Source organism: Burkholderia ubonensis (assembly GCF_001718695.1).
GTDB lineage: Bacteria > Pseudomonadota > Gammaproteobacteria > Burkholderiales > Burkholderiaceae > Burkholderia > Burkholderia ubonensis_B.
In genome coordinates this window covers 3,128,126-3,237,966 of record NZ_CP013420.1, presented here as the reverse complement: position 1 = coordinate 3,237,966, position 109,841 = coordinate 3,128,126, and the positions used below count along the sequence as shown (strand labels likewise).

At 68.5% G+C, this 109,841-nt stretch carries 108 protein-coding genes, 1 tRNA gene, 1 other RNA gene, 5 pseudogenes and 1 riboswitch (2 of these 116 running past the window's edge); of the genes and pseudogenes, 56 read left to right on the top strand and 59 right to left on the bottom strand.

Annotated features, from left to right (window positions below):
* The 4 genes in view from cobU to WJ35_RS14770 are tightly spaced (each overlapping or abutting the next) and all read left to right on the top strand, a layout consistent with a single transcriptional unit that may run on beyond the window.
* A protein-coding gene (cobU, locus tag WJ35_RS14785; protein WP_029226379.1) for a bifunctional adenosylcobinamide kinase/adenosylcobinamide-phosphate guanylyltransferase crosses the window boundary here: on the top strand, window positions 1-435 show its 3' portion. 120 nt of this gene lie to the left of the window's left edge; the window shows 435 of its 555 coding nt (coding positions 121-555); its start codon lies beyond the left edge, outside the window; its stop codon occupies window positions 433-435.
* Window positions 429-1,373: an adenosylcobinamide-phosphate synthase CbiB gene (gene cbiB, locus WJ35_RS14780; RefSeq protein WP_060232186.1), complete on the top strand. Its 945-nt coding sequence runs from the start codon at window positions 429-431 to the stop codon at window positions 1,371-1,373. The genes cobU and cbiB overlap by 7 nt, the downstream gene beginning before the upstream one ends.
* On the top strand, window positions 1,366-2,382 hold the full coding sequence (gene cobD / locus WJ35_RS14775; RefSeq protein ID WP_060232188.1) for a threonine-phosphate decarboxylase CobD: 1,017 nt from the start codon (window positions 1,366-1,368) through the stop codon (window positions 2,380-2,382). Before cbiB ends, cobD begins: the two co-directional genes overlap by 8 nt.
* On the top strand, window positions 2,382-3,299 hold the full coding sequence (locus tag WJ35_RS14770) for a cobalamin-binding protein (RefSeq protein WP_060232319.1): 918 nt from the start codon (window positions 2,382-2,384) through the stop codon (window positions 3,297-3,299). Before cobD ends, WJ35_RS14770 begins: the two co-directional genes overlap by 1 nt.
* 14 nt (window positions 3,300-3,313) lie before the next feature.
* Here the strand turns inward: WJ35_RS14770 and cobC are convergent, their stop codons facing one another.
* Genes cobC through WJ35_RS14745 form a run of 5 tightly spaced genes read right to left on the bottom strand, consistent with a single transcriptional unit; the run spans window position 3,314 to window position 7,570 of the window.
* Window positions 3,314-3,898 (bottom strand): alpha-ribazole phosphatase, encoded by a 585-nt coding sequence (gene cobC, locus WJ35_RS14765; RefSeq protein ID WP_060232190.1) that lies wholly within the window; start codon window positions 3,896-3,898, stop codon window positions 3,314-3,316.
* The gene (locus WJ35_RS14760; RefSeq protein ID WP_060232193.1) at window positions 3,883-4,659 is read right to left on the bottom strand and encodes an adenosylcobinamide-GDP ribazoletransferase; all 777 of its coding nucleotides are present in this window, start codon (window positions 4,657-4,659) and stop codon (window positions 3,883-3,885) included. Before WJ35_RS14760 ends, cobC begins: the two co-directional genes overlap by 16 nt.
* Entirely contained in the window at window positions 4,649-5,701 is a 1,053-nt protein-coding gene (gene cobT, locus WJ35_RS14755; RefSeq protein WP_060232195.1) for a nicotinate-nucleotide--dimethylbenzimidazole phosphoribosyltransferase, read from the bottom strand. The genes WJ35_RS14760 and cobT overlap by 11 nt, the downstream gene beginning before the upstream one ends.
* Before the next feature lie 52 nt (window positions 5,702-5,753).
* Window positions 5,754-6,551 carry an ABC transporter ATP-binding protein gene (locus WJ35_RS14750; protein ID WP_069239366.1) on the bottom strand — a complete coding sequence of 266 codons (798 nt, stop codon included), beginning with the start codon at window positions 6,549-6,551 and terminating at the stop codon, window positions 5,754-5,756.
* Window positions 6,548-7,570: an iron ABC transporter permease gene (locus WJ35_RS14745; RefSeq protein WP_335645768.1), complete on the bottom strand. Its 1,023-nt coding sequence runs from the start codon at window positions 7,568-7,570 to the stop codon at window positions 6,548-6,550. Before WJ35_RS14745 ends, WJ35_RS14750 begins: the two co-directional genes overlap by 4 nt.
* Window positions 7,571-8,042: 472 nt before the next feature.
* A riboswitch (cobalamin riboswitch) is annotated at window positions 8,043-8,297 on the bottom strand.
* 155 nt (window positions 8,298-8,452) lie between these two features.
* On the opposite strand from WJ35_RS14745, the gene WJ35_RS14740 reads away from it, so the two are divergent.
* The 5 genes from WJ35_RS14740 (at window position 8,453) to WJ35_RS14720 (ending at window position 10,835) form a co-directional block, all read left to right on the top strand.
* On the top strand, window positions 8,453-8,803 hold the full coding sequence (locus WJ35_RS14740) for an ATPase (protein ID WP_010090985.1): 351 nt from the start codon (window positions 8,453-8,455) through the stop codon (window positions 8,801-8,803).
* Window positions 8,800-9,114, top strand: a complete 315-nt coding sequence (locus WJ35_RS14735; RefSeq protein ID WP_010090984.1) for a cell division protein ZapA — start codon at window positions 8,800-8,802, stop codon at window positions 9,112-9,114. Before WJ35_RS14740 ends, WJ35_RS14735 begins: the two co-directional genes overlap by 4 nt.
* A gap of 80 nt (window positions 9,115-9,194) precedes the next feature.
* Window positions 9,195-9,376, top strand: a non-coding RNA gene (ssrS, locus tag WJ35_RS14730) — 6S RNA.
* Window positions 9,377-9,449: 73 nt separating this feature from the next.
* The gene (locus WJ35_RS14725) at window positions 9,450-9,911 is read left to right on the top strand and encodes an EVE domain-containing protein (RefSeq protein ID WP_059612781.1); all 462 of its coding nucleotides are present in this window, start codon (window positions 9,450-9,452) and stop codon (window positions 9,909-9,911) included.
* A 183-nt stretch (window positions 9,912-10,094) separates the two neighbouring features.
* Entirely contained in the window at window positions 10,095-10,835 is a 741-nt protein-coding gene (locus WJ35_RS14720) for an SIMPL domain-containing protein (protein WP_060232204.1), read from the top strand.
* 84 nt (window positions 10,836-10,919) lie between these two features.
* Here WJ35_RS14720 and lgt read toward each other — a convergent pair whose 3' ends face one another.
* Window positions 10,920-11,810 (bottom strand): prolipoprotein diacylglyceryl transferase, encoded by an 891-nt coding sequence (lgt, locus tag WJ35_RS14715; protein ID WP_059826325.1) that lies wholly within the window; start codon window positions 11,808-11,810, stop codon window positions 10,920-10,922.
* 88 nt (window positions 11,811-11,898) lie between these two features.
* Window positions 11,899-12,291 (bottom strand): annotated as a pseudogene (locus tag WJ35_RS30120) (LysR substrate-binding domain-containing protein); the annotation flags it as partial.
* 161 nt (window positions 12,292-12,452) lie between these two features.
* Between WJ35_RS30120 and WJ35_RS14705 the strand changes: the two are divergent.
* Window positions 12,453-12,782, top strand: a complete 330-nt coding sequence (locus WJ35_RS14705) for a c-type cytochrome (RefSeq protein ID WP_069239364.1) — start codon at window positions 12,453-12,455, stop codon at window positions 12,780-12,782.
* Window positions 12,783-12,927: 145 nt separating this feature from the next.
* Here WJ35_RS14705 and WJ35_RS14700 read toward each other — a convergent pair whose 3' ends face one another.
* The 3 genes from WJ35_RS14700 to WJ35_RS14690 are packed head-to-tail and all read right to left on the bottom strand — an operon-like array spanning window position 12,928 to window position 15,665.
* Window positions 12,928-13,677 carry a DUF2486 family protein gene (locus WJ35_RS14700; protein ID WP_069239363.1) on the bottom strand — a complete coding sequence of 250 codons (750 nt, stop codon included), beginning with the start codon at window positions 13,675-13,677 and terminating at the stop codon, window positions 12,928-12,930.
* A 25-nt stretch (window positions 13,678-13,702) separates the two neighbouring features.
* Window positions 13,703-14,119, bottom strand: a complete 417-nt coding sequence (locus WJ35_RS14695) for a DNA polymerase III subunit chi (protein WP_010090975.1) — start codon at window positions 14,117-14,119, stop codon at window positions 13,703-13,705.
* A gap of 34 nt (window positions 14,120-14,153) precedes the next feature.
* Window positions 14,154-15,665, bottom strand: a complete 1,512-nt coding sequence (locus tag WJ35_RS14690) for a leucyl aminopeptidase (protein WP_059932932.1) — start codon at window positions 15,663-15,665, stop codon at window positions 14,154-14,156.
* A 122-nt stretch (window positions 15,666-15,787) separates the two neighbouring features.
* Here WJ35_RS14690 and lptF point away from each other — a divergent pair, with 122 nt between their 5' ends.
* Genes lptF through WJ35_RS14675 form a run of 3 tightly spaced genes read left to right on the top strand, consistent with a single transcriptional unit; the run spans window position 15,788 to window position 18,450 of the window.
* Window positions 15,788-16,885: an LPS export ABC transporter permease LptF gene (lptF, locus tag WJ35_RS14685; protein WP_060232214.1), complete on the top strand. Its 1,098-nt coding sequence runs from the start codon at window positions 15,788-15,790 to the stop codon at window positions 16,883-16,885.
* 3 nt (window positions 16,886-16,888) lie between these two features.
* On the top strand, window positions 16,889-18,037 hold the full coding sequence (lptG, locus tag WJ35_RS14680) for an LPS export ABC transporter permease LptG (RefSeq protein WP_010090973.1): 1,149 nt from the start codon (window positions 16,889-16,891) through the stop codon (window positions 18,035-18,037).
* Window positions 18,038-18,063: 26 nt separating this feature from the next.
* The gene (locus WJ35_RS14675) at window positions 18,064-18,450 is read left to right on the top strand and encodes a sirohydrochlorin chelatase (RefSeq protein ID WP_010090972.1); all 387 of its coding nucleotides are present in this window, start codon (window positions 18,064-18,066) and stop codon (window positions 18,448-18,450) included.
* Between the two features lie 78 nt (window positions 18,451-18,528).
* Here WJ35_RS14675 and cobA read toward each other — a convergent pair whose 3' ends face one another.
* The 6 genes from cobA to WJ35_RS14645 form a co-directional block, all read right to left on the bottom strand.
* Entirely contained in the window at window positions 18,529-19,278 is a 750-nt protein-coding gene (gene cobA / locus WJ35_RS14670; protein WP_059612799.1) for a uroporphyrinogen-III C-methyltransferase, read from the bottom strand.
* Between the two features lie 74 nt (window positions 19,279-19,352).
* Complete coding sequence (locus tag WJ35_RS14665) at window positions 19,353-20,669, bottom strand: sulfate adenylyltransferase subunit 1 (RefSeq protein WP_010090969.1); 1,317 nt, start codon at window positions 20,667-20,669, stop codon at window positions 19,353-19,355.
* Between the two features lie 22 nt (window positions 20,670-20,691).
* Window positions 20,692-21,654 (bottom strand): sulfate adenylyltransferase subunit CysD, encoded by a 963-nt coding sequence (gene cysD, locus WJ35_RS14660; RefSeq protein ID WP_060232217.1) that lies wholly within the window; start codon window positions 21,652-21,654, stop codon window positions 20,692-20,694.
* Between the two features lie 72 nt (window positions 21,655-21,726).
* Entirely contained in the window at window positions 21,727-22,473 is a 747-nt protein-coding gene (locus WJ35_RS14655) for a phosphoadenylyl-sulfate reductase (RefSeq protein ID WP_069239362.1), read from the bottom strand.
* Window positions 22,470-23,042 (bottom strand): DUF934 domain-containing protein, encoded by a 573-nt coding sequence (locus tag WJ35_RS14650; protein ID WP_069239361.1) that lies wholly within the window; start codon window positions 23,040-23,042, stop codon window positions 22,470-22,472. Before WJ35_RS14650 ends, WJ35_RS14655 begins: the two co-directional genes overlap by 4 nt.
* Window positions 23,043-23,067: 25 nt before the next feature.
* The gene (locus tag WJ35_RS14645) at window positions 23,068-24,747 is read right to left on the bottom strand and encodes a nitrite/sulfite reductase (protein ID WP_060232226.1); all 1,680 of its coding nucleotides are present in this window, start codon (window positions 24,745-24,747) and stop codon (window positions 23,068-23,070) included.
* Window positions 24,748-24,962: 215 nt separating this feature from the next.
* Between WJ35_RS14645 and WJ35_RS14640 the strand changes: the two genes are divergently transcribed.
* The 3 genes from WJ35_RS14640 (at window position 24,963) to WJ35_RS14630 (ending at window position 27,320) form a co-directional block, all read left to right on the top strand.
* The gene (locus tag WJ35_RS14640) at window positions 24,963-25,904 is read left to right on the top strand and encodes a CysB family HTH-type transcriptional regulator (RefSeq protein WP_059612809.1); all 942 of its coding nucleotides are present in this window, start codon (window positions 24,963-24,965) and stop codon (window positions 25,902-25,904) included.
* A gap of 76 nt (window positions 25,905-25,980) precedes the next feature.
* A complete protein-coding gene (locus WJ35_RS14635; RefSeq protein WP_011885747.1) occupies window positions 25,981-27,138 on the top strand; it encodes an ABC transporter substrate-binding protein in 1,158 nt (385 codons plus the stop codon).
* Between the two features lie 97 nt (window positions 27,139-27,235).
* Window positions 27,236-27,320: transfer RNA gene (locus tag WJ35_RS14630), tRNA-Leu, on the top strand.
* A gap of 128 nt (window positions 27,321-27,448) precedes the next feature.
* On the opposite strand, the gene WJ35_RS14625 is transcribed toward WJ35_RS14630, so the two are convergent.
* Window positions 27,449-28,351 carry a LysR family transcriptional regulator gene (locus tag WJ35_RS14625; RefSeq protein WP_011885748.1) on the bottom strand — a complete coding sequence of 301 codons (903 nt, stop codon included), beginning with the start codon at window positions 28,349-28,351 and terminating at the stop codon, window positions 27,449-27,451.
* 120 nt (window positions 28,352-28,471) lie between these two features.
* Between WJ35_RS14625 and WJ35_RS14620 the strand changes: the two genes are divergently transcribed.
* The 3 genes and pseudogenes from WJ35_RS14620 to WJ35_RS32120 form a co-directional block, all read left to right on the top strand.
* A complete protein-coding gene (locus tag WJ35_RS14620; RefSeq protein WP_069239360.1) occupies window positions 28,472-29,209 on the top strand; it encodes an SDR family oxidoreductase in 738 nt (245 codons plus the stop codon).
* 44 nt (window positions 29,210-29,253) lie between these two features.
* Window positions 29,254-30,153 (top strand): SDR family oxidoreductase, encoded by a 900-nt coding sequence (locus tag WJ35_RS14615; RefSeq protein WP_069239359.1) that lies wholly within the window; start codon window positions 29,254-29,256, stop codon window positions 30,151-30,153.
* Window positions 30,154-30,172: 19 nt separating this feature from the next.
* Window positions 30,173-30,301, top strand: a pseudogene (locus WJ35_RS32120) (LysR family transcriptional regulator); the annotation flags it as partial.
* On the opposite strand, the pseudogene WJ35_RS30115 reads toward WJ35_RS32120, so the two are convergent.
* Window positions 30,295-30,411, bottom strand: a pseudogene (locus WJ35_RS30115) (DinB family protein); the annotation flags it as partial. The pseudogenes WJ35_RS32120 and WJ35_RS30115 sit on opposite strands and share 7 nt — an antisense overlap.
* 106 nt (window positions 30,412-30,517) lie before the next feature.
* On the opposite strand from WJ35_RS30115, the gene WJ35_RS14605 reads away from it, so the two are divergent.
* Together WJ35_RS14605 and WJ35_RS14600 are read left to right on the top strand one after the other, a co-directional pair.
* A complete protein-coding gene (locus WJ35_RS14605) occupies window positions 30,518-31,234 on the top strand; it encodes a pseudouridine synthase (RefSeq protein ID WP_069239357.1) in 717 nt (238 codons plus the stop codon).
* Window positions 31,235-31,340: 106 nt separating this feature from the next.
* Window positions 31,341-31,529, top strand: coding sequence for a hypothetical protein (locus WJ35_RS14600; protein WP_011885752.1), 189 nt, complete (start codon window positions 31,341-31,343; stop codon window positions 31,527-31,529).
* Here the strand turns inward: WJ35_RS14600 and WJ35_RS14595 are convergent.
* The gene (locus WJ35_RS14595; protein ID WP_060232231.1) at window positions 31,512-32,549 is read right to left on the bottom strand and encodes an NAD-dependent epimerase/dehydratase family protein; all 1,038 of its coding nucleotides are present in this window, start codon (window positions 32,547-32,549) and stop codon (window positions 31,512-31,514) included. The two genes, WJ35_RS14600 and WJ35_RS14595, sit on opposite strands and share 18 nt — an antisense overlap.
* Window positions 32,550-32,653: 104 nt before the next feature.
* Here WJ35_RS14595 and WJ35_RS14590 point away from each other — a divergent pair, with 104 nt between their 5' ends.
* The 3 genes from WJ35_RS14590 (at window position 32,654) to WJ35_RS14580 (ending at window position 35,634) form a co-directional block, all read left to right on the top strand.
* The gene (locus WJ35_RS14590) at window positions 32,654-33,685 is read left to right on the top strand and encodes a CDP-6-deoxy-delta-3,4-glucoseen reductase (RefSeq protein WP_060232234.1); all 1,032 of its coding nucleotides are present in this window, start codon (window positions 32,654-32,656) and stop codon (window positions 33,683-33,685) included.
* Between the two features lie 295 nt (window positions 33,686-33,980).
* The gene (locus WJ35_RS14585; RefSeq protein WP_060232238.1) at window positions 33,981-35,165 is read left to right on the top strand and encodes an acetylornithine transaminase; all 1,185 of its coding nucleotides are present in this window, start codon (window positions 33,981-33,983) and stop codon (window positions 35,163-35,165) included.
* A gap of 13 nt (window positions 35,166-35,178) precedes the next feature.
* Window positions 35,179-35,634 (top strand): GNAT family acetyltransferase, encoded by a 456-nt coding sequence (locus tag WJ35_RS14580; RefSeq protein WP_060232241.1) that lies wholly within the window; start codon window positions 35,179-35,181, stop codon window positions 35,632-35,634.
* A gap of 30 nt (window positions 35,635-35,664) precedes the next feature.
* On the opposite strand, the gene WJ35_RS14575 is transcribed toward WJ35_RS14580, so the two are convergent.
* The 8 genes from WJ35_RS14575 to WJ35_RS14540 all read right to left on the bottom strand — a co-directional run bounded on the left by WJ35_RS14575 (window position 35,665) and on the right by WJ35_RS14540 (window position 42,900).
* Entirely contained in the window at window positions 35,665-36,336 is a 672-nt protein-coding gene (locus WJ35_RS14575; protein ID WP_060232243.1) for a DUF2278 family protein, read from the bottom strand.
* 153 nt (window positions 36,337-36,489) lie between these two features.
* Window positions 36,490-37,206: an ABC transporter ATP-binding protein gene (locus WJ35_RS14570; protein ID WP_029226375.1), complete on the bottom strand. Its 717-nt coding sequence runs from the start codon at window positions 37,204-37,206 to the stop codon at window positions 36,490-36,492.
* Window positions 37,206-37,982: an ABC transporter ATP-binding protein gene (locus WJ35_RS14565; RefSeq protein WP_010090950.1), complete on the bottom strand. Its 777-nt coding sequence runs from the start codon at window positions 37,980-37,982 to the stop codon at window positions 37,206-37,208. Before WJ35_RS14565 ends, WJ35_RS14570 begins: the two co-directional genes overlap by 1 nt.
* A gap of 28 nt (window positions 37,983-38,010) precedes the next feature.
* Window positions 38,011-39,177, bottom strand: a complete 1,167-nt coding sequence (locus WJ35_RS14560) for an ABC transporter permease subunit (protein WP_010090949.1) — start codon at window positions 39,175-39,177, stop codon at window positions 38,011-38,013.
* An 18-nt stretch (window positions 39,178-39,195) separates the two neighbouring features.
* Window positions 39,196-40,146: a branched-chain amino acid ABC transporter permease gene (locus WJ35_RS14555; RefSeq protein ID WP_010090948.1), complete on the bottom strand. Its 951-nt coding sequence runs from the start codon at window positions 40,144-40,146 to the stop codon at window positions 39,196-39,198.
* A 211-nt stretch (window positions 40,147-40,357) separates the two neighbouring features.
* On the bottom strand, window positions 40,358-41,191 hold the full coding sequence (locus WJ35_RS14550) for a branched-chain amino acid ABC transporter (RefSeq protein ID WP_080484312.1): 834 nt from the start codon (window positions 41,189-41,191) through the stop codon (window positions 40,358-40,360).
* Between the two features lie 270 nt (window positions 41,192-41,461).
* A complete protein-coding gene (gene ispH / locus WJ35_RS14545; protein ID WP_010090946.1) occupies window positions 41,462-42,442 on the bottom strand; it encodes a 4-hydroxy-3-methylbut-2-enyl diphosphate reductase in 981 nt (326 codons plus the stop codon).
* A gap of 2 nt (window positions 42,443-42,444) precedes the next feature.
* Entirely contained in the window at window positions 42,445-42,900 is a 456-nt protein-coding gene (locus tag WJ35_RS14540) for an FKBP-type peptidyl-prolyl cis-trans isomerase (RefSeq protein WP_060232247.1), read from the bottom strand.
* 139 nt (window positions 42,901-43,039) lie between these two features.
* Between WJ35_RS14540 and radC the strand changes: the two genes are divergently transcribed.
* The 4 genes from radC to nadB all read left to right on the top strand — a co-directional run bounded on the left by radC (window position 43,040) and on the right by nadB (window position 46,245).
* A complete protein-coding gene (gene radC / locus WJ35_RS14535) occupies window positions 43,040-43,795 on the top strand; it encodes a RadC family protein (RefSeq protein WP_029226374.1) in 756 nt (251 codons plus the stop codon).
* 283 nt (window positions 43,796-44,078) lie between these two features.
* Window positions 44,079-44,312, top strand: a complete 234-nt coding sequence (gene rpmB, locus WJ35_RS14530; protein ID WP_004186391.1) for a 50S ribosomal protein L28 — start codon at window positions 44,079-44,081, stop codon at window positions 44,310-44,312.
* A gap of 17 nt (window positions 44,313-44,329) precedes the next feature.
* Entirely contained in the window at window positions 44,330-44,497 is a 168-nt protein-coding gene (gene rpmG, locus WJ35_RS14525) for a 50S ribosomal protein L33 (protein ID WP_006478046.1), read from the top strand.
* 161 nt (window positions 44,498-44,658) lie between these two features.
* Window positions 44,659-46,245: an L-aspartate oxidase gene (gene nadB / locus WJ35_RS14520; RefSeq protein WP_060232250.1), complete on the top strand. Its 1,587-nt coding sequence runs from the start codon at window positions 44,659-44,661 to the stop codon at window positions 46,243-46,245.
* A gap of 75 nt (window positions 46,246-46,320) precedes the next feature.
* Here the strand turns inward: nadB and nadC are convergent, their stop codons facing one another.
* From nadC to purN, 6 genes are all read right to left on the bottom strand, one after another.
* Window positions 46,321-47,205 (bottom strand): carboxylating nicotinate-nucleotide diphosphorylase, encoded by an 885-nt coding sequence (gene nadC / locus WJ35_RS14515; RefSeq protein ID WP_060232253.1) that lies wholly within the window; start codon window positions 47,203-47,205, stop codon window positions 46,321-46,323.
* Window positions 47,202-48,338, bottom strand: coding sequence for a quinolinate synthase NadA (gene nadA, locus WJ35_RS14510; RefSeq protein ID WP_060232256.1), 1,137 nt, complete (start codon window positions 48,336-48,338; stop codon window positions 47,202-47,204). Before nadA ends, nadC begins: the two co-directional genes overlap by 4 nt.
* Before the next feature lie 130 nt (window positions 48,339-48,468).
* Complete coding sequence (locus WJ35_RS14505; RefSeq protein WP_010090939.1) at window positions 48,469-49,665, bottom strand: acyl-CoA desaturase; 1,197 nt, start codon at window positions 49,663-49,665, stop codon at window positions 48,469-48,471.
* Between the two features lie 192 nt (window positions 49,666-49,857).
* Complete coding sequence (locus WJ35_RS14500; RefSeq protein WP_060232321.1) at window positions 49,858-51,216, bottom strand: mechanosensitive ion channel family protein; 1,359 nt, start codon at window positions 51,214-51,216, stop codon at window positions 49,858-49,860.
* 21 nt (window positions 51,217-51,237) lie between these two features.
* Window positions 51,238-52,506, bottom strand: a complete 1,269-nt coding sequence (locus tag WJ35_RS14495) for an RsmB/NOP family class I SAM-dependent RNA methyltransferase (RefSeq protein ID WP_069239355.1) — start codon at window positions 52,504-52,506, stop codon at window positions 51,238-51,240.
* Window positions 52,503-53,165, bottom strand: coding sequence for a phosphoribosylglycinamide formyltransferase (gene purN, locus WJ35_RS14490; protein WP_059981248.1), 663 nt, complete (start codon window positions 53,163-53,165; stop codon window positions 52,503-52,505). The genes WJ35_RS14495 and purN overlap by 4 nt, the downstream gene beginning before the upstream one ends.
* 122 nt (window positions 53,166-53,287) lie before the next feature.
* Here purN and WJ35_RS14485 point away from each other — a divergent pair, with 122 nt between their 5' ends.
* The 5 genes from WJ35_RS14485 to dut all read left to right on the top strand — a co-directional run bounded on the left by WJ35_RS14485 (window position 53,288) and on the right by dut (window position 59,557).
* On the top strand, window positions 53,288-54,280 hold the full coding sequence (locus WJ35_RS14485) for a bifunctional riboflavin kinase/FAD synthetase (RefSeq protein WP_060232263.1): 993 nt from the start codon (window positions 53,288-53,290) through the stop codon (window positions 54,278-54,280).
* 102 nt (window positions 54,281-54,382) lie between these two features.
* Window positions 54,383-57,220 (top strand): isoleucine--tRNA ligase, encoded by a 2,838-nt coding sequence (ileS, locus tag WJ35_RS14480; RefSeq protein ID WP_060232266.1) that lies wholly within the window; start codon window positions 54,383-54,385, stop codon window positions 57,218-57,220.
* Window positions 57,221-57,721 (top strand): signal peptidase II, encoded by a 501-nt coding sequence (lspA, locus tag WJ35_RS14475; RefSeq protein WP_010090932.1) that lies wholly within the window; start codon window positions 57,221-57,223, stop codon window positions 57,719-57,721.
* A gap of 95 nt (window positions 57,722-57,816) precedes the next feature.
* Window positions 57,817-59,028, top strand: coding sequence for a bifunctional phosphopantothenoylcysteine decarboxylase/phosphopantothenate--cysteine ligase CoaBC (gene coaBC, locus WJ35_RS14470; RefSeq protein WP_060232269.1), 1,212 nt, complete (start codon window positions 57,817-57,819; stop codon window positions 59,026-59,028).
* An 82-nt stretch (window positions 59,029-59,110) separates the two neighbouring features.
* Window positions 59,111-59,557 carry a dUTP diphosphatase gene (dut, locus tag WJ35_RS14465; RefSeq protein WP_042586123.1) on the top strand — a complete coding sequence of 149 codons (447 nt, stop codon included), beginning with the start codon at window positions 59,111-59,113 and terminating at the stop codon, window positions 59,555-59,557.
* A gap of 55 nt (window positions 59,558-59,612) precedes the next feature.
* On the opposite strand, the gene WJ35_RS14460 is transcribed toward dut, so the two are convergent.
* The 4 genes from WJ35_RS14460 to clpS form a co-directional block, all read right to left on the bottom strand.
* Window positions 59,613-60,383, bottom strand: a complete 771-nt coding sequence (locus tag WJ35_RS14460; RefSeq protein WP_069239354.1) for a hypothetical protein — start codon at window positions 60,381-60,383, stop codon at window positions 59,613-59,615.
* Window positions 60,384-60,513: 130 nt separating this feature from the next.
* Window positions 60,514-61,893: an amino acid permease gene (locus WJ35_RS14455; RefSeq protein WP_060232275.1), complete on the bottom strand. Its 1,380-nt coding sequence runs from the start codon at window positions 61,891-61,893 to the stop codon at window positions 60,514-60,516.
* 104 nt (window positions 61,894-61,997) lie between these two features.
* Complete coding sequence (gene clpA, locus WJ35_RS14450) at window positions 61,998-64,298, bottom strand: ATP-dependent Clp protease ATP-binding subunit ClpA (protein ID WP_010090927.1); 2,301 nt, start codon at window positions 64,296-64,298, stop codon at window positions 61,998-62,000.
* Window positions 64,295-64,609, bottom strand: coding sequence for an ATP-dependent Clp protease adapter ClpS (gene clpS, locus WJ35_RS14445; RefSeq protein WP_006398529.1), 315 nt, complete (start codon window positions 64,607-64,609; stop codon window positions 64,295-64,297). The genes clpA and clpS overlap by 4 nt, the downstream gene beginning before the upstream one ends.
* A gap of 540 nt (window positions 64,610-65,149) precedes the next feature.
* Between clpS and WJ35_RS14440 the strand changes: the two genes are divergently transcribed.
* Window positions 65,150-65,353 carry a cold-shock protein gene (locus WJ35_RS14440; RefSeq protein WP_004196460.1) on the top strand — a complete coding sequence of 68 codons (204 nt, stop codon included), beginning with the start codon at window positions 65,150-65,152 and terminating at the stop codon, window positions 65,351-65,353.
* A 179-nt stretch (window positions 65,354-65,532) separates the two neighbouring features.
* On the opposite strand, the gene WJ35_RS14435 is transcribed toward WJ35_RS14440, so the two are convergent.
* On the bottom strand, window positions 65,533-67,137 hold the full coding sequence (locus WJ35_RS14435; protein WP_060232278.1) for a multicopper oxidase family protein: 1,605 nt from the start codon (window positions 67,135-67,137) through the stop codon (window positions 65,533-65,535).
* A gap of 144 nt (window positions 67,138-67,281) precedes the next feature.
* A complete protein-coding gene (locus tag WJ35_RS31230) occupies window positions 67,282-67,440 on the bottom strand; it encodes a hypothetical protein (protein WP_155121904.1) in 159 nt (52 codons plus the stop codon).
* A gap of 229 nt (window positions 67,441-67,669) precedes the next feature.
* On the opposite strand from WJ35_RS31230, the gene WJ35_RS14430 reads away from it, so the two are divergent.
* Window positions 67,670-67,894: a hypothetical protein gene (locus WJ35_RS14430; protein ID WP_010090924.1), complete on the top strand. Its 225-nt coding sequence runs from the start codon at window positions 67,670-67,672 to the stop codon at window positions 67,892-67,894.
* Window positions 67,895-67,977: 83 nt separating this feature from the next.
* On the opposite strand, the gene WJ35_RS14425 is transcribed toward WJ35_RS14430, so the two are convergent.
* Window positions 67,978-70,206, bottom strand: a complete 2,229-nt coding sequence (locus tag WJ35_RS14425) for an NADP-dependent isocitrate dehydrogenase (protein ID WP_060232282.1) — start codon at window positions 70,204-70,206, stop codon at window positions 67,978-67,980.
* Window positions 70,207-70,485: 279 nt separating this feature from the next.
* Entirely contained in the window at window positions 70,486-71,742 is a 1,257-nt protein-coding gene (icd, locus tag WJ35_RS14420; RefSeq protein ID WP_010090922.1) for an NADP-dependent isocitrate dehydrogenase, read from the bottom strand.
* A 275-nt stretch (window positions 71,743-72,017) separates the two neighbouring features.
* Here icd and WJ35_RS14410 point away from each other — a divergent pair, with 275 nt between their 5' ends.
* From WJ35_RS14410 to WJ35_RS14395, 5 genes are all read left to right on the top strand, one after another.
* Window positions 72,018-72,596, top strand: a complete 579-nt coding sequence (locus WJ35_RS14410; RefSeq protein ID WP_069239353.1) for a pseudouridine synthase — start codon at window positions 72,018-72,020, stop codon at window positions 72,594-72,596.
* A gap of 290 nt (window positions 72,597-72,886) precedes the next feature.
* Entirely contained in the window at window positions 72,887-73,111 is a 225-nt protein-coding gene (locus WJ35_RS30105; protein WP_071733224.1) for a hypothetical protein, read from the top strand.
* Window positions 73,112-73,272: 161 nt separating this feature from the next.
* Complete coding sequence (locus tag WJ35_RS14405; RefSeq protein ID WP_060232288.1) at window positions 73,273-73,773, top strand: DUF192 domain-containing protein; 501 nt, start codon at window positions 73,273-73,275, stop codon at window positions 73,771-73,773.
* Window positions 73,774-73,977: 204 nt separating this feature from the next.
* A complete protein-coding gene (gene fusA / locus WJ35_RS14400; RefSeq protein WP_069239352.1) occupies window positions 73,978-76,089 on the top strand; it encodes an elongation factor G in 2,112 nt (703 codons plus the stop codon).
* A 169-nt stretch (window positions 76,090-76,258) separates the two neighbouring features.
* Complete coding sequence (locus WJ35_RS14395; RefSeq protein WP_069239441.1) at window positions 76,259-77,269, top strand: HoxN/HupN/NixA family nickel/cobalt transporter; 1,011 nt, start codon at window positions 76,259-76,261, stop codon at window positions 77,267-77,269.
* 212 nt (window positions 77,270-77,481) lie between these two features.
* Here WJ35_RS14395 and WJ35_RS14390 read toward each other — a convergent pair whose 3' ends face one another.
* Window positions 77,482-78,327: an aldo/keto reductase gene (locus tag WJ35_RS14390; RefSeq protein WP_060237921.1), complete on the bottom strand. Its 846-nt coding sequence runs from the start codon at window positions 78,325-78,327 to the stop codon at window positions 77,482-77,484.
* 181 nt (window positions 78,328-78,508) lie between these two features.
* On the opposite strand from WJ35_RS14390, the gene WJ35_RS14385 reads away from it, so the two are divergent.
* Complete coding sequence (locus WJ35_RS14385; RefSeq protein ID WP_069239351.1) at window positions 78,509-79,255, top strand: GntR family transcriptional regulator; 747 nt, start codon at window positions 78,509-78,511, stop codon at window positions 79,253-79,255.
* A 21-nt stretch (window positions 79,256-79,276) separates the two neighbouring features.
* Here WJ35_RS14385 and WJ35_RS14380 read toward each other — a convergent pair whose 3' ends face one another.
* Window positions 79,277-80,668, bottom strand: a complete 1,392-nt coding sequence (locus WJ35_RS14380; RefSeq protein WP_069239350.1) for a CoA transferase — start codon at window positions 80,666-80,668, stop codon at window positions 79,277-79,279.
* 138 nt (window positions 80,669-80,806) lie between these two features.
* Here WJ35_RS14380 and WJ35_RS14375 point away from each other — a divergent pair, with 138 nt between their 5' ends.
* On the top strand, window positions 80,807-82,039 hold the full coding sequence (locus WJ35_RS14375; protein WP_069239349.1) for a citrate/2-methylcitrate synthase: 1,233 nt from the start codon (window positions 80,807-80,809) through the stop codon (window positions 82,037-82,039).
* Here the strand turns inward: WJ35_RS14375 and WJ35_RS14370 are convergent.
* A complete protein-coding gene (locus WJ35_RS14370) occupies window positions 82,012-82,335 on the bottom strand; it encodes a DUF2917 domain-containing protein (protein ID WP_069239348.1) in 324 nt (107 codons plus the stop codon). The genes WJ35_RS14375 and WJ35_RS14370 overlap by 28 nt on opposite strands.
* A 211-nt stretch (window positions 82,336-82,546) precedes the next feature.
* Here WJ35_RS14370 and mdtD point away from each other — a divergent pair, with 211 nt between their 5' ends.
* Both mdtD and WJ35_RS14360 read left to right on the top strand, forming a co-directional pair.
* Complete coding sequence (gene mdtD, locus WJ35_RS14365) at window positions 82,547-83,983, top strand: multidrug transporter subunit MdtD (RefSeq protein WP_060237904.1); 1,437 nt, start codon at window positions 82,547-82,549, stop codon at window positions 83,981-83,983.
* A 187-nt stretch (window positions 83,984-84,170) separates the two neighbouring features.
* Window positions 84,171-85,447 (top strand): annotated as a pseudogene (locus WJ35_RS14360) (EAL domain-containing protein).
* A 37-nt stretch (window positions 85,448-85,484) separates the two neighbouring features.
* On the opposite strand, the gene WJ35_RS14355 reads toward WJ35_RS14360, so the two are convergent.
* The 3 genes and pseudogenes from WJ35_RS14355 to WJ35_RS14350 all read right to left on the bottom strand — a co-directional run bounded on the left by WJ35_RS14355 (window position 85,485) and on the right by WJ35_RS14350 (window position 86,893).
* Complete coding sequence (locus tag WJ35_RS14355) at window positions 85,485-86,090, bottom strand: class I SAM-dependent methyltransferase (protein ID WP_060237902.1); 606 nt, start codon at window positions 86,088-86,090, stop codon at window positions 85,485-85,487.
* A gap of 139 nt (window positions 86,091-86,229) precedes the next feature.
* A pseudogene (locus tag WJ35_RS31225) lies at window positions 86,230-86,340 on the bottom strand (ketopantoate reductase C-terminal domain-containing protein); the annotation flags it as partial.
* A gap of 25 nt (window positions 86,341-86,365) precedes the next feature.
* On the bottom strand, window positions 86,366-86,893 hold the full coding sequence (locus WJ35_RS14350) for a DUF962 domain-containing protein (RefSeq protein ID WP_060237898.1): 528 nt from the start codon (window positions 86,891-86,893) through the stop codon (window positions 86,366-86,368).
* Between the two features lie 82 nt (window positions 86,894-86,975).
* Here WJ35_RS14350 and WJ35_RS14345 point away from each other — a divergent pair, with 82 nt between their 5' ends.
* On the top strand, window positions 86,976-87,713 hold the full coding sequence (locus tag WJ35_RS14345; RefSeq protein WP_069239347.1) for a Crp/Fnr family transcriptional regulator: 738 nt from the start codon (window positions 86,976-86,978) through the stop codon (window positions 87,711-87,713).
* Between the two features lie 126 nt (window positions 87,714-87,839).
* A complete protein-coding gene (gene chrA, locus WJ35_RS14340; RefSeq protein ID WP_059460504.1) occupies window positions 87,840-89,057 on the top strand; it encodes a chromate efflux transporter in 1,218 nt (405 codons plus the stop codon).
* Window positions 89,058-89,175: 118 nt separating this feature from the next.
* On the opposite strand, the gene sodB is transcribed toward chrA, so the two are convergent.
* Together sodB and xseA are read right to left on the bottom strand one after the other, a co-directional pair.
* Entirely contained in the window at window positions 89,176-89,754 is a 579-nt protein-coding gene (sodB, locus tag WJ35_RS14335) for a superoxide dismutase [Fe] (protein ID WP_010100165.1), read from the bottom strand.
* A 240-nt stretch (window positions 89,755-89,994) separates the two neighbouring features.
* Complete coding sequence (gene xseA, locus WJ35_RS14330) at window positions 89,995-91,377, bottom strand: exodeoxyribonuclease VII large subunit (protein WP_069239346.1); 1,383 nt, start codon at window positions 91,375-91,377, stop codon at window positions 89,995-89,997.
* Window positions 91,378-91,826: 449 nt separating this feature from the next.
* Here xseA and lpxK point away from each other — a divergent pair, with 449 nt between their 5' ends.
* The 4 genes from lpxK to adk all read left to right on the top strand — a co-directional run bounded on the left by lpxK (window position 91,827) and on the right by adk (window position 94,805).
* On the top strand, window positions 91,827-92,855 hold the full coding sequence (gene lpxK, locus WJ35_RS14325) for a tetraacyldisaccharide 4'-kinase (RefSeq protein ID WP_060237887.1): 1,029 nt from the start codon (window positions 91,827-91,829) through the stop codon (window positions 92,853-92,855).
* On the top strand, window positions 92,836-93,030 hold the full coding sequence (locus WJ35_RS14320; protein ID WP_010090898.1) for a Trm112 family protein: 195 nt from the start codon (window positions 92,836-92,838) through the stop codon (window positions 93,028-93,030). Before lpxK ends, WJ35_RS14320 begins: the two co-directional genes overlap by 20 nt.
* Before the next feature lie 111 nt (window positions 93,031-93,141).
* The gene (gene kdsB / locus WJ35_RS14315) at window positions 93,142-93,933 is read left to right on the top strand and encodes a 3-deoxy-manno-octulosonate cytidylyltransferase (protein WP_060237917.1); all 792 of its coding nucleotides are present in this window, start codon (window positions 93,142-93,144) and stop codon (window positions 93,931-93,933) included.
* Window positions 93,934-94,142: 209 nt separating this feature from the next.
* Window positions 94,143-94,805 (top strand): adenylate kinase, encoded by a 663-nt coding sequence (gene adk / locus WJ35_RS14310; protein WP_060237884.1) that lies wholly within the window; start codon window positions 94,143-94,145, stop codon window positions 94,803-94,805.
* 150 nt (window positions 94,806-94,955) lie between these two features.
* Here the strand turns inward: adk and WJ35_RS14305 are convergent, their stop codons facing one another.
* Window positions 94,956-95,798 (bottom strand): SirB1 family protein, encoded by an 843-nt coding sequence (locus tag WJ35_RS14305; protein ID WP_010090894.1) that lies wholly within the window; start codon window positions 95,796-95,798, stop codon window positions 94,956-94,958.
* An 8-nt stretch (window positions 95,799-95,806) separates the two neighbouring features.
* Window positions 95,807-97,357 carry a murein biosynthesis integral membrane protein MurJ gene (murJ, locus tag WJ35_RS14300; protein WP_060237882.1) on the bottom strand — a complete coding sequence of 517 codons (1,551 nt, stop codon included), beginning with the start codon at window positions 97,355-97,357 and terminating at the stop codon, window positions 95,807-95,809.
* Between the two features lie 300 nt (window positions 97,358-97,657).
* Here murJ and rpsT point away from each other — a divergent pair, with 300 nt between their 5' ends.
* Entirely contained in the window at window positions 97,658-97,930 is a 273-nt protein-coding gene (gene rpsT / locus WJ35_RS14295; RefSeq protein ID WP_006398494.1) for a 30S ribosomal protein S20, read from the top strand.
* Between the two features lie 142 nt (window positions 97,931-98,072).
* Here rpsT and WJ35_RS14290 read toward each other — a convergent pair whose 3' ends face one another.
* A complete protein-coding gene (locus WJ35_RS14290; protein WP_069239345.1) occupies window positions 98,073-98,393 on the bottom strand; it encodes a DUF3579 domain-containing protein in 321 nt (106 codons plus the stop codon).
* 415 nt (window positions 98,394-98,808) lie between these two features.
* Between WJ35_RS14290 and argF the strand changes: the two genes are divergently transcribed.
* On the top strand, window positions 98,809-99,738 hold the full coding sequence (gene argF / locus WJ35_RS14285) for an ornithine carbamoyltransferase (protein WP_010090891.1): 930 nt from the start codon (window positions 98,809-98,811) through the stop codon (window positions 99,736-99,738).
* A 114-nt stretch (window positions 99,739-99,852) separates the two neighbouring features.
* On the opposite strand, the gene murB is transcribed toward argF, so the two are convergent.
* Window positions 99,853-100,896, bottom strand: a complete 1,044-nt coding sequence (murB, locus tag WJ35_RS14280) for a UDP-N-acetylmuramate dehydrogenase (protein WP_155121902.1) — start codon at window positions 100,894-100,896, stop codon at window positions 99,853-99,855.
* A gap of 151 nt (window positions 100,897-101,047) precedes the next feature.
* Here murB and WJ35_RS14275 point away from each other — a divergent pair, with 151 nt between their 5' ends.
* Window positions 101,048-101,533, top strand: coding sequence for a YajQ family cyclic di-GMP-binding protein (locus WJ35_RS14275; protein ID WP_060237868.1), 486 nt, complete (start codon window positions 101,048-101,050; stop codon window positions 101,531-101,533).
* Between the two features lie 70 nt (window positions 101,534-101,603).
* Here the strand turns inward: WJ35_RS14275 and plsY are convergent, their stop codons facing one another.
* Together plsY and ybaK are read right to left on the bottom strand one after the other, a co-directional pair.
* Window positions 101,604-102,242: a glycerol-3-phosphate 1-O-acyltransferase PlsY gene (gene plsY, locus WJ35_RS14270; RefSeq protein ID WP_010090886.1), complete on the bottom strand. Its 639-nt coding sequence runs from the start codon at window positions 102,240-102,242 to the stop codon at window positions 101,604-101,606.
* A gap of 107 nt (window positions 102,243-102,349) precedes the next feature.
* A complete protein-coding gene (ybaK, locus tag WJ35_RS14265) occupies window positions 102,350-102,841 on the bottom strand; it encodes a Cys-tRNA(Pro) deacylase (RefSeq protein WP_045567283.1) in 492 nt (163 codons plus the stop codon).
* A gap of 240 nt (window positions 102,842-103,081) precedes the next feature.
* On the opposite strand from ybaK, the gene WJ35_RS14260 reads away from it, so the two are divergent.
* On the top strand, window positions 103,082-104,644 hold the full coding sequence (locus WJ35_RS14260) for a class I adenylate-forming enzyme family protein (RefSeq protein WP_060237865.1): 1,563 nt from the start codon (window positions 103,082-103,084) through the stop codon (window positions 104,642-104,644).
* Window positions 104,645-104,679: 35 nt separating this feature from the next.
* Here WJ35_RS14260 and xerD read toward each other — a convergent pair whose 3' ends face one another.
* From xerD to queG, 3 genes are all read right to left on the bottom strand, one after another.
* Window positions 104,680-105,627, bottom strand: a complete 948-nt coding sequence (xerD, locus tag WJ35_RS14255; RefSeq protein ID WP_060237861.1) for a site-specific tyrosine recombinase XerD — start codon at window positions 105,625-105,627, stop codon at window positions 104,680-104,682.
* The gene (locus WJ35_RS14250) at window positions 105,624-106,094 is read right to left on the bottom strand and encodes a methylated-DNA--[protein]-cysteine S-methyltransferase (protein WP_060237859.1); all 471 of its coding nucleotides are present in this window, start codon (window positions 106,092-106,094) and stop codon (window positions 105,624-105,626) included. Before WJ35_RS14250 ends, xerD begins: the two co-directional genes overlap by 4 nt.
* A 146-nt stretch (window positions 106,095-106,240) precedes the next feature.
* Window positions 106,241-107,476, bottom strand: coding sequence for a tRNA epoxyqueuosine(34) reductase QueG (gene queG / locus WJ35_RS14245; protein WP_060237856.1), 1,236 nt, complete (start codon window positions 107,474-107,476; stop codon window positions 106,241-106,243).
* A 17-nt stretch (window positions 107,477-107,493) separates the two neighbouring features.
* On the opposite strand from queG, the gene tsaE reads away from it, so the two are divergent.
* On the top strand, window positions 107,494-108,051 hold the full coding sequence (tsaE, locus tag WJ35_RS14240) for a tRNA (adenosine(37)-N6)-threonylcarbamoyltransferase complex ATPase subunit type 1 TsaE (protein WP_069239343.1): 558 nt from the start codon (window positions 107,494-107,496) through the stop codon (window positions 108,049-108,051).
* A complete protein-coding gene (locus WJ35_RS14235) occupies window positions 108,033-109,562 on the top strand; it encodes an N-acetylmuramoyl-L-alanine amidase (protein WP_060237851.1) in 1,530 nt (509 codons plus the stop codon). The genes tsaE and WJ35_RS14235 overlap by 19 nt, the downstream gene beginning before the upstream one ends.
* A gap of 70 nt (window positions 109,563-109,632) precedes the next feature.
* On the opposite strand, the gene WJ35_RS14230 is transcribed toward WJ35_RS14235, so the two are convergent.
* Window positions 109,633-109,841 carry the end of an EamA family transporter gene (locus tag WJ35_RS14230; RefSeq protein WP_196222098.1) on the bottom strand. Its footprint extends 670 nt past the window's final position, so only the last 209 of its 879 coding nucleotides appear in the window; its start codon lies beyond the right edge, outside the window; it ends in the stop codon at window positions 109,633-109,635.

Sequence of the window (109,841 nt, the reverse complement as noted above, 5' to 3'; positions counted from 1 at the left end):
GCCGACGCCGAATTCGCGCAGCGCATCGCCCATCATCGCGCGCGCCGGCCCGCGAGCTGGGGATTCGCCGACGCGCCCGTCGAGCTCGCCGAAACCCTCGCGCGGCTCGACGATCCCGGCGCGTGCCTGCTCGTCGACTGCCTGACGCTGTGGCTCACGAACCTGCTGTGCCCGGCCGAAGGCGAACCGCACGACGACGCACACTACGAAGCGCGCGTCGCCGCGCTCGAAGCCGCGCTGCGCGACGCCCGCGCAAAGGTGATCGTCGTCAGCAACGAGATCGGGCTCGGCGTCGTGCCGCTCGGCGCGGTGACGCGCCGCTACGTCGACGAGCTCGGCCGCCTGAACCAGCGCGTCGCCGCGCTCGCGACCCGCGTCACGCTGCTCGTCGCCGGGGTGCCGGTCGCGATCAAGACGGAGCCCGCGTCATGCTGATGCTGTCGTTGCCCACGGTCGCGATGCTCGCGGTCATCGCGGTGATCGTCGACCGCGTGGTCGGCGAGCCGTCGGCCGCGCATCCGCTCGTCGCGTTCGGGCGGCTCGCCGCGCGCATCGAAGCGGTGCTGAACACGGGCCGGCGCGGCCGCCTGGCGGGCATCGCCGCGTGGCTCGCGGCCGTCGCGCCGCCGGTCCTGATCGCCGTGTGGCTGGCCACCGCGCTGCCCACGCCGCTCGCGGCCGCGCTGCACGTCGCGCTGCTGTGGTTCGCGCTCGGCGCGAAGAGTCTCGCCGACCATCTCGCGCCGATCGCCGCCGCGCTGTTCCGGCACGACCTGCCGGGCGCGCGCGCGCTGACCGCGCGCATCGTGTCGCGCGACACCAGCGCCGCCGACGAGGGTGCGCTATCGCGCGCGGCCGTCGAGTCGGCACTCGAGAACGGCAACGACGCGATCTTCGGCGCCCTCTTCTGGTTCGTCATCGCCGGCGGCCCCGGCGCGCTGATGTTCCGGCTCGCGAACACGCTCGACGCGATGTGGGGCTACCGCACGCCGCGCTTCCTGACCTTCGGCTGGGCCGCCGCACGGATCGACGACCTGCTGAACTGGGCGCCCGCGCGCGTCACGGCCGCGAGCTACGCGCTGCTCGGCGACACCGCGTCCGCGTGGCGCTGCTGGCGCACGCAGGCGCGGCACTGGGACAGCCCGAACGCGGGCCCGGTGATGGCCGCCGGCGCCGGCAGCCTGAACGTGCAGCTCGGCGGCCCGGCCGTCTATCACGGCGAACTCGAGCACCGCCCGGTGCTCGGCGCGGGTTCGCCCGCGAGCGCCGCGCACATCGTCGCCGCGCTGTCGCTCGTCACGCGCACGCTCGCGCTCTGGCTCGCGCTGCTGGTCGCGAGCGCCATCCTCGTCATGGGCACCCAACATGTCTGACACCCGCATCGCGCACGGCGGCAACCTGCATGACGCCGCGCGCCGCCACGGCATTCCGTACGACGCGTGGCTCGACCTGTCGACCGGCATCAACCCGGTCGGCTATCCGGTGCCGCCCGTGCCCGCCGACGTGTGGCGCCGGCTGCCCGACGACGGCGACGGGCTCGCCGCGTGCGCGGCCGATTACTACGGCGCGCCGGACCCGGCGCACGTGCTGCCGGTCGCCGGCAGCCAGGCCGCGATCCGCGCGCTGCCCGCGCTGCTGCCCGCCGGCGACGTGGGCGTTGCACCACTCGCGTACGGCGAATACGGGCCCGCGTTCGCGCGACGCGGCCATCGCGTCGCACCGCTCGACATCGCCGTCGACACGCTGCCCGCGACGCTGCGTCACGTGATCGTCGGGAATCCGAACAACCCGACTGCCGAGCGCGTCGCCGCCGGGCGCCTGCTCGGCTGGCATGCGCAGCTGGCGGCGCGCGGCGGCACGCTGATCGTCGACGAGGCGTTCGCCGATACGGGCGCGACCGGCTCGCTCGCTGCTTGCGTGAACCGCCCGGGTCTCGTCGTCCTGCGCTCGGTCGGCAAGTTCTTCGGCCTCGCCGGCATCCGCGCCGGTTTCGTGCTGGCCCATCCCGAGCTGATCGTCCCGCTGCGCGACACGCTGGGCGCGTGGACGGTCGGCGGCCCCGCGCGTCACGCGGTGGCCGCCGCGTTCGCCGACCGTGCGTGGCAGGCGGCCGCCCGCGAACGGCTCGCCGCGGACGGTGCGCGGCTCGCGGCGCTGCTGCGGGGACACGGCTGCGTCGTGCATTCGACGCCGCTGTTCAGCTGGACCGCCGATCCTCGCGCGGCGGACTTGCATGCGGCGCTGGCGCGGCACGGCATCTGGACACGCCATTTCGCGCAGCCGTCGAGCGTGCGCTTCGGCGTGCCCGGCAACGACGACGAATGGCGGCGTCTCGAGCGCGCGCTTGCACAGTGCGTGCCGGCATTGCGCGCGCAGCCGTGATGACGAACGACGCGCGCCGCTGCCTGCCGGCGCTTGCGGCACTGATCGCGCTCGGCGCCGCCCCGCTCGCGCATGCGGACGTCAGCGCACGCGACGACGCCGGCAACACGGTCACGCTTCCCGCGCCCGCGCAGCGCGTGGTCAGCCTCGCGCCGCACGCGACCGAGCTGATCTATGCGGCGGGCGGCGGCGCGATGCTCGTCGGCACGGTCACGTACAGCGACTACCCGAGCGCCGCGAGAGCGGTGCCGCGCGTCGGCGACAACAAGTCGCTCGATCTCGAGCGCATCGCCGCGCTGAAGCCCGACCTGATCGTCGTCTGGCGTCACGGCAACGCCGAGCGGCAGACCGATGCGCTGCGCGCATTGCACATCCCGCTGTTCTACAGCGAGCCGAAACGTCTCGACGACATCGCGACGTCGCTGCGCCAGCTCGGCGCGCTGCTCGGCACGCAGCCCGCGGCCGACGCGGCGGCGGCATCGTTCACGCGCGACGTCGCTGCGCTGCGCACGCGCTATGCGGCGCGCCCGAGCGTCACGGTGTTCTTCCAGGTGTGGGACCGGCCGCTGGTGACGCTCAACGGCACGCATCTGATCAGCGACGTGATCGCGCTATGCGGCGGCCGCAACGTGTTCGCGTCGCTCAAGCCGCTCGTGCCGACGGTGACCGACGAGGCCGTGCTCGCGGCCAATCCCGAAGCGATCGTGACGACGAGCGCCGGTGCGACGCCGTCGAACGACGCGCTGCCGAGCCTTGCGCGCTGGCGCGCGTGGCCGGCGCTGACGGCCGTCGCGCGCGGCAACCTGTTCGCGATCGACGGCGACCTGCTGACCCGCGCGTCGCCGCGCGTCGCGCAGGGCGCGGCCGCGCTGTGCGAGGACCTCGACGCGGCACGCACGCGGCGGCCCGCAAGCTGACGGCCGCGCGACGCTCACGCATCCCAGTGCACGATCTCCCACGCGCCGGCCGCATCGCGCATGCGCAGCCACACGATGCCGCCGAACGGCACCGGCCGCGACAACAGCGCGTCGAGCGGCACGCGCAGCACCTGCGACGCAAACGCGCGGATCACGCCGGCATGCGTGACCGCCCATTGCGGCGCGCCGGCCTGCACGGTCGCGTCGATGCCTTGCGCGACCCGCGCGGCGAAGCGCGCGACGCTTTCGCCGCCGTGCGGGCAGGCATGCATCAGATCGGCGGCCCACGCATCGAGCGCCGCGCGGTCGATGTCGTCCCAGCGCTGCATCTCCCACGCGCCGAAGTCCATCTCCTGCCAGCATCCGTCGTACTGCAACGGCACGCCGATCGCCTGCGCAAGCCGTTCGCCGACCGACGCGCAACGCGCGAGCGGGCTCGACCAGATGCGCTGCGGCAATGGCGCGCGCAACGCGTCGAGCCGCTCGCGCACCCCCTGCGCGCCGGCCTGCGCCGATGCGGCGAGCGGCACGTCGCTGCGTCCGTAGCACACGCCCGGATCGACGGCGACTGCCGGATGGCGAATCAGGACGACGTCCATCCGAGCACGACCAGATAGATCGTCAATTCGCACAGTTGCTGCGCGAAGCCCAGGCAATCGCCGGTATAGCCGCCGATCCGCCGAACCAGATAGCGCGCGAGCCACGCGCGCAGCAGCACGAGCGCGCCGAGCGCGGCGACGCCCATGCGCCAGTCCGGCCAGAACAGCCACGGCAGCCCGAACGCCGCCGCGACGAGCGCGGCGCGCGGCCCCATTCGCCGCGCGACCGGCTTCGCCTTGCCTTCCGCCCGCACGTAGTCGAGCGACATCAAGAGGCTCACCGCCGCCACGCGGCTCGCCGCGTGCGCGGCGATCATCGTCCACGCGGCGCGCAGCGGCGGCAGCGCAGCGAGCGCCTGCCACTTCAGGCCGAGCGCGATCACGAGCGCGGCGGCGCCGAACGTGCCGATCCGCGAGTCGTGCATGATGCGCAGCACGTCGTCGCGCGTGTAGCCGCCGCCGAACGCGTCGCAGCTGTCGGCAAGGCCGTCCTCGTGAAACGCACCGGTCGCGAGCAGCGTGGCGGCGATCGACAGGCCGACCGCGATCGATGCCGGGAACACGCGCAGCGCGGCCAGGTAGACGAGCGCGCCGCACGCGCCGACGCATGCGCCGACCAGCGGGAAGTAGCGCGCGGCCTGATCGAGATCGCCCGCCGCATAGCCGATCGCGCGCGGCACCGGCACGCGCGTGAAATAGCCGAGCGCGACGAAGAAGTAACGCAGCTCGGCGCGCAGGCCGGTCGTCCGGTCAGGCGTCACGATCGTCGACGCCCGCGGATTCGAAGCTCGCCATCTCGCTCATGAACGCCGCCGCCGCACACACGAGCGGCAGCGCGAGCGCCGCGCCGGTGCCCTCGCCGAGCCGCAGGTCCAGCGCGAGCAGCGGCTTCGCGCCGAAATGCTCGAGCATCCGGCGGTGCCCCGCCTCGTGCGACGTGTGCGAGAACACGCAGTAGTCGCGCACGGCCGGCGCGAGCCGCTCGGCGACCAGCAGCGCGGACGTCGCGATGAAGCCGTCGACGAGGATCGTCATCCGCTCGCTCGCCGCCGCGAGAAACGCGCCCGTCATCATCGCGATCTCGAAGCCGCCGAACGTCGCGAGCACGTCGAGCGGCGCGATCGCATGCGAATGCCGCACGAGCGCGCGCCCGAGCACCGCGCGCTTGTGCGCGAGCCCCTGGTCGTCGAGGCCGGTGCCGCGCCCGACGCAGGCGTCGATCGGCACGTCGAGCAGGCGGCTCATCAGGCACGCGGCGGACGACGTGTTCGCGATGCCCATCTCGCCGAAGCCGATCACATTGGTGCCGAGCGCCGCATGATGACGCACGCGGGCCGCGCCGGCCGCGAGCGCGGCGACGGCCTCGTCGCGCGTCATCGCGGGCTCTTGCGCGAAGTTGCGTGTGCCGCGCGCGATCGGCAGCGCGATCAGCCGGTCGGACGCGGGCAGCGGTGACGCGACGCCCGCGTCGACGATCTCGAGCGTGCTCTGCGCGACGCCCGCGAACGCGTTGATCGCCGCGCCGCCGGCAAGGAAGTTCGCGACCATCTGCGCGGTCACGGCCTGCGGATACGGACTCACGCCTTCGGCCGCGATCCCGTGGTCGGCGGCGAACACGATCGTCACCGGACGCTGCACGAGCGGACGCTCGGTGCGCTGGATCATGCCGAGCTGCAGCGCCAGCGGCTCGAGCTGGCCGAGGCTGCCGGGCGGCTTGGTCTTGTGGTCGATCACATGTTGCAGGCGCGCGCGCAGCGAAGCGTCGAGCGGCGCGATGTCAGGCAGGAAGTCGATCGGTGTCATCGGGAGTTCACCTCATGGACGCGGCAACCGCCGCGCGTCGAAAGAAAGGCATTCATCGCCGCTCCGGCCACGCGGGCAGCAGCGCGTCGCGGCCGTCCTGGCGGATCAGCACGAGCGGATAGCCGAACGCGTCGCTCGCGCGTTCGGGCGTCAGCACGTCATGCACGGGCCCCGCCCACGCGTGGCCGCGTCCATCGAGCAGCAGCGCGTGCGTCGCGAAGCGCCGCGCGAGATTCAGATCGTGGCACGAAAACAGCACGGTGCGCTGATCGGCTTCGAGCCACGCGGCCAGCGCGGTCAGGCAGTCGATCTGGTGATGCAGGTCGAGATGCGCGAGCGGCTCGTCGAGCAGCAGCAGCGGCGCGCCCTGGCACAGCGTCGCGGCCAGCGCGACGCGCTGCCGCTCGCCGCCGGACAGCGACAGCACGTCGCGCCCGGCGAGCGCTGCCAGGCCGAAGGTCGCCAGCGCATCGCGCGCGGCCGCGCGATCGCCGTCGCGCTCCCAGCCCCAGCCGCCGAGATACGGGAAGCGGCTCAGCAGCACCGTGTCGAACACGGTCGCGCTGAACGCGTCGTGCAGTTGCTGCGGCATCAGCGCGCGCCGCTGCGCGAGCTGCGCGGCCGGCCACGCGGCAAGCGGCCGGCCGTCGGCTTCGACGTGGCCGCCCGATGGCGCAGAAAGGCCCGCGAGCGTCGCGAGCAGCGTCGTCTTGCCGGCGCCGTTCGGCCCCGCGACGCACCAGATCTCGCCGGGCCGGAACGTCTGCGTGAAACCGCCCAGCAGCGTGCGCGCGCCGGCCTCGAGCGTGAGCGCGAGCGCCGTGCAATCCGCGTCGGCAGCGTGCGTCATCGCGGCGGCCTCCTCAGCAACATCCACAGGAACACCGGCACGCCGATCAGCGCGGTCATCACGCCGACCGGCAGTTGCGCGGGCGCGATCACGGTGCGCGCGAGCAGGTCGGCCGCCATCACGCCGCCGCCGCCCGCGAGCATCACGGCGGGCAGCAGCATGCGCTGGTCGTTGCCGAACGCGAGGCGCAGCGCGTGCGGGACGACGAGCCCGACGAAGCCGATCGTGCCGGCGGTCGTCACCGCGGCCGCGGCGGCCAGCGACGCGACGAGATAGATCCGCACGCGCAGCCGCGCGACCGGCACGCCGAGCGCGAGCGCGGTCGCGTCGCCGCGCAGCAGCACGTTCAGTTGCGGCGCGGCCGGCAGCGCGACGCCCGCGGCGAGCGCGAGCGCGGCCCATGCGAACCACGGCGTCGCGACGCCGTTCAGGTCGCCCGTCAGCCAGAAGATGATGCCGCGCAGCCGCGCATCGGGCGCGAGCGACAGCAGCAGCGTGACGAGCGCGCCCCACCCTGCCGCGATCACGACGCCGGTGAGCAGCAGCCGCGGCGATGCGTCGCGCGCGTCGCCGCGCCACAGCTCGCGGCGCGCGAGGCCGAGCACGAGCAGCATCGACACGAGCGCGCCGGCGAACGCCGACGCATCGACGAGCCACCACGCGCCGCCCGCGATCATCGCGACCAGCGCGAAACCGGCCGCGCCGCCCGACACGCCGAGCACGTACGGCTCGGCGAGCGGATTGCGCAGCAGCACCTGCAGCAGCGCGCCCGCGAGCGCGAGCAGCGCGCCGCACGCGAAGCCGGCGAGCGCGCGCGGCACGCGCAGCGTGCGGACGATGTCGCCGAACAGCGCCGTGCCGCCCGACGTGTCGCCGCCGTGCGGCACGAGCGACGCGAGCGCCTGCAGCGGCGAGATCGGCACGCTGCCGATCGTCAGTGACGCGACGAACAGCAGCGCCACCACGCCGGCGAGCGTGGTCCAGATCGCGACGGCACGCGCGGCATTCATGCGCCGCATCCGACGAAGGTCGAGCAGCGGCGCACGCGCGTGGCGCTGCGGTGAGACGAACGCATGACGGAGATTGCGTTGCGCCGAGGCGAACGCCGAACGGACGTCGCGCTGCGACGTGTCGAACCGATGTGCAGGTTGCCGGCCCCCGTACGGCGAGTTGCTGCGCCGCACTTCGGCGACGCCGGCCCGTGACGGTCGAGATCCATCGAACGGCCGGTCCGCGCGCACGGCGTCGCGCGCACGCTCGCGCCTCGCGCGCTTGCCGGTCGTGCGGCATCGCGCTCGCGTGCGAGGCCGCCGCACTCGCCGAACTCGCCGAGCCCGGCGCAGCCGCACTGGCCGCACGCAACGTGACGGCGGCACACGGCACGCGGCGGCATGCGCAGCGTCGTGCGAATGATTGGGGTCAGCATCGAAGAAAGTCCTGTGAACCGCAGCGCGCCCCGCTTCCCCGCAGGCCGCGCGTTACGAAGCCCGCGCACGGGCTCCCCGCCTCGGCCGGTATCCGGGCTGGCGGCGTTCCGGCTCGCCTTCCCGCGCGAGACATGCGCAGTGGCCTGCGCCCGCGTGCGAACCGCACACGCCGAGCGCACCCGAGCCGGCCTGCATCGTCCGATGCGGCCGCTTACCGTTGCGGGGGCAGCGCAGGTTGGCGGCTCCTGGCGGAGCCCGCGCCCTGCTTCCCGTTTAACCGCGCGTCGCACGCGCGAGCACCGAGGCGGCGCCAAGTTTAGGAGCGGGCCGCGAGAGCGTCAAGAAAGCGGGCCGCGCGTTGCGCAACCGGCATATTCGCGGCAAGAAGCGGGGGTGTTACGACTGGAAACGTTACATATGTCGGAATGTGCGTTATTCCGCGCTAAAATGCTGGGTCTTTAGAGGACGCAGCAGATGCTCAACGAACTCGAAACCTTATCTCAAAATATTGGCCGGCTGATTGCGCTGAACCAGCGCTATCACTCGGAACGGCTCGCGCTCGAGGAGCAGGTCGCGCAACTGCGCGCGGAAGCGGACACGGTGCGCAGCGAGCTCACGCAGCTGCGCGAGGAACGCAACGCGCTCGCGGAGGAACGCGACACGCTGTCGGCGAAGATCGACGACGCGCAGGTCAAGCTGAACGCGATTCTCGAGAAGCTGCCGCGCACGAAGAGCGCGGCGGAAGCCGACAACCAGCTCGACCTGCTGGATGCGCAGTCGCGCACCGATAGCGACGACGCAGCCAGCCACGGAGAACATGCATGAGCACCAAGCAGATCGAAGTCTCGATTCTCGGCCAGGCCTACCGGCTCGCCTGTTCGGCCGAGACCGAAGCGGCGCTGCTGGAAGCCGTCGCGCGCGTCGACGCGGAAATGACGAAGATCCGCTCGAACAGCTCGGTGCGCGGCACGGACCGCATCGCCGTGATGGCGGCGCTGTCGCTCGCGTCGGAACTGCTGCGGCTGCAGCAGAGCGTGCGTCACGGTGAAGCATTTCCCGCGGAAGAAATCCGGCGTACAATGCGCCAAATGAATGAACAGCTCGGTGCGGTGCTCGCACAGCACGAGACGCAGTAACCCGGATCGATGCGTCGATTTCCCTTGATCTCCACGGTCAACGGTGGTCAAATTGGACACATAGATTCACAGTTTAGTCAGCTTCCCTGCCTGGTTCGCCAAGGTCATATATTCCTTGAACCAATGCCATGTGCACGGTTGCGGAAATTTGTAGCACGGGCGCGCGCGTCACTCTGTCTGATGTACCCGAAGTGCTGCTAACTGCGACCAATTCTGAACCCCAGGTTCAGGATGCCGGCCTAGCGGCTAAGGCGGGGGCCTATTCAACGGCATCGGGTACCTATCCCGATGCCGTTTCCTTTTGTAGCAGCCTCTTTCTGCGTCGATCACGATCCATGCAATTCTGGCTGATGAAGTCCGAACCGGACGAAGCGAGCATCGACGATCTCGCGAATGCGCCGCAGCGCACGCTGCCGTGGACCGGCGTGCGCAACTATCAGGCGCGCAATTTCATGCGCGACACGATGCAGATCGGCGACGGCGTGCTGTTCTATCACTCGAGCTGCCCCGAGCCCGGCATCGCGGGCCTCGCCGAAGTGTCGTCGACACCCTACCCCGATCCCACGCAGTTCGATCCGAAGAGCCCCTATTACGATCCGAAGTCGACGCAGGAAACGCCGCGCTGGCTGCTCGTCGACGTGCGCTTCGTGAAGAAGGCGGCGCTCGTGCCGCTCGCCGCACTGCGCGAATACGACGAGCTCGCCGACATGCGCGTGCTCGCGAAAGGCAACCGGCTGTCGATCACGCCCGTCACGCGCGCCGAATGGCGCTTCATCACCGAACGGCTGATGAAGTGAACGCAAAGGGCAAACATTAAATTTGGTCAACGCACGACCGCCCGTCCGGAACTCGCGGCGCGGTCGCGCAGCCTAAGCAACCGCTGCCGGCCAGTCGGGCCGGCCGTCGTTTTTTCGTCGCGCGGCCCGCCCGCGTCGCGCACGCGTGATCCGCGTGCGCGCCCTCGCACAAGGAGTCCAACAATGACCAAGAAATCCGCACTCGCGCTGTCGCTCGCTCTCGCCGCCGCCGTTCCCGTCGCGCTGACGCTCGCGTCGCCCGCGGCGCACGCGCAGGCCGTCAACCCGCATTTTCCGGAGCCGTCGGGCGTACTGTCGCTGTCGTCGCAGGCGAGCGCCGAGGTGCCGCAGGACATCATCCACATCACGCTGTTCTACGAGCAGCAGGCGAAGGACCCGGGCAGCCTGACGTCCGCGCTGAACCAGCGCGCCGACGCCGCGCTCGCGCAGGCGAAGAGCGTGTCGGGCGTCACTGCGCGCACGGGCGCGTTCTCCGTCTATCCGAGCACTGACCGCGACGGCAGGATCTCCGCATGGCGCGGCCGCACCGAGGTCGTGCTCGAATCGCGCGATTTCGCCGCGGCGTCGAAGCTCGCGGGCCAGTTGTCGAACCTGATGCAGGTCGCGAACGTCGAGTTCTCGCTGTCGCCGGAAGCGCAGCGCGCGGCCGAGCAGAAGCTCACGACCGAAGCGATCAAGTCGTTCCGCGTGCGCGCGGACGAGGCCGCGAAGGCGTTCGGCTACAACAACTATTCGATTCGCGACGTGAACGTCGGCAGCGGCCGCAACGTGCAGCCGTATCCGCGCATGATGGCGATGGCCGCACCCGCGATGGACAGCGCGAAGATGAGCGCGCCGATCGCGGTCGAAGGCGGCAAGGCGACCGTGTCGGTCACGGTCAACGGCTCGGTGCAGATGAAGTAACGCACGACGCTCGAGCACGCCAGATGCGAAAACGCCGGCCCAGTGGCCGGCGTTTTTCGTTGGTGCGTCAGTTGCGCGATCGCATCACGCAGCCGAGGCCGCCGCACGGCGGCGATATGCCCAGACCATCAGCGCGACGCCCGCGAGGATCATCGGCAGCGACAGCCACTGCCCCATCGACAGGCCGAGCGCAAGCAGCCCGAGGAAGTCGTCCGGTTCGCGCGCGAACTCGACCGTGAAGCGCGCGAGACCGTAGCCGATCAGGAACAGCGCGGACACCGCGCCCATCGGCCGCGGCTTGCGCGAGAAGAAGAACAGCGCGAAGAACAGCACGACGCCTTCGAGCGCGATTTCATAGAGCTGCGAAGGATGGCGCGGCAGCATCTGGTATTGCATGAACACGTCGGCCAGATGCCACTTCGCGACGAGCGCCGGATGCGCGGGCAGCCAGGCCGCATCGTCGCGCATCGCACCCGGGAACAGCATCGCCCACGGCGCATTCGGATCGGTCACGCGGCCCCACAGCTCGCCGTTGATGAAGTTGCCGAGCCGGCCCGCCGCCAGCCCCGTCGGCACCATCGGCGCGACGAAGTCGGTGACCTGCAGCCAGTGGCGCTTGCGCTGCCATGCGAACAGCATCATCGCGAGCGTCACGCCGAGAAAGCCGCCGTGAAACGACATCCCGCCTTCCCATACCTTGAAGACGTCGAGCGGATGCGCGAAGTAGTAGCCCGCCTTGTAGAACAGCACGTAGCCGAGCCGGCCGCCGAGCACCGTGCCGAGCACGCCGTAGAACATCATGTCGTCGATGTCCTTCACGGTCCAGCCCTGCGCGGCCACATGCGGCAGCTTCAGGCGCAGCCGGCCGACGACGATCGCCGCGATGAACGCGACGAGATACATGAGCCCGTACCAGCGCACGGCCAGCGGCCCGAGATGGATCGCAACGGGGTCGAAATTCGGGTGAATGATCATGGGTTAGCGGTGAAGTTTTCGAATGCGGTACGGCTCGCACAGGGCGCGCACCGCGCGTTGGACGGCGCCGACGCGCCATCGTTCGCATCGCGCGGCGACTCCGTGCACGCGTGACATCGACGAAGCGGGCGAGCACCGCGCCGACGTCACCGGTGCACCACACGAGCCGCGCGTCGACGACCGGCGCGTCGAGCACGCCGGTGCGCCGCAGGTTACGCAGCGATTGCGGCACCAGTGCGACGCCCATGCCGGCCGACACGAGGCTCACGATCGTCTGCATCTGGATCGCCTCCTGGCCGATGCGCGGGGTCGCCCGCGCCGCGCCGTAGCAGCCCGTAATGATGTCATAAAAGCCGGGCGCCAAACGAAGCCGGGAGATCACGCGTCGCGACGCGGCGAGGTCGGTCGAGCGCACTGGCCCTTCGGCTTCATCAGCGTCAGCGGCGGGCGCCGCGCCCACCGACCTCGCCATCACGGCCACCGCGCCCGCCATACCGCAGCGCGACTACCGTCACGATACAGCGCACCGCACCTGCGACCGCGTAGCGCGCCCCGACTCGGGAAACGCGCAAAACGCGCGTTCCCTTTGCTCTTATAATGCGCGGACCGTGAAGCCGGCCGTTCGCGCCGGCGGAGGACTGCATGAAACAGACGATATCCGCCGCGCTGCTCGCGGCGCTGTTGGCGGCCGGCGCAGCGGCAGCGCACGCCGAGCCGGCCGGCGACGGCCTCGCGCTCGCGCAGCGCAAGAACTGCATGGCCTGTCATGCGGTCAGCAAGCCGCTGATGGGCCCGTCATTCCACGATATCGCGGGCAAGTACGCGCCGCGCGGCGACGCGAGCGACTACCTCGCGCAGACGATCGTGAAGGGCAGCGTCGGCGTGTGGGGCAGCGTACCGATGCCCGCCAATACCCAGCTGACGGGCGCCGAAGCGCACGCCCTCGCGAACTGGGTGATGTCGCTGCGTTAACGCAATTCCGGGCACAACCCGGCGCGCGCGGCGGCGTCGTGCGACGCGGGCCGCTCCGGCACGCCGCCGCGCAGCAGGCCGCGCGCGTCATCCTAGCCGCGCAGCGCGTTACCCGAAACGACTACACACGCCGCGTGCCGGCCTCTCAGCCCGAATGTCCGGTGCGGCGGCGCGCGATCTCGTCGTCGACCGCGTCGCGCACCCAATCCATCACTTCGGTCTCGAGCGCCAGCGCCACTTCGCGCGTGATCTGGCTGACGAGCCATGCCGTATGGCCGCGCAGCGCGTCGCGGCAGCGCGCCTCGATCGCGTCGCGCCCGGCACCGGTCAAATAGTTCGTGAGCCGGTTGCGCAAACGCTCGGCGATATGCTGCGCGTCCTCGGGCGTCAGCGCCGCCGCGGCGGCGGGCGCGCCCAGCGGCGGCGGCGACGCGTCGGCCGGTCGATCCGCGAGCGCCGCGGCAGCGGCCGCAGCCGGCACGAGTGCCTGCGGCAGTGTCGCGTCGTCGAGCGGCGCCGCGGCGAGCTCGGGCTGCGACGGCGCATCGTCCGCCAGGACCGAGCGCAGCGGCGCCGGCGTGGCGGCCGCTTCCTCGGCCACCACGTGCCCGGCCGCGGCCGGTTGCGCCGGCGCATCGCTGTCGCCGGGCAGCTCGACGGTCGGCAGATACGGCGTCGGCACCGGCTCGACGATCACCGCCTCGGCGCCCGCCGTGTCGTGATCGAGCGCGTCGAACGCTGCCGTTCGGCCGCGCGCAATCGTGTCGTTCAGCACCGGAATGTCGGCATCGTCGCGCGATCGTGCGTCGCCCACTGACGGCGCGGCCGGCACCGGCTTGCCGGGCACCAGCACGTCGGTCAGCGTCGGGATCGAGAATGGTTCGGCTTGTGTCACGGGAACGCTCCGTCGCCGGTTTCGGCTAGCTGCCCTGCTTGTAGTTGTTCAGCGCATAACCGCGATCGCGATAGAAGCGGTAGCGCTCGCGGCCCGCGGCCAGTTCGGCCGGCTCGTTGCCGACCACCTCGAGCAGCCGTTCGAAGCGCGCGAACTGCGCGGGCACCGCCGCGCCGAGATTCAGCAACACCTGGTGATGCGGCGCCTTGTCGAGATCGGCGGCCAGCACGATCGGCGTGTCGGCCGCGTGCTGGCTGTCGATCCCGCAATGCGGGATGAAATCGAGCGGCGAGAACGTCCAGAGCCGCTCGTCGAGCGCGCGCAGGCGCGCGGGCTCCGCGAGCACGACGACCGGCTGCCCGGCCTGGTAGGCCTTGCGCAGCAGCCGGCACGCGTAAGCGAGCGAATCGCCGACGTTCGTGTGGAAATCGATCCGCGTCATCGCCCGCCTGCCCGCATTGTCGACCGCTCTGCCATCACTGGCCGGCGCGGTCGATCAGGAATTGCGCGAGCAGCGGCACCGGACGGCCGGTCGCGCCCTTCGCCGCGCCGCCCTTCCACGCGGTGCCCGCGATGTCGAGGTGCGCCCACGGGTAGCTGTCGGTGAAGCGCGACAGGAAGCACGCGGCCGTCACGGCGCCGGCCGGACGCCCGCCGATGTTCGCGAGATCCGCGAAGTTCGACTTCAGCTGGTCCTGGTATTCGTCGTCGAGCGGCATGCGCCATGCCGGATCGTTCGCCTCGCGCGACGCGTCGAGCAGTTCGCCCGCGAGCGCGTCGTCCTTCGAAAACAGGCCGCTGTTGTGGCCGCCGAGCGCGATCACGCAGGCGCCCGTCAGCGTCGCGACGTCGATCACCGCGGCCGGCTTGAAGCGTTCCGCGTAGGTCAGCGCGTCGCACAGGATCAGGCGGCCCTCGGCGTCGGTGTTCAGCACCTCGATCGTCAGCCCCTTCATGCTGGTGACGATGTCGCCCGGCTTGGTCGCGTTGCCGCCCGGCATGTTCTCGCAGGTCGGGACGATCGCGACGACGTTGATCTTCAGGCCCATCTCCGCGACCGCGCGGATCGTGCCGAGCACGGAGCCCGCGCCGCACATGTCGTACTTCATCTCGTCCATGCCCTCGCCCGGCTTCAGCGAGATGCCGCCCGTGTCGAACGTGATGCCCTTGCCGACCAGCACGACCGGCTTGGCTTTCGCCGCGGCGCCCTGGTAGTGCAGCACGATGAACTGCGCCGGCTCGACCGACGCGCGCGCGACCGACAGGAACGAGCCCATCTTGAGCGCCTGGACCTGCTTGAGCCCGAGCACCTCGGCCTTCAGGCCCCAGTCCTTCGCGAGCTGCTTCGCGGTGTTCGCGAGATAGGTCGGCGTGCAGACGTTGCCCGGCAGGTTGCCGAGATCGCGGGTCAGATCCATGCCGTTCGCGAGCGCGACGGCCTGCTTGACCGCGACCTTCGCCGCCTTCTCGTCGGCCGGATCGACGCTGAACACGATGCGCTTGAGCGCATGCGACGCCGGTTCCGGCTTGCTCTTCAGCTGCGTGAAGCGATACGTTTCGTTGCGCAGCGCGAGAATCGCGGCACGCACGCCCCAGTCGGAGCCGCGCTCGTCGACCGGCAGCTGGGCCAGCGTGAAGGTGACCTGAACGACCTTGGTCGCGAGCAGCGCGCGCCATGCGGCGGTGACCGCGTCGTTATAGGCTTTCTGATTGAAAGCATCCTGCTTGCCGAGGCCGACCAGCAGCACGCGCGATGCGCCGATGCCCTGCACTTCGTGCAGGAACAGCGTCTTGCCGCGCTTGCCGTCCATGTCGCCGGCCTTCACGACGCGCGAGATCAGCCCCTTGGTGGCCGTATCGATGTCGAGCGCGGCGCCCGACAGCGTCTGCGCCTCGAAGATGCCGAGCACGATGCAGTCCGACTTGCCGGTCAGGAACCCCTTCGACTCACCTTTGCTCCAATCACAGCCTTTTATGCTAAAGTCCATCGCGCTTGTCCTCGGATAAAATCTGGGCTAAGGATGAAAGCCGCAATTATCCGCTATTTTTCCCGTGGCGGCGCGAGCGCCTGCCCACGCGTGCGCAGCTTCCCGCCCTCTTCTCTTCAAGAATGATCTTCGAACGCTCCCTCCAGCGCGAGCTTGCGTATACGGCTGGCGCCGTGTTCATGGTGCTGCTCACGATCATGCTCACGACGATGATGATCCGCATCGTCGGCTACGCCGCGTCCGGCGAAATCGACCCGAAGGACGTGCTCGTGCTGATCGGCCTCACCGTGATCGGCTACCTCGCCGTGATGCTCGTCGTCACGCTGTTCGTGTCGATCCTGTTCGTGCTGACCCGGTGGTACCGGGACTCCGAAATGGTCGTCTGGCTCGCGTCCGGCGTGAGCCTGACCCGCCTCATCAAGCCGATCGGCGTGTTCGCGGCGCCGATCATCCTGCTGATCGCGTTCTTCGCGTTCGTCGGCTGGCCGTGGTCGAACCAGCAGAGCAAGATGATCAAGGCGCGCTTCCAGCAGCGCGACGAGATCTCGCTGCTCGCGCCCGGCCAGTTCCGCGAATCGGCGGCGAGCCGCCGCGTGTTCTTCATCGAGAAGATGGCGCCGGACCAGAGCAAGGTGCAGAACGTGTTCGTCACGTCGACCGAGAACGGCAAGGTCAACGTCGTCGTATCGCAGACGGGCCACACCGAGACCACGAAGAACGGCGACCGCTTCGTCGTGCTCGAGGACGGCCGCCGCTACGACGGCTCGCCCGGCCAGCCGAACTTCAAGATCATGGAGTTCGAGCGCTACGGCGTGAAGATCACGAGCAAGCCGGTCGTCAACGTGCAGACGACCAACAGCACGCCGACCCCCGAACTGCTGCGCGACCCGACGCGCGAAAAGCTCGCGGAATTCGCATGGCGCGCGGGGCTGCCGCTGATCGCGATCAACCTGATGGTGCTCGGCATCCCGCTCGCGTACCAGAACCCGCGCCGCAGCCGCACGATCAACCTCGTGATGGCCGTGCTGATCTACCTGACCTACTCGAACCTGCTGAACGTCGTGCAGGCGCAGATCGAGCAGGGCAAGCTGCCGTTCGGCGTCGGCCTCGTCGGCCTGCACGTGATCGTCGCGGCGATCGTCGGCTTCATCTTCTGGCTGCGGGTGCGCAACCGCCCGCTGTTCACGCGCGCGCTGTTCAGCCGCTCGACGGGAGCATGATCGATGCGGCTCTTTGAAAAGTACTTCGCGCGGCAGATCTACGTCACGTTCGTCTTCATCCTGTTCGCGTTCTCGGGCCTGTTCTTCTTCTTCGACCTGATCAGCGAGCTGAACTCGGTCGGGCACGGCAACTACAAGTTCGGCTACGCGGTGCTGCGCGTCGCGCTGCAGACGCCGTCGCGCTTCTACGAGATCATCCCGGTCGCCGCGCTGATCAGCGCGATCTACGTGTTCGCGCAGATGGCCGCGAACTCGGAATTCACGATCTTCCGCGTGTCGGGCCTCGCGACCAACCAGGCGCTGCGCTCGCTGCTGAAGATCGGCGTGCCGCTCGTGATCGTCACCTACCTGATCGGCGAATTCGTCGGCCCCTACGCCGACCAGTTGTCCGAGCGCGTGCGGCTGCAGGCGCTCGGCGCGTCGGTGTCGTCGAACTTCCAGTCCGGCGTGTGGGTGAAGGACACGCTCGCCGCGCGCGACAATGGCGAGCAGGTCACGCGCTTCGTGAACGTCGGCAGCCTGTCGCCGGATTCGACGATCAGCAACGTGCGGATCTACGAATTCGATTCGAAGTTCCAGCTGCAGAACGTGCGCATCGCGCAGACCGGCCGCTACGAGGCGCCCGGCCACTGGCTGCTGACGGGCGTCACCGAGACCGAGCTCACGCCGATCAAGCCGATCGGCGGCCAGCCCGCCGACGCGCTGAACCCCGTGTACCGGTCGCAGCAGGTCACGCTGCCCGAGTTCCGGCTGCGCTCGGACCTGACGCCGCAGATCCTGTCGGTGCTGCTCGTATCGCCGGAACGGATGTCGCTGATCAACCTGTTCCGCTACATCCAGCACCTGAAGGAGAACCAGCAGGACACGCAGCGCTACGACATCGCGCTGTGGCGCAAGCTGCTGTATCCGTTCGCGGTGTTCGTGATGCTGGTGCTGTCGCTGCCGTTCGCGTACCTGCATACGCGCGCGGGCGTGGTCGGCGTGAAGGTGTTCGGCGGCATCATGCTCGGCATGAGCTTCCAGCTGCTCAACACGCTGTTCTCGCACATAGGCACGCTGAACACATGGCCCGCGCCGCTGACGGCGGCGCTCCCCGGCCTGCTCTACCTGGGGCTCGGCCTGTTCGCGCTCAAATGGGTCGACCGGCACTGAGCGCCGGTCTCGCGACGGAGTTCGACATGGGTTCGCACGGCATCGTCCTGTTCGCTCACGGCGCCCGCGATCCGCGCTGGGCGGAGCCGTTCGAGCGGCTCGCCGCGCGGCTGCGCGCCGCGCGCGGCGAACCCGCTTCTTCCGTGTCGCTCGCGTTCCTCGAGCTGATGACGCCGTCGCTCGACACCGCGGTCGCCGCGCAAGCGGCGGCCGGCTGCACGCGCATCACCGTGGTGCCGGTGTTCTTCGGCCAGGGCGGCCACATCCGGCGCGACCTGCCGCAGCTCGTCGATGCGTGCCGCGCCGCGCATCCGGGCGTCGAGATCCGCTGCGCGACCGCGGTCGGCGAGGACGACGGCGTGCTCGATGCGATCGCGCGCTATTGCCTCGATCAGCTGGACGACGGCGCGTAAGCGCTGCGCGGACCGCACAAGACAAAAGCGCCGGCCTTCACAAGCCGGCGCTTTCTTATTTCGGACGCCCTGCTCCGCTCAGGCCGCGTCGCGCATCCCGCCGGCCCGTTTCGCGTGCGCCCCGCGTTCGGCAAACGCATCGCCGATCATCAGCAGGCTCGGCTGCGCCGGATCGAGCCACGCCTGCGCCGCGCCCGCCGCCATCTCGCCGAGCGTCAGCGTCAGCGTGCGCTCGCGCGCGGTGCTGCATGCCTCGACGATCGCGACCGGCGTCGCGCTTGCGCGGCCCGCGTCGATCAGTTCCTGCGCGATGCCCGGCGCGCTGTCGCGGCCCATGTAGTAGACGATCGAATCGGCGCGCGCCGCTTCGCGGATCTCGTCGCTGCCGGGCGCGCGGCTGTGCGTCGCGAACGCGACGCTGCGCGCGACGCCGCGCAGCGTCAGCGAGCGCTTCAGCGTCGCCGCGCCGGCCAGCGCCGCGGTGATGCCCGGCACGATCTCGTAGTCGATGCCCGCCGCTTCGAGCGCACGCATCTCTTCGTCCGCGCGGCCGAACAGCATCGGGTCGCCGCCCTTCAGCCGCACGACGCACGCATGCTCGCGCGCCGCATCGACGATCTGCTTGTTGATGAACTGCTGCGCGGTCGAGCGCTGCCCGCAGCGCTTGCCGACCGCGATCCTGCGCGCGTTCGGCGCATAGTCGAGCATCGCGGGCTCGACGAGCGCGTCGTGCAGCACGACGTCGGCCTGCGCGAGCAGCCGCGCGCCGCGCACCGTGATGAGGTCCGCCGCGCCCGGCCCGGCTCCGATCAGATATACCTTGCCCATATTCATCGCTTCGCTTGTCCGCCGCGGGCGCCGGCATCGGCTCGCGCCGCCCGAAAGGCGGCGCGGTTCGCCGCTTATGCCGAGAACGCCCGGATCATGCCCGCGGCGACCGTGTGATGCGTCGCCTCGTCGATCAGCACGAACGCGCCCGTGCCCGGATGCGCGTCGTACGTGTCGCACACGATCGGCTTCTGCAGCGTCAGCGCGACGCGGCCGATGTCGTTCATCTTCAGCTCGTGACGATCGGTCGCGTGCGACAGCGTGTGCACGTCGAGCACCTGCTTCACCGCGCCGATCTTCGCGAACACCGTGCTCGTGGTCTGCTTCAGCAGGTACTTGCGCTGCGGCGACAGCGGCGCTTCGTCGAACCAGCACAGGTCCGCCTCGAGCTTCTTCGCCGGCGCGACCGTCTGCGCGACCGCGACGAACATGTCGCCGCGCGACACGTCGACGTCCTGCGCGAGGCGGATCGTCACCGTCTGGCCCGCGAACGCCTGTTCGACGGCCGCGGTGCCGCCCGGCACCGGCGCGATGATCTCGGCGACCGTCGCGGTGCGGTTCGACGGCAGCACGACGATCTCGTCGCCGACCTTCACCTCGCCCGACTCGATGCGGCCCATGTAGCCGCGGAAATCGTCGGCCGAGCTGCCGTCCTGGCGCGCGACCCACTGCACCGGGAAGCGCAGCGCGTCATGCGCCTGCGTCTCGACGGGCAGCGACTCGAGCACGTCGAGCAGCGGCTCGCCCGCATACCACGGCATGCGCTCGCTCGCGCCGACGATGTTGTCGCCCTTGAGCGCCGACACCGGCACGAAGCGCACGTCGGCGAGGCCGAGCTGCTGCGCGAGCGCGACGTACGCGTCGCGGATCTCGTTGAAGCGCGCTTCGCTGTAGTCGACGAGGTCCATCTTGTTGATCGCGACGATCACGTGCTGCAGCGCGAGCAGCTTGACGATCGCACTGTGGCGCTTGGTCTGCGGCAGCAGCTCGGCGACGCCGTTCTCGACCGTCACGCGCGTCGCGTCGATCAGGATGATCGCCGCGTGCGCGGTCGACGCGCCCGTCACCATGTTGCGCGTGTACTGCTCGTGGCCCGGCGTGTCGGCGATGATGAACTTGCGCTTCGCGGTCGCGAAGTAGCGGTACGCGACGTCGATCGTGATGCCCTGCTCGCGCTCGGCTTCGAGACCGTCGGTCAGGAGCGCGAGGTCGAGCTCGTCGCCGACCGTGCGCTTGTTCTTCGCGCGCGACAGCGCGGACAGCTGGTCGGACAGCACGGCCTTGCTGTCGTACAGCAGGCGGCCGATCAGCGTGCTCTTGCCGTCGTCGACGCTGCCCGCGGTGATGAAGCGCAGCACGCCGAGGTCTTCGTTGTTCTCGATGATGCTCATGATGTGAATGTCCTCGCGTGCTTCAGAAATAACCTTGCTTCTTGCGCTGTTCCATCGCGGCTTCGGAGGTCTGGTCGTCCATCCGGGTCGCGCCGCGCTCGGTGATCTCGGTCACCGCCGTCTCGGCGATGATCTTCTCGACGTCGTCCGCGTCGCTCTCGACCGGGCACGTGCAGCTGATGTCGCCGACCGTGCGGAAGCGCACCTGCGCGAGCTCGCTCGTCTCGCCTTCGCGCATCGGCGTGAGCGGCGTGACCGGCACGAGCAGCCCGTTGCGGCGCACGATCTCGCGCTGGTGCGCGTAGTAGATCGACGGCAGCTCGAGGTTTTCGCGGGCGATGTACTGCCACACGTCGAGCTCGGTCCAGTTCGAGATCGGGAACACGCGCAGGTGCTCGCCGTTGTGCAGGCGCGCGTTGTACAGGCTCCACAGCTCCGGGCGCTGCGCCTTCGGGTCCCACTGGCCGAATTCGTCGCGGAACGAGAAGATGCGCTCCTTCGCGCGCGCCTTCTCCTCGTCGCGGCGCGCGCCGCCGATCATCGCGGTGAAGCCGTGCTGCTCGATCGTCTCGAGCAGCGTGACGGCCTGCGCGGCATTGCGCGAATCGGTCTCGCGGCGCAGCACGACGGTGCCGCGCTTGATCGAGTCCTCGACGTGGCCGACGATCAGCTCCGCGCCGATCTCTTGCGCGCGGCGGTCGCGGAAGTCGATCACTTCGTCGTAGTTGTGGCCCGTGTCGATGTGCACGAGCGGAAACGGCAGCGACGTCCTGCGATTCGCGCCGAGGCCGAACGCCTTCAGCGCGAGATGCAGCACGACGACCGAATCCTTGCCGCCCGAGAACAGCAGCGCCGGCTTGCTGCACTCGGCGACCAGCTCGCGCAGGATGTAGATCGACTCGGCCTCGAGCCAGTCGAGGTGGCCCATGCGGCTGCTGTCGCCGGTGGGCGGGGCAAAGGCGGATTGCTCGAGCGTCGTGCTCATGGTTTCAGTCCTTCTCTTCCGGGTTCGTGCCGCCCGCTTTCGCGGGCGGCGCAATATTGGGTCTTGTATCGTTCAGTGCGCGGCGCTTGCATCGGACGCCGCGGGAATCGGCGTGATGATGTGCAGCCCGCATTCCTTCGTGTCGCGCGACTCCCACCACCAGCGGCCGGCCCGGCTGTCCTCGCCGGGGCGGATCGCCCGCGTGCAGGGCTCGCAGCCGATGCTCGGGTAGCCGCGCGCATGCAGCGGATTGACCGGCACGTCGAACGCCTTCAGGTACACCCACACCTCGCTCTCCGTCCAGTCGGCGAGCGGGTTGTACTTCGCGATCCCGCGTGCTTCGTCCTGCTCTTCCTCGTGCAGCTCCGCGCGCGTGACCGACTGCTCGCGGCGCTGGCCGGTGACCCACGCATCGACGTCGGAGAGCGCGCGGTTCAGCGGCTCGACCTTGCGGATGTGGCAGCACGACTTGCGCAGCTCGACGCTCTCGTAGAACGCGTTCAGGCCGTGGTCGGCGACGTACCGGTCGATCGCGTCCTGCTGCGGATGGAACTGCTCGATCTCGTAGCCGTAGCGTTCGCGCACGCGGTCGATCATGCCGAGCGTCTCCGCGTGCAGGCGGCCCGTGTTCAGCGAGAAGATGCCGATCGACAGCCCCTTCGACAAGATCGCATGCGTGACGAGCATGTCTTCCGCCGCAAGGCTGCTCGCGAACTTCACCTTCGGATGGCGCGCGGCGATCTGCGCGAGCAGCGCGTCGAGCCGTTCGACCTTCGCGGCGAGTTCCGGGGTCAGTGCGGTGGCGTTGGCGCCGCTCATGCGTTCACCTTCGCGTCGGACGTCGCTACCCCAGCGGTCGCTACCCCAGCGGCCGCGGCGCGGCGGCGGAACAGCGGCGCGGGCTCGTCGAACGCGCCCTGGTAGCGCTGCGAGAATTCGCCGAACGCGTTCAGCGCGTCGTGGATGTCCTTGTCCGCGCGCACCGCGAACGCGTCGAAGCCGCAGCGCGACATGTACAGCAGCTGGTCGCGCAGCACGTCGCCGATCGCGCGCAGCTCGCCCGTCCAGCCGTGGCGCTCGCGCAGCAGGCGCGCGATGCTGTAGCCGCGGCCGTCCGCGAAGCGCGGGAACTCGACGCCGATCAGCGAGATCGCGTCGAAGTCGGCGGCGAGATCGGCCGGCTCGCTGTCCGGCGCGAGCCACACGCCGAGCTCGTCCTTCGTCTTCGCGGCGACGAGCGCCGCGCGCTCGGCCTGCCACAGCGCGAGCGGCACCAGCACCTTGCCGGCCGGCAACGCGTCGACCGCGGGCAGCGCGCCGTCTTCCGCCGCGCGCACGACCTGCCATGCATCGTCGATCACTGCGCGGTTCTTGATAATCGAAGCCATCTGCAAATTCCTTCTACCCGGTTGGTTACGCGTTCACCGCCTGGCGCGCCGCGTAGACGCGCTCCTTGAACGGCGCGATGCCGATGCGATCATACGTGTCGATGAAGCGCTCGCCGTCGGCGCGCGACTCGACGAACGTATCGATCAGCTTCGCGATCACGTCCGGCACTTCCTCCGCCGAGAACGACGGGCCGATCACGCGGCCGAGGCGCGCGCCGTTGCGGCCCGTGCCCTGCTCGCCGCCGAGCGACACCTGGTACCACTCGGCGCCGTCCTTGTCGACGCCGAGGATGCCGATGTTGCCGACGTGGTGATGGCCGCACGAGTTCATGCAACCGGAAATGTTCAGCGACAGGTCGCCGAGGTCGTACACGTAGTCGAGATCGTCGAAGCGCTGCTGGATCGCGAGCGCGATCGGGATCGACTTCGCGTTCGCGAGCGAGCAGAAGTCGCCGCCCGGGCACGCGATGATGTCGGTCAGCAGGCCGACGTTCGGCGTCGCGAAACCGGCCGCCTTCGCCTTTTCCCACACGGCGAACAGGTCGCGCTTCTTCACGTTCGCGAGGATCAGGTTCTGCTCGTGCGACACGCGCAGCTCGCCGAACGAGTAGGCGTCGGCCCAGTCGGCGACCTGCTCCATCTGCGCATCGGTCGCGTCGCCCGGGGCGATGCGATGATTCTTCAGCGACAGCGTGACGGCCGCATAGCCGGGCACCTTGTGCGGCGCGACGTTGCGCTCGACCCAGCGCGCGAACGCCTTGTTCTCGAGCAGGTGCTGCTCGAACGACGCGTCGGTGTCGGCGAGCTTTTCATAGACGGGCGGCAGAAAGTACTGCGACACGCGGTCGAGCTCCGCCTGCGTGAGCGTCGACGGGCCGTCCTTCAGGTGCTGCCACTCTTCCTCGACCTGCTGCGCGAACTTCGCCGGCGACAGCGCCTTCACGAGGATCTTGATGCGGGCCTTGTACAGGTTGTCGCGGCGGCCGTAGCGGTTGTACACGCGCAGCACGGCCTCGCAGTAGGTCAGCAGGTGCTGCCACGGCAGATCTTCCTTGATCACCGCGCCGACGATCGGCGTGCGCCCGAGGCCGCCGCCCGCGAGGATGCTCGCGACCACCTCGCCCTGCGCGTTCTTCTTCAGGTACACGCCGAGGTCGTGGATCTGCACGGCCGCGCGGTCGACCTTGGAGCCCGACACCGCGATCTTGAACTTGCGCGGCAGCCATGCGAATTCGGGATGGAACGTCGACCACTGGCGGAGGATTTCCGACCACGGGCGCGGATCGATCTCCTCGTCTTGAGCGACGCCCGCGAACTGGTCGGCCGTGATGTTGCGGATGCAGTTCCCCGACGTCTGGATGCCGTGCATCTGCACCGACGCGAGCTTCGCGAGGATCTCGGGCGTCTCCTCGAGCTTGATCCAGTTGAACTGGATGTTCGAGCGGGTCGAGAAGTGGCCGTAGCCGCGGTCGTGCTCGCGCGCGATGCGGGCCAGCATCCGCAGCTGGTCGCTGCGCAGGTTGCCGTACGGAATCGCGATGCGGTGCATGTATGCGTGACGCTGCATGTACAGGCCGTTCTGCAGGCGCAGCGGACGGAACTCGTCCTCGCTCAACTCGCCCGACAGGCGGCGGCGCACCTGATCGCGGTACTGCGCGACACGCTCGTCGACGATCGTCTGGTCGTACTGGTCGTACTGATACATTCGGGGACCCCAGGGTTTTCGTGTTGACCGCGCGACGTCCTAGCCACGTCGCGCCCGAATCTCCGTTTCGCCGCCGCGCCCGGTCATCCGCGGGCCGGTGGATTGCTAATGACGAAAACAGATATCCATATTTGAAAAACTCCGGTGAATCGTAATAAACTCCCCTTATATTTCAAACGACTAAAAAATTCTGTTGATATGCGGAAGGGTTATAAATGAACCTGCACCAATTTCGCTTCGTGCGCGAGGCCGTCCGGCAGAATTTCAACCTCACCGAGGCCGCCAAGGCGCTGTACACGTCGCAGCCGGGGGTGTCGAAGGCGATCATCGAGCTCGAAGACGAGCTCGGCGTGGAGATCTTCACGCGGCACGGCAAGCGCGTGCGTTCGCTCACCGAACCGGGGCGGATCATTCTCGCGTCCGTCGAGCGGATCCTCCAGGAGGTCGAAAGCCTGAAAAGGGTCGGAAAGGATTACGCCGCGCAGGATCAGGGCAACCTGACGATCGCGGCGACCCACACGCAGGCCCGCTACTCGCTGCCGGCCGCGATCGCCGAATTCAAGAAGCGCTTCCCGAAGGTGCACCTGTCGATCCTGCAGGGCAGCCCGACGCAGGTCGCCGAGATGGTGATCCACGACCAGGCCGACCTCGCGATCGCGACCGAGGCGATCGCCGACTACAAGGAGCTCGTGTCGCTGCCCTGCTTCCAGTGGCATCACGCGGCCGTGGTGCCCGCCGATCACCCGCTGCTCGAGCGCAAGACGCCGACGCTCGACGATCTCGCGCAGTACCCGCTGATCACCTACGACGACGCGTTCGCCGGCCGCAGGAAGATCAACCATGCGTTCGCGCTGCGCGGGCTGTCGCCGGACATCGTGCTCGAGGCGATCGACGCCGACGTGATCAAGACCTACGTCGAGCTCGGCCTCGGCGTCGGGATCATGGCCGACATCGCGTTCAACCCGGAGCGCGACCGCAACCTGCGGCTGATTCCGGTCGGCCACCTGTTCGGCAGCAACGTCACGCGCGTCGCGCTCAAGCAGGGCGCGTACCTGCGCAGCTATGTGTACACGCTCGTCGAACTGCTGTCGCCGACGCTGAACCGCAAGCTGATCGAGCAGGCGCTCAAGGGCGAAGCCGAATCGTACGAGCTTTGACGCACGCGGTTTGAACGCGGGGCGCGGTTCGATATCGCGCCCCTTTTGGTTGCCCGACGCAGATGGAGACTTCCGCATGACGCTTCCCGCCCTGTTGCGCCGCGCCGCTGCCGGCGCCCTGTTGCTCGGCTGCGCGGCCGCGCATGCCGACCTGAAGGTCGGCGTCGACCTGTCGTCGACCGGCCCGGCCGCCGCGATCGGCATCACCAGCAAGAACGCGATCCTGATGTGGCCGAAGACGATCGCCGGCCAGCCGGTGCAGCTGACGGTGCTCGACGATGCGTCCGATCCGGGCGCGGCCGTGCGCAATATCCGCAAGCTGGTGGACGAGGATCACGTCGACGTCGTGGTCGGGCCGAACATCACGCCGGCCGCGCTTGCGGCGCTGGACGCGGTGGCCGCGTCGCAAACGCCGATGATCACGCTGGTCGGCTCGGGCGCGATCGTCGAGCCGCAGGAAGGCGCGCGCACCTGGGCGTTCAAGATGGCGCAGAGCGACAGCGCGATGGCCGACGTGATGACGCGCTACATGGCCAATCACGGCGTGAAGACGGTCGGCTTCATCGGCTTCGCGGACAGCTATGGCGACAGCTGGCTGAACGAGTTCACGCGCTTCGCCGAGATCCGCAAGATCCGCGTGATCGCGACCGAGCGCTTCAACCGGACCGACGCGAGCGTCACCGGGCAGGCGCTGAAGCTGATCGCGGCGAAGCCCGATGCCGTCCTGATCGCGGGCTCGGGCACGCCGGCCGTGCTGCCGCAGCGCACGCTGATCGAGCGCGGCTACAAGGGCGCGATCTACCAGACGCACGGAATCGCGACGCCGGAATTCATCCGGCTCGGCGGCAAGGACGTGGAAGGCACGCTGTTCCCGACGCAGCCGGTCGTCGTCGCCCGCACGTTGCCGGCCGACGACCCGGCGCGCAAGGCGGCGCTGGCGTTCGTCGATGCATATGAAGCGCGCTACGGCGCGGGCACGGTCACGCAGTTCGCGGGCGACGCGGCCGGCGTGTATCCGCGCCTCGCGGACGCGGTCGGCCGCGCGCTGAAGGCGGCGCAGCCGGGCACGCCGGCGTTCCGGACGGCGCTGCGGCGCGAACTCGAACGGGCGCACGAGCTGGTCGTGCCGAACGGCGTCGTCAACACGAGCGACAAGGACCACGTCGGACTCGATCAGCGCGCGAGCGTGATGGGGATCGTGAAACAGGGCCGGTTCGTCTACCTGAGCCGGTAACGGGCGGCGCGGCGCGCCGATGGCTTGCCCGGCGCCCCATTTTCCGCCATAATCCGCGTTTCGCCGCGCAGCATCGCTGGTGCGGCAACGATCACAAGCCCAGGTGGTGAAATTGGTAGACGCAGGGGACTCAAAATCCCCCGCCGCAAGGCGTGCCGGTTCGATTCCGGCCCTGGGCACCAGTCTTTCGCAGCGTCGTGCGCTGCGTCTGTCGACACCCGCGCAAGCTCGCCGCTTCGCGGGTTTTTTGTTGGTGCCGCGCGTTCCGCAGCGCATCGGCTAACCGGCGGCGGCCAGCCGCCCGGTGCGCTCAGACCATCAGCTCGCGGACGAAGTCCAGAAACACCCTCACCTTCGCCGAAACGAGATTCGACGCATGGTGATACGCGTAAAGCGGGAAAGTCTCGTCCGCCCACTCGGGCAACAACTGCACCAACCTTCCGTCGGCCAGGACGTCCCGCGCATAGAGTTCGAGCAGTTGCGCAATGCCGACGCCGCCCAGGCACGCGCCGAGCAGTCCGCCCGTATCGTTCACCGTCAGCCTGCCGGCGGCGTCGACCGGCACGACTTCGTTGCCGCGATGAAACTCCCATTCATACGGCCGCCCGGTCACCGGATCGCGGATCAGCACGCACCGGTGACCGTCAGCGAGATCCCGCGGGTGCAGCGGTTCGCCATGACGCGCGATGTAGGCCGCCGACGCGCACGTCAGCACGCGCGTCTCGAGCAGCAATCGCGCGCGATATGACGACGGCTCCGGGATGCCGAAGCGCACGGCCACGTCGAAGCCGTCCGCGACGAGGTCGCCCATCCGGTCGCGCACACTGATCTCGACCGACAGCTCCGGATAACGATCGAGAAATTCCGCCATCCGCGGCGCCAGCACGTAGTGGCCGAACGTGCCGTCCACGTTGACCCGCAGCCGCCCTCTCACGCGCGCCTTCGACTGACCGGCGTCGAGCGCCGCCTCCTCGATACCGGCCAGCAGCGGCGCGACCGTCTCGTAGAAGCGCCGCCCTTCGTCGGTCAGCGTGATCGCACGCGCCGTCCGGTTGAAGATCCGGATCCCGACGCGCTCCTCCAGCCGCGCCACCGCACGGCTCACCGCCGGCTGCGTCAATCCCATCGCCTCGCCCGCCCGCGCGAAGGTACCCGCCTCGATCACCGCGGAGAGCACGCCGATACCGCTGAGCAATCTGCTGTCGAATCCCATGAAACATACTTTCAGTCATTCATTGACTGATCATTATTCATTATTTTTATTTATCGAGGAAGCCTACAGTGGTCCTGTCGCCGGATCGAACGGCACTCATCCACTCGACAGGAGCAGAACATGAGCACATCGGAACAAGTCGCCATCGTCACAGGTTCGTCGCGCGGCATCGGCGCGGAAATCGCGCGCCAACTCGCCCGGGACGGCTTCCGGGTCGTCGTCAACTATGCCGGGAGCGCCGGCCCGGCCCGCGAAGTGGTCGACGCGATCGTCGCCGACGGCGGTCAGGCGATCGCCGTGCAGGCGAACGTCGCCGATCCGGCCGCCGTCACCTCGCTGTTCGACGCGGCCCGCGATGCCTTCGGCGGGATCGACGTGGTGGTGAACTCGGCGGGCGTGATGAAGCTCGCGGCGATCGCCGAGTTCGACGATGCGGTGTTCGACAACACGTTCGCGATCAACGTGAAGGGCACGTTCAACGTATGCCGCGCGGCAGCGCAGCGCGTGCGCGACGGCGGCCGGATCGTCAACCTGTCGACCAGCGTGATCGGGATGCGCATGCCGACCTACGGGCTGTACGTCGCGAGCAAGGCGGCGGTCGAAAGCATGACGCAGGTGCTCGCCCAGGAAATGCGCGGGCGCGGCATCCGCGTGAACGCCGTCGCGCCGGGACCGGTCGCGACCGAGTTGTTCCTGCAGGGCAAGAGCCCCGAACTTATCGATCGGCTCGCGAAGCTGAACCCGCTCGAACGGCTCGGCCAGCCCGACGACATCGCCGGCGCCGTCGCGTTCCTCGCGGGTCCGGACGGCGCATGGATCAACGGCCAGATCCTGCGCGCCAACGGCGGCATGTGCTGACGGACCGCTCGCCGCCCCCTCATCTTTCCGCCAGGAGATTGCTCATGAAGGAAGTCGTCCTCGTCACCGGCGCGTCCAGCGGCTTCGGCTTGCTGACGGCCCAGGCGCTCGCCCGCGCCGGTCACACGGTCTACGCCTCGATGCGCGAGAGCGCCGGGCGCAATGCACCGCGCGTCGCCGCCGTCGCCGCCTATGCGCAACAACACGGCGTCGATCTGCGCAGCGTCGAACTCGACGTCGGCGACGACGCATCGGTCGACGCCGCCATCGATCGCGTGATCGCGGACAACGGCCGCCTCGACATCGTCGTCCACAACGCCGGTCACATGGTGTTCGGGCCGGCCGAAGCGTTCACGCCCGAACAGCTGGCGCAGCTCTACGACGTCAACGTCGTGTCGACCCAGCGCGTGAACCGCGCGGCGCTGCCGCACCTGCGCCGCCAGCGCCGTGGCCTGCTCGTGTGGGTGTCGTCCTCGTCGGCGCGCGGCGGCACCCCGCCGTTCCTCGCGCCCTACTTCGCCGCGAAAGCCGCGATGGACTCGCTCGCGGTGTCCTACGCGGCCGAGCTCGCACGCTGGGGCATCGAAACGTCGATCGTCGTGCCGGGCGCGTTCACCCGGGGCACGAATCACTTCCTCCATGCGGGCAAGCCGGCCGATACCGCCGTGCAGGCCGCCTACGACGGCGGGCCGTACGCGGGTGTCGCCGATCAGGCGTTGAAGGGCCTCGCCGCGCTCGAACCGGCCGACGCCGACGCCGACGCCGTCGCCACGGCCATTGCCGAACTCGTCGCGGCGCCGGCCGGCAAGCGCCCCTACCGCGTGTTCGTCGACCCGTCGCAGGACGGCGCCGAGGAAGTGTTCCGCGTCGGCGATCGCATCCGCCGCGAGATGTTCAGGAACATCGGGCTCGCCGATCTGCTCGCGCCGCGCGTCGGCGGCTGATCCTTCGCGCGCCGGGCCGGCCGGCACCGTGCTGCTGGCGCGCGCGACACGCCGGATCGCGCCGACGCCGGCCGGCGACACGCTGTACGGGTACGCACGCAACATGGTCGGCATGGAGCGCGAAGTGCGCGCGCGGCTGCGCGCCGCGTCGATCTTGCCGAGCAGCCACTGCATGCCGGCCAGATGCCGCCGGTCGTGGCGGCACAGGTCGTGGACGAGCCCGCGCACGGTCAGCGAACCGTAGCCGTCGAACTCGCCGTACGCTCGAACTGAACGAACGGGCGCAGCGCGGCGTTCCGGCAGCTTACCGACGCATGCGCGTTCATGCCGTCCCTGCGCCGCTGCTTGATAGAATGCGCGCGCTATGGATCTCGAAAGCATTCTCTTCACCCAGGGCTTCGGCTCGCGCCGCCAGTGCCGCGGCCTGATCGAATCGGGCCGCGTCACCGTCGCGGGCGCGAGCGCGACCGACCCGGACGCAGCCTTCGACACGGACGGCCTCGTGTTCACGCTCGACGGCACCGCGTGGCCGTATCACGCGCGCGCGTATCTCGCGCTCAACAAGCCGGCCGGCTACGAGTGCTCGCGCGATCCGCAGCATCACGCGAGCGTGTTCAGCCTGCTGCCGACGCCGCTCGTCGCGCGCGGCGTGCAGTGCGTCGGCCGCCTCGACCAGGACACGACCGGCCTGCTGCTGCTGTCCGACGACGGCCAGTTCGTTCACGCGTACACGTCGCCGAAGCGCAAGGTGCCGAAGACCTACGTCGCGACCGTGCGCCACCCGCTCGACGACGCGCAGCTGCACGCGCTGCGCACGGGCGTCCAGCTGCACGGCGAGCCGAAGCCGATCGCCGCGGTCGCAGCCGACGCGCGCGACGCGCACGTGCTCGCGCTGACCGTGCTCGAAGGCAAATATCATCAGGTGAAACGGATGGTCGCGGCGGCGAGCAATCGCGTGGAGGCGCTGCACCGCGAAAGCATCGGCGGATTCGCGCTGCCGGCCGGGCTGGCGCCCGGTAGCTGGTGCTGGCTCGCAGAGGCTGAGCTGGCAGCGCTGCGCAATACCGTCAAAACCCTGTAAGGGAAAATCCGCACGACCGTTCGGCGATCGGCCGCGCAGCGGCCGCCCGATCCCCCGCTATACTCGAATTACAAGCTGTCACGAACAGCGATGCTGGGGAGACATCATGGGCGTCAACCACTCTTTCGAACTGTCGTACGTGATGATCGCGTTCGCGATCATCGGTGTCGTGGCAATCGGCGCGCTGCTGGCCGCGATGCATCTGAAGCACCGCTATCACCCGAACCTGATCGGTGCGCTGATCGGCGCGTTGCTCTGCTTCCTGCTGATCGAGGCGTTACCCGCGCTGACCTGACGCGCCGCCGGGCGCGAGCGTTTGAAGGAAATCGTCTACGGTCGGATAGCGCAACGTCACGCACAATTCGCGCTTGAGCCGTGCGTTGGACAGCCGCCGCGACTCGCGCATGAACGACAGCAGCGTCGGCTCGAGCAGGCGCTCGGCGTCGGCGCGGCTCACGCGCGGCGGCGGCGGCAGGCCGAACACTTGTGCGACCCGGTCGAAATACTCCCCCATCCGCAGTTCGCTGTCGTCCGACGCGTGCACGGCGCGCGACGGCCTGCCGCGCGCGGCCGCGCGCAGCAGGATCGTCGCAAGGTCGTCGGCATGGATGTGGTTCGTGTAGACGTCGTCGGCCGCCGCGAGCGCCGGCGTGCCGCGTTCGAGGCGCGCGAGCGGCAGCCGGTTCGCCGCGTAGATGCCGGGGATCCGGACGATGCGCGCCGACAGCCCGCCGCGCACGGTCGCGGCGCGCAGTTGCCGCTCCGCCGACACCCGGCGCAACGCGCGCGGATTGGCGGGGTGGAGCGGCCGCGTTTCGTCGATGCGCGCGCCGCCGCAGTCGCCGTACACGCCGGTCGTGCTTGCGTAGACGAGCGTGGGCGCGCGAAGACCGTCGGGTACAATACGCGTTTCCCGCGAGGGCGCACCGGCCAGGCGGAGCGCCGCGCGCGCGGCCCGCAGCCTGCCGGATGCCGGCGCGGGCTGCGCGAGCCGCCGCCCGGGCACGGTCAATGCGGCAACGAGCGCACGCGTGCGCCGATCGTCGCGTCCGTCGGGCTGCGGCGGCGCGAGATGCAGGATCGTGCGCGGCGCAAGCCCCGCGAGGCGGGCCAGCGTCGACGGTCGGTCGAGGTCGCCGACGATCGGCGTCGCGCCCGCAGCGCGCAGTTCGTCACGCCGGGCCGGATGGCTCGTCAGCGCGACGATCCGCAGCTCGCCGCGCCGCGCGCGCCACTGGGCGACGCAGCGCAGGCCGACGTCGCCGCAGCCGACGATCAGCACGCGCGGACGGCGCAGAATTCGTGTCGCGATCATGATGTTTGCGAAATCAGTAGCCACCGTTGCGCAGCGCGCAACGGCTGCATTGTAGCTGCCGTGCGCAACAAGCACGGTCCCCACATTTTGTTCTAGTTGGTTCTATGGCATTCAACGTCACTCTCAAGCAAAGCGGCCGGCAATTCCAGGTCGAGTCGGACGAAACCGTGCTGGCGGCCGCGCTGCGCCAGAACGTCCATCTGCCGTACGGCTGCAAGAACGGCGCGTGCGGCTCCTGCAAGGGGCAGATCGTGTCGGGCCAGATCGAGCAGGGCCCGCACGCCGCGTCGGCGCTGTCCAACGACGAGCGGACCCGCGGCCTCGCGCTGCTGTGCTGCTCGAAGGCGCAATGCGATCTCGAGATCGACGTGCGCGAGATCGCCGGCGTCGACGGGGTGCAGGTCAAGAAGCTGCCGTGCCGCATCGCCGCGCTCGAGCGCAAGGCCGACGACGTGATGGTGCTGAAGCTGCAGCTGCCGGCCAACGAGCGCCTGCAGTACCTCGCGGGCCAGTACATCGAATTCATCCTGAAGGACGGCTCGCGCCGCAGCTACTCGATGGCGAACGCGCCGCACGAGGAAGGCCCGATCGAGCTGCACATCCGCCACATGCCGGGCGGCAAGTTCACCGACCACGTGTTCGGTGCGATGAAGGAGCGCGACATCCTGCGCTTCGAAGGCCCGCTCGGCACGTTCTTCCTGCGCGAGGATTCGGACAAGCCGATCGTGCTGCTCGCGTCCGGCACCGGCTTCGCGCCGATCAAGGCGATCATCGAGCACGTGAAGCACCGGGGCATCACGCGTCCGATGACGCTCTACTGGGGCGCGCGCCGCAAGAAGGACATCTATCTCGCCGAGCTCGCCGAGCAATGGGCGCGCGAGATTCCGAACTTCCGGTTCGTGCCGGTGCTGTCCGAGCCGGACGACGCCGACCAGTGGAGCGGCCGCACCGGCTTCGTCCATCGCGCGGTGATCGAGGACCTGCCCGACCTGTCGGCGCACCAGGTCTACGCGTGCGGCGCGCCGGTGATGGTCGAGTCCGCGCAGCGCGACTTCACGCAGCATCACGGGCTGCCCGCGGACGAGTTCTACGCGGACTCGTTCACGAGCGCCGCCGATCTCGCGCATCCGGTCTGAGCCCCGGCCGGTTCCCGCGCCCCACGCACCGCCGCGACACATTTGTTGCATCGCGGCGGTTTACAGTGGGACGCGGGATGCCGTATGCTTGCGCACATGAACCGCTTCCTGTCCGCTCTCCGACGTCGCCGCTCGCCGCTCCGCCCGGATGCCGCCGGCTCGTCACGGACTCGCGCGTAACCCCCTACCCCGCTTCACCGGTTACGCACAAGCTGTTCGAACCACCCAGCCACGGCATCACCCGTGGCTTTTTTATTGTCCTTTTCCCTTTGCCCCCCAGCAGGAGTCTGCCGTCATGCCCCTGAACGATTATCCGATCGACTCGCTGATGTACATCACGACCCGCCCCGACATCGTGTTCACGCACGGCAAGGGTTCATGGCTCTACGATCACACCGGCAAGCGCTATCTGGATTTCATCCAGGGCTGGGCGGTCAACAGCCTCGGCCACTGCAACGACGGCGTCGTCGAGGCGCTCAAGTCGCAGGCGGAAAAGCTGCTGAACCCGTCGCCGGCGTTCTACAACGAGCCGATGGCGAAGCTCGCGGGCCTGCTCACGCAGCATAGCGCGTTCGACAAGGTGTTCTTCACGAACAGCGGCGCCGAAGCGAACGAAGGCGCGATCAAGCTCGCGCGCAAGTGGGGCCGCAAGTTCAAGGACGGCGCGTACGAGATCATCACGTTCGACCACGGCTTCCACGGCCGCACGCTCGCGACGATGTCGGCGAGCGGCAAGCCGGGCTGGGACACGCTGTACGCGCCGCAGGTGCCGGGCTTCCCGAAGGCCGAGCTGAACAACATCGAGTCGGTCGAGAAGCTGATCAACGGGAAGACCGTCGCGGTGATGCTCGAGCCGATCCAGGGCGAAGGCGGCGTGATCCCCGCGACCCGCGAATTCATGCGCGCGCTGCGCGCGCTGACGAAGCAGCACAACCTGCTCCTGATCGTCGACGAAGTGCAGAGCGGCTGCGGCCGCGCGGGCACGCTGTTCGCGTACGAGCTCGCCGACATCGAGCCGGACATCATGACGCTCGGCAAGGGCATCGGCAGCGGCGTGCCGCTCGCGGCACTGCTGTCGAAGGCCGACGTCGCGGTGTTCGAGGCCGGCGACCAGGGCGGCACCTACAACGGCAACCCGCTGATGACGGCGGCAGGCTACTCGGTGATCTCGCAGCTCGTCGCGCCCGGCTTCCTCGAAGGCGTGCGCGCGCGCGGCGAATACCTGAAGCGCAAGCTGCTCGAGCTGTCGGAAGAGCGCGGCTTCGAAGGCGAGCGCGGCGAGGGCCTGCTGCGCGCGCTGCTGCTCGGCAGGGACATCGGTCCGCAGATCGTCGAGAAGGCGCGCGAGATGCAGCCGGACGGCCTGCTGCTCAACGCGGCGCGCCCGAACCTGCTGCGCTTCATGCCCGCGCTGAACGTGACGACCGAAGAAATCGACCAGATGATGGCGATGCTGCGGTCGATTCTCGACACGCTCTGAGGAAATCCGCGCGATGGATGCCGCCGCCGATGGCGTTGCGATCCGTCCGTTCGATCGCGCCGATACCGGCGCCGTGCTCGCGGTCTGGCGCGATGCGTTCCCTCAGTACGGCGAGACGGACGCGCCGCCGCACCGCGATCCGCTGCGCTCGATCGAGCTGAAGCTCGCGACGCAGCCGGAGCTGTTCTTCGTCGCGGTCAGCGGCGCGCGCGTCGTGGGCACGCTGATGGCCGGCTTCGACGGGCATCGCGGCTGGCTGTATTCGTTCGGCGTCGCGCATGACGCGCGCCGGCTCGGCGTCGGCCGCGCGCTGATCGCCCACGCGGAGGCCGCGCTCGCCGCGCGCGGCTGCCTGAAGGTCAACCTGCAGGTGCTGCCCGGCAACGACGACGCGTGCCGTTTCTATGCGGCGCTCGGCTACCGCATCGAGGAACGCATCTCGTTCGGCAAGACGCTGCCTGCAGCCTGACGCCGCATGCCGGCAGCCTCGGGGCCGGCCTCAGTGCGTGATCGGCTCCGCGCCCGGCAGCGGATTGCCGAGCGCGTCGGTCGGCACCGTCTGCTGCTCGAACGCGGCGAAATACGCGGCCCACTGCGTATCGCTCACGCGCACGATCAGCGCGCCGTCCTGCCAGATGTCGTTGTGGTCGTTGTGGTCGTCGCCCGCGCGATGCAGGAAGTGCGGGCCCGACGAGCCCTGGTTCATGTGCGTGTCGTGGATGCCGTTGCCTTCGACGTACGTGCGGCCGAACACGACCACGTCGAGCCCCTGCGACTGCGCGGCATCGACGAGCCGCAGCAGCGACGGAATCGGCTCCGGATGCGCGCTGCCGTCCATCACGTCGCTCGCGCGCCACGCGCCGGTCTCGTTCAGGATGTCGCTGCGCAGGTAGTCGAGCGCGGGCAGCGCGGCCTGCCCCGTCAGATCGGCATAGCCCTCTCCTGCGCCAGCGAGCGTCTGCGTGATCGGGTGATGGAAGTCGTAGACGAGCTTGTAGTTCAACAGGTCGTCCGCGTCGTTGGTGCCGACGTTGATCGCGACGTCCCAGTCGCCGTCCGGCAGCGCGAGCGTCAGGTGGATGTGGTACTGGATCTCGCTGCCGTGCGGCAACGCCTTCAGCCCCGCCACTGCCTTGACCTTCGCCTTCACGAAACCGTAATCCAGGCTCATGCGTGTTCTCCATGTGCCGATGGACTTCCGATGCTACGCCGCGTGCATGTCGATTTGCGGACGGGGTTCATCTGAAAAAAGGCCGTCACGGCGAACCGTGACGGCCTTTCGAAAGCCCCTTGCGCGCCGCCTGCGGCGACGCGCGGAGCCCGCTCATTCGCCCAGATACGCGGCCCGCACCTTCGGGTCGTCGAGCATCTGCTTCGCGTCGCCTTCCATCGTGACCGTGCCCGAATCCATCACGTAGCCGCGGTCGGCCGCCTGCAGCGCGAGGCGCGCGTTCTGCTCGACGAGCAGCACCGTGATGCCCTCGTTCGAGATCGTGCGCACCACTTCGAAGATCTTCTCGACCATGATCGGCGACAGGCCCATCGACGGCTCGTCGAGCAGCAGCAGCTTCGGCTTCGACAGGATCGCGCGCGACATCGCGAGCATCTGCTGCTCGCCGCCCGACAGCGTGCCGGCGAGCTGCGTCGCGCGCTCCTTCAGGCGCGGGAAGAAGCCGAACATCCGGTCGACGTCCTTCTTGATCCCGTCCGCGTCGTTGCGCAGATACGCGCCCATCTGCATGTTCTCGATGATCGACATCCGCGCGAAGATCCCGCGGCCTTCCGGCACCATCGCGAGGCCGCGCTTGAGCAGTTCGTGCGTCGGCACGCCCTTGATCGACTTGCCGTCGTACTCGATGTCGCCCGCCGAGTACGGCTTGAGACCCGTGATCGCCTTCATCGTCGTGGTCTTGCCTGCGCCGTTCGCGCCGATCAGCGTCACGAGCTCGCCCTGGCGGACTTCCATGTCAACGCCCTTGACGGCCTGGATGCCGCCGTAGTTGACCTGCAAGCCCTTGATTTTCAACATTGCCGCTGCCATCAGTGCACCCCTGCGCCGAGATATGCCTCAATCACCTTCGGGTCCTTCTGCACGTCCTGCGGCAGACCCTGGGCGATCACCTTGCCGTAATCGAGCACCGTCATCCGGTTGCACAACCCCATCACGAGCTTCACGTCGTGCTCGATCAGCAGGATCGTGCGGCCGTCCGAGCGAATCTTGTCGAGCAGGCGCGTCAGTTCCACCTTCTCCGTCGCGTTCATCCCGGCCGCCGGCTCGTCGAGCGCGAGCAGCTTCGGATCGGTCGCGAGCGCGCGCGCGATTTCCAGGCGGCGCTGGTGGCCGTACGACAGGTTGCGCGACGTGTAGTCCGCGTACTGCAGCACGCCGACGTATTCGAGCAGCTCGATTGCGCGCTCCTTGATCTCGCGCTCTTCCTGGCGTTCCGCCGGCGTCTGGAACACCGCGCCCAGCAGCCCGTGCTTGGTCCGCACGTGGCGGCCCACCATCACGTTCTCGAGCGCCGTCATCCCGCCGAACAGGCGGATGTTCTGGAACGTCCGCGCAATGCCCGTCTTCGCGACCTGGTGCACCGCGGTCGGCTTGTATTCCGCGCCGTCCAGCCTGAATTCGCCGGAGTCCGGCGTATACAGCCCCGTGATCACGTTGAAGAACGTCGTCTTGCCGGCGCCGTTCGGGCCGATCAGGCCGTAGATCTCGCCTTCCTTGATCTCGAGGCCGACGTCGGACAGCGCCTGCAGGCCGCCGAAGCGCTTGTTCACGCCTTTCACGGACAGTCGGATTTGCTTGTCGCTCATGTGTGTTTCTCCTTCCGCTGTCAGTCCGTTATGCGCGCGCCGACTTGGCGCTGCGCTTCGCCAGTTTCGCGATCTTGTCCTCATGCTTCGGCGCCGGCCACAGGCCTTCCGAGCGATACAGCATGATGATCACCATCGCGAGGCCGTACAGCGCCTGGCGGATCACTTCGGTATCCACGACGTCGTGGCCGAAGATCGCATGCTGCAGCGGGCTCATCGTCGAACGCAGGAATTCCGGGAAGATCGCGAGCAGCACCGCGCCGAGGATCACGCCCGGGATATGGCCCATGCCGCCGAGCACCACGCAGGCCAGCACGACGATCGACTCCCAGAACGTGAACGATTCCGGCGACACGAAGCCCTGGAACGAGCCGAACATCGCGCCCGACAGGCCGCCGAACGACGCGCCCATCGCGAACGCGAGCAGCTTCACGTTGCGGGTGTTGATGCCCATCGCCTTCGCCGCGATCTCGTCCTCGCGGATCGCCGCCCATGCGCGGCCGATGCGCGAGTGCTGCAGGCGCGTACACGTCCAGATCACCAGCAGCGCGCACAGCACGAACAGGTAGTAGTACATGTAGACCGACGGCAGCTGGATGCCGAACAGCGAGTGCGTCTGCGCGAGGCTGAAGTCGCCGGCGTGCACCGGATCGATCCCTGTGATCCCCTTCGGGCCGTTCGTGATGTTCACCGGACGGTCGAGGTTGTTCATGAAGATCCGCACGATCTCACCGAAGCCCAGCGTGACGATCGCGAGGTAGTCGCCGCGCAGCCGCAGCGTCGGCGCGCCGAGCAGGATCCCGAAGATCGCGGCGATCGCCATCGCGATCGGCACGATGATCAGGAACGGCACGTGAAGCCCGCCGGGCGCGAGCTGCGCGATCCACTCGAACTGCGTGGTCAGGTGCGGCGAGCTCAGCAACGCCGCCGTGTATGCGCCCACCGCGTAGAACGCGATGTAGCCCAGGTCCAGCAGGCCGGCGAAGCCGACCACCACGTTCAGCCCCAGCGCGAGCATCACGTACAGCATCGCGAAGTCCAGCACGCGGACCCAGTAGTTGCCGCCCGCTGCGCCGATGATGACCGGCGCGGCGATCACGAACGCCGCGGTGAGGATCCCGATGGTGACGGTCTTCGCGGTGTTGCGTTCTTCGACGAGCGTCGTCGAGGTTTCGATCGGTTGAATGGATGTCATGTTGTTGCTCCCCTTCCGTTACGCGCGGTCCGCGACACGTTCGCCCAGCAGGCCGGACGGACGGAACACGAGCACGATGATCAGCACGATGAACGCGAACACGTCCTGGTAGTTGCTGCCGAACACGCCCCCCGTCAGATTGCCGATATAGCCGGCGCCCAGCTGCTCGATGAGACCGAGCACCACCCCGCCGACCATCGCGCCCGCGAGGTTGCCGATGCCGCCCAGCACGGCTGCCGTGAACGCTTTCATGCCCGGGATGAAGCCCATGTAGAAGTGCACGTTGCCATACTCCGACGCGATCATCACGCCGGCGAGCGCGGCGAGCGCCGAGCCGATCATGAAGGTCGCCGAGATCACGAAATTCGGGTTCACGCCCATCAGGCTGGCGGTGTTCGGGCTTTCCGCGATCGCGCGCATCGCGCGGCCGAGCTTGGTCTTGTGCACCAGCAGCAGCAGGCCGCCCATCACGAGGAACGCGACGGCGATGATCACGATTTCGGTCATCGAGATCACGGCGCCGGGCGTCGTGTCGGTGGCCTTGATCACGTTGATCGGGTCGGTCGGCAGCAGCTGCGGGAACGGCAGCGGGTTGCGCGACCAGATGATCATCGCGGCGGTCTGCAGCAGGATCGACACACCGATCGCGGTGATCAGCGGCGCGAGACGCGGCGCGCGGCGCAGCGGCCGGTACGCGACCCGCTCGATCGTGTAGCCGACGACGGCGCACACGATCGCGGCGATGCCCAGGCCGATCGTCAGTGTCGCGACGTTGCCGAGCTGCGGGAAATGGTTCTGCAGCACGGTGATCGCGGAGAGTGCGACCATCGCGCCGATCATCAGCACATCGCCGTGCGCGAAGTTGATGATGCCGAGAATGCCGTACACCATCGTGTAGCCCAACGCGATGATGGCGTAGACACTGCCGAGCACCAGCCCGTTGAGGATCTGCTGGACGAAAATATCCATTTAAAGCTCCTTGGCCCGTGCTGCCGGATGAGGCTGCGCCCCGCGGGTAAGCGGAGAATCACGTCGTCTCGGCGGCACTGCGGGTACTAGAAAAGACCGGTAAGGGTGGATCGTCCCGGCGTGCGCCGCCCGGCCTGTACAGCCGGACCTGCCGCCGGAGCGGATACAGAAACGGCACCGCACTGTTCCGGTGCCGTCACGAGTCCCGTCGCTACATCGTCACGACATCGAGGACGGTTTTCTTTGCCTCCTTGAAGTCGTAGGGCAGCGTGCCGACACGCCCGGCGTCCGGCTGTCCGGAATCCGTGCCTTTTTCCGTCCGGGCCGCGGCGAACGCCGTGTCCGGGCCGATCAGGTTCTGCACCGCGTTGCCCGCGAGCTCGACCACCTTGGCGACGCACGCGCCGATGTCGCCAAGGGTTTGTACTCCGATGCCGAACGGCGCCGCCTGCGCTGCAAGCCCGCCGTCCGCTGCCCGCGCGGCGCCGGAACCGGCTGCGCGAAGAACGCGCCCGACTTTCGTCCGGCACGCGTCGGAATTCATGGACCGAAACAGGCCGCCGGCCACGACGCGATGCGTCGTGCCGACACGCTGCCAGGTCGAATCGATATGAAAGGAGAGCGGTGCCATCTGCACGTCGCCTGCGTTGCCGCGGGTCTTGCCGCGAATCTGGCCGCAAAGCGCACGCGCCGGCGGTGTGCCGCGTGCCGCCGTCGTCGCCTCGCGGTTGCCCGCGCGGGCTGCGGCAATCGCCGTGCCCGTTGCGCTGCCGCGCGCGGCGCACCGTGCCGAATGCATGCCGTGCTTCGGGCGCTGCGCGTTGAATGCGTCGCTCGCCAAACCTGCCCCGTTATCCGTATCACTGTCCGATTGCGCGATGCGGCACACGGCCCGCCGCGCATGACCGGTGATGGCAACGCGCACGTCGTTGGCTGCCGGAACCGCATATGCCACTACTGCCCTGCCATCGCTCTTTTTGCTGCCCCGGCCGAGCATTGCAACCGCTGCGGCGACGGACACGGCGTAAGCCAACTTCACATGCATTAAATAGGTCTCCTGCGCCTTGCCAAAACCGGGTTCCAAGGCCATCCCGGCCTGAAAACGGGCGAATTGTAACTCCATTTATAGAACGCCAATATTCCTGATTTGATGGGGTTTTCCTGCATTGCAACCAATTTTGAGAGGGGCTTAATCGCGCGGATAGCAACCCGGTTGCACCAATGGTGTGAATAATGGTTGCGCCCGCATTTTCGCGGTGCAAAAAAAAGCGCGCCGGGAGGCGCGCTTCGGGTATTGCGAAAGCGGAGCGGACAATCAGGCGGCGGGCGGCAGGTTCAGGCCGCGCGGCAGCGGGAACGATACGCTCTCTTCGATCCCGTCGAGCGCGCGGACGTTGCGCACGCCGAGTTCGCGCAGACGTGCGATCACCGCCTGGGCGAGCACCTCGGGCGCCGACGCGCCGGCCGTCACGCCGATGCGGCGCTTGCCGGCGACCCACGCCGGATCGATCTGGTCGGGCGCATCCACCATGTATGCCGCGACGCCGCGCTTCTCGGCCACTTCGCGCAACCGGCTCGAATTCGAGCTGTTCGGGCTGCCGACGACGATCACGACGTCGCACTGCGGCGCCATGAACTTCACCGCGTCCTGGCGGTTCTGCGTCGCATAGCAGATGTCCTGCTTCTTCGGCTCGCGGATCTTCGGGTACTTCGCCTTCAGCGCGGCGATGATCTCGGCCGCGTCGTCGACGGACAGCGTCGTCTGCGTGACGAGCGCGATGCGCTCCGGATCGGCGAGCTCGAGCTTCTGCACGTCCTCGACGCTCTCGACGAGATGCATGCCGCGCTCGACCTGCCCCATCGTGCCCTCGACCTCCGGATGCCCCTTGTGCCCGATCATCACGATGTCGACGCCATCCTGGCGCATCTTCGCCACTTCGACGTGCACCTTCGTGACGAGCGGACACGTCGCGTCGTAGACGCGCAGCCCGCGCACGCCGGCCTCGTCGCGCACCGCCTTCGATACGCCGTGCGCGCTGAAGATCACGGTGTTGCCGGACGGCACTTCCTCGAGTTCCTCGACGAAAATCGCGCCCTTCTTCTTCAGGTCCTCGACCACGTACTTGTTGTGGACGATCTCGTGGCGCACGTAGATCGGTGCGCCGTACATCGCGATCGCGCGCTCGACGATCTCGATCGCGCGATCGACCCCCGCGCAGAAGCCGCGCGGCTGGGCCAGCAGGATTTCGGCGTCGGCGGCGACGGTCTGTCCGGACAGCGTATCGGTGGTGCTCATGATTACAGGATCCCGATGATTTTCACTTCGAACGTGAGCGCTTGGCCCGCGAGCGGATGATTGAAGTCGAACAGCGCCGAGGTTTCGCCGACTTCCTTCAGCACCCCTGCATATCGACCGCCGTCCGGCGCATTGAATTCGATCAGGTCGCCCGGCGTGAAGTCCTCGCCGATCATCCCGTTCTCGCGCAGCGTCTTGAGCGTCACGCGCTGGAGCATGTCCGGATTTCGGGGCCCGAATGCCTGTTCGGGCGCTAGCCGATAAGTCGAATGGTCGCCCACCCTGAGCCCGACGAGAATCTGTTCCAGCGAGGGCGCCAGCTGCCCTGCGCCGAGCAGCAGCGTCGCGGGCTTGTCGGAAAAGGTGTTGACGATGTCGGCGCCGTCAGCCAGTGCCAGCCGGTAGTGCAGCGTGACGTGCGAACCGGGCTTCACTTCGGAAAGATCGATGAGGCTCATGAATTACTCGTTCAGTCGGCGCCCGATGCGGCCGCGAGGCCCGGCGCAAAACCCGTATTGTAAGTCACCTGAGCGCGCAAGGCGGAAAGTGCGACGACGTTGCGCAGGCCTGCCCGCCCGCCACAATGGAGAATCAACCATGCCGCAACAATTGTCGCCCCTCCCCGAATGCCGCGACGCCGCCGATGCCGCGCCGCGCACGTCCGGGCAGCCCAAGCGCGGCGCGGCGCGCGCGAAACGGCCCGACCTGCCGCGCGAGCGGCTGCTCGAGCGCGGGCCGGCCGCGCTGTCCGACGACGAGCTGATCGTGCTGCTGCTCGGCACCGGCGTGGCCGGCCACAACGTGTTCGACAGCGCGCGTGCGCTGCTCGAACACTTCGGCAAGTCGCTGCGCGGGCTGCTGGACGCGACTCCGGACGATTTCCGCGGCCGCCCCGGCATCGGCGACGCCCGCATCGCCCGGCTGTCCGCGGTCGCCGAGCTCGCGCGGCGCGCGCTCGCCGAGAAGGCACGCGAGCACCTGCTGATCGACTCGCCCGGCGCTGTCGAGGATTACCTGCGCCTCGTGATCGGCACGCGCCCGTACGAAGTGTTCATGACCCTGTACCTCGACGCGCGCAACAGCCTCGTCGACAGCGAGGAAAGCGCGCGCGGCTCGCTGACGCGGATGGCCGTCTACCCGCGCGAGATCGTGCGCCGCGCGCTGTCGGTGAACGCCGCCGGGCTGGTCGTCGCGCACAATCACCCGTCCGGCGCGGTCCAGCCGAGCGCGGAGGACCGGCGCCTGACCCGCGTGCTGCGCGACGCGCTCGCACTCTTCGACGTGCGCCTGCTGGATCATGTCGTCGTCGGCGCGACCGAAACGTTCTCGTTCGCACGCGCCGGCTTGCTGTAAACTACGCCGGGCTGCACAGGTCGGCCCGGCGGAGCCCGCCCCAGACGGACTCCGGCGGGCGGCGCACGCGCACCACGACGGCACGACGAAATTACGTTTGATTTTCCTGAACTTTTTCTGCTAGAATCGCCGTCTGTCTTTTTTCCAACCAGTTCTAGCCATCGAAGGGCCTTGTCTGTTTAAGGGCTTGGGCGTTCTGAGTGCAGCTATGGATCACGTGGCTGCGCGATGAGAACCTTCACCGGCGATCGAACCCCGAATTTAGCGTATTAGGAGTGCTCTCATGGCACGCGTATGCCAAGTAACTGGGAAAGCGCCGATGAGCGGCAACAACGTTTCCCACGCGAACAACAAGACGAAGCGCCGCTTCCTGCCGAACCTGCAAAACCGCCGGTTCTGGGTGGAAAGCGAAAACCGTTGGGTGCGCCTGCGCGTTTCGAACGCCGGCCTGCGCCTGATCGACAAGAACGGCATCGATTCCGTGCTCGCTGACCTGCGCGCACGCGGCGAAGCCTAAGCCCAAGGAGCACAATCATGGCAAAAGGCGCACGCGACAAGATCAAGCTCGAGTCGACCGCTGGCACGGGTCACTTCTACACGACCACGAAGAACAAGCGCAACATGCCGGAAAAGATGGCGATCAAGAAGTTTGATCCCGTCGTCCGCAAGCATGTGGAATACAAAGAAACCAAGATCAAGTAATCTCCGGTTTCTGCCAGCCTGACGGTGACCAAAAAGCCCCGCAACCGCGGGGCTTTTTGTTTTGTGCGCACGCTTTCGCCCGACGCGGTATGCTCTCCCCTTTCCGCGGCTGCGGCCGCCGGAATACACAAGATCAAGCGTGAAATGATGGAGATGCAGCAATGAAATTCGATGTGGCGATCGTCGGCAGCGGCCTGGCAGGGCTGTCGGTCGCGCTCAATCTGGCCGGCACGCGGCGGGTCGCGCTGATCGCGAAGCGTTCGATGATGGAAGGCGCGAGCGACAACGCGCAAGGCGGCATCGCCGCCGTGCTCGATTCCGCGGACAGCATCGAGAACCATGTCGATGACACGCTGGTCGCCGGCGGCGGCCTGTGCGACGAGAGCGCGACGCGCTACATCGTCGAGCACGGCCGCGAAGCGATCGAATGGCTGATTTCGCAGGGCGTGCCGTTCACGAAGGACGACGCCGCCGAACTCGGCTTTCACCTGACCCGCGAAGGCGGCCACAGCCACCGCCGCATCATCCACGCCGCCGACGCGACCGGGCACGCGGTGCTCGCGACGCTGTCCGAGCGCGCGCGCCGGCATCCGAACATCACGTTCCTCGAGAACCACCATGCGGTCGACCTGATCACGTCGGAGCGGCTCGGCCTGCCCGGCCGCCGCTGCCACGGCCTGTACGCGCTCGACGTCGACAGCGGCCGCACCGTCACGATCGAAGCGCCGCACACGGTGCTCGCCACCGGCGGCGCGGGCAAGGTCTACCTGTACACGACCAACCCGGACACCGCGACCGGCGACGGCATCGCGATGGCGTGGCGCGCGGGCTGCCGCGTCGCGAACATGGAATTCATCCAGTTCCACCCGACCTGCCTGTTCCACCCGTACGCGAAGTCGTTCCTGATCTCCGAGGCGGTGCGCGGCGAAGGCGGCCTGCTGAAGCTGCCGGACGGCACCCGCTTCATGCCCGCGCACGACCCGCGCGAGGAACTGGCGCCGCGCGACATCGTCGCGCGCGCGATCGACTTCGAGATCAAGAAGCGCGGGATCGACTGCGTGTACCTCGACATCAGCCACCAGCCGGAAGCGTTCCTGCGCGAACATTTCCCGACGATCCACGCGCGCTGCCTCGAGTTCGGCATCGACATCGCGAAGCAGCCGATTCCGGTCGTGCCGGCCGCGCACTACACGTGCGGCGGCGTCGTCACCGATCTCGCGGGCCGCACCGACCTCGCCGGCCTGTATGCGGTCGGCGAAACGTCGTACACGGGGCTGCACGGCGCGAACCGGCTCGCCAGCAACTCGTTGCTCGAATGCCTCGTCATCGGCCGCGCGGCTGCCGGAGCGATCGAGACGGCCGGCTTCGAAGTCGACTCGCCGGGTGCGCTGCCCGCGTGGGACGAGAGCCGCGTGTCGGATCCCGACGAGGAAGTCGTCGTCGCGCACAACTGGGACGAGTTGCGGCGCCTGATGTGGAACTACGTCGGCATCGTGCGCACCGACAAGCGCCTCGAACGCGCGAAGCACCGGCTGTCGCTGTTGCGCGACGAAATCCACGAGTATTACGCGAACTTCCGCGTGAGCCGCGACCTGCTGGAGCTGCGCAACCTCGTCGACGTCGCGATGCTGATCGTCAAGAGCGCCCAGTCGCGACGCGAAAGCCGCGGGCTGCATTACAGCCGCGACTGGCCGCACACGCTGCCGAAGGCGCTGCCGAGCGTGCTGACGCCGAAAGCGCGCCGCTGAGCCGCGCGCCGCACCAGCAAAAAAGCCGTTGGCAAAACGCCAACGGCTTTTTTGTCTGCGGATTGCGCCGCGCGGTCAGTCGACGATGCGCATCGAATAATCGGTCGCGCGCACGTCCTTCGTCAGCGCGCCGATCGAGATGCGGTCGACGCCGGTCTCGGCGAACGTGCGCACCGTATCGAAATTGACGCCGCCCGACACTTCGAGCACGGCCTTGCCAGCCGCCACGCGCACCGCCTCGCGCATCATGTCGACCGTGAAGTTGTCGAGCAGCACCGACTGCGCGCCGTGCGCGAGCGCCGTGTCGAGCTGCGCGAGCGTCTCGACCTCGACCTGCACCGGCACGCCGGCATTCAGCGTGAACGCCGCGTCGAGCGCTTCGCCGACGCCGCCCGCGGCGGCAATGTGGTTCTCCTTGATCAGGATTCCGTCGTACAGCGCGAGCCGCTGGTTCGCGCCGCCGCCGACCCGCACCGCGTACTTCTGCGCGAGCCGCAGGCCCGGCAGCGTCTTGCGCGTATCGAGGATCTGCGCGCGCGTGCCTTCGACCCGGTCGACATAGCGGCGCGTCGCCGTCGCGACGCCCGACAGCAATTGCAGGAAGTTCAGCCCGTTGCGCTCGGCGGTCAGCAGCGCGCGCGCCGGGCCTTCGAGTTCGCAGACGGTCGAATCGGCCTTCATCCGGTCGCCTTCGCGATACTGCCAGCGCACGTCGATCGTCGGATCGATCCGGCGCATCACCGCGTCGAACCAGGGCACGCCGCACAGCACGGCTTCTTCGCGCACGATGATGCGCGCACGGCGGCGCTCGCCGGCCGGCACGAGCCGCCCGGTCTGGTCGCCCATGCCGACGTCCTCGGCAATCGCATCGGCGACGTTGCGCGCGAGCGCGTCGTCGAACACGGCGCCGTATTGCGCACGGATCGCTTCGTAAAGCGGGGAAACGGCACTGGTCGTCATGCCGCCCCCACGTTCGCGAACAGTTGCTGGTCGCGCTGCAGGTCGCCGCTCGCCTGCACGCGCTTCTTGTGAGCGGCCGCGAAATCGAGCATCCGGTCGATCGGCAGGCGCGCGCGCGCGCCGACCGCCGGATCGACGAAGATCTCGTTGTGGCCGCGCTCGAGCACGTCCGCGAGGTTCGCGAGGCCGTTCATCGCCATCCACGGGCAGTGCGCGCAGCTCTTGCAGGTCGCGCTGTTGCCGGCCGTCGGCGCCGCAATGAAGGTCTTGCCCGGTGCCGCGAGCTGCATCTTGTGCAGGATGCCGAGATCGGTCGCGACGATGAAGCGCGTCGCGTCCAGCTTCACCGCCGCGTCGATCAGCTGCGTCGTCGAGCCGACGACGTCGGCCAGCGCGACGACGCTCTCCGGCGATTCCGGATGGACGAGCACCTTCGCGTCCGGATATTCGGCGCGCAGCAGGTCGAGCTCGATGCCCTTGAATTCGTCGTGAACGAGGCACGAACCCTGCCACAGCAGCATGTCCGCGCCGGTTTTCTTCTGGATGTAGCTGCCGAGATGGCGATCCGGCGCCCAGATGATCTTCTCGCCGCGGGCGTGGAGATCCGCGACGATCTCGAGGCCGATCGACGACGTGACCATCCAGTCCGCGCACGCCTTCACGGCGGCGCTGGTGTTCGCGTAGACGACGACGGTGCGGTCCGGATGCGCATCGCAGAACGCGGAGAATTCATCGGCCGGGCAGCCGAGGTCGAGCGAACAGGTGGCGTCGAGGTCCGGCATCAGGATTCGTTTGGCCGGACTCAGGATCTTCGCGGTTTCGCCCATGAAGCGCACGCCCGCGACGACGAGCGTCTGCGCGTCATGGTCGCGGCCGAAGCGGGCCATTTCGAGCGAATCGGCGACACAGCCGCCGGTTTCGTCGGCGAGTTCCTGCAATTCGGCGTCCACGTAATAGTGCGCGACCAGGACTGCCTTCTCGCGGGCCAGCAGCGCCTTGATACGCGCTTTCAGTGCGGCGCGCTCCTCGGGGGACGGCGTCTCGGGCACCTTTGCCCATGCTTGCCCGACGCCGCAGACTGCGCCTGCCGCGACCGGCCGGTCGTACTCGACGGGTTTGATCGTCGATTGCATCTACATATCTCCTGTCGACCAGAGTTAGCGCTTTAGCGCTTACTCTGGTCCCATGCTTTACGGTCGCCCAAAAGAAAAAACCCCGCCAGCGCGGGGTTTGTGACGTCCTGAGATTCTAATCGATTTCGAATCAGGCGTAGCGGCGCAGGCGCATCGCAAATTCCTGCAACGCCTTGATGCCGCTTTGTTCGGCGCGATGGCACCAATCCTGCAATTGGGCCAGCAGCTGTTCGCGCGACGCGGTCGAACGATCCCAGATCGCGGCGAGATCCTGGCGCAGCTGGAAGTACGTCTGCAGCTTCTGGCTGTTCGCGAAGATTTCCGGCAGCAGCTTCTTCTGCGGCTCGTCGAGGCCGTCCGCGTCCTTGTGGAACCACTTGCGCGCGCCGCGCATCAGCTGGTACTTCTCGCCCGAGCCGAGCTCCTTCAGGCGCACGAGCTCCTGCCGGTACGCCCGCTTGACGGCCTTGCCGTAGCGCGCCATCACCTCGTAGCGGTTCGACAGCACGGCCTGCAGCGTTTCCTGGTCGAGCACCGTCTTCGGCTTGTTCAGGCGCGGCGTCGGCGCGACCTTCTTCACCTTCGCGAGACCGAACGCGGACATGATGCGGATGTACATCCAGCCGATGTCGAACTCGTACCACTTGTTCGACAGCTTCGCGGACGTCGCGAACGTGTGATGGTTGTTGTGCAGTTCCTCGCCGCCGATCACGATGCCCCACGGGAACAGGTTCGTGCTCGCATCGGCCGAGTTGAAGTTGCGGTAGCCCCAGTAGTGGCCGAAACCGTTGACGACGCCCGCCGCCCAGAACGGGATCCAGACCATCTGCACGGCCCACACGGTCAGGCCGACCACGCCGAACAGCGCGACGTCGATCACCATCATCAGGCTGACGCCGAGAATCGGATACTTCGAGTAGATATTGCGCTCGATCCAGTCGTTCGGCGTGCCGTGGCCGAACTTGCGCATCGTCTCTTCGTTCTTCGCTTCTGCACGGTACAGCTCGGCGCCTTCGAGGAACACCTTCCAGATGCCTCTCGTCTGCGGGCTGTGCGGATCTTCCTCGGTCTCGCACTTCGCGTGGTGCTTGCGGTGAATCGCCGCCCACTGGCCGGTCAGCATGCCGGTCGTCATCCACAGCCAGAGGCGGAAGAAATGGCTGGCGATCGGATGCAGCTCCAGCGCGCGGTGCGCCTGGCAGCGGTGCAGGTAGACCGTCACCCCGATGATCGTCACGTGCGTGACCGCGAGCGCGAACAGCACGATCTGCCACCACGAGAAGCGCAGAAGCCCGTGAGAAAGAAAGTCGAGCAGGGAATTCAACAAGGCAGTTACCTGTGGAGTGAACGACGCCGGCAACGCGCCGGCGTCAGAAAAATGAAAGCATACCGCTGAATAGACCAGGATTTTACTTCAACCGTTCCAAGTCTTTGTAAAAAATGAATATTTCTTGCCTTGACGCAACGCCGGCAGTCCAGCGGCGGACTCCGCCGGCCCGGCGCTCCGCGTCCGGCCGGCTTACACGACCGCGCGGGCGGCCGCGCCGTCGCCGTCCTCGGCGCGCATCGCCGCGAAGCCGTCCGGCAGGCCGACGACGCGCACCTCGCGCTGCGGGAACGGGATCGAGATCCCGTGCTCGCTGAAGAGCCGCCAGACGTTGCGGTTCACCGTCGAGCGCACGCCCGACGTGCCTTTCGCGGAATCCTCGATCCAGAAGCCGAGCTCGAGATCGATGCCGTCCGCGCCGAAGCTCACCAGATACGGCGTCGGCGCCGGCTCGTCGAGCACGCGCGGCACGCCCTTCGCGGCTTCGGCGAGCAGCGTCAGCGCGTGCTCGACGTCGCTCGTGTACGCGACCTGCACCGCGACCTTCGCGTAGCCGCGCGTCAGGTACGACGACTGGTTCTGCACGACGTCGGTGATCAGCTTCTCGTTCGGGATCAGCGTCTCGTTGCCGTCGAGGCCGCGCACGACCGTGTAGCGCGTGCGGATCTGCGTGACGATGCCCTGCAGGCCGCCCACGCTGATCGCGTCGCCGAGCCGCAGCGACCGGTCGAGCAGGATGATGAAGCCCGACACGTAGTTGCTCGCGATCTTCTGCAGGCCGAAGCCGAGCCCGACGCCGACCGCGCCGCCGAACACGCCGAGCACGGTGACGTCGATGCCGACGAGCGACAGCCCGATCAGCACCGCCGCGAACACGAGCAGCGCGCGCCCGATCCGCGACAGCACGACCTTCAGGTTCGCGTCGAGCGTGCTCGCGCGCGTCAGGCGGTCCTCGAGCACCGAGCCGAGCCACATCGCGACCAGCAGCGTCACGCAGATCCACAGCGCGCCGGAGATCAGCGACAGCAGCGTGAGGTGCGCGTTCGCGACGCGGAACTGCACGCTGTCGAGCCACGCGATCACGTCGCGCTGGATGCCGAGCACGGTCAGCACCATCGCGGCCCACACGACGGTCGACACGATCTTCTCGACGATCGACAGCCACGCATGGGTGCTGCCGTCGCGCGCGAACACACGCCGCGCGAAGAAGAACAGCACGTAGATGAGCCCGATGCCGATGAGCGGCACGAGCGCGAGCGACAGCAGCGCCGTCGACATGAACGGGTCGAACGCGAGCTGCGCGATCCACACGAACCCGCCGCCGAACAGCGGGAACAGTGCGCGCTTCAGGCTCTGCGCGCCGGCGCCGGGCCCGCGCCCGGCCGCGCGGCGGCGCGCGTCGATGCGGCCGTGCACGAAGCGCGCGGCGAGCCATGCGAAGCACAGCGCGCCGACCAGGATCGCCGCCTGCCAGATCATCACCGGCTGGTTGAAGTCCTGGATCACCGACGCGAGGCGGCGCGACAGCAGGCGGCTCTGCAGGTTCTGCATCATCCGTGGTGCGGCCCGCCGTTACGCCGCCTGCGCGCGCCGCTCGAGCACGGCGGCGAAGAAGCCGTCGGTCGCATGGCGGTGCGGCCACAGCGACAGGTAGTCGCCGGTATCGAGCGCGATGCGCTGGTCGGCCAGCACCTTCTGCGCCGGCACCAGCACGAACTCCGGATGATCGGCGAGGAACTGCGCGACGATCGCCTCGTTCTCCGCGTCGAGCACGCTGCAGGTCGCGTAGACGAGCCGCCCGCCCTTCTTCACGAGGCGCGCCGCGCTCGCGAGGATCGACGCCTGCTTCGGCGTGAGCTCGTCGATCGACGCGCGCGACTGGCGCCACTTCAAGTCGGGGTTGCGGCGCAGCGTGCCGAGGCCGCTGCACGGGGCGTCGACCAGCACGCGGTCGATCTTGCCGGCGAGCCGCTTGATCTTCGCGTCGTGCTCGCTGTCGATCAGCACCGGGTTCACGTTCGACAGCCCGCTGCGCGCAAGGCGCGGCTTCAGCTTCGCGAGCCGCTTCTCGGACACGTCGAACGCATACAGGCGGCCGGTCGAGCGCATCATCGCGCCGAGCGCGAGCGTCTTGCCGCCCGCGCCCGCGCAGAAGTCGACGACCATCTCGCCGCGGCGCGGCGCGACGAGCGAGCACAGCAGCTGGCTGCCCTCGTCCTGCACCTCGATCATGCCTTCCTCGAACACCTTGAGCTTGGTGAGCGCCGGCTTGCCGGCGACCCGCACGCCGAACGGCGCGAACGGCGTCGCGCCGGCGTCGATGCCGTTCGCGCGCAGCGCGTCGATCACCTGGTCGCGCGTCGCCTTCTGCGCGTTCGCGCGCAGGTCGAGCGGCGCCGGGTAGTTCATCGCGGCGGCGAGCTGCGCGAGTTCCTCGGCGTCGAAGCGCGACGACAGCGCCTGCTGGATCCAGTCCGGAAGGTTCGCGCGCACGCGCACCGGCAGGCTCGCCGGATCGATCTTCGACACATGCTCGAGCCACGCGGCCTCGGCGTCGGACACGAACGGCTTCAGCGCGTTGCGGCCGGCCGTCTGCATCAGGCCGAGCAGCGTGAGCCGCCGCGCCGGGCTGCCGGTGCCGCTCTCGGCGAGGTGCGCATACTCCATCTTCCGGCGCAGCACCGCGAACACCGCCTCGGCGATCACGCCGCGCTCCGCGTGCCCGAGCTTCGGATGGGCCCGGAAGAACCGGCTCGTCGTCGCATCGGCCGGGCCGGCGAACTTCAGCACCTCGGCCAGCAAAGTCTCGGTCTGGCCGATCAGGAATCCGTGCAGCTTCATACGCCCTCGCTCGTCATGGGTTGCGGTTGGTCCGCGAAAATCCAGCGCGCCTCCTCCGGCGCGACCACTGCACGGCCGTTCTCGAGGCGCAGGCGCCCGTCGACGAACCAGCGCACCGCGCGCGGATACAGCACGTGCTCGACCGCGAGCACGCGCTGCGCGAGCGCGGCCGCGTCGTCGCCGGCGCGCACCGGCACCGCGCCCTGCGCGACGATCGCGCCGCTGTCGAGTTCGGGAATGACGAAGTGCACGGTCGCGCCGTGCAGCGCGCAGCCCGCGTCGAGCGCCGCCTGATGCGTGTGGATGCCCTTGAAGCTCGGCAGCAGCGACGGGTGGATGTTCAGCATCCGGCCCTCGTATCGTCTGACGAATGCCGGCGTCAGGATGCGCATGAAGCCGGCGAGGATCACGAGATCCGGCGCGAAGCGGTCGATTTCGTGGGCCAGCGCCGCATCGAAGCTGTCGCGGCCGTCGAACGACCGGTGGTCGACCACGGCGGTCGCGATCCCGTGCGACGCCGCGAAGGCAAGGCCGGCCGCGTCGGGCCGGTTGGCGATCACGGCGGCAATCTCGGCGGGCCACCGCTCCTGCGCGCACGCGCGGACGATGGCTTCCATGTTGCTGCCGCGACCGGAAATCAAGATGACGAGTTTTTTCATCCGCGAATTTTACCATTCGGTCTCGCGTTTCCCGCCTCCTGAGCCGCCGGCCCGCCCGAGCGTTTATAATCTTCTGCTTTGCGGCCTCGATCCGCTCATTCCCCGACGCTGCACCCGCTATCGTGAAAGTCTTCCGCGGCCTGCCCAACGCCGAAAGCCGTGCCCCGTGCGCGCTGACGATCGGCAACTTCGACGGTGTCCATCGCGGCCACCAGGCCCTGCTCGCGCGCGTGCGCGCGGCAGCGGACGCGCGCGGCCTGCCCGTCTGCGTGATGACCTTCGAGCCGCATCCGCGCGAATTCTTCAATCCGGCCGGCGCGCCGCCGCGCATCGCGATGCTGCGCGACAAGCTGGAGGCGCTGCGCGAGCACGGCGTCGACCGGGTCGTCGTCGAGCACTTCAACCATACGTTCGCCAGCCAGTCGCCGCAGGCGTTCGTCGAGCGCACGCTCGTGGGCGGGCTGCACACGCGCTGGATGATGGTCGGCGACGATTTCTGCTACGGCGCGAAGCGCGCGGGCACCTTCGACACGCTGAAGGCAGCCGGCGAGCAGTACGGCTTCGAGGTCGAGCAAATGGGCACGGTCGCCGGCAGCGACGGCGCGCGCATCTCCAGCTCCGGCGTGCGCGCCGCGCTCGCGGCGGGCAATCTCGCCGCGGCCGCGCAGGCGCTCGGCCACGGCTACGCGATCAGCGGCCACGTCACGCACGGCCTGAAGCTCGGCCGCGACCTCGGCTTCCCGACGCTGAACCTGCCGATCGCGCACAAGCGGCCGGCGCTGATGGGCATCTTCGTCGTCCAGGTCCACGGCCTCGCCGACACCCCGCTGCCCGGCGTCGCGAGCCTGGGCTTGCGCCCGACCGTCGTCGATTCGGGCCGCGTGCTGCTCGAAGTCCACCTGCTCGACTGGCACGGCGACGCCTACGGCAAGCTCGTGCGCGTCGAATTCCTGCAGAAGCTGCGCGACGAAGCGAAGTTCGACGATCTCGAAGCGCTGTCGCGCGCGATCGCGCAGGACGTCGCGAACGCCCGCGCGTACTTCGCGGCGCGCGACCACGCGCCCGGCAGCCGCACGACCGGCTTCTCGACGTCGGCCACCGACCGAATTAGCTGACCCCGGCTGGCGGCGCCGTGCGCCGCATCCCGGCGCCGCCGATGCGCGCGCTCACCCGATTCACGACGCACGAGCGTCCCCCGATTTGATAGCGATCTCATCATGAGCAACAAGAAAGCCGATTCGAAACCGCAGGCCAAGTATCCGGTCAACCTGCTCGACACGCCGTTCCCGATGCGCGGCGACCTGCCCAAGCGCGAGCCGCAGTGGGTCAAGGAATGGGAAGCGCGCGGCATCTACGAGAAGATCCGCGCGGCCAGCCAGGGCCGGCCGAAGTTCATCCTGCACGACGGCCCGCCGTATGCGAACGGCGACATCCACCTCGGCCACGCGGTGAACAAGATCCTGAAGGACATCGTCGTCAAGTCGCGCAACATGGCGGGCTTCGATGCGCCGTACGTGCCGGGCTGGGATTGCCACGGGATGCCGATCGAGATCCAGATCGAGAAGCAGTTCGGCAAGTCGCTGCCGGCGGCCGAGGTGATGACCAAGGCGCGCGCGTACGCGACCGAGCAGATCGAGAAGCAGAAGGGCGGCTTCAAGCGGCTGGGCGTGCTCGGCGACTGGGGCAACCCGTACAAGACGATGAACTTCGTCAACGAGGCGGAAGAGATCCGCGCGCTCGGCAAGATCATCGAGAAGGGCTACGTGTATCGCGGCCTGAAGCCGGTGAACTGGTGCTTCGACTGCGGCTCGGCGCTCGCCGAGGCGGAAGTCGAGTACAAGGACCGCACCGACCCGACGATCGACGTGATGTTCCCGTTCGCCGAGCCGGAGAAGACCGCGCAGGCGTTCGGCCTGCCGGCGCTGCCGCGCGCCGACGGCGGCATCGTGATCTGGACCACCACGCCGTGGACGATCCCGGCGAACCAGGCGCTGAACCTGCATCCGGAGATCGTCTACGCGCTCGTCGACACCGAGCGCGGCCTGCTGATCATCGCGGAAGAGCGCGTCGCCGCGTGCATGGAAGAGTTCAAGCTGACCGGCCGCGTCGTCGCGACGACGCCCGGCGAGAAGCTCGTCAACCTGCGCTTCAACCACCCGCTCGCGGCGGCCCACCCCGGCTACAAGCGCACGTCGCCCGTCTATCTCGGCGACTACGTGACGACCGACACCGGCACCGGCGTCGTGCACTCGTCGCCCGCTTACGGCGTTGAGGACTTCGTGTCCTGCAAGGCGCACGGGATGACCGATTCGGACATCATCAACCCGGTGATGGGCGACGGCCGCTACATCGAATCGCTGCCGCTGTTCGGCGGCCTGTCGATCTGGGACGCGAACCCGAAGATCGTCGACGCGCTGAACGCCGCCGGCACGCTGCTGCGCAACGAGAAGTACACGCACAGCTACATGCACTGCTGGCGCCACAAGACGCCGATCATCTACCGCGCGACGTCGCAGTGGTTCGCCGGCATGGACGTGACGCCGCACGACGGCGGCGCGACGCTGCGCGAAACCGCGCTCGCGGGCGTCGACGCGACCGCGTTCTACCCGTCGTGGGGCAAGCAGCGCCTGCACAGCATGATCGAGAACCGCCCGGACTGGACGCTGTCGCGCCAGCGCCAGTGGGGCGTGCCGATGGCGTTCTTCGTGCACAAGGAAACCGGCGAGCTGCATCCGCGCACGCTGGAATTGCTGGAGGAAGTCGCGAAGCGCGTCGAGCAGTCGGGCATCGAGGCGTGGCAGTCGCTCGATCCGCGCGAGCTGATCGGCGACGACGCGAACATGTACGAGAAGAATCGCGACACGCTCGACGTGTGGTTCGACTCGGGCACGACCCACTGGCACGTGCTGCGCGGCTCGCACAAGGACGCGCTGCAGTTCCCGGCCGACCTGTACCTCGAAGGCTCGGACCAGCACCGCGGCTGGTTCCACTCGTCGCTCTTGACCGCGTCGATGCTCGACGGCCGCGCGCCGTACAAGGGCCTGCTCACGCACGGCTTCACGGTCGACGGCGAAGGCCGCAAGATGAGCAAGTCGCTCGGCAACGGCATCGATCCGCATGAAGTCGCGAACCGCCTCGGCGCGGAGATCATCCGCCTGTGGATCGCATCGACCGATTACTCGGGCGAGCTCGCGATCTCCGAGGAAATCCTGAAGCGCGTGACGGAAGGCTATCGCCGCATCCGCAACACGCTGCGCTTCCTGCTCGCGAACCTGTCCGATTTCGACTACGCGCAGCATGCGCTGCCGGTCGGCGAGTGGCTCGAGATCGACCGCTACGCGGTCGCGTTCTCCTCGCAGCTGCAGGCGGAGCTGCTTGCGCACTACGAGAAGTACGAGTTCCACCCGGTCGTCGCGAAGCTGCAGACGTATTGCTCGGAAGACCTCGGCGGCTTCTACCTCGACGTGCTGAAGGACCGCCTGTACACGAGCGCGGCCGATTCGACCGCACGCCGCTCCGCGCAGACGGCGCTCTATCACCTGACGCAGGGCCTGCTGCGCGTGCTCGCGCCGTTCCTGTCGTTCACCGCCGAGGAAGCGTGGAAGGTGTTCCAGCCGGCCAGCGACACGATCTTCACGGAAACGTATTACGCGTATCCGGAAGTCGGCAACGCCGACGCGCTGATCGCGAAGTGGACGCTGCTGCGCGACGTGCGCGGCAACGTCACGAAGGCGCTCGAGGAAGCGCGCACCGCGAACCGCATCGGCTCGTCGCTGCAGGCGGAAGTCACGGTGCACGCGAGCGGCGCGCGCTACGACGCGCTGACGAGCCTCGCCGACGACCTGAAGTTCGTGCTGATCACGTCGGCCGCGACGGTCGTCAAGGTCGACGACGAAGCGCACGAGAGCGTCGACGTGGCCGCGTCGACGCACCAGAAGTGCGAGCGCTGCTGGCACTACCGCGAGGACGTCGGTGCGCACGCCGATCACCCGACGCTGTGCGGCCGCTGCTTCTCGAACCTGTTTGAAAACGGCGAAATCCGGAGCGCGGCATAAATGGCGAAGACCCTGTCGAAATCGGCAAGTGGCGCGCTCGCGCCGTGGCTCGGCATTTCACTGATCGTCATCCTGTTCGACCAGCTGACGAAGATCGCGATCCTGAAGACCTTCGCGTACGGCGCGCAGCACGCGCTGACGTCGTTCTTCAACCTGGTGCTCGTCTATAACCAGGGCGCCGCGTTCGGCTTTCTCGCGGCGGCGGGCGGCTGGCAGCGCTGGGCGTTCACCGCGCTCGGCATCGGCGCGACGCTCGTGATCTGCTACCTGCTGAAGCGCCACGGCCACCAGCGCCTGTTCAGCCTGTCGCTCGCGCTGATCCTCGGCGGCGCGCTCGGCAACGTGATCGACCGGCTCGTCTATGGTCACGTGATCGACTTCCTCGACTTCCACGTCGGCGCCTGGCATTTCCCGGCGTTCAACCTCGCCGATTCCGCGATCACGGTCGGCGCGGTGCTGCTGATCTACGACGAGCTGCGTCGCGTGCGCGGCGCGCGCTAAGCCCGCATAAAGCCCGCATAAAGCGCGCATACTCTGCGTCGACGGCCGGCCTCGCGCCGGCCGTCTTGATCGACCCGACCCCTTGGAGGCCCGAGTTGGCACACGCAGAACTCGCAGGAAAACACCTCGTCCTCGGCCTGACGGGCGGCATCGCCTGCTACAAGATCGCCGAGCTGACCCGCCTGCTCACCAAGGCGGGCGCGACCGTGCAGGTCGCGATGACGGAAGCCGCGACCCAGTTCATCACGCCCGTCACGATGCAGGCGCTGTCCGGCCGGCCCGTCTACACGAGCCAGTGGGACCCGCGCGTCGGCAACAACATGGCGCACATCGACCTGTCGCGCGAAGCCGACGCGATCGTCATCGCGCCCGCGTCGACCGACTTCCTCGCGAAGCTCGCGCACGGGTTCGCGGACGACTTGCTGTCGACGCTGTGCGTCGCGCGCGATTGTCCGCTGCTCGTCGTGCCCGCGATGAACCGCCAGATGTGGCAGAACCCGGCCACCCAGCGCAACGTCGCGCAGCTGCGCGCGGACGGCGTGTCGGTGCTCGGCCCCGATTCGGGCGCGCAGGCGTGCGGCGAGGTCGGCGACGGCCGCATGCTCGAGCCGGAGGCGATCTACGAGGCGATCGTCGCGCACTTCCAGCCTAAGCGGCTCGCGCACCGGCGCGTGCTGATCACGGCCGGCCCGACCTTCGAACCGCTCGACCCGGTGCGCGGGCTCACCAACCGCTCGAGCGGCAAGATGGGCTTCGCGCTCGCGCGCGCGGCGCAGCAGGCCGGTGCGGAAGTGCATCTGGTCGCCGGCCCCGTCGCGCTGGCAACGCCGTGGGGCGTGTACCGGGAAGACGTGCAGACCGCGCAGCAGATGTACGACGCGGTGATGAACGCGGTGCCCGATGCCGACATCTTCATCGCGGTGGCCGCGGTGGCCGACTGGCGCGTGGCGCAGCCGGCCGAACACAAGATGAAGAAGACCGCCGACCGCAAGATGCCCGCGCTGACGTTCGTCGAGAACCCGGACATCCTCGCGTCGGTCGCGGCGCTCCCCGATCCGCCGTTCTGCGTCGGCTTCGCGGCGGAAAGCGGCGACCTCGACGTGCACGGCGACGAGAAGCGCAAGCGCAAGAACGTGCCGCTGCTCGTCGGCAATCTCGGCCCGCAGACGTTCGGCCGCGACGACAACGAAGTCGCGCTGTTCGACGCGGCCGGCATCACGCGCCTGCCGCGCGCGCCGAAGGACGAACTCGCGCACGTGCTCGTCGACGAAATCGCGAAGCGCCTGCCCGACAACCGACTGATCTGACCACCTCATCCGACCCGTCATCCGACCCGCGCGCGACGGCGCAACGGCCGCCGCCGCGTCCCTTCCCCGAATCGACGACCGAATGAAACTCGACCTGAAGATCCTCGACGCGCGCATGCGCGACTACCTGCCCGCCTATGCGACGACCGGCAGCGCCGGCCTCGACCTGCGCGCGTGCCTCGACGCGCCGCTGACGCTGAAGCCGGGCGAGACCGCGCTCGTGCCGACCGGCCTCGCGATCCATCTCGCCGACCCCGGCTACGCGGCGCTGATCCTGCCGCGCTCTGGCCTCGGCCACAAGCACGGCATCGTGCTCGGCAACCTGGTCGGCCTGATCGACTCCGACTACCAGGGCGAGCTGATGATCTCGACGTGGAACCGCGGCCAGACCGAATTCGTGCTGAACCCGTTCGAACGCCTCGCGCAGCTCGTGATCGTGCCGGTCGTGCAGGCGCAGTTCAACATCGTCAGCGATTTCGCCGCGAGCGATCGCGGCGCGGGCGGCTTCGGCAGCACCGGCCGTCACTGAGCCGCGCCGCATCGAAAAGGGGCCGCGCGGCCCCTTTTGCTTTTCCGGGTGCCACTCAGCGGCCGGCCGTTTGCGCGATGCGCACGGGTGTCCGCTCGCGGCGCCGCGCCTGCGCGATGCTCGCGTAGATCACCATCGCGACCAGCACGCCGAGCAATACGGCAGACGAGCCGACCGTGCCGAGTGCCAGGCCGCCCTTGGCGGCCGGTTTCGTGAGCCAGTCCCCGAGCGTCGCGCCGAACGGACGCGTGAGCACGAACGCCGCCCAGAACAACAGCACGCCGGAGACGCGGGTGAGATAGCGCGCGAGCACGATCGCCGCGAGCAGGCTGCCGATCAGCAATGCGCCGCCGCCGAAACCGAGGCCCGAACTGTCCGCGAGAAAGTCGCCGAGCGCGGTGCCGAGCGTGTTCGAGAACAGGATCGCCACCCAGTACAGCAGCTCGACGCGACGCGTGCGGATCAGGTCCACCGAAAGCGATTCGCCGCTGAGCCGCCACACCGCGAAAGTCGCCAGCAGGATCGCGACGAGAATCGACGAGCCGGCTGCGTAGCCGAGGCCGAGCGTGCGGTCCATGAAGTCGGACATCGTCGTGCCGGCCGTGCTGGTGGCGACGATCACGGCCCAGTAGAGCGCCGGGCGATAGTGCGTGGCCCGCAGCTGCGCGCCGAGCGTGACGAGAAAGAAACCGAGCAGCAGCAGCGAGCTTGCCGCGTAGCCGACGTCGAGGGTCATCGACAGCAGGTCGCTGCCGGTTTCGCCGAGCGTGGTCGCGCAGATCTTCATGATCCAGAATGCGAGGGTGATTTCAGGAAGCTTCTTCATCCGAACCCCTTTGCGAATGGCGATGGGCCGCCAGGCGGCCCTGAATCGCGAACGGGTTCGACTGTACGCGCCGCCGGCTTAACGCAAGCTTAGCGGCTCGCCGGCGCGCCCGGCCGCGTGCCGCCATGCATCACCGCGCGTGCCGGTGCCGGTAATGCAGCGCGTAAGCGAGCGTCAGCAGCACGACGAACGCGATGCCGACCGCCATCGTCATCCGGAACTCGTGCGTGAACGCGGTCGTCAGGAGGATCGCGGCGAGCAGGCCCGCGCCGAGCAGGCTGCCGAACGGATGCCACCACATCCGGAACGCGAGCGCCGGGCCGCGATAATGCCGGCGAAAGCGCAGATGCGTAACGAAGATCATCAGCCACGTGAACAGCGCGCCGAACATCGCGATCGCCATCATCACGGTGAACGCGGTGTCCGGCGACAGCGCGACCAGCACGGCCGCGACCGCGACGCCGCTCGTCGACACCCACAGCGCCGCGCGCGGCACGCCGTTCGCGCCGAGCCGGCCGAACACCGCCGGCGCGAGGCGGGCGCGCGACAGGCTGAACATCATCCGCGTCGTCACGTAGAGCTGGCTGTTCATCGCCGACAGCGCGGCGACCAGCACGACGAAATTGATCACGCCGGCCGCATACGGCACGCGCGTCGCGGCCATCACCTTCACGAACGGGCTTTCGTCGGTGCCGGCCTGCGTCCACGGCACGATCGCGAGCATCAGCGCGAGCGTCAGCAGATAGAACAGCACGAGCCGGAACACCGTCGAGCGGAACGCGCGCGTGACCGCATGCTCCGGGTCGCGCGCCTCGCCCGCCGCGATCGCGACGGCTTCGATGCTCATGTAGCTGAAGATCGCGACGATCACCGCGACCCAGGTGCCCCACGGCCCCTTCGGCAGGAAGCCGCCGTGCGCGGTGTAGTTCGCGAAGCCGATGCCGGACGCGGCCGGCGCGGACCAGACCAGATACGCGCCGAGCACGACGAACACGACGATCGCCGCGATCTTCAGCAGCGAAAACGCGTACTCGACCGCCCCGTACAGCGTGACGCTCGCCATGTTCACGGCGATCAGCAGCGCCGAGAAGCCGACCACCCAGTACCACCCGGGCACCGTCGGGAACCAGTACTTCATGAACACCGCGATCGCGCTGATCTCGGTGCCGATCGCGAACACGACCGCGAACCAGTACCCGTAGCGCACGAGAAAGCCGGCGAGCGGGCCGACGTAATGCTCCGCATACGCGCCGAACGAACCGGCGGTCGGATGCGCGACGGTCATTTCCGCGAGCGCGCCCATCAGCAGCAGTGCGATCAGCGCGCCGATCGCATACGAAACCATCACGCTCGGGCCGGCGAGCCCGATCGCGAAGCCGCTGCCGAGAAACAGCCCGGTGCCGATCGCGCCGCCGATCGCGATCATCGCCATCTGCCCCGACGACAATGCGTGGCGCAGCCCTTGTTCGCGTTCGACGATGTTGTCGAACGTCCGTTGTTGTTGCGACACTTCCCTCACTCCCCTGCACCTGCGCTGGCGCAAGCCGGCGCCAGATAAAACGAAACGGCGCGGAAGACTTCCCGCGCCGTTGGCTGAAACAAACCGACTGCTGCTTATTCGACTTCGACCGCTTCCTCGTTCGGCTTGTGCGGCGGATTCGCCAGCTTGTCGAACGACAACTGCACCTTGTCGCTTTCGTCGACGTCGACCGTCACGTGACCGCCGTTCACCAGCTTGCCGAACAGCAGTTCGTCGGCGAGCGCGCGACGGATCGTGTCCTGGATCAGCCGCTGCATCGGCCGCGCGCCCATCAGCGGGTCGAAGCCGTGCTTCGCGAGATGCTTGCGCAACGCGTCGGTGAACAGCGCGTCGACCTTCTTCTCGTGCAGCTGCTCCTCGAGCTGGATCAGGAACTTGTCGACCACGCGCATGATGATTTCCTCATCGAGCGAGCGGAAGCTGATGATCGCGTCGAGACGGTTGCGGAACTCCGGCGTGAACAGGCGCTTGATGTCGGCCATCTCGTCGCCGGTTTCGCGGCGCGTCGTGAAGCCGATCGTCGCCTTCTGCATCGACTCGGCGCCCGCGTTCGTCGTCATGATGATGATGACGTTGCGGAAATCCGCCTTGCGGCCGTTGTTGTCCGTCAGCGTGCCGTGGTCCATCACCTGCAGCAGCACGTTGAAGATGTCCGGATGCGCCTTCTCGATCTCGTCGAGCAGCAGCACGCAGTGCGGCTTCTTCGTGACGGCTTCGGTCAAGAGGCCGCCCTGGTCGAACCCGACGTAGCCCGGCGGCGCGCCGATCAGGCGGCTCACCGCATGGCGCTCCATGTATTCCGACATGTCGAAGCGGATCAGCTCGATGCCGAGCGTGAACGCGAGCTGGCGCGCCACCTCCGTCTTGCCGACGCCCGTCGGGCCGGAGAACAGGAACGCGCCGATCGGCTTGTCCATCTTGCCGAGGCCCGCGCGCGCCATCTTGATCGATGCCGCGAGCGCGTCGATCGCCGGATCCTGGCCGAACACGACGCTCTTCAGATCGCGGTCGAGCGTCTGCAGCTTGCTGCGGTCGTCCTGCGACACGCTCTGCGCCGGCACGCGCGCGATCTTCGCGATGATTTCCTCGATCTCGCTCTTGCCGATCGTCTTCTTCTGCTTCGACTTCGGCAGGATGCGCTGCGCGGCGCCCGCCTCGTCGATCACGTCGATCGCCTTGTCGGGCAGGTGACGGTCGGTGATGAAGCGCGCCGACAGTTCGGCCGCCGCCGACAGCGCGCCCGACGAATACTTGACGCCGTGGTGCTCCTCGAAGCGCGACTTCAGGCCGCGCAGGATCGCGACCGTCTGCTCGACGGTCGGCTCGGTCACGTCGACCTTCTGGAAGCGCCGCGACAGCGCCGCATCCTTCTCGAAGATGCCGCGATATTCGGTGAACGTCGTAGCTCCGATGCACTTGAGCGTGCCCGACGACAGCGCCGGCTTCAGCAGGTTCGACGCGTCGAGCGTGCCGCCCGACGCGGCGCCCGCGCCGATCAGCGTATGGATCTCGTCGATGAACAGGATCGCGTGCGGACGCTCCTTCAGTTCCTTCAGCACCGTCTTCAGGCGCTGCTCGAAATCGCCGCGATACTTGGTGCCTGCGAGCAGCGCGCCCATGTCGAGCGAGTAGACCTGCGCGTTCGCGAGGATGTCCGGCACTTCGCCGCGCGTGATGCGGTACGCGAGCCCTTCCGCGATCGCGGTCTTGCCGACGCCGGCCTCGCCGACGAGCAGCGGATTGTTCTTGCGGCGGCGGCACAGCACCTGCACGACGCGCTCGACTTCGGATTCGCGCCCGATCAGCGGATCGATGCGGCCGTCCTTCGCCATCTGGTTCAGGTTCTGCGTGAACTGCGCGAGCGGGGTTTCCTTCTGCGCGTTCGCGTCCTCGCTCTCGGCATTCGCGTCGCTCGCCTTCGCGGCCTCGCCGCTGTTCGTCTTCGCGATGCCGTGCGAGATGAAATTGACGACGTCGAGGCGGGTGACGCCCTGCTGCTGCAGGTAGTACACCGCGTGGGAGTCCTTCTCGCCGAAGATCGCGACGAGCACGTTCGCGCCGGTCACTTCCTTCTTGCCGTTGGAAGTCGACTGGACATGCATGATCGCGCGCTGGATCACGCGCTGGAAACCGAGCGTCGGTTGCGTATCGACGTCGTCGGTGCCCGGGACCGTGGGCGTATTGTCGTGGATGAAATTGCGCAGGTTCTGACGCAGGTCCTCGATGTTCGCCGCACACGCGCGCAACACCTCGGCCGCCGTCGGATTATCCAGCAGGGCCAGCAGCAGATGCTCGACCGTTATGAACTCATGGCGCGCCTGACGTGCTTCCATGAACGCCATGTGCAGGCTGACTTCCAATTCCTGGGCAATCATGCTTCCTCCATCACGCACTGCAGCGGATGCCCTGCCTGCCGCGCATGGGTAACGACTTGCTCAACCTTGGTCGACGCGATGTCCCGCGTATAGACCCCACAAACCCCTCGCCCTTCGCGATGGACCTTCAGCATGATCTGCGTGGCCGTCTCGCGATCCTTCTTGAAATACTCCTGCACGACCATCACGACGAACTCCATCGGCGTGAAGTCGTCGTTGAGCAGCACCACCTTGTACATCGAAGGCGGCTTCAGCTTCTGCTGCTTGCGTTCCAGGACGGTGCTGTCCTGCTTGTCCGGGATAATCGCCATACACCCATTCTAAACAACTCGGACAGGCCCGCAATCCTGCCATTACCCGACCGACCGGCCGGCGCCCTCCCCGGATGCCCGGAACCACGCGCTTGCGCTCGCGCCATACGAAAGCCGGCTGCGGTGCCGGCTTTCACAGGTGGCGCGGGACACGCACCGTCACGGGGAATCACACCGCGTCGTCGCGTCCGCATCCAGTATCCCACAAGCCAGGGATGCTCGAACGCGTGTCACTCGAGCCTGGTATGTGAGCCGATTATGCGACTTTTCAAGTCCGCGCGCTTGCGACGATGCCGACAGGCAAAGCCGGAAAAACCCTGAAAATGGGTTCTTTACAACGGCCCCCTATACGTCTAAAAATTTTCTTGACACTCCAATAAAGAGCGCCAACAATCAAGCTGGCACTTTTTTCAATTTGTCTGAACGGCAAACGAGAAAGGCCGAGGTGAGCTGTGAGGGGGGAACGGCTGTATTTTCCGGTCGTTTAGCTTTTCGAGCGTGCTCGTGGTAGGTAGCGACTGTGTGACAGGGGAAGTAGGTATGGCAACTGGTATTGTCAAATGGTTCAATGACGCGAAGGGCTTCGGTTTCATCACTCCCGACGAGGGCGGTGAGGATCTGTTCGCACACTTCTCGGCCATCAACATGCAGGGTTTCAAGACCCTGAAGGAAGGCCAGAAGGTGAGCTTCGAGGTCGTCCAAGGACCGAAAGGCAAGCAGGCTTCGAATATCCAGGCCGCCTGAGGGCAACGGATTTCGGACGAGGGAAACCCGGCTAAACGCCGGGTTTCTTTTTTGCAGGCCGGCCAATCGTTAATTCGATTGGCCGGCCTTTTCGTTCAATCCCAATAATTGAACGCGCATTGTCCACGCGTACACGCAAATCGAATGCGTTCATACGCGTGAAACAAAATGATTCGCCGTTACACGACCTTCAGCGTCCCCATCATGCCGAGATCCTCGTGCTCGAGGATGTGGCAATGGAACATGCGCTCGCCGCGCAAGTCCTGCGTCGTGAGCAACGTCACGGTTTCGCCGCTGCGCACGTTCACCGTATCGCGCCATGCGCGGAACGGCTCCGGCGTGCGGGCGCCGCCCGACGCGCGCTCGATCACCTGGAACTGCGTGCCGTGCAGATGGAACGGGTGATCCATGTCGGTTTCGTTGCGGATCGTCCAGCGTTCGACGTCGCCCGCACGGCTCGTCAGCGTCGCCCGGTGCGGTGCATACACATCACCGTTGATCGTGAAGCGCATGCCGGACGGACGGCCGTGCGCGGGCCCGGCCATCATCGCGTCCATGTCCATTTCCTCGCCGAACGCCACCGTCTTGTCCGCGACCGGCTTCCCGAGCTCGGGCACCGCGCGCAGCGTCGCGGGCAGCGATCGCGCGGCGGCCGGCGCGAATGCGACGTCGGCGAGCGGCAGCGCCGGATCCGGCGGCAGGCTGCCGTGCCCGTCGTCCGACATCGCCATCTTGCGCCGGTCGTATTCGGCCGCGACCAGCACCGCGCGCGACGCGCGGTCGCCGGCACGCACCAGCAACTCCGCGCGCTCGCCCGGCGCGAGCAGTAGCGACGTGACGCGGCGCGGCGTCTCCAGCAGCCCGCCGTCGGTGCCCGCCTGCTCGAACGCGCGGCCGTCGTCGAACGCGAGCCGCAGATAGCGCGCGCTGCACGCGTTCCACACGCGCCAGCGCTCGTCGCCCGCGACCTCGATGCGCGGCCGCCGCGCGCCGTTGACCAGCACGAACTGGCCTTCACGGCCGTTCATCCAGTCCATCATGTCGTTCGACGCGATCGTGCCGTCGCGAGTGAGCTTCAGATCGGACACGAACAGGTTGCGTTCCGGCCAGCCGGCGAGCGGATCGTCCGTCGCGCGCACGACGAACGGCCCCGCCAGCCCGCGAAACACCTGCTCGGCCGTCATCATGTGCGGATGCGGGTGATACCAGTACGTGCCCGCGCTCCCCTTCGGCAGCGTGAACCGATAGACGTGCGACGCGCCCGGCGCGACCGGCGCGGACGGATTGCCGTCCTGGTCGGGCGGCACCGGCAGCCCGTGCCAGTGTATCGTCGACGGCTGCGGCAACCGGTTCACGAAACGAATCTCGACCGTATCGCCTTCGCGCACGTCGATCAGCGGCCCGACGACCGGCCCCTGGACGCCGTCGCCGAATTGCCAGAACGTCGTCGGGCGAGCGCCACGCAGCATCGGGCGCGCGACCGGCTGCGCGACGAGCGTCGCGCGAAACGTCCCGGGCTCGCGGCTCTCGTTCGCAAGCGTGCGCAACGACGCCAGCGGCGCGCCGGCCGGCAACGCGTCGGCGGCGGCAAGCGGGGCCGGACGCGCCGCCGGCGCATGCTTGCCGTGCTGCCCGTGCGACACCGTGCCCGACATCCCGGGCATATCGTCCATCTCCATGTCGGCCATGCCGGCGTGACCCGCGTGCTGCGCCCACGCGCTGCGCGCGACCAGCGACGCGACGGCGACGCCGACGGCGTGCGACAGGAAGGTTCTCCGTATCATCAATCGTTCCTCGTTCTCAACGGTATGGTTCGGGAAGCGGCGGCTGTCCGGGCTGCCCGCGTCATCATAACCGGGTAACCGCCCTGTTAAGTGACCGCGTGCCTCTCCCATCGCTCCACCTCCTCGTGATCGCGTGCGCGACGGTCACTCCGCGGCCATGCCGCGTCCGTCACGCGCTTCGCTCGTCAAATTCGTCAAAAATTTCACGATGCGGAACAAACCCTTGCCTTGTAAAAACTCGTGGTGCAGAGCACAAATATCCTGTTTCGCGATGCCGAAAATCGTTCCGCAATACGAAACCAAGTTCGTAATCCATTGTTTTTACGCATGAATTTTTGTTTTGATCAGTGCTTCTACACGCACCATCCGAGCGGGCCCCGGACGTAGACTTCTTCACATGCACTGGCGTTACGCAACGACGTTCGGCACGCACCACCGATGAACCCGACGCAACCGCCAGTCGAGCCGGAACCTGCCGGACACCGGCAGGCGGCGCAAAGGAATCGCGTGTGATCAGAAAGGGAGAACGGAAATGAAGGGATTTCGCTTTGGCTCAGCGCTCGGGTCGTTCTACATCCTGCCGGGCAACGGCGGCTGGGAAGCGACGTTCGGCAATGCATCGCTCGGCGCGTTCTCGTGCCCCGAGCAAGCCGCAGACCACATCTCCCGCGGCGACTGCCCGCAACTGTCCGATCTGGACACGGCGACACTCGAAGTTCCGCACGAAATCGCGGAATGGGAAATCGTCCACGTGTAAGTGACAACCTGCAACGAAAAACGCCCCGCGCGTGCGGGGCGTTTCTCTTTCCGGCCGGCCTCGATGCCAGGCCGCGCGCGTCGTCAAGCGACCGCGTCGACGATGCCGTTCAGCGTCGCGCTCGGACGCATCGCCTGGCTCGTCAGGTCGACGTTCGGGCGATAGTAGCCGCCGATGCTCACCGGCTTGCCCTGCGCCGCGCCCAGCTCCTCGAGGATGCGCGCCTCGTTGTCGGCGAGCGCTTTCGCGACGCCGGCGAACTGCGCCTGCAGCGCCGCGTCGTCGGTTTGCGCGGCAAGCGCCTGCGCCCAGTACAGGCACAGGTAGAAGTGGCTGCCGCGGTTGTCGAGGCCGCCGACCTTGCGCGCCGGCGACTTGTTCTCGTCGAGGAACTTGCCGGTCGCCTGGTCGAGCGTCTTCGCGAGCACGAGCGCCTTCGGGTTGCCGTAAGCCTGGCCGAGGTGCTCGAGCGACGCCGCGAGCGCGAGGAATTCGCCGAGCGAATCCCAGCGCAGGAAGCCCTCTTCGACGAACTGCTGGACGTGCTTCGGCGCGGAGCCGCCCGCACCCGTTTCGAACATGCCGCCACCTGCCATCAGCGGAACGATCGACAGCATCTTCGCGCTGGTGCCGAGCTCCATGATCGGGAACAGGTCGGTCAGGTAGTCGCGCAGCACGTTGCCCGTCACCGAGATCGTGTCCTTGCCCGCGCGGATGCGCTCGAGCGAGAAGCGGGTCGCGTCGACCGGCGTCATGATGCGGATGTCGAGGCCGTTCGTGTCGTGATCCTTCAGGTAGCGCTCGACCTTCGCGATGACCTGCGCGTCGTGCGCGCGCGCCGGATCGAGCCAGAACACGGCCGGCGCGCCGGTCGCGCGGGCGCGGTTCACCGCGAGCTTGACCCAGTCCTGGATCGGCGCATCCTTGGCCTGGCACATGCGCCACACGTCGCCCGCTTCGACCGCGTGCTCGAGCAGCACGTTGCCCGCTTCGTCGGTGACGCGCACGACGCCGTCCGCCGGAATCTGGAACGTCTTGTCGTGCGAACCGTATTCTTCGGCCGCCTGCGCCATCAGGCCGACGTTCGGCACGCTGCCCATCGTGACCGGGTCGAACGCGCCGTGCCGCTTGCAGTCTTCGATGACGGCCTGGTAGACGCCTGCGTAGCAGCGGTCCGGAATCACGGCCTTCGCGTCGTACAGCTCGCCGTCCGGGCCCCACATGCGGCCCGACTCGCGGATCATCGCCGGCATCGACGCGTCGACGATCACGTCGCTCGGCACGTGCAGGTTCGTGATGCCCTTGTCGGAGTTGACCATCGCGAGGCGCGGACGCGCCGCGTACACGGCCTTGATGTCGGCTTCGATCGCTTCACGCGTGTCGGCCGGCAGGTCCTTCAGGCGCGCGTACAGGTCGCCGATGCCGTTGTTCGGGTTGAAGCCGGCCCGCGCGAGCACGTCGGCGTGCTTCGCGAGCGCGTCCTGGTAGTACACCGACACGGCGTGGCCGAACAGGATCGGGTCCGAGACCTTCATCATGGTCGCCTTCAGGTGCACCGAGAACAGCACGCCCTGCGCCTTCGCGTCGGCGATCTGCGCTTCGAGGAAGCTGCGCAGCGCCTTCTTGCTCATCACCGACGCGTCGATGATCTCGCCGGCCTTGACGGCCGTCTTTTCCTTCAGGACCTGCTTCGTGCCGTCGGCCTTCGTCAGCTCGATCTTCACGCTGCCGGCGTCGGCGATCAGCGCCGACTTCTCGCTGCCGTAGAAGTCGCCTTCGCTCATGTGCGCGACGTGCGCCTTCGAGTCGGCCTGCCACGCGCCCATCTTGTGCGGATGCTTGCGGGCGTAGTTCTTGACCGACAGCGGCGCGCGGCGGTCGGAGTTGCCTTCGCGCAGCACCGGATTCACCGCGCTGCCCTTGATCTTGTCGTAACGGGCCTTGACGGCCTTCTCTTCATCGGTCGACGGCTCTTCCGGATAGGCCGGCAGCGCGTAGCCCTGCGCCTGCAGTTCGGCGATCGCGGCCTTCAGCTGCGGCACCGACGCGCTGATGTTCGGCAGCTTGATGATGTTCGCTTCCGGCTTCAGCGTGAGCTGGCCCAGTTCGGCCAGATCGTCCGAACCCTTCTGCCCGGGCGGCAGGACGTCCGCGAATGCGGCGATGATGCGGCCGGCGAGCGAGATGTCGCGCGTCTCGACGGCGACGCCGGACGAGCGCGTGAAGGCCTTGACGATCGGCAGCAGCGAGTAGGTCGCGAGCGCGGGCGCTTCGTCGGTGAGGGTGTAGATGATCTTGGGCGAAGTGGACATGGTCGATGCGTTGCTACGTGAGAATTGGGACTGAAGATCGCCGGCGGTAACCGGCGGGAGGGCGACCGGGTCGGTCGCGTAAGAGAAAGCGCGCGGGTCAACCGGGCGCCGGTATTGCGAGGGCCGTCATGTTCTACCTTGCAGGGCACGCGGGCCGCGACGCGGCGTCGCGTTTCCGGGCACCGGAGCGCCCTGCCAAACCTGCCTTCCACGAAACGCCCCGACGCCGGCAGCAGGCGCCGGGGCAGCCGGCCATGCGCCGGCACACCCCGGAGGGACTTACATGTTCTCGATCAGCACTTCACCGAAGCCCGAGCACGACACCTGCGTCGCGCCTTCCATCAGGCGCGCGAAGTCGTACGTGACGCGCTTCTGCTGGATCGACTTTTCCATCGCGGCGATGATGGTGTCGGCCGCCTCGGTCCAGCCGAGATGGCGCAGCATCATTTCGGCCGACAGGATCTCGGAACCGGGGTTCACGTAATCCTTGCCCGCGTACTTCGGCGCGGTGCCGTGGGTCGCCTCGAACATCGCGACCGAATCCGACAGGTTCGCGCCCGGCGCGATGCCGATGCCGCCGACCTGCGCGGCCAGCGCGTCGGAGATGTAGTCGCCGTTCAGGTTCAGCGTCGCGATCACGTCGTATTCGGCCGGGCGCAGCAGGATCTGCTGCAGGAACGCGTCGGCGATCGAGTCCTTGATGACGATCTCGCCGCCCGTCTTCGGGTTCTTCACGCGCATCCACGGGCCGCCGTCGATCAGCTCGCCGCCGAACTCCTTCTGCGCGAGCGCGTAGCCGGCGTCACGGAACAGGCCTTCCGTGAACTTCATGATGTTGCCCTTGTGCACCAGCGTGACCGACTTGCGGTCGTTGTCGATCGCGTACTGGATCGCCTTGCGCACGAGCCGCTCGGTGCCTTCCGTCGACACGGGCTTGACGCCGATCCCCGAGGTTTCCGGGAAGCGGATCTTCTTCACGCCCATCTCGTCCTGCAGGAACTGGATGACCTTCTTCGCCTGCTCCGAGCCGGCCGCCCATTCGATGCCCGCGTAGATGTCTTCCGAGTTCTCGCGGAAGATCACCATGTCGATCTTTTGCGGCTCGCGCACCGGCGACGGCACGCCCTTGAAGTACTGGACCGGGCGCAGGCACACGTACAGGTCGAGCTCCTGGCGCAGCGCGACGTTCAGCGAGCGGATCCCGCCGCCGACCGGGGTCGTCAGCGGCCCCTTGATCGACACCACGTATTCCTTCAGCACCTGCAGCGTCTCGTCCGGCAGCCACACGTCCGGGCCGTAGACCTTCGTCGCCTTCTCGCCCGCGTAGATCTCCATCCAGTGGATCTTGCGCTTGCCCTTGTACGCCCGTTCGACCGCGGCGTCGACGACCTTGATCATGACCGGCGTGATGTCGAAGCCCGTGCCGTCGCCCTCGATGTACGGAATGATCGGCTGGTCGGAAACGTTGAGCGTGTAATCCTGGTTGACGGTGATCTTGTCACCGCCGTCCGGAACCTTGATGTGCTGATACGGCATGATCGACTCCAGTGACGTGGCTGAGCAGGTAATTCTGGTCGAAGCTGCGTGCGCCGGGGCGCGCATCAAGGCCACCCCCGTGACTGCCGCAGCGAGCCGCTATTCTAGCGCCCGATTCGGGCGCGGCGGCGCGATGCGCGGCGCTGCGTATCAAGTCTCCCCTTATGTCTTATATAAGACAGATGACTTGGCGTTCCGTATTATGCATTAAGATTCCGCCATTTGCCATAGACCGCCCGGCGCGCACCGCCAGCCGGGCGCGCGTCGTCCCTGCCATGACCTTGATCGCCCTCAACAAGCCGTTCGGTACGATTTGCCAGTTTTCCGCGCACGAAACGCGGCCGTCGCTCGGCGACTGGGTCAAGACGCCCGGCGTCTACGCGGCCGGCCGGCTCGACGCGGACAGCGAAGGCCTGCTGCTGCTCACCGACGACGGCGCGCTGCAGGCCCGCATCGCCGAGCCGCGCCACAAGCTCGTCAAGCGCTACTGGGCGCAGGTCGAAGGCGCGCCGGGGCCGGCCGACCTGAAGGCGCTCGCGCGCGGCGTCGATCTCGGCGACTACGTGACGCGCGCGTGCCGCGCCGAATTCATCGAGCCGCCCGACGCGCTGTGGCCGCGCAATCCGCCGATCCGCTACCGCGCCGCGGTCCCGACCACGTGGATCGAGCTCGCGATCACCGAAGGCAAGAACCGCCAGGTGCGCCGGATGACGGCGGCGGTCGGCTTTCCGACGCTGCGCCTCGTGCGGGTCGGCATCGGCTCGCTGGATATATTCGCGCTCGGCATTGCGCCAGGAGAAACAATCACCCTGCCGCCGCGTGCGCCGTGGGACGGTTTCGCACGTGCCGACTGAAGGCTCGGCCGGGCCGAAAGCCGATCGTCGATTTTTTCGTCATCTGTTTCGTCAACCGCCTGCGAAGATCGTGCGTTAAACGACGCAGATGCCACCCAGAGCTATCCGGCATTGGCGTCCGAGCCGCTTTGCGTCGTGCAAGCGACGTTTTTTCGAATGCGATTCGGCGCCCGCAGCGCAAAGAGAAATTTCTTGGAGCGTCTGTCAACCGAAAGGTGGATGGCACCGTTAGACGACATGACTCCTATGCCGGGTCATTTGGTTAATTAACTAAAGCTGAGGAACACAACATGAACAAACTGATCGCCGCTCTGGTCGCTGGTCTCTTCGCAACGGCAGCTTTCGCACAAGCTTCGGCACCGGCAGCTGCTCCGGCAGCTCCGGCAGCAGAAAAGGCAGAAGCTGCTTCGGCACCGGCGAAGAAGGCTGCCAAGAAGCACCACGCAAAGAAGCACCACGCTTCGAAGAAGGCTGCTGCTAGCGCCGCTGAAGCCCCGGCTGCTGCTTCGAACTAAGTAAGCAAGCTGTAAGAATAACGCAGTCAAGAACCAGCAGTTGCCGTTCTTACGGCGTTGAAAGGCAGGTCACCGCAAGGCGATCTGCCTTTTTCTTTTGTGTGCCCTCGTGTGCGCTTCGCGTACCATGCGGGTCTCGTTTTCCCGAAAGGAGCCCTGCTGTGCGATTCCCCCTGCGCTCGTCGCTCGGCCGCCTTGCGCGCGCCGCCATGTTTCCCGTCGCGTTCGGCGTCGCCGCGCTCGGCATGCAAGCCGCCGTCGCGCAGATGCCGCCCGGCGCCAAGCAGCCGAGCGAATTCCCGCGCGCGAAGCTGCGCGCCGGCATGTACGTGATCGACGCGGCCGTCGCGGCCAACGACGCCGACCGCGAGCAGGGGCTGATGTACCGCTCGCAGCTCGCGCCGAACGAAGGGATGCTGTTCGTGTTCAACGAGAACGCGGTGCACTGCTTCTGGATGAAGAACACGCTGATCCCGCTGTCGATCGCATTCATCCGCGCGGACGGCACGATCACCGACATCGACGAGATGCAGGCCGAGACGACCAGCAACCACTGCCCGCGCAACAACGGCGTCTATGCGCTCGAGATGAGCAAGGGCTGGTTCGCGGCGAAGGGCATCAAGCCCGGCATGAAGCTCGACGGGCTGCCGAAGCCGCAGTGACGCGCGCGGCGCGGCGCAACGCCATGCATGCCGGCCGGCCGCCTCGCGCGCGCCGGCTTTTTTTTCGCGCGGCGCCCGTCTTGATTCCGGCCATGCGGCCCGCATCTGCAAAAGCCACACGCAAGCGCTATGCTTTAAATCTCGATTGATTCCCCCGGCCCGGCGCCGCCGGCCGGCTTACGACCCGAACCACTGGAGGTTCACGTGCCCCGCAAAACCCCCATCGAGCGCTATCGCAATATCGGGATCAGCGCCCACATCGATGCCGGCAAAACCACGACTACCGAACGCATCCTGTTCTATACCGGCGTGAGCCACAAGATCGGCGAAGTGCACGACGGCGCGGCCACGATGGACTGGATGGAGCAGGAGCAGGAACGCGGCATCACGATCACGTCGGCCGCGACGACCGCGTTCTGGAAGGGCATGGCCGGCAATTATCCGGAACACCGGATCAACATCATCGACACCCCCGGGCACGTCGACTTCACGATCGAAGTGGAGCGTTCGATGCGCGTGCTCGACGGCGCGTGCATGGTCTACGACTCCGTCGGCGGCGTGCAGCCGCAGTCGGAAACCGTGTGGCGCCAGGCGAACAAGTACAAGGTGCCGCGCATCGCGTTCGTCAACAAGATGGACCGCGTCGGCGCCGACTTCTTCCGCGTGCAGCGGCAGATCGGCGAGCGCCTGAAGGGCGTCGCCGTGCCGATCCAGATTCCGATCGGCGCGGAGGACCATTTCCAGGGCGTCGTCGATCTCGTCAAGATGAAGGCGATCGTCTGGGACGACGACAGCCAGGGCGTGAAGTTCGCCTACGAGGACATCCCGGCGAATCTCGTCGAGCTCGCGCACGAGTGGCGCGAGAAGATGGTCGAGGCCGCGGCCGAAGCCAGCGAGGCACTGCTCGAGAAGTACCTGACCGACCACAACTCGCTGACCGAGGACGAGATCAAGGCCGCGCTGCGCAAGCGCACGATCGCCAACGAGATCGTACCGATGCTGTGCGGCAGCGCGTTCAAGAACAAGGGCGTGCAGGCGATGCTCGACGCGGTGATCGACTACCTGCCGTCGCCCGTCGACGTGCCCGCGATCCTCGGCCATACGCTTACGCTCGACGACAAGGAAGCGGAACGTCATCCGAGCGACGACGAGCCGTTCTCCGCGCTCGCGTTCAAGATCATGACGGACCCGTTCGTGGGCCAGCTGATCTTCTTCCGCGTGTACTCGGGTGTCGTCGAGTCGGGCGACACGGTGCTGAACCCGACCAAGGACAAGAAGGAACGGCTCGGCCGGATCCTGCAGATGCACGCGAACGAGCGCAAGGAAATCAAGGAAGTGCGCGCAGGCGACATCGCGGCCGCGGTCGGCCTGAAGGAAGCGACGACGGGCGACACGCTGTGCGACCCGGGCAAGCCGATCATCCTCGAGAAGATGGAATTTCCGGAGCCGGTAATCTCGCAGGCGGTCGAGCCGAAGACCAAGGCCGACCAGGAAAAGATGGGCCTCGCGCTGAACCGCCTCGCGCAGGAAGACCCGTCGTTCCGCGTGCAGACCGACGAGGAATCGGGCCAGACGATCATCTCCGGGATGGGCGAGCTCCACCTCGAGATCATCGTCGACCGGATGAAGCGCGAGTTCGGCGTCGAGGCGACGGTCGGCAAGCCGCAGGTCGCGTATCGCGAGACGGTGCGCACCGCCGCCGACGACGTCGAGGGCAAGTTCGTCAAGCAGTCGGGCGGCCGCGGCCAGTACGGCCACGCGGTGATCAAGCTCGAGCCGAACCCCGGCAAGGGCTATGAATTCCTCGACGAGATCAAGGGCGGCGTGATTCCGCGCGAGTTCATCCCGGCGGTCAACAAGGGCATCGAGGAAACGCTGAAGAGCGGCGTGCTCGCGGGCTATCCGGTCGTCGACGTGAAGGTGCACCTGACGTTCGGCTCGTACCACGACGTCGACTCGAACGAAAACGCATTCCGCATGGCCGGCTCGATGGCGTTCAAGGAAGCGATGCGCCGCGCGAAGCCGGTGCTGCTCGAGCCGATGATGGCGGTCGAGGTCGAGACGCCCGAGGACTTCATGGGCAACGTGATGGGCGACCTGTCGAGCCGGCGCGGCATCGTGCAGGGCATGGAGGACATCGCGGGCGGCGGCGGCAAGCTCGTGCGCGCCGAGGTGCCGCTCGCCGAGATGTTCGGCTACTCGACGTCGCTGCGTTCGGCAACGCAGGGGCGCGCCACGTACACGATGGAGTTCAAGCACTACGCGGAGACGCCGGCGAACGTGTCGGATGCGGTGATCAACGCGAAAACGAAGTAAGCGCGGGGCGGCGCGCGCCGCTGCGCGGCAAGCTGCCATCCGTCCAGCCCGTCCGAATCCGGACGGGCTTTTTTTCGTCCGCGCGCGGGCACGCGTTTTTGACCCGCGAACCCGGCGACTTTTTCGCGTGACACAATCGGCGCTCGATTCGTCCGAAGGAAACGCCGCGATGCCGCCCACCCCTGCCCTGCGCCGCCTGCTGATGCTCTATGCGGGCCTGCTCGCCGCCAATGCGGCCGTCTGGCTGTGGGCGCTCGCGGCGCTGCGCGAGCGGCCGCTGCTGCTCGGCACGGCCGCGATCGCGTACGGGCTCGGGTTGCGCCACGCGGTCGACGCCGATCACATCGCCGCGATCGACGTCGCGACGCGCAAGCTGATGCAGAAAGGCCGGCGTCCGCTGACGGTCGGCCTGTTCTTCTCGCTCGGCCACTCGACGATCGTGGTCGCCGCGACGCTCGGCGTCGCGCTGAGCGCGTTCGCGCTGCGCGAGCGCTTCGATGCGTTGCGCGACATCGGCGGCACGTTCGGCACCGCGGTGTCCGCGACGTTCCTGCTCGTGCTCGCGTGCATGAACCTCGCGATCCTGTGCGACGTGTGGCGGCGCTATCGCCGCGCGCCCGGTCACGCGCACGGCGGCACGCATACGCATCGCAGGGCCGGCGTCATCGCGCGCCTGCTGCGTCCGCTGTTCCGGTTCGTCACGAAGAGCTGGCACATGTATCCGGTCGGCGTGCTGTTCGGACTCGGTTTCGATACTGCAACTGAAATCGGCCTGCTCGCGATCGCCGCCGCGCAGGCAAGCCAGGGCCTGCCGCTCTACGCGATCCTGCTGTTTCCCGCGCTGTTCATGGCCGGCATGACGCTGATCGACTCGACCGACAACGTGCTGATGATCCACGCGTACGGCTGGGCAATGGACGATCCGCAGCGCAAGCTCCTGTACAACGCGAGCATCACGTTCGTCTCCGCTGCCGTCGCGCTTGCGATCGGCGGCATCGAGGCCGCCGGGCTGCTCGCGGACAAGCTCGCGCTGACGGGCCCCGTGCGCGATGCGCTCGATGCCGTCGGCGAGCGGTTCGGCGCGCTCGGATACGGGATCGTCGCGCTGTTCGTCGTCGCCTGGGTCGCGTCGATCCTCTGTCATCGCTGGCCGCGCGCGGCCGACGCGCCGGCGCGCTGAACGGAGTCGGACGCTTCATCGCGGCAACACAGCGCACACCGGCGACGGTGTTTCCGGCGCTGTCGTGCGGCATATCGGCGCGTAGTCGATCGATGGCGCGAGGCTCGCCATCTGCGTGGTACACGGCCGTCCGTGTGCGCAGAAACGAACGACAACGGCAACCGCGGCAACACCTGCGGCCACCAACCGGCGCACCGCATCCCGCGATCGCTTCAGAGCATTTCGAGCGCGCGCTTGCTGCGCGGTGGACGGAAGTACGCGTCCAGCTGCGTGCGCTCGTCATCGCTCAACACGAGATCGAGCGCGGCGCGGTTGTCTCGCACGTGCTCGATCCGCGCCGCCTTCGGGATCGCGAACACGCCGGGCTGCGCAAGCACCCAGGCCAGCGCGACACGCATCACCGACACGCCGCGCACGCGGGCAATTTCGTCGAGCGGCGAGTGCTTCGGCAGACGCGCATGATCGACCGGGCTGTACGCCATCGCCGGGATCCGGCGCGCCGCGAGCCATGGCAGCAGATCGAACTCCGGCCCGCGCCGCGCGATGTTGTAAAGGATCTGATTGGTCGCGCACGCCGCGCCGCCTGCCTCATCGACGAGCTCCTGCATGTCGGCCGTATCGAAATTGCTCACGCCCCAGTGGCGGATCTTGCCGGCGCGTCGTAGCGCGTCGAAGCCCTCGACCGTCTCCTCGAGCGGCACCGAGCCGCGCCAGTGCAGCAGATAGAGATCGATGCGATCGGTGCGCAGGCGCTTGAGGCTCGCTTCGCACGCGGCCACGACGCCCCGGCGGCTCGCATGATGCGGATACGCCTTGCTGACGAGAAACACGTCGTCGCGCAAGCCGTCGAGCGCGTGGCCGACGAGTTCTTCGGTCGCGCCGTCGCCGTACATCTCTGCGGTATCGATCAACGTCATGCCGAGCGCGATGCCCTCGCGCAGCGCGGCAATTTCGTCCGCGCGCCGGGACGCGCGCTCGCCCATCTCCCACGTCCCCTGCCCCAGCTTCGGGATCGTCTCGCCGTCGGGCAGGACGACCGTGGCGATCGTGTCCTTCATCATCATGCGCTCCTCGCTGCAAATTCGTGGCCGTGCGTGGCCGCGCGCGGCGTCGGTGGTACGGAATGCGACGCATCAGTGTAGCCATTCGGCGCGGCGCGCGACCGCCGTGCGGCAAAAACCGGCTATAACGGCGCCGCATGATGACTTAGAATGGCCCAACCTGATCGATACCCATTCCATGAAGTCAACGACGGACGACCGCTGGCAGGACCTGCGCCCCGACCCCGACAACGATACCCCGCTCTATCTGCAGCTCGCCCGCAAGCTCGGCGACGCGATTCACGACAACCGCTGGACGGCCGGCGAGGCGTTGCCGTCCGAGCGCGTGCTGTCGGAGGCGCTCGGCGTGTCGCGCATCACCGCGCGCAAGGCGATCGCGCTGCTCGTCGAACAGGGGCTGATCCGCCGCACGCAAGGCGCGGGCAATTTCATCCAGCCGCGCTACGAGGATCCGCTGTCGCGCCTGTCGAGCTTCAGCGAGATGCTCGAACGGCGCGGCTTCAAGCCGAGTTCGCAATGGCTCGCGCGCGAGATCCAGCCCGCGAGCCGCGACGAAGTGATCCAGCTCGGGCTGTCGCCGGCCGCGTCGGTTACACGATTGAAACGTCTGCGCCTCGCCGACGGCATCGTGATGGCCGTCGAGAACTCGACGTTTCCCGCGACGCTGATCCCCGATCCGCAGGCGATCGGCGATTCGCTGTACAGCTACCTCGAAGCGCGCGGCACGCCGATCGTGCGCGCGCTGCAGCACTTCCGCGCGGTCAACGCGACCGACGAGATCGCGCGGCAGATGGGCATCGCGCCGCACGACGCGCTGCTGCTGATCACGCGGATCGGCTATACGGCCGACCAGCGCGCGATCGAGCTGACCGACACCTACTGCCGCAACGACTACTACGACTTCGTCGTCGAGCTGCGCAGGTAGCGCGGGGCGCGCCGCCTTGGCTCACAGCCAGCGCGCGTCGTCGCTGCCGAGCGGCACCGGCGGTTGCGTGAAGCGCGGCGGCGTCGCCGACAGCCGTTCCGCCGGGCGCACCGCATCGACGACGCCGAACGGCGACGCGATCCGGTCGAGCCGGTCGCGCACGTCGTCGGGCGTGATCTCGGGCGCATGCGCGCCGTCCGGCACGAGGCCGAACGACTGCAGCCAGCGGCCCGTCTGCGCGAGCGACAGCCGCACCTGCCAGCTGCCGCCTTCGCGCGCACGGCGCGCCAGCGCGATCATCGCGCCGAACGCCGCGAGATAGCCGGTCGCATGATCGAGCGCCTGGCACGGCAGGTGACGCGGCGCGTCCGCGTGGGCCGCCTGCCGCTCGCGCCATGCGATCCCGCTCGCGGACTGCACGAGGCTGTCGAAGCCGCGCCGCCGCGACCACGGCCCCGCGCGCCCGTACGCGGAAATCGACACGCACACGATGCCCGGCCGCCGCTGCGCGAGCGCCTCGGGCGCGAAGCCGCGTGCCGCGAGCGCGCCCGGGCGGTACGACTGCACGAACACGTCCGCGTCGCACGCCAGCGCATGCAGCGCGCCGACGCCCGCGGCGTCGCGCAGATCGAGCCACGCGGACCGCTTGCCGCGCCCGTTGTCGATCACGAGCGGCGCGATGTTCGGCAGATGCGGGCCATTGACGAGCAGCACCTGCGCGCCATGCGACGCGAGCGTGCGGCCGGCGACCGGGCCCGCGATGATGCGCGTGAGATCGAGCACGCGCACGCCCGCGAGCGGCCGGCTCGCGTCGCCGCCGCCGAGCGCCTGCACCGGCGCGTCGCCGATGCGTTCGATCTCGAACAGCGGCAGCGCCGCGAGCGCGCGCGCCTGTTCGTGCGCCGCCCATTCGTCAGGTGTTCTGATCAGCGCCGCGCACAGGCCCGCGTCCGCGAGTGCGGCGTCGAGCGGCGCGCCGTCCCGCGTGCGGATCGCCGCCGCGACTTCCGCCCGGCGCTCGCCGCAGCCGAGCACGCCGAGTATGCCGCGCAGGTGATGCGGGAAGTTCGCGTGCAACTGGATCCAGCGCGCATCGCGCGTCTCGTAGAAGCCCGTCACCGGATGCCGCAGCTCGGGCGGCGGCCCGTCGTCGACGCGCAGGTAGCGCTCGCTGCGAAACGCGACGAGCGCGTCGCGCACCGACACGTCGACGCGCTGCGCGACGCCCGTGCGAAGCCGATGGCACTCGGCGGCCGCCAGCCCGGCCGCCGCGATCGATGCCGCGGCCAGCGTGCCGACATGGAAGGTGGACGGCAACGTCGGGTCCTGCCCGGTCACGGTCACGCGAGCCAGTGCGTCGGGCTCGCCGTGTGCGAGTTGCCACAAACGGGTCAATGCGAGTTCGGGTGTCATCGTGCGAGTGCGCCGTTGGGAAAACGGAATCGAGTCTAGAATTCGCGACGGACGCGATCAATCTTGATTGCGCGAATCAACGCATAACGAATAGTTGTAGCCGGGCCGCGCTTCATGCGCACCGACAGGAGTGATCGAATGAGGTCTCTCAGCGCGCCGCAAGCCGCGGACATTCTCGGCGTCAGCATCAGCACCCTCTATGCGTACGTGAGCCGCGGCCTGCTGCGCTCGCTGCCCGACGGCGGCAGCAAGCGCCGCCGCTACGACGCGGACGAAGTGCGCCTGCTCGCGCGCCGCCGCGCCGATGCGAAGCGCGCGGGCGGCGTCGCCGAACGCTCGCTCGACTGGGGCGTGCCGGTGCTCGAATCGCGCATCACGCAGATCGCCGACGGCCGCCTCTACTATCGTGGCATCGATGCGCTCACGCTCGCCCACGACGCGACGCTCGAGGAAACGGCCGCGCGGCTATGGGATTGCGCGCCGGCGCGGCTTGCCGCTGCGTCGCTCGCGTCGACCGGTTTCGACGCCGCGCAATGGAGCGACTGGGCGCGCCCGTGGGCGCATCTCGCGCCGCTCGAGCGCACGCTCATGCTGCTGCCGGCCGCGGCCGCATCGCTGCCCGGCCGGTGGGCGCCAGGATGCGACGCGCAACTCGACACCGCCGCGCTGCTGCTGCGCGTGACGGCCGCGGCGCTGGCCGGCGTCGCGCCGCGCGACGCGCCCGTGCATCGGCAGCTCGCCGCCGCGTGGGGCATCCGGCGGCGCGCCGACGCCGACCTGCTGCGCCGGGCGCTCGTGCTGTGCGCGGATCACGAACTGAACCCGTCGACGTTCGCGGTGCGCTGCATCGCGTCGACCGGCAGCCACCTGTTCGGCGCGATCGCGGGCGGGCTCGCGGCGCTGGCCGGCCCGCGCCACGGCGGCGAGACGTTCCGGGCCGGCACGCTGCTCGACGAAGCGGCCCGCGCCGCCGACCTCGATCGCTACCTCGCGCAGCGGCTCGCGCGCGACGAGCGCAGCGAGGGCGCGCGCACGGCGCTGGCCGGCTTCGCGCATCCGCTCTATCCCGACGGCGATCCGCGCGCACGCGCGCTGCTCGATGCGCTTTGCGCGACGCAGCCCGAACGGCAGCCGCTGCGCGCGGCGCTCGCGCTCGCCACGCGCGTCGAAGCGGCAACCGGGCAGCGGCCGACGATCGACTACGCGCTCGCGGCGCTGGAACGCACGCTCGCGCTGCCCGACGGCGCCGCGTTCACGCTGTTCGCGGCCGGCCGCACGGCCGGCTGGATCGCGCACGCACTCGAACAGTACGCGGACGGCAAGCTGATCCGGCCGCGCGCACGCTACGTCGGCAGCGTCGCGCCGGCCTGACCCACGCGGCCGCGCGCAGCGTCGAGCCAGCGCCACGTGAGCGGCACGGCCTGACGAGCGCGCGCGGCCTGCGGACCGAACGCGAACACCGCACCGCCGGCCGCCGCGCTGACCCACACGCGCATGCCGGGCAGCAGCGCCAGCGATTCGCCGGCGTGCAGCCAGTAATCGGCCGGGCGGCCCTCGATCGTCACCCACAGGTCGCCGTCGGCGACGTGCAGGTCGGTGCGATCGACGATGCGCCACCGCGCGGCCGGTTCGTTGCCGTCCATTTCGTAGAGTCGCAGTTCACGCATGGTCGCCTCCGGTCCGCGTGGTTTCGATGGCTCCAGTATTCCGGACCCGGGCACGACGCCGACAGATACGCCTGCGGACACTTTCGGCTGAACTGTACCGGCGCGCCGGCGCACGAGCGTCCGTTCGACGCTGCTGCGGCGGCTGCCCCGTTCTGCGGGGTGCGGCGGCTTTCCCTACAATGTCGGCTGTCCCGCACCATCGGTCCACTCCATGTTTCAACGCCCGCCCGCCGCCGCCCCCGGCGAAAAGAACCTCACCGTGATGCTCTGGCTCGTCGCGACGGGCTTCTTCATGCAGACGCTCGACGCGACGATCGTCAACACCGCGCTGCCGTCGATGGCGGCGAGCCTCGGCGAATCGCCGCTGCGGATGCAGTCGGTCGTAATCGCGTATTCGCTGACGATGGCGGTGATGATCCCGGTGTCCGGCTGGCTCGCCGATACGCTCGGCACGCGGCGGGTGTTCCTCAGTGCGATCCTGGTCTTTTCGCTGGGCTCGCTGCTGTGCGCGAACGCGCACACGCTGCCGCAGCTCGTCGTGTTCCGCGTCGTGCAGGGGATCGGCGGCGCAATGCTGCTGCCGGTCGGTCGGCTCGCGGTGCTGCGCACGTTCCCGGCCGAGCGCTACCTGCCGGCGCTGTCGTTCGTCGCGATTCCGGGCCTGATCGGCCCGCTGATCGGCCCGACGCTCGGCGGCTGGCTCGTGAAGGTCGCGTCGTGGCACTGGATCTTCCTGATCAACGTGCCGGTGGGCGTCGCGGGCTGCATCGCGACCTGGTATTCGATGCCCGACGCGCGCAATCCCGCCGCCGGCCGCTTCGACCTGAAGGGCTATCTGCTGCTGACGATCGGCATGGTCGCGATCTCGCTGTCGCTCGACGGGCTCGCCGACCTCGGCATGCAGCATGCGGCCGTGCTCGTGCTGCTGATCCTGAGCCTCGCGTGCTTCGTCGCCTACGGGCTGTACGCGGTGCGCGCACCGCAGCCGATCTTCTCGCTCGAGCTGTTCCGGATCCACACGTTCAGCGTCGGCCTGCTCGGCAACCTGTTCGCGCGGATCGGCAGCGGCGCGATGCCGTACCTGATCCCGCTGCTGCTGCAGGTGAGCCTCGGCTACACCGCGTTCGAGGCGGGCCTGATGATGCTGCCGGTCGCGGCGGCCGGGATGTCCTCGAAGCGCCTCATCACGCGCCTCATCACGAAGCACGGCTACCGCAACGTGCTGCTCGCGAACACGGTCATGGTCGGCGTGATGATGGCGAGCTTCGCGCTGATGCACGATTCGATGCCCGTGTGGCTCAAGGTCGCGCAGCTCGCGCTGTTCGGCGGCTTCAACTCGATGCAGTTCACCGCGATGAACACGCTGACGCTGAAGGATCTCGGCACCGGCGGCGCGAGCAGCGGCAACAGCCTGTTCTCGCTCGTGCAGATGCTGTCGATGAGCCTCGGCGTGACGGTCGCCGGCGCGCTGCTCGCGACCTTCACCGGGATGCTGCGCAGCGTGACGCCGAGCAACACGCTGCCCGCGTTCCACGCGACCTTCATCTGCGTCGGCGTGATCACCGCGGGGTCGGCGTGGATCTTCGCGCAGCTCGCGCCGGAGATTCGGGGCGCGGCACGCAAGACCGATCCGTCCGAGCGCGCATGACGCGGGCCGGCGCGCCCCGGTTCGGACGGCGCACCGGCATGCGGCGCACCACAACGGTGCAACCGGCCCGGCCGACGCCCGCGCTCGCACCGCGGCAGCGGGCCGCACCGGCCGCGCGATTGCGCACGCTTCTTGCTCGCCTATTCTGTAGGTAAACTGGCAGCCTCCCCCGGCCGACATCATGATGATGAGCATGATCGACATCGATCCCCCCGGCTTTCAGCCGCCCCGCCCCGTTGCCGGCGACGACGGCAACCGGCGCACCGTGCTGTACGGCGGCTATACCGTCTTCAGCGTGTTCCAGCCCGTGTTTTCCGTATCGCACCGGCGCGCAATCGGCTATCACGCGTCGCTGCGCGCGCACGACGAGGAAAGCCGCCAGGTCGCATCGCACGAGGTCTTCACGCAGGCCGCGCGGCGCGGCGACCTGCTCGAGCTCGGCCGGCTCGCCGAATCGCTGCACCTCGGCAATTTCCATGCGTTCGACAGCCACGACGAATGGCTCTTCCTGAGCCTGCATCCCGCGGCGCTGATGGACACCGTCTACGGCGACGCGCTGCTCGCGAACCTGAAGGCGCTCGGCCTGCCGCCGCACCGCGTGGTGCTCGAGGTGCCCGAGCAGGCGGGCGGCGAGACGCCGCGCTATGCGGCGATCGTCGACGGCCTGCGCAAGGCCGGCTTCCTGATCGCGCTCGGCGGCTTCGGCGCGAAGCATTCGAACATCGACCGCGTCTGGCACCTGCACCCCGACATCGTCACGCTCGACCGCGGCATCCTCGCGCAGGCGAGCGAGCATTCGCATCTCGAACGGGTGCTGCCGGGGCTCGTGTCGCTGCTGCACGAATCCGGCCAGCTCGTGCTGATGGGCGGCCTCGCGACCGAGCGCGACGCGCTGATCGCGCTCGAATGCGACGTCGATTTCGTGCAGGGCCAGTATTTCGCGGGCCCGAGCGTCGAGCCGGTGCAGCCGCAGGCCGCGGCGGGCTGCATGGATACGCTGTCGGCCGCGCTGCGCCTGCGCGTCGCGGAACGCGAGCGATCGCAGGCGAGACGCGGCTCGCGCCGTACGTCGCCGCGCTCGAGGAGGCCGGCACGAAGCTCGGCGCGGGCGACACGCTCATCGACGCGGCCGCCACGGTGCTCGGCCTGCCTGAGACCGCGCGCTGCTTCCTGCTCGACGCGTCCGGGCGGCAGATCGGCGACAACGTGCTCGCGCGCGGCAGCGTGTCGCAACGCGCGAAGCGCTTCCGCCCGCTGCTGCACTCCGAAGGCGCGAGCTGGGAGCGCCGCCCGTACTTCATCCACGCGATGCGCACGCCGGGCCGCGTGCACCTGACGCCGCCCTACCTGTCGATCAACGAAGCGCACCTGTGCGTGACCGCGTCGATCGCCGCGCCCGTCGCCGGCGGGATGCAGGTGCTCTGCGTCGACATCAACTGGGAAGCGGCCGCGCACCGCGACTGACGCCCGCAACGCCGCGCTCGCATCATGCGAACCTGCGTCAGGCCGCCCCGTCCGCCCTGCGGACGATCAGCCGGTGCACGCGCTTGCCCGACGACGCGCTGACGACTTCATGCTCGTCGATCACCTGCACGCCGCCGCCGAGCGCCGCGCGCATCCGTGCGCCGTCGAGCGCCGTGTACAGGCGCCCGCGCTCGTCGCGCAGCGACCCGCTGCCGGCAACCCGCCAGCTCATGTACAGCGTGCCGCCCGGCGCGAGCAGATCGACGAGCCGCGCGGCGGCGGCCGCCGCCTCGACCTGATCCAGGTGCATCACCACGGTCTCGCACAGCACGTTGCGGAACGCGCCGGACGGCACGCCGGAAAGCGCCGGCAGCGCCGCCTGCTCGAAGCGCAGGCCGGGATGGCGGCGGCGCGCCTCGTCGAGCAGCGCCGCGCTCGCGTCGTAGCCGCGCACGTCGAAGCCGCGGGATTCAAGCCAGGCCGTATCGCGTCCCGCGCCGCAGCCGACGTCCGCCGTCGGTCCCGGCGCGAAATGCTGTTCGAGGAGCGCATACATGTCGTCGGGCGGCCCCTCGTCGAGCCAGAGCTGGGCATAGTCGGCGGCGTAGGTGTCGTACGCGTCGAGTGTCGGGCGATCCACCATGACGATTGCGCTCCGCAGTGGCGTCACATGACGCCTATCCCATCTTAGTCATTGCACGGCGTCACATCGGCACGCAATCGTTTGGCGTCCGGCGCTCACTTCGCCAACGCCGCCCACAGCCGCGCATTCACGGGCGCGGACGCACCACCTCGCCGTTGATCCACTCGACTTCGGTCGGCCGGCGCGCGGCGAGGTCGTCGGACATCGACGAGCGCGCGAGCGGATCGATCGCGAGCATCCGCGCGCCGAGCATGCAAATGCCCGCCATCGGCCGTTCAGACATGCGCGTCGTGCGCGCCGCCGTGCACGGGCCCGGCCCGCTCCTCGACCACGCGCCGCACGTCGCCGCGCAGCCCCGCGAAGAACGCGACCTCGGCGACGACGAACAGCGGCCCGACCATCAGCCCGACGAGATCGTCGACGAACGCGGGCTTGCGCCCCTCGAACCAGTGCCCGACGAACTGCACGATCCAGCCGACGACGAACGCGCCGATCCCGATGCCGAGCCATTGCGCGGTCGGCAGCGCGGCGAGCGTCTGCCCGGCCCACAGGCCGAGCGCGAACAGCGCCGTCATGACGGCGCCGAAGCGCAGGTCGACGCGCAGGTAGAACACGGCGAACGCGATCGTGAGCAGCAGCGCCGGCAACAGCGCGATGCCCGCCGGCGCGCCGAACGCCGGCCGCGACAGCAGCACCTCGACCGCGAACACGATCATCGGGATGCCGACCAGATGCGTCGCGATATTGCGTGCGTCGCGGTGATACGCCGCGTACTGGGAAAGATGGTCTTCAAGGGTCTTCATGGCGTCTCCTAGTCGTTCGATGCGCGCTATGATGCCCGTCACGCCCGAGAACCTCTGTCGGCTACCCGACATCGCGCCGCCCATGCCCGAGTCCTTCGACCCCGAGCCTTTCGCTCCCGCGCCTTTCGCCCGATACCTGCCGCAACTCGACGCGCATCCGTGGTTCGCCGCGCTGCCGCAAGCATTGCGCGCGGCGTTGCTCGCGCGCGCCGTGCTGCGCCGCCTGCCGGCCGGCCACGCGCTGTTCCGCCGCGGCGACCCGCCGTGCGGGCTGTACGCCGTGCTGGGCGGCTCCCTCACGATAGGCGCGGTCGATCCGCAGGGCAAGGAGGCGCTGCTGACGGTGGCCGAGCCGGTCACGTGGTTCGGCGAGATCGCGCTGTTCGACGGCCTGCCGCGCACGCACGACGCGATCGCGCTCGACGACACGCTGCTGCTGCACGTGCCGCAGGCGGCGCTGCTCGCGATCCTCGACGCGACGCCGCAATACTGGCGGCAATTCGCGCTGCTGATGGCGCAGAAGCTGCGGCTCAGCTTCCTGACCGTCGAGTCGATCAGCGTGATGCCGGCCGCGCAGCGGCTCGCCGCGCGCCTCTTGATGATCGCCGACGGCTACGGCGGGATCAGCGCCGGCCGCACGCGCATCCGGCTGTCGCAGGAAAAGCTCGCGGCGATGCTGTCGCTGACGCGGCAGACCACGAATCAGCTGCTGAAATCGCTGGAGACGGACGGCGTGGTGCGGCTGCACGTCGGCGAGATCGAACTCGTCGACGTCGACGCGCTGCGGCGCGCAAGCGGGCTGCCCGACGACATGCCGTGACGGCGGCTGCGGCCGCGTGCGTGAAGCCGCCGCGCTATCGCAGCGCCGCATTTCCGTCGTCACGGCATCGCACTATCGCGCTATCGTGGCGACGCCTCCCCTCTCACCTCTTGCCCGAATCCACTCTTGAACCACGACACCTCGACCGTCACCGCTGCACCGCGCCACGCATGGCCCGTGTTCGTCGCGTTCCTGCGGCTTGGCCTCACGTCGTTCGGCGGCCCCGTCGCGCATCTCGGCTACTTCCGCGAGGCGTTCGTCACGCGGCGCGGCTGGCTCAGCGAGCGCGCGTATGCGGATCTCGTCGGCCTGTGCCAGTTCCTGCCGGGCCCGGCGAGCAGCCAGGTCGGGATGGCCATCGGGCTGTCGCGCGCCGGCTATGCCGGGATGTTCGCCGCGTGGCTCGGCTTCACACTGCCGTCCGCGCTCGCGATGACGCTGGTCGCGCTCGGCATGCACGCGGCCGGCATGCCGATCGCGACCGGCGCGCTGCACGGGCTGCGGATCGTGTCGGTCGCGGTGATCGCGCAGGCGGTGTGGGGCATGGCGCGCACGCTGTGCCCGGATGCGCGCCGCGTCACCCTGATGGCGCTCGCCGCGTGCGTCGCGCTGTTCGCGCCGGCCGCATGGCTGCAGGTCGTCGTGATCGCGGCGGCCGGCGCGGCCGGCCTCGTGCTACTGCCGCAGCCCGAGCGCGGCGCGCACGAGCCGTTGCCGCTGCACGTCTCGCACCGCGCGGGCGCGTTGTGGCTCGTGCTGTTCGCCGCACTGCTCGTCGCGCTGCCGCTCGCGGCCGATGCGCTCCATTCGCACGCGCTCGCGGTGGTCGACGCGTTCTTCCGCACCGGTGCGCTGGTGTTCGGCGGCGGCCACGTGGTGCTGCCGCTGCTGCAGGCCGCCGTCGTCGCGCCGGGCTGGGTCGGCGATTCGGCGTTTCTGGCCGGCTACGGTGTCGCGCAGGCGGTGCCGGGGCCGCTGTTCACGTTCGCGGCGTTCCTCGGCGCGGCGCTGCGCGATGCGCCGAACGGCTGGCTCGGCGCAACGCTCGCGCTCGTGTCGATCTTCGCGCCGTCGTTCCTGCTGGTCGCGGGCACCACGCCGTTCTGGGAACGCCTGCGCCGCAGCACGCGCATGCAGGCGGCGCTCGCGGGCGTCAATGCGGCGGTCGTCGGGCTGCTGCTCGCCGCGCTGTATCAGCCGGTATGGCGCGAGACGATCGTGTCGGCGCGCGATTTCGCGGCCGCGCTCGTCGCGTTCATTGCGCTGGTGTTCTGGCGCGTGCCGCCGTGGGCCGTCGTGATCGCGAGCGCGGCGCTCGGCTGGGCGGCGACGACGTTGATCTGATCCCGCGCCGCGTGAGGCGCAGCGCGACGGAAAACGAAAAAGCCCTCGAAGCGTTCCGTTTCGAGGGCTTTTAGCTGGAGCGCACGGCGCGCCGTGACGGCGCGCGGCACCCGCGGACTTACGCGAAGTTCTTCGCGGCGAAGTCCCAGTTCACGATGTTCCAGAACGCTTCGACGAACTTCGGACGCGCGTTGCGGTAGTCGATGTAGTACGCGTGCTCCCACACGTCGATCGTCAGCAGCGGCTTGTCGGCCGTCGTCAGCGGCGTTGCCGCGTTGCTCGTCGACACGATGTCGAGCGAACCGTCCGCCTTCTTCACGAGCCATGCCCAGCCCGAGCCGAACGTGCCGACCGCCGCCTTCGTGAAGGCTTCCTTGAACGCGTCGTACGAGCCCCACTTCGCATTGATCGCGTCGCCCAGCGCGCCCGTCGGAGCGCCGCCGCCGTTCGGCGACAGGCTGTTCCAGAAGAACGTGTGGTTCCAGATTTGCGCGGCGTTGTTGAAAATGCCGCCCGACGACTTCTTCACGATCTCTTCCAGCGACAGGTTTTCGAATTCCGTGCCGGGGATCAGGTTGTTCAGGTTCGTCACATAAGCCTGGTGATGCTTGCCGTAGTGGTACTGGATCGTCTCTTGCGAGATGGTCGGCGCGAGCGCGTCTTCAGCGTACGGGAGCGGCGGGAGCGTATGAGCCATGGCGATTCCTTCGTTGAGTATGTAGGGAGGCTGTGTTGAATGCTGCCGAGCGTTCGATTGTAGGCGAGGACGAATAACCCCGCAAACTCACGGGTATTCGTCCGCCGTATGCGGAAAATCGGCGCTGGCGCTGCATCCGGCGGGATAGCGGGCAAGCCGATGCGGCGCGCAGTATCCGTTCCTGCCGCGCGCACGGCGCACACGTGCGCGCGACGTGCGCAGCGCAGCCGCCGCGGGCGGTCAGATCGTGTCGGTGAGCCGCGGCTGCACGTCGGCGAGCGATACGTCCGCCGAGCCTTCGGCGAGATGCACGGTCAGCCGCCGCTGCGGCTTCAGCGCGCTCGGCGCGCGCACCGCGCGGCCCGTCTGCGCATCGATGAGCGCCGCATAGCCGCGCTCGAGCGTGCGTTGCGGGCTCAGCACCTCGAGCCGCGCCGCACAGGCTGCCACGCGCGCCGTGTCGCGTTCGTGGCGGCGCTGCAGCGCGACCGAAAGACGCTGCTCCAGCCCGGCGAGCGCGTGACGCGCCTGCGTCACGTCGGGCCGCGCGCGCTGCCAGCGCAATTGCGCAAGCGCGAAGCGGGCGCGCGCGTCGCGCACCGGCCGCGCCGCCGCGGACGCGAGGCGCACCGCGAGCTGCTCGATATGCGTGCGCTGCCGCTGCAGCCGTTCGGCCGGGCTGACGAGCCGGCGCGCGAGCCAGTCGAGCTGCTGCGCACGCTGTTCGAGCACGCGGCGCATCCCGCGCGCGAGCGCGCCCTGCCGGTCGCTCACCTCGCGCAGCAGCAGCGCGCGCTGCGGGCTCACCAGTTCGGCCGCGCCGGTCGGCGTCGGCGCACGCACGTCGGCGGCGAAATCGGCGATCGTGAAATCGGTTTCGTGCCCGACGCCGCTGACGACGGGCAGCGCGCTCGCCGCGATCGCACGCGCGAGCGCCTCGTCGTTGAACGACCACAGATCCTCGATCGAGCCGCCGCCGCGGCACACGAGCAGCACGTCGACCTCGCGCCGCGCGTTGGCGGTCTCGACCGCCGCGACGAGCTTCTCGGCCGAACCCGCGCCCTGCACGGGCGCCGGATAGACGATCACCGGCACGTGCGGCGCGCGGCGCGCGAGCGTGGTCAGCACGTCGCGCAGCGCGGCGGCCTGCAGCGACGTGACGATGCCGATCGCGCGCGGATGCGCGGGCAGCGGCCGCTTGCGCTCGGGCGCGAACAGGCCCTCCGCCTCGAGCTGCGCCTTGAGCCGCAGGAACGCCTCGTACAGACGCCCCTGCCCGGTGCGCCGCACGGCCTCGACGTTGAGCTGCACCTCGCCGCGCGGCTCGTACATCGTGACGACCGCGCGCACCTCGATCCGGTCGCCTTCGCGCGGCGTGAACTCCGCGTATTGCGCGCGGCCGCGGAACATCACGCAGCGCATCTGCGCCTGCTGGTCCTTGATCGAGAAATACCAGTGGCCGCTCGCAGCGCGCGTGAAATTCGATACTTCGCCCGCGACCCACAGCAGCGGAAACGAGCGCTCGAGCATCGTCGAAATCGCGCGGTTGAGGACCGAGACGGGAATCACTTCGTCGCCGCCGCGCGTCGCGCCCGGCGCGGTAAATGAGGAGTCGGAAAGCATGGACGATCGGTTGAATGCTGGCGGCGACACGATAGTCCGACATCCGCCCGGCGTCCAGCAGCGATGCGTGCATTGCACAAAGCGGAAAGTGTCCACACCCGGGCAATCGACTGCAAAAAACCCCGCAAAATTCCCCAAAACCCCTGACAATTTGTGACAACACGTTGATTTTTAAAAAGTTTTAAATCTTTGAAAATGATTCTCATCCGATTCGAAGCCCACCGGACGGGCATGTGCGGCGATCGCCCGCCGGGTTCTTCACAGAGTTATCCACAGGCCCGGGCGATCCGGCCCCGCCCGCGTCGTGACGGCGCGGCGCTTGCCGGGCCGGCGCGCCGCGCGCTAGAGTGCCGCCTTCCGCAGAACCCGCGGCTTGCGCCGCCATCCGGAGAATTCGCCTTGACGACCCCGTCCAACGCCACGCGGCGCCACACGCCGCGCGCTGACCGATGAGCACGCCCGGCGGCCCGCTCGCCCGGCTCGAGACGCGCCTCACGCGCGAATGGCAGCGCCGCGGCGCACTCGCGTGGGCGCTCACGCCGTTCGCGTGCGTATTCGGGCTGTGCGCGGCGCTGCGCCGCGCGGCCTACGCGCAAGGCTGGAAGAAGCCGGTCGACGTCGGCGTGCCGGTCGTCGTGGTCGGCAACGTGACCGTCGGCGGCACCGGCAAGACGCCGACCGTGATCGCGCTCGTCGATGCGCTGCGCGCCGCCGGCTTCACGCCCGGCGTCGTGTCGCGCGGCTACGGCGCGAACGTGCGCACGCCGACCGCGGTGACACCTCGCTCGCGCGCGAGCGAGGCCGGCGACGAGCCGCTGCTGATCGCCCGCCGCACCGACGCGCCCGTGTGGGTCTGCCCGGATCGCGTCGCGGCCGCGCAGGCGCTGCGCGCCGCGCACCCGGACGTCGACGTGATCGTCAGCGACGACGGCCTGCAGCACTACCGCCTCGCGCGCACGGTCGAGCTCGTCGTGTTCGATCACCGGCTCGGCGGCAACGGCTTCCTGCTGCCGGCCGGGCCGCTGCGCGAGCCGCTGTCGCGGCGCCGCGACGCGACCCTCGTCAACGATCCGTACAGCGGCGCGCTGCCGCCGTGGCCCGACACCTACGCACTCGCGCTCGCGCCCGGCGCCGCGTGGCATCTCGACCAGCCGGCGCTGCGCCGCCCGCTGTCGCAGTTTGCCGGCGAGCGCGTGCTCGCGGCGGCCGGCATCGGCGCGCCCGAGCGCTTCTTCGCGACGCTGCGCGCGGCCGGCCTCGCGCCGGCGACCCGCGCGCTGCCCGACCACTACGCGTTCGCGCACAATCCGTTCGACGGCGATCAGGTCGACACGATCCTGATCACCGAGAAGGATGCAGTAAAATTGGGCGCTTCCTGGCGCGACGCTCGAATCTGGGTCGTCCCTGTCGAAGCCGCGCTCGATCCTCGCCTCATTGCCCTCGTTGTGGAGAAACTCCGTGGACGCTCGCCTGCTTGAAATTCTCGTGTGCCCTATCTGCAAAGGCCCGCTCCACTATGACCGCGCCGCGCAGGAGCTGATCTGCAACGCGGACAAGCTCGCCTATCCGATCCGCGACGGCATTCCCGTGATGCTGGTCGACGAGGCGCGCCAGACCGTCGAAGGCACGCCGGTCGACCCGGCCGGCCGCTGAACCCGGCCGCTGAACCTGGCCGCTCGTCCCGGCCCAGGCACGTCCATGCCGCCCCGCGTGCGCCGCGCACGCACCGCACGCCGCTTCCGTCACCTGCTTCCGTTCCGTCCGATGACCCATCCGCCGCCCTTCATCGCCGTCATTCCCGCCCGGCTCGCGTCGACCCGGCTTCCGAACAAGCCGCTCGCCGATCTCGGCGGCAAGCCGATGGTCGTGCGCGTCGCCGAACGGGCGCGTGAAGCAGGCGCGCAGCAGGTGCTCGTCGCGTCCGACGCGCAGAGCGTGCTCGACGCCGCGCGCGAGCACGGCTTCGAAGCGGTGCTCACGCGCGCCGACCATCCGTCCGGCACCGACCGCCTCGCCGAAGTCGCGGCTGCGTTCGGGTGGAGCGACGACACGGTCGTCGTCAACGTGCAGGGCGACGAGCCGCTGATCGATCCGGCGCTGGTCCGCGACGTAGCGTCGCACCTGGCCGCGCATCCGGCCTGCGCGATCGCGACCGCCGCGCACCCGATCCACACGGCGGCCGACGTGTTCAATCCGAACATTGTCAAGGTCGCGCTCGACGCACGAAGCGTCGCGCTCTACTTCTCGCGCGCGCCGATCCCGTGGAGCCGCGATGCGTACCAGCCGCACTGGCCCGACGTCGCGGCGATGCCCGCGCCGGCGTTTCCGGTGTACCGGCACATCGGCCTCTACGCGTACCGCGCGCGTTTCCTGCGCACGTATCCGTCGCTCGCGCAGGCGCCGATCGAGCAGGCAGAGCAGCTCGAACAGCTGCGCGCGATGTGGCACGGCGAGCGGATCGCCGTGATGATCACCGCGCACGCGCCCGAAGCCGGCATCGATACGCCGGCCGATCTCGAACGCGTGCAGGCCCTTTTTCGGCCGGATTCAAAATAACCCGTGGCATAATCGGACGGTTGTGCGAGCCGTCCGCGACCTGCGCGTCCTCGCTTGACCCCGCCCCGCGGCCCTGCCGGCAGCCGCGCGTCGCCAAGCCGACGCGCCGCGTCAGACCGGTCCCGCCGCGCGCCAGGCAAGCCCCGCGCACGCTGTTGCCGACGCCTTTGAGCCTCGCCATACGAATCTACATACTTGGAGATATCACCATGCGTTTGATCCTGTTGGGCGCGCCCGGCGCGGGAAAGGGCACCCAGGCAAACTTCATCAAGGAAAAATTCGGCATCCCGCAGATTTCGACGGGCGACATGCTGCGCGCGGCCGTGAAGGCCGGCACCCCGCTCGGCATCGAGGCGAAGCGCTTCATGGATGAAGGCAAGCTCGTCACGGACGATCTGATCATCGGCCTCGTGAAGGAGCGCCTGAAGGAAGCGGACTGCGCGAACGGCTACCTGTTCGACGGCTTCCCGCGCACGATCGCGCAGGCCGACGCGATGAAGGAAGCCGGCGTCGCGATCGACTACGTGCTGGAAATCGACGTGCCGTTCTCGGAAATCATCGAGCGCATGAGCGGTCGCCGCATGCACCCGGCGTCGGGCCGCACCTATCACGTCAAGTTCAACCCGCCGAAGGTCGAAGGCCTCGACGACGTCACCGGCGAGCCGCTGATCCAGCGCGACGACGACAAGGAAGAGACGGTCAAGAAGCGCCTCGAAGTGTACGAAGCGCAGACCAAGCCGCTCATCACCTACTACGGCGACTGGGCGGCGCGCGGCGAGGAGAACGGCCTGAAGGCGCCGCAGTACCGGAAGATCTCCGGTCTCGGCACCGTCGACGAGATCCGCGACCGTGCGTTCGACGCGCTGAAGTAAGCAGCACGATCGGCCGTGAGCCGCAAGCCGCCCCGTCGGGGCGGCTTTTTTTTCGACCGTGGCGGCCAGCATCGGGCCGCGATGCGCGGCGTGCCGCGTTCGGCGTTGTGCGCGCTACCGTTCTACGCAGCCGAGCGGGCGCGTGCAGCGTCAGTCTTCGTCGCCGCGCTGCATCCGTTGCCGCAGCTCGGTCAGCTGCGACTCGACGACGGTCGCGTCGTCGGCGTCCGGGCGCTCGTCGAGATAATGCTCGAGGTCTTCGAGCGCCGGCCGCAGGTAGTCGAGGCGCGCATACGCGAAGCCGCGGTCGCGCACTTCGTCGGGCTGCCCCGGCAGCAGGATCACGAGGCGCTGCTGCACCGCGAGCAGCCGCTGCCAGCGTTCCGTCTGCAGATAGATCGTCTTGAGGTTGCGCAGCATCCGCGCGATGATCTCGCGGCTCGTCGCCGGCTGCAGCAGCGCGCGCAACGCGCTGTCGACCGCGCCCGCCGCGCGCGCGACGTACGGCTCCAGCATCTCGACCATCTCGGCCTCGGACAGCGAATGGCCGTTGGTCGGATCGATGATCAGGTCGCCGTCCGGCAGCGTCACGCGCAGCAGGAAGTGGCCCGGGAACGACACGCCCCGCGCCGGCACGCCGAGCTGCTCCGCGAGTTCGAGATACAGCACCGACAGCGAGATCGGGATGCCGCGCCGCCGCTTCAGCACGATGTTCAGGTGGCTGTTGTCAGGGTCGTAGTAGTCGTTGTGATTGCACGCGAAGCCCAGTTCGCCGAAGAAGAACGCGTTCAGTGCAACGATGCGGTCCTTCAGGCCCGCGTCGTCAGGCAGCCGCCGGCGCAGGCGCGCCGCGAGCGCGTCGAGCTCGGCGAGCGTGCCCTGCAGGTCGAGGTCGGGATATGCGTCCTGCGCGAGCGACAGCGCCGCCTCGGTGACGGGCAGGCTTTCGTCCTCCGCCACGAGCGTGCTGAAATAATCGAGGACGCGGGTCATTGCGGTCGTCACTTGGCGCGCCTTCTGAAGTAAGCGTATTTGAAGCCCATCACCCACAACATACCGAAATATAGTGCAGCGAACAGCACGAGGCATGCGGCCATCAGCGCGATGCGCTCGAGCGGCTGCGCGCGCAGCCCGGTCCAGTCGAAGCTGCTCGCGAACCAGTGCATCGTGCCCGCGAGCACGAGCGATGCGCCGGCGAGCTGCGCGAAGAAGCGCAGCCAGCCCGCCGACGGCTGGTAGATGCCGCGCCGCCGCAGGCCGATGAACAGCAGCAGCGAGTTCAGGCACGCGCCGACGCCGATGCTCAGCGTGAGGCCCGCGTGGCCGATCAGCGGCACGAACACGTAGTTCGACAACTGCGTGACCACCAGCACGCCGACCGCGATCTTCACCGGCGTCTTGATGTCCTGCTTCGCGTAGAAGCCCGGCGCAAGAATCTTGATCAGGATGATGCCGACGAGACCGATCCCGTAGGTCGCGAGCGCGCGCGCGACCATCGTCACGGTGAACGCGTCGAACTTGCCGTAGTTGAACAGCGTCGCGGTGAGCGGCGCCGCGAAGAAGAACAGCGCGAGCGCGCTCGGCGCGGCGAGCAGGAACGTGACGCGCAGCCCCCAGTCGAGCAGCGCCGAATACTCGGTCGCGTCCGCGTCGACGTGCGCCTTCGACAGGCTCGGCAGCAGGATCGTGCCGAGCGCGACGCCGAGCAGCGCGGTCGGGAACTCCATCAGGCGGTCCGCGTAGTTGATCCACGACACCGCGCCCTGCCCGAGCCGCGACGCGATGTTGGTGTTGATGATGAGGGACAGCTGCGCGACCGACACCGCGAAGGTGGCCGGCACCATCTTCGCGAGCACGCGCTTCACGCCGCGATGCCGCAGCGCGCGCAGCGGGCTGAGCGCGACCAGCGGCACCATGTCGATCTTCTTCAGGCCGGGCAGCTGGACCAGGAACTGCAGCACGCCGCCGGCGATGACCGCCCACGCGAGCGCATAGACCGGCACCTTCAGGTGCGGCGCGACGAACACCGCCGCGACGATGAACGCGACGTTGAGCAGCACCGGCGCGAACGCGGGCAGCGAGAAGCTCTTGTACGTGTTCAGCACGCCGGACGCGAGCGTCGTCAGCGAGATGAACACGATGTACGGGAACATGATGCGCGTCATCGTGACGGCAAGCGGGAACGCCTGCCCGTCGGTGCGCAGCCCGGACGCGACCGCGTACACGACCCACGATGCGCCGGCGATGCCGGCCACCGACAGCACGGCGAGCGCCCACGCGAGCACGGTGGACATCGCGTCGACGAGCGCCTTCGTCGCGTCGTGCCCCTGCTGGTTCTTGAACTCGGCAAGGATCGGCACGAACGCCTGCGAGAACGCGCCTTCCGCGGACAGGCGGCGCAGCAGGTTCGGGATGCGGAACGCGACGTAGAACGCGTCGGTATATTGACTGGCGCCGAACGCACGGGCGATCAGCGTCTCACGGGCCAGTCCGGTCACGCGCGACAGCAGCGTGAAGCCGCTGACCGTCAGCAGGGCTCGGAATAGATTCATGGGGCGCTTATTATACGGACGTTGCGCGGCCCGGCGACGGCGCAGGCCGAAAAGGACGTCCGTTGCGCCCCCGCCCCGCGGCAACCGACGCCAAACTTGCCACGCGCTTGATTTTGTTGCTATAATCCGCCGTTTCTGAGCCTGTTGCATGCGCGGCACCTGCCGTTTTCGTGTCTCGGCCTCGGATAAAACCAACGTTTTTATGCGCCCCTGGGCAATCGCTCTCAGGGGACGGATCGAAAAGCAGCGCTTGGCCGTCAGGCTCCAAGCTCTGGAAACAGGACAGGATAAGGAACCGTCATGGCTAACTCCGCACAAGCACGCAAGCGCGCCCGCCAGGCAGCGAAGGCAAACTCGCACAACTCGGCGCTGCGCTCGAAATTCCGTACCGCGATCAAGGCTGTTCGCAAGGCTGTCGACGCCGGCGACCAGGCAAAGGCTGCCGAGCTGTTCAAGGCTGCCGTGAAGACGATCGACACGATCGCCGACAAGAAGATCGTTCACAAGAACAAGGCCGCTCGCAGCAAGAGCCGCCTCGCCGCAGCCGTCAAGGGCCTGCAGGCAGCAGCGTAAAGCCGGTGTGCCCGCCTCGCGCGGGCGCCCTGTTTCCTGCGATCGTCGAAAAAGCCCGCATGCGCGGGCTTTTTTGCTGTGCGCGCGCCGCGCGCGTCGGGCCGCATGGGCGCCACGCGCAAGCAGGCGTCGCACGCCTCGCTCACTTCTTGTCGTTGTAGTCCGGCAATTCGCAGGCTTCGGTCACGACGAGGTTGTTGTCCTTCGCGAAGTTCAGCACGAAATCGAAGGCCATCGGCTCGACGTCGCGCAGGCGGGAATCGAGAATCACGCATTTCGTGCCGCCGAGCATCGTCGGGCGCACGTACAGCGAATACTTCAGGCGCGCATTCGGACCGCTTGCACCGGGCCCGAAACATGCCATCACGCCAGCGAGGCGCTCCGACCAATCGCTCGGGCGAAACGTTTTCCCATCTTTCGTGATGCCCTGAATGAAGTACTCGGTCGGAGGGGTTTCAGCCATGTTGTTACCCAGGTGACGGCCCGGCGATGCGCAGGCGACGCTGCCTGGAGATGCGAACACGAGCTGGAGTGGACGGCGGCGCAGATGCTCCGACATCCCGAAAAGAGGCCGTCGCGCCATGCCGCCAGCGCGCCGCACCGGATTTGTGCAGCGCACGGCTTGTGTCCGGCAGAGCGGGGGAATGCTTGCCTGCCGGGCTTGAGAAAACTTTCGAATTATACCGCAGCGCGCCATCGCGCGTCGTGCCGAACCCCACTGCCCGACTCGCGGCCCGTGCGCGCGACGATCGCGCCCCGGTTTTCGGCACGGCTCGTCAAAGCACAGAAAATCCTTTATGCTGCTTTGAAGTTATCCACATCCGACGGCGGCGCCGTCCGGCCTTGGCGGCCGGGTCGAACCCGCCGCATTTCGTTTCATGACCGCCAAGACCATTCGTCACTACCTGCAGTTCAAGGATTTCTCGCTGGAAGACTACGAGTACGTGCTCGAACGCACGGGAATCCTGAAGCGCAAGTTCAAGAACTACGAGACCTATCACCCGCTGCACGACCGCACGCTCGCGATGATCTTCGAGAAGAGCTCGACGCGCACGCGCCTGTCGTTCGAGGCCGGCATCTTCCAGCTCGGCGGCCATGCCGTCTTCATGAGCACCCGCGACACGCAGCTCGGCCGCGGCGAGCCGGTCGAGGATTCCGCGCAGGTGATCTCGCGGATGGTCGACATCATCATGATCCGCACGTTCGAGCAGGAGATCATCCAGCGCTTCGCCGAAAATTCGCGCGTGCCGGTGATCAACGGCCTGACCAACGAATTCCACCCGTGCCAGGTGCTCGCCGACATCTTCACGTATTACGAGCACCGCGGCCCGATCGCCGGCAAGACCGTCGCGTGGGTCGGCGACGCGAACAACATGCTGTACACATGGATCCAGGCCGCGCAGATCCTCGGCTTCAAGCTGCGCCTGTCGACGCCGCCGGGCTACACGCTCGACATGAAGCTGGTCGCGCCGGAAAGCGCGCCGTTCTACGAAGTCTTCGATGATCCGAACGAAGCGTGCAAGGGCGCCGATCTCGTGACGACCGACGTGTGGACGAGCATGGGCTTCGAGGCCGAGAACGAGGCGCGCAAGCAGGCGTTCGCCGACTGGTGCGTCGACGAGGAAATGATGGGGCACGCGAACCCCGACGCCCTCTTCATGCACTGCCTGCCCGCGCACCGCGGCGAGGAAGTGACGGCCGGCGTGATCGACGGCCCGCAGAGCGTGGTCTGGGACGAGGCGGAGAACCGCCTGCACGTGCAGAAGGCGCTGATGGAATTCCTGCTGCTCGGCCAGCTCAAGCACTGAGAGCCGCCGCCGTATCGCCGCGCAATGCGGCACGATGCGAACGAAGAAGCGCCGATCGACGATCGGCGCTTTTTTCGTCGCGACAGCCCGCGCGCCGCGCGACCCGAGGCCGCGCTACAGGCAGACGGGTTCGGGTTCCAGCTCCACGCCGAAGCGCGCGCGCACATCGTCCTGGATCGCCCGCGCGAGCGCGAGCACCTCGGCGCCCGTCGCGCCGCCGCGGTTGACGAGCACGAGCGCCTGCCGGTCGTGCACGGCCGCGGCGCCGAGCGCGCGCCCCTTCCAGCCGCTGCGGTCGATCAGCCAGCCGGCCGCGAGCTTCACCTGCCCGTCCGGCTGCGGATACGACACGATATCGGGCGCCTGCGCGCGCAGCGCGTCGAACTGCGCCGCGCCGATCACCGGATTCTTGAAGAAGCTGCCCGCATTGCCGAGCGTGAGCGGATCGGGCAGTTTCGCGCGACGGATCGCGACCACCGCGTCGAACACGTCGCGCGCCGTCGCCGCGTCCGGCGCGAGGCCGCGCGCGTCGAGTTCGCGCGACACGTCCGCGTAGCCGAGCCGCGGCGTCCAGCGCTTCGGCAGCCGGAACGTCACCGACACGATCGCGAAGCGGGCGCGGCCTTCCCGCTTGAAGAAGCTGTCGCGATAGCCGAACGCGCAGCGCGCGGCGTCGAAGCGCTCGCTGCGGCCGGTCGCGAGCTCGACGGCGACGAGCGAATCGAAATACGTCTTCATCTCGAGCCCGTACGCGCCGATGTTCTGGATCGGCGCGGCGCCCACCGTGCCGGGAATCAGCGCCAGGTTCTCGAGGCCGGCCATGCCCTGCTCGAGCGTCCACGCGACGAACGCGTGCCAGTTCTCGCCGCCGCCCGCCTCGACGATCCACGCGTCGTCCTCCTCGCGCACGATGCGGCGGCCGACGATCTCGTCCAGCAGCACGAGGCCGTCGAAGTCGCGCGTGAACACGACGTTGCTGCCGCCGCCGAGCACCAGCAGCGGCAGGTTCGCGACACGCGCGTCGCGATGCAGCGCCGCGAACTGGGCGGCGTGCGTCACGCGCGCGGCCAGCCGCGCGGTCACGTCGAACCCGAACGTGTTGTGCGCGGCGAGCGGATGGTCGGGAAGCAGCGACAGGGTGGAATCGGCTGGAAGCATCGGCAATCGCGGTCGGACGGCCCGGACTTGCCTGGACGGCAGGCGGCCGGCCTTGGGCAAACGAAGGGGCATCGGTAGAATGGCAAACAGTCCGCAATTATAGCGAGTGCCCGCGCGCAAGCCGGGCCCGCACGTTTTACGGGAGAATGCCATGCCATCGTTCGACGTCGTCAGCGAAGCGAACATGATCGAAGTGAAGAACGCCATCGAGCAGTCGAACAAGGAAATTTCGACGCGCTTCGATTTCAAGGGCTCCGACGCACGCATCGAGCAGAAGGAACGCGAACTGACGCTGTTCGCCGACGACGATTTCAAGCTCGGCCAGGTCAAGGACGTGCTGATCGGCAAGCTGGCCAAGCGCAACGTCGACGTGCGCTTCCTCGACTACGGCAAGGTCGAGAAGATCGGCGGCGACAAGGTCAAGCAGGTCGTGACGGTCAAGAAAGGCGTGACGGGCGATCTCGCGAAGAAGATCGTGCGGCTCGTCAAGGACAGCAAGATCAAGGTGCAGGCAAGCATCCAGGGCGATGCGGTGCGCGTGTCGGGCACGAAGCGCGATGACCTGCAGAGCGTGATCGCGATGCTGCGCAAGGACGTGACCGACACCCCGCTCGACTTCAACAACTTCCGCGACTGACCGGTCTCGTCATGCCGCCCATGCCGCCGGGCCGCGCAATGCGCCCGGCGCGCGCCTCCGGCCGGCCTTCTCAGGCCTTCCCGCCGTCCTGCGCGTTGCCGTTCCCGGCCGCCTTCTTCTTGTCGCCGATCCGGCTTTCCTGCCCCGCCAGCAGCTTCGAGATGTTGCTGCGGTGACGCCACACGAGCAGCACGCTCATCGCGAGCACGGCCCACGCGACCGGGTTGTGGCGCGTGCCGAACAGGAACACGTCGAACACCGGCGCAAACACCGCCGCGACGAGCGCCGCGAGCGACGAGTAGCGGAAGAAGAACGCGATGATGAGCCAAGTCAGCGCGGTCGCGAGCCCGAGCACCGGGTGCACGGCGAGCAGCACGCCGGCCGCGGTCGCGACGCCCTTGCCGCCCTGGAAGCGGAAGAAAATCGGGTACAGGTGGCCGATGAACACGGCGATCGCCACCCACGCGATCGCGACATCGGGCAGGCCGAAGCGCCGCGCGAGCCAGACGGCGACCCAGCCCTTGAACGCATCGCCGACGAGCGTCAGGATCGCGGCCTTCTTGTTGCCGCTGCGCAGCACGTTGGTGGCGCCGGGGTTCTTCGACCCGTACGAACGGGGATCGGCCAGGCCCATCGCGGCGCTGACGACGACGGCGAACGACACCGAGCCGATCAGGTAGGCAACGACGGCGGCGAGCAGGATCTGCATGCGGATGACTCTTCTTTCAACGTATCGATGGACGGACGGCCGGGACGGCGGGCCGCAGCGGCGCTCATTCTACCGAAGCGGTGCAAACTGCCGGAAAGGTGAAACCCTCAGTCGACGCTCGCGCACTGCACGGGCTTCGCGTCGAGCAGCGTCGTCAGCACGGACGGCGCGAGGCTGACCAGATAGCCGCGGCGGCCGCCGTTCAGGTAGATCGCCGGCAATTCGAGGATCGTCGACTCCACGTAGACCGGCATCGCCTTGCGGGTGCCGAACGGCGACGTGCCGCCGACCAGGTAGCCCGAATGGCGGTTCGCGATTTCGGGCTTGCACGGCTCGACGCGCTTCGCGCCGATCTGCCGCGCCAGGTTCTTGGTCGACACCGTGCGGTCGCCGTGCATCAGCACGATCAGCGGCTTCGCGTGCTCGTCTTCCATCACGAGCGTCTTCACCACGACGTGCTCGTCGACGCCGAGCTGGCGCGCGGACTCGCCGGTGCCGCCGTGCTCGACGTAATCGTAGGGATGCTCGCCGAACGCGACGCCGTGGCGGCGCAGCAGCTGGGTCGCGGGCGTTTCGGACACGTGTCTGGATTTGCTCATGGCGGCATTCTAATGGGGAACGGCGGCCGGGGCGCGCCGCGCTTCTCGTCGGCGTTATACTCGCGGCCCGCTTTTCCGTCACCCGGGCGGCAGCGGCGAACTCGACGCGACACCGTCCATCATCATTGCGCGCATCGCGAAGCGCTATTGACCGAATGGCCGATTGTGGCGCGCCCGCCGACATGGCACGATCGTTCGCAACCCTCGCCTGCCGCGCCCGCCCCCTCTTCAGGAGACGCCATGACCTCGTTCATCCCCCCGTCCGCGCCGCTCGACGTCGACGCGCTGCTGGCCGCCCTGCCCGGCCGCATCGCCGACGTCCCCGCGCACTGGGCCGCCCACGCGCCCGATCGCCCGGCGCTGATCGAGGACGCGCGCCGCCTGTCGTACCGCGAGCTGTCGCTGGCGATCGATGCGGCGGCCGCGCAGCTCGCCGCCTGCGGCGTGCACGGCGGCGACCGCCTGATGATCGTCGCGGAGAACTGCGTCGCGCAGATCGTGCTGCTGTTCGCGGCGGCCCGCCTCGACGCATGGGCGCTCATGTCGAACGCACGGCTGTCGGCGGTCGAGCTCGACGCGATCGCCGCGCATGCGCGCCCGAAGCTGATCGCGTTCGCCGAAGCCGCGTCGCCGGACGCGCGCGCGCATGCCGCGCGGCACCACGCAACACCCGCCCCCGCGCTCGCGATCGACATCGGCGCATGGTCGACCCGCGTCGACGCGGACGCGCCCGGCGAGCCGGTGGCCGCGGACGGCGCCGCGCAATGCGCGGCGCTGATCTACACGACCGGCACCACCGGCACGCCGAAGGGCGTGATGCTGTCGCACCGCAACCTGCTGTACGTCGCGGCGACGTCGAGCGCGCTGCGGCGCGTGTCGCCCGAGGACGTCGTCTATGCCGTGCTGCCGGTGTCGCACGTGTACGGCCTCGCGTCGGTGTGCCTCGGCAGCCTGTACGCGGGCGCGACGCTGCGGCTCGCGCCGCGCTTTTCGCCCGAGGCCGTGCGCGTCGCGCTGGCCGACGAAGGGGTCACGATCTTCCAGGGCGTGCCCGCGATGCATGCGAAGCTGCTCGAGCATCTGCGCACGCACGGCCATGCGTGGCGCGCGCCGCGCCTGCGTTTCGCGTATTCGGGCGGCTCGCCGCTCGACACCGGCCTGAAGGCGCGCGTCGAGCGCGTGTACGGCGTGCCGCTGCACAACGGCTACGGGATGACCGAGAGCAGCCCCACGATCGCGCAGACGCCGCTCGATGCGCCGCGCGCCGACGGCTCGGTCGGCGTGCCGATTCCGGGCGTCGAGATGCGCATCGTCGCGCCGAACGGCCGCGACGTCCCACAGGGCGAGGTCGGCGAAATTCACGTGCGCGGGCCGAACGTGATGCTCGGCTATTACCGCAATCCGGACGCGACGCGCGCAGCAGTCACGCCGGACGGCTGGCTGAAGACCGGCGATCTCGCGCGACAGGACGCCGACGGCGCGGTGACGATCGCCGGCCGCAGCAAGGAGCTGATCATCCGCTCGGGCTTCAACGTGTATCCGGTCGAGGTCGAGCAGGTGCTGAACGCGCACCCGGACGTCGTGCAGGCGGCCGTGGTCGGCCGCCCGGTCGAGGGCAACGAGGAAGTGCTCGCGTTCGTCGAGCTCGCGCCGGGCGCCGCGGCGACCGAGGCCGCGCTGCACGACTGGTGCGCGGCGCGGCTCGCGCCGTACAAGCGGCCCGCGCACATCCGCGTGCTCGACGCGCTGCCGGCCGCGTCGACCGGCAAGGTGCTGAAGCACAAGCTGCGCGAGCTGATCTGATGGATCTGATGCTTGCAGCACGCGCCGCCCCCGCGCTATCCGCGCGGGTGGTGCTGCGCGTGCAGCGTCCTCAGGCGCTCGCGCGCGACGTGCGTATAGATCTGCGTCGTCGAGATGTCGCTGTGGCCGAGCAGCATCTGCACGACGCGCAGGTCCGCGCCGTGATTCAGCAGGTGCGTCGCGAACGCGTGCCGCAGCGTGTGCGGCGACAGGTGCGCGCGCACGTCCGCCTGCCGCGCATGGCGCTTGATGATGTTCCAGAACTGCTGGCGCGTCATGCCGTCGCCGCGCGCGGTCACGAACAGCGCATCGGCCGCGCGCGCACCGAGCAGCGCCGGCCGCGCGTGGCGCAGGTAACGCTCGATCCAGCCGTGCGCGACTTCGCCGAACGGCACGAGCCGCTCCTTCGAGCCCTTGCCCATCACGCGCACGACGCCTTCGTTCAGCCCGACCTCGACGGTCTTCAGCGTCACGAGCTCGCTCACGCGCAGCCCGCTCGCATACATCAGCTCGAGCATCGTGCGGTCGCGCAAACCGAGCGGCGTGTCGACATCGGGCGCGCCGAGCAGCGCCTCGACCTGCGCTTCGGACAGCGTCGACGGAAACCGCGCGGCCTGCTTCGCGGACATGATCCGCAGCGTCGGGTCCGCGCTCGCGCGATGCTCGCGCACGGCCCAGCCGTAATAGCGGCGGAACACCGACAGGCGCCGGTTCGACGACGTCGCCTTGCCGTCGCTGCGCGCGGCGATGTAGCCCGTCACCATCATCTCGTCGGCGGCGTCGAGCGACGCGTCGTGCGTCGCCGCGAGCCACTGTGCAAACAGCGCCAGATCGCGACGGTATGCGTCGAGCGTATTGCGCGCGAGGCCGTGCTCGAGCCACAGCGCGTCGCAGAACACGTCGATCGACGCGCGGCTCGCGAGCAGCGCGGGCGACGCGGCCGCGTCGTCGGCGGCCTCCGGGGAAAGCAGCGGTTCGCTCATCGGTACGGCACGCCCTCGTGCGCGAGCAGCCAGCGCTTCACCCGCAGGTAGTAGCCGTCGTCGTCGTGGTTCGCGAAGCCGCCGATGCCGCCCGACGCGACGACGCGATGGCACGGGATCACGAGCGGGAAATAGTTCGCGCCGCACGCCTGGCCGACCGCGCGCGGCGCGCTGCCGATCTGTTTCGCAACCTGTCCGTACGTGAGCACGACGCCCGGCGGGATCTCGCGAATCGCGTCCCACACGCGGTGCTGGAACGCGGTGCCGACGTCGGCGAGCGGCAGGTCGAAAGTCGCCGACGCGCGCTCGAAATAGCGTTCGATCTGCTCGACCGCGCGCTTCGCGAGCGGCGTATCCGGATCGACGGATTTCACCGATTCGGGCAGATAGACGATCTCGCGCACCACGCCCGCATCCGTGCGGATGCCGACCTTGCCGAACGGTGCGTCGATTACTGCGTTGAACATTGCTGTCTCCGGTCCCATGCTTGGCACGCCCTTCCCGTGCCAAGCCGAAAGAATTGCAGGCGGCGTGCCGCCCGTCCCGCCGGCGCGCTTCGCCGGCAAGCGCGGCCGCGGCCCGACACCTATCGAACCGCCACTGTACGCCGCCTTCACGCCGCCCGCAGCGCCCACTCGACGTGCTCGCGCACGAGCGGCGACGGATCGTCGGCGCGCGCGCGCAGCGCGGCGACGATCGCGTCGCGCGCGGCCGGCGCGAGCCGCTCCGGCGGCGCGCGCAACGCATTGCCGAGCCCGACCGCGAGATTGCGCAGCCAGCACTCGTGGCCGATGCGCCGAATCGCGCTGCCCTGCATCCGTGCGTCGAATTCGTCGGCACTCCAGCCGAACAGCTCGACGAGCGTCGCGCGGTCGAGCCCGTGACGCACGTCGAAATCGGCGACCGGCGCGGCCTGCGCGAACTTGTTCCACGGGCACACGAGCTGGCAGTCGTCGCAGCCGTACACGCGATTGCCGATCAGCGGCCGCAGCGGCTCGGGGATGCTGCCTTTCAGCTCGATCGTCAGGTACGAGATGCAGCGCCGCGCATCGACGCGGTACGGCGCGACGATCGCACCGGTCGGACACGCGTCGATGCAGCGCGTGCAGCTGCCGCAATGCGCGCCCGGCGTCTCGGGCGCCGCGTCGGGCGCGGTCTGCGCATCGGTCGGCAGCGGAATGTCGACGTAGATCTCGCCGAGGAAGAACAGCGAGCCCGCGTCGCGCTGCAGCAGCAGCGTGTGCTTGCCGCGCCAGCCGACGCCCGCCTTCTGCGCGAGCTCGACCTCGAGCACCGGCGCGGAATCGGTGAACACGCGGTAGCCGAACGCGCCGATCTCGCGCTCGATGCGCTCGGCGAGCGTCTGCAGGCGGTTGCGCAATACCTTGTGATAGTCGCGGCCGCGCGCGTAGATCGACACGACGGCGGCCTGCGGATCGTCGAGCCGGGCCTGCTCGCGCGCGCGCCAGTCGCGCGGCGCGGGCGCGCCGCGTGCATCGTCCGGCGCGTCGGCCGCGAGCGTCTGCGCCGGCAGATAGGCGAGCCGGGCCGAGATCACGCGTCGCGTACCGGCCACAAGTTCGGCCGGCCGCGCGCGTTTCATCCCATGTTTCGCCATATAATCCATCTCGCCGTGGCAACCGGCTTCCAGCCAGGCGGCGAGCCCCGCTTCGGCATCCGAGAGATCGGTATCGCTGATGCCGATCGCCCCGAAACCCAATTCGCGCCCCCACGCCCTGATGCGCGCGGCGAGCGCGGTCAACGCCGCATCGTCGAGGACGCACGGCGCCGCGCGCTCGGCCTGAGTCGGGCGCGGATCGGATGCGGCGAGTTCCGGTAATCGGTTCATCGCACTATTTTACGAGAATGCCAGCCACGCACAGCAGCCACCCGCCCCATGTCTCGACGCTGCCCGCCCCGCTCGCGGAGCGCGTGTTCGCGCTCGCCGACGAGGCGGCGACCGAGGCCTTCGGCGCACGCTTCGCGCAGGTGCTCGACGCGGCGCGCGCCGAACTGGCCCGCACGCATGCGTTCGACGGCCTGCAGATCCAGCTGGTCGGCGATCTCGGCGCAGGCAAGACCTCCCTCGTGCGCGCGATCCTGCGCGGCCTCGGCCATCGCGGCCGCGTGCGCAGCCCGACCTACACGCTCGTCGAGCCGTACGCGCTCGAACGCGACGATGGGGAACTCGAGGTCTATCACTTCGATCTGTACCGTTTCAATGACCCGGCCGAATGGTCCGACGCCGGCTTTCGCGAGTATTTCAATTCCAGCGCGATCTGCCTCGTCGAATGGCCGCAACAGGCGGGCACGCTGCTCGGCGTGCCCGATCTGGTCTTCTCGCTCGACGTGGACGGCGACGGCCGCGCCCTCACCGTCCGGGCGTACAGCGCTTCAGGAAACGCATGTCTCGAAAGATGTTGATCAAACCGTTCCGCTCGATCGAATCGGCGGCCACCGCGACGCATAACTGGCGGCGCCGCCAGATCCTGTGCGCGGGCGCGTCGACGCTGGTGCTCGGCCTCGCGGTGCCGCGGCTCGCGCACGCGACGTCGGTGCTCGGCGTGCGGGTGTGGCCCGCGCGCGACTACACGCGCGTGACGATCGAATCCGACCAGCCGCTGCAGAATACCCAGCAGCTGCTGCAGGGCCCCGACCGCCTCGTCGTCGACCTGAACGGGCTCGATCTCGACCAGGCGCTGCGCGACCTCGTGTCGAAGATCGCGCCGAACGATCCGCAGATCCACTCGGTGCGCGTCGGCCAGTACCAGCCGCACGTCGTGCGGATGGTGTTCGACCTGAAGGGCTCGGTGAAGCCGCAGGTGTTCACGCTGCCGCCCGTCGGCACCTACAAGTACCGCCTCGTGTTCGACCTGTATCCGGCCGTCGCGCCCGATCCGCTGACCGACCTGATCGCGCAGACGGAGCGCAAGGAACAGCAGTTGAACGAAGCGGCGCGCGCGCAGCAGGTGCAGCCGCCGACCGCGCTGAGCGGACCGACGCAGCCGCCGGTCGCCGGCAACGACAACAGCGATGCGTTCTTCCAGCGCTTCGCGCAGAACACGCCGGGCACGCCCGCGCCGCGCACGCCGCCTGCCGCGAGCGCGAAGCCCGCGGTCAAGCCGCCGCCCGTCATCGCGCGCAAGGACGACGAGGACGAAGGCGACGACACCTACAAGTTCATCGCGCCGAATACTGGCAAAGGCGCCGGCAAGGGCGGCACCGTGCGCCTCCTGACGGTCGCGATCGATCCGGGCCACGGCGGCGAGGACCCGGGCGCGATCGGCGGCAACGGCACCTACGAAAAGCACATCGCGCTCGACATCGCGAAGAAGCTGCGCGCGAAGATCGACGCGGCGCCGAACATGCGCGCGATGATGACGCGCGACGCCGACTTCTTCGTGCCGCTCAACGTGCGTGTGCAGAAGGCGCGCCGCGTCGGCGCGGACCTGTTCGTGTCGATCCACGCGGATGCGTTCACGACGCCGTCCGCGCGCGGCTCGTCGGTGTTCGCGCTGTCGGACCACGGCGCGTCGAGCGCGGCGGCCCGCTGGCTCGCGAACAAGGAAAACGCGTCGGACCTGATCGGCGGGATCAACATCAAGACCCAGGACGCCGCGGTGAGCCGCGCGCTGTTCGACATGTCGACCACCGCGCAGATCCGCGATTCGCTGCGCTACGGCAACTACGTGCTGAAGGAAGTCGGCGGCATCAACAAGCTGCACAAGGGCTCGGTCGAGCAGGCCGGGTTCGCGGTGCTGAAGGCGCCCGACATCCCGTCGATCCTCGTCGAGACCGCGTTCATCAGCAACCCGGACGAGGAGCGCAGGCTCAACGACGACAGCTATCGCGACGAGATGGCCGACGCGATCTTCCGCGGCATCAAGCGCTATTTCGCGGCGAACCCGCCGCTCGCGAAGAACCGGATGACCTGACGCTCTCTTCCCGCGCTTCCCCCCTGGCCGCCGGCCGCACGCACTGCGTGCCGGCGCGCGCTTCAAGACGTCACGACGCCGCGAACCGGCGCACCAGCTTCCCGCCGAACACGTTGACCGCGAGGCCGCCCATCACGAGCGCCGCGCCCGTGAGCTGCGCGCGCGTCAGGTGCTCGTCGAGCAGCAGCGCCGCCGACGCGAGGCCGATGACCGGCACCAGCAGCGAGAACTGCGCGACCTGCGCGGCCGGATAGCGCGACAGCAGCCGGCTCCACAATC

Coding starts and splice junctions, on each gene's coding strand:
- rpmG (WP_006478046.1), top strand. CDS start 44,330: ATGGCAAAAGGCGCACGCGACAAGATCAAGCTCGAGTCGACCGCTGGC.
- nadB (WP_060232250.1), top strand. CDS start 44,659: ATGAAATTCGATGTGGCGATCGTCGGCAGCGGCCTGGCAGGGCTGTCG.
- plsY (WP_010090886.1), bottom strand. CDS start 102,242: ATGCAGATCCTGCTCGCCGCCGTCGTTGCCTACCTGATCGGCTCGGTG.
- WJ35_RS14695 (WP_010090975.1), bottom strand. CDS start 14,119: ATGACGCGGATCGATTTCCACACGAACGTCGGCGATTCGCTCGCTTAC.
- WJ35_RS14600 (WP_011885752.1), top strand. CDS start 31,341: ATGGGCGTCAACCACTCTTTCGAACTGTCGTACGTGATGATCGCGTTC.
- WJ35_RS14595 (WP_060232231.1), bottom strand. CDS start 32,549: ATGATCGCGACACGAATTCTGCGCCGTCCGCGCGTGCTGATCGTCGGC.
- WJ35_RS14605 (WP_069239357.1), top strand. CDS start 30,518: ATGGATCTCGAAAGCATTCTCTTCACCCAGGGCTTCGGCTCGCGCCGC.
- lspA (WP_010090932.1), top strand. CDS start 57,221: ATGGCGAAGACCCTGTCGAAATCGGCAAGTGGCGCGCTCGCGCCGTGG.
- WJ35_RS14570 (WP_029226375.1), bottom strand. CDS start 37,206: ATGGCAGCGGCAATGTTGAAAATCAAGGGCTTGCAGGTCAACTACGGC.
- WJ35_RS30105 (WP_071733224.1), top strand. CDS start 72,887: ATGAACAAACTGATCGCCGCTCTGGTCGCTGGTCTCTTCGCAACGGCA.
- WJ35_RS14690 (WP_059932932.1), bottom strand. CDS start 15,665: ATGGACTTTAGCATAAAAGGCTGTGATTGGAGCAAAGGTGAGTCGAAG.
- WJ35_RS14705 (WP_069239364.1), top strand. CDS start 12,453: ATGAAACAGACGATATCCGCCGCGCTGCTCGCGGCGCTGTTGGCGGCC.
- WJ35_RS14580 (WP_060232241.1), top strand. CDS start 35,179: ATGGATGCCGCCGCCGATGGCGTTGCGATCCGTCCGTTCGATCGCGCC.
- WJ35_RS14625 (WP_011885748.1), bottom strand. CDS start 28,351: ATGGGATTCGACAGCAGATTGCTCAGCGGTATCGGCGTGCTCTCCGCG.
- WJ35_RS14540 (WP_060232247.1), bottom strand. CDS start 42,900: ATGAGCCTCATCGATCTTTCCGAAGTGAAGCCCGGTTCGCACGTCACG.
- WJ35_RS14350 (WP_060237898.1), bottom strand. CDS start 86,893: ATGAAGACCCTTGAAGACCATCTTTCCCAGTACGCGGCGTATCACCGC.
- WJ35_RS14750 (WP_069239366.1), bottom strand. CDS start 6,551: ATGACGCACGCTGCCGACGCGGATTGCACGGCGCTCGCGCTCACGCTC.
- WJ35_RS14260 (WP_060237865.1), top strand. CDS start 103,082: ATGACCTCGTTCATCCCCCCGTCCGCGCCGCTCGACGTCGACGCGCTG.
- cobD (WP_060232188.1), top strand. CDS start 1,366: ATGTCTGACACCCGCATCGCGCACGGCGGCAACCTGCATGACGCCGCG.
- WJ35_RS14460 (WP_069239354.1), bottom strand. CDS start 60,383: ATGAAGAAGCTTCCTGAAATCACCCTCGCATTCTGGATCATGAAGATC.
- cobA (WP_059612799.1), bottom strand. CDS start 19,278: ATGGGCAAGGTATATCTGATCGGAGCCGGGCCGGGCGCGGCGGACCTC.
- lptF (WP_060232214.1), top strand. CDS start 15,788: ATGATCTTCGAACGCTCCCTCCAGCGCGAGCTTGCGTATACGGCTGGC.
- lptG (WP_010090973.1), top strand. CDS start 16,889: ATGCGGCTCTTTGAAAAGTACTTCGCGCGGCAGATCTACGTCACGTTC.
- ybaK (WP_045567283.1), bottom strand. CDS start 102,841: ATGAGCAAATCCAGACACGTGTCCGAAACGCCCGCGACCCAGCTGCTG.
- sodB (WP_010100165.1), bottom strand. CDS start 89,754: ATGGCTCATACGCTCCCGCCGCTCCCGTACGCTGAAGACGCGCTCGCG.
- WJ35_RS14290 (WP_069239345.1), bottom strand. CDS start 98,393: ATGGCTGAAACCCCTCCGACCGAGTACTTCATTCAGGGCATCACGAAA.
- cbiB (WP_060232186.1), top strand. CDS start 429: ATGCTGATGCTGTCGTTGCCCACGGTCGCGATGCTCGCGGTCATCGCG.
- WJ35_RS14745 (WP_335645768.1), bottom strand. CDS start 7,570: ATGCGGCGCATGAATGCCGCGCGTGCCGTCGCGATCTGGACCACGCTC.
- icd (WP_010090922.1), bottom strand. CDS start 71,742: ATGCCGTATCAGCACATCAAGGTTCCGGACGGCGGTGACAAGATCACC.
- rpmB (WP_004186391.1), top strand. CDS start 44,079: ATGGCACGCGTATGCCAAGTAACTGGGAAAGCGCCGATGAGCGGCAAC.
- WJ35_RS14250 (WP_060237859.1), bottom strand. CDS start 106,094: ATGTTCAACGCAGTAATCGACGCACCGTTCGGCAAGGTCGGCATCCGC.
- WJ35_RS14435 (WP_060232278.1), bottom strand. CDS start 67,137: ATGATACGGAGAACCTTCCTGTCGCACGCCGTCGGCGTCGCCGTCGCG.
- WJ35_RS14500 (WP_060232321.1), bottom strand. CDS start 51,216: ATGCAGAACCTGCAGAGCCGCCTGCTGTCGCGCCGCCTCGCGTCGGTG.
- WJ35_RS14355 (WP_060237902.1), bottom strand. CDS start 86,090: ATGGTGGATCGCCCGACACTCGACGCGTACGACACCTACGCCGCCGAC.
- WJ35_RS14585 (WP_060232238.1), top strand. CDS start 33,981: ATGCCCCTGAACGATTATCCGATCGACTCGCTGATGTACATCACGACC.
- mdtD (WP_060237904.1), top strand. CDS start 82,547: ATGTTTCAACGCCCGCCCGCCGCCGCCCCCGGCGAAAAGAACCTCACC.
- WJ35_RS14440 (WP_004196460.1), top strand. CDS start 65,150: ATGGCAACTGGTATTGTCAAATGGTTCAATGACGCGAAGGGCTTCGGT.
- WJ35_RS14305 (WP_010090894.1), bottom strand. CDS start 95,798: ATGACCCGCGTCCTCGATTATTTCAGCACGCTCGTGGCGGAGGACGAA.
- WJ35_RS14425 (WP_060232282.1), bottom strand. CDS start 70,206: ATGTCCACTTCGCCCAAGATCATCTACACCCTCACCGACGAAGCGCCC.
- nadA (WP_060232256.1), bottom strand. CDS start 48,338: ATGCAATCGACGATCAAACCCGTCGAGTACGACCGGCCGGTCGCGGCA.
- cobC (WP_060232190.1), bottom strand. CDS start 3,898: ATGGACGTCGTCCTGATTCGCCATCCGGCAGTCGCCGTCGATCCGGGC.
- xerD (WP_060237861.1), bottom strand. CDS start 105,627: ATGAGCGAACCGCTGCTTTCCCCGGAGGCCGCCGACGACGCGGCCGCG.
- WJ35_RS14735 (WP_010090984.1), top strand. CDS start 8,800: ATGAGCACCAAGCAGATCGAAGTCTCGATTCTCGGCCAGGCCTACCGG.
- WJ35_RS14390 (WP_060237921.1), bottom strand. CDS start 78,327: ATGAAGGACACGATCGCCACGGTCGTCCTGCCCGACGGCGAGACGATC.
- WJ35_RS14235 (WP_060237851.1), top strand. CDS start 108,033: ATGTCTCGAAAGATGTTGATCAAACCGTTCCGCTCGATCGAATCGGCG.
- adk (WP_060237884.1), top strand. CDS start 94,143: ATGCGTTTGATCCTGTTGGGCGCGCCCGGCGCGGGAAAGGGCACCCAG.
- WJ35_RS14395 (WP_069239441.1), top strand. CDS start 76,259: ATGCCGCCCACCCCTGCCCTGCGCCGCCTGCTGATGCTCTATGCGGGC.
- kdsB (WP_060237917.1), top strand. CDS start 93,142: ATGACCCATCCGCCGCCCTTCATCGCCGTCATTCCCGCCCGGCTCGCG.
- WJ35_RS14430 (WP_010090924.1), top strand. CDS start 67,670: ATGAAGGGATTTCGCTTTGGCTCAGCGCTCGGGTCGTTCTACATCCTG.
- murB (WP_155121902.1), bottom strand. CDS start 100,896: ATGCTTCCAGCCGATTCCACCCTGTCGCTGCTTCCCGACCATCCGCTC.
- queG (WP_060237856.1), bottom strand. CDS start 107,476: ATGAACCGATTACCGGAACTCGCCGCATCCGATCCGCGCCCGACTCAG.
- clpS (WP_006398529.1), bottom strand. CDS start 64,609: ATGGCGATTATCCCGGACAAGCAGGACAGCACCGTCCTGGAACGCAAG.
- clpA (WP_010090927.1), bottom strand. CDS start 64,298: ATGATTGCCCAGGAATTGGAAGTCAGCCTGCACATGGCGTTCATGGAA.
- WJ35_RS14655 (WP_069239362.1), bottom strand. CDS start 22,473: ATGAGCGGCGCCAACGCCACCGCACTGACCCCGGAACTCGCCGCGAAG.
- tsaE (WP_069239343.1), top strand. CDS start 107,494: ATGCCAGCCACGCACAGCAGCCACCCGCCCCATGTCTCGACGCTGCCC.
- ispH (WP_010090946.1), bottom strand. CDS start 42,442: ATGAGCACCACCGATACGCTGTCCGGACAGACCGTCGCCGCCGACGCC.
- WJ35_RS14590 (WP_060232234.1), top strand. CDS start 32,654: ATGGCATTCAACGTCACTCTCAAGCAAAGCGGCCGGCAATTCCAGGTC.
- WJ35_RS14575 (WP_060232243.1), bottom strand. CDS start 36,336: ATGAGCCTGGATTACGGTTTCGTGAAGGCGAAGGTCAAGGCAGTGGCG.
- WJ35_RS14665 (WP_010090969.1), bottom strand. CDS start 20,669: ATGAGCATCATCGAGAACAACGAAGACCTCGGCGTGCTGCGCTTCATC.
- murJ (WP_060237882.1), bottom strand. CDS start 97,357: ATGAATCTATTCCGAGCCCTGCTGACGGTCAGCGGCTTCACGCTGCTG.
- nadC (WP_060232253.1), bottom strand. CDS start 47,205: ATGACGACCAGTGCCGTTTCCCCGCTTTACGAAGCGATCCGTGCGCAA.
- WJ35_RS14640 (WP_059612809.1), top strand. CDS start 24,963: ATGAACCTGCACCAATTTCGCTTCGTGCGCGAGGCCGTCCGGCAGAAT.
- WJ35_RS14495 (WP_069239355.1), bottom strand. CDS start 52,506: ATGAAGCTGCACGGATTCCTGATCGGCCAGACCGAGACTTTGCTGGCC.
- radC (WP_029226374.1), top strand. CDS start 43,040: ATGCCGCAACAATTGTCGCCCCTCCCCGAATGCCGCGACGCCGCCGAT.
- WJ35_RS14635 (WP_011885747.1), top strand. CDS start 25,981: ATGACGCTTCCCGCCCTGTTGCGCCGCGCCGCTGCCGGCGCCCTGTTG.
- WJ35_RS14370 (WP_069239348.1), bottom strand. CDS start 82,335: ATGCGTGAACTGCGACTCTACGAAATGGACGGCAACGAACCGGCCGCG.
- purN (WP_059981248.1), bottom strand. CDS start 53,165: ATGAAAAAACTCGTCATCTTGATTTCCGGTCGCGGCAGCAACATGGAA.
- ileS (WP_060232266.1), top strand. CDS start 54,383: ATGAGCAACAAGAAAGCCGATTCGAAACCGCAGGCCAAGTATCCGGTC.
- cysD (WP_060232217.1), bottom strand. CDS start 21,654: ATGAGCACGACGCTCGAGCAATCCGCCTTTGCCCCGCCCACCGGCGAC.
- WJ35_RS14410 (WP_069239353.1), top strand. CDS start 72,018: ATGACCTTGATCGCCCTCAACAAGCCGTTCGGTACGATTTGCCAGTTT.
- WJ35_RS14380 (WP_069239350.1), bottom strand. CDS start 80,668: ATGACACCCGAACTCGCATTGACCCGTTTGTGGCAACTCGCACACGGC.
- WJ35_RS14565 (WP_010090950.1), bottom strand. CDS start 37,982: ATGAGCGACAAGCAAATCCGACTGTCCGTGAAAGGCGTGAACAAGCGC.
- lpxK (WP_060237887.1), top strand. CDS start 91,827: ATGAGCACGCCCGGCGGCCCGCTCGCCCGGCTCGAGACGCGCCTCACG.
- WJ35_RS14385 (WP_069239351.1), top strand. CDS start 78,509: ATGAAGTCAACGACGGACGACCGCTGGCAGGACCTGCGCCCCGACCCC.
- WJ35_RS14675 (WP_010090972.1), top strand. CDS start 18,064: ATGGGTTCGCACGGCATCGTCCTGTTCGCTCACGGCGCCCGCGATCCG.
- WJ35_RS14725 (WP_059612781.1), top strand. CDS start 9,450: ATGCAATTCTGGCTGATGAAGTCCGAACCGGACGAAGCGAGCATCGAC.
- WJ35_RS14345 (WP_069239347.1), top strand. CDS start 86,976: ATGCCCGAGTCCTTCGACCCCGAGCCTTTCGCTCCCGCGCCTTTCGCC.
- WJ35_RS14720 (WP_060232204.1), top strand. CDS start 10,095: ATGACCAAGAAATCCGCACTCGCGCTGTCGCTCGCTCTCGCCGCCGCC.
- WJ35_RS14550 (WP_080484312.1), bottom strand. CDS start 41,191: ATGCATGTGAAGTTGGCTTACGCCGTGTCCGTCGCCGCAGCGGTTGCA.
- cobT (WP_060232195.1), bottom strand. CDS start 5,701: ATGACACCGATCGACTTCCTGCCTGACATCGCGCCGCTCGACGCTTCG.
- WJ35_RS14645 (WP_060232226.1), bottom strand. CDS start 24,747: ATGTATCAGTACGACCAGTACGACCAGACGATCGTCGACGAGCGTGTC.
- WJ35_RS14275 (WP_060237868.1), top strand. CDS start 101,048: ATGCCATCGTTCGACGTCGTCAGCGAAGCGAACATGATCGAAGTGAAG.
- xseA (WP_069239346.1), bottom strand. CDS start 91,377: ATGCTTTCCGACTCCTCATTTACCGCGCCGGGCGCGACGCGCGGCGGC.
- rpsT (WP_006398494.1), top strand. CDS start 97,658: ATGGCTAACTCCGCACAAGCACGCAAGCGCGCCCGCCAGGCAGCGAAG.
- WJ35_RS14560 (WP_010090949.1), bottom strand. CDS start 39,177: ATGACATCCATTCAACCGATCGAAACCTCGACGACGCTCGTCGAAGAA.
- WJ35_RS14770 (WP_060232319.1), top strand. CDS start 2,382: ATGACGAACGACGCGCGCCGCTGCCTGCCGGCGCTTGCGGCACTGATC.
- WJ35_RS14740 (WP_010090985.1), top strand. CDS start 8,453: ATGCTCAACGAACTCGAAACCTTATCTCAAAATATTGGCCGGCTGATT.
- lgt (WP_059826325.1), bottom strand. CDS start 11,810: ATGATCATTCACCCGAATTTCGACCCCGTTGCGATCCATCTCGGGCCG.
- WJ35_RS14555 (WP_010090948.1), bottom strand. CDS start 40,146: ATGGATATTTTCGTCCAGCAGATCCTCAACGGGCTGGTGCTCGGCAGT.
- WJ35_RS14650 (WP_069239361.1), bottom strand. CDS start 23,042: ATGGCTTCGATTATCAAGAACCGCGCAGTGATCGACGATGCATGGCAG.
- argF (WP_010090891.1), top strand. CDS start 98,809: ATGACCGCCAAGACCATTCGTCACTACCTGCAGTTCAAGGATTTCTCG.
- WJ35_RS14615 (WP_069239359.1), top strand. CDS start 29,254: ATGAAGGAAGTCGTCCTCGTCACCGGCGCGTCCAGCGGCTTCGGCTTG.
- dut (WP_042586123.1), top strand. CDS start 59,111: ATGAAACTCGACCTGAAGATCCTCGACGCGCGCATGCGCGACTACCTG.
- WJ35_RS14620 (WP_069239360.1), top strand. CDS start 28,472: ATGAGCACATCGGAACAAGTCGCCATCGTCACAGGTTCGTCGCGCGGC.
- WJ35_RS14375 (WP_069239349.1), top strand. CDS start 80,807: ATGAGGTCTCTCAGCGCGCCGCAAGCCGCGGACATTCTCGGCGTCAGC.